Genomic DNA, 85,104 nt, shown 5'->3' on the forward strand with positions numbered 1-85,104 from the left:
GATACTTCGGAAAGGTCGGACGATGGCTCCGGGAGGGCTTCTGATGAATTTTCCGCCGATTTGCAGATTCCATCAACTCCCACGGTCGACGACCGCTGGCACAGCGACACCGCGCGCGTAATCGAGAGGCAACCATGACCATCAATCTCAATGTTCCCGACATTCACGAGCTGAAGCCGCGGATCACCGTATTCGGCGTCGGCGGCGCTGGCGGCAACGCGGTCAACAACATGATCACCGCCGGCTTGCAGGGTGTCGATTTCGTGGTTGCCAACACCGATGCGCAGGCGCTGACCATGTCGAAGGCGCAGCGCATCATCCAGATGGGCACGCAGGTCACTCAGGGTCTCGGCGCCGGCTCGCAGCCGGACGTCGGCGCGGCGGCGGCGCAGGAGGTCATCGACGAGATCCGCGATCATCTCTCGGGCGCGAACATGGTGTTCGTCACCGCCGGAATGGGCGGCGGCACCGGTACGGGAGCCGCGCCGGTGATCGCCAAGGCCGCGCGCGAGATGGGGATCCTGACCGTCGGCGTTGTCACCAAGCCGTTCCACTTCGAAGGCCAACGTCGCATGCGCACCGCCGATTCAGGAATCGGTGAACTGCACAAGGTGGTCGATACGCTGCTGATCATCCCGAACCAGAATCTGTTCCGGGTCGCCAATGAGAAGACCACCTTCGCCGACGCCTTCGCGATGGCCGATCAGGTGCTCTATTCGGGCGTCGCCTGCATCACCGATCTGATGGTGAAGGAAGGGCTGATCAATCTCGACTTCGCCGACGTCCGCGCGGTGATGCGCGAGATGGGTAAGGCGATGATGGGCACCGGCGAGGCCTCCGGCGAGAAGCGCGCGCTCACCGCCGCCGAAGCCGCGATCGCCAACCCGCTGATCGACGACTCGTCGATGAAGGGCGCGCGCGGCCTTCTGATCTCGATCACCGGCGGCAAGGACCTGACGCTGTTCGAGGTCGACGAGGCCGCCACCCGCATCCGCGAGGAGGTCGATCAGGACGCGAACATCATCGTCGGCGCGACCTTCGATGAGAGCCTTGACGGCATCATCCGCGTGTCGGTGGTGGCAACCGGCATCGACCAGAGCACGATCGCGCGCACCGCAGCCGCCACGCCGGCCGCGAAGCCGATTTCGCCCACTCCGCCAACGACGACCGCAAATGATACCCGTATCGCCGATCTGAGCGCGAAGCTGCGCGAGGACCAGAAGCGCCAGGCCGCTCTGGCCGCTGCCCAGACGCAGAAGGCCGCCGAGCAGCCGCGCCCGTTGGTGCAGGCCGCTCCTCCGGCGGCGCAGCCCGCCGCCCCCGGTCCCACCGTCGAGCGTGCGGCGCTTGAGGCCATTGCCGCGGCCGTCGCCGAGCCGATGCCGCTGGCCGCTCCGGCGATGCAGCCGGCGTCCTACGGCGACGTCACCGTCCGGCCGATCGCACAAAAGCCGACGCTGTTTCCGGATCACGACCCCGCGCCGCGTGAGAACCATGAGCCGCCGCCGGAGAACTTCATCCCGCAGCCGGCCGAGCGCGCACCGCTGCGCGCACCGCGGATGCCGAGGATCGAGGAACTGCCGATGCCCGCGCAAAACGAGATCCGGCAGGCGAGGGGCGAGACCGAGGGGGACCATCCGCAAAAGAGCCGGCTATCGCTGTTGCAGCGCCTCGCCAATGTCAGCCTGGGCCGCCGCGACCAGGACGAGCCGCCGATCGCTGCCCGCGCCTCCGGGCCGGCCATGGCGCCGATGCCGCCTCTGCCGGAGCGTCGGCCGCAGCGCAGCGTAGCCGAGCAGATGGCCAACGAGCCGGTATCGGAGTATGCAAGACGCCCGGCGCCCCAGGGGCTCGACTCGCACGGCCGCCCGGCGCCTGTACCGGCGCCGCAGGGGGACGACCACCTCGATATCCCCGCTTTTCTGCGGCGGCAAGCCAACTGAGGGCTGTAACAATCGAACCTTAGGGAGCTTCGGCGGAGCAGTGCCGAAGCTCCCTGTTTTGCTTAATCGGATATTTCAGCCCTTCTCGACAAGCGATTAAAATCTAACGAAAAATTATCAACCTCATGTTTCGCTTTAGGGTCGTGCCGGCGGCAGCAAATTTGGTCAACCGGAGGCGTGATTGCGGCGGAGATGGGGTAACAATTGGTAAAGAAGCGTGAATTGGCGCTCTTTGGGGCAACCGGTATGTTTTAGCGGTGACTTTGGGGATCACGAATCGATTCGCTGCCTTCCAGGCACGACTTCGGCATTCGCGAATGAGTCACTTGGGCACGGGTAATGAAATTCAACCGCCAGACGACGCTTCGTTCGCGAGCCACCGTCACGGGTGTCGGCGTTCATTCCGGGTCAGCGGTCAGTCTGACCCTAGGACCTGCCTCCATCGACGCAGGTTTTATTTTTGTCAGGAGCGGCGCTGACGGAGACGACCGGCGCGTCCGCGCCATCGCAAAATCCGTCACCTCGACTGAACTGGCCACGGTGCTGGGGGACCAGCAGGGCCCTCTGGTGTCCACCGCCGAACACGTTCTTGCTGCGCTGCGGGGCCTCGGGGTCGACAACGCCACCATCGAAATCGATGGCCCCGAAGTGCCGATCATGGACGGCAGCTCGGCCGCGTTCGTTGCTGCGATCGATCAGGCCGGCATTGTCGAGCAGTCCGCGGCGCGCCGCTTCATTCAGATATTGAAGCCGGTGCGGGTGCAGAGGGGCGACGCCTACGGCGAACTGCAACCCCACGCACGCGGTTTCCGCATCGAAGTCGAGATCGATTTCGTCAATCCGGTGATCGGTCATCAGGATTATGCGCTCGACCTCAATCCCGAAAGCTTTCGCCGCGAAATCAGCCGCGCCCGCACCTTCGGCTGCATGAACGATGTCGAGAAACTCCGGAGCGCGGGCTTTGCCCGCGGCGCGTCCTTCGAAAACTCCATGGTGTTCGACGACGAGCGCCTGCTGAATGCCGAAGGCCTGCGCTATGCCGACGAGTGCGCGCGGCATAAGGTTCTCGATGTGATCGGCGATCTTGCGCTCGCGGGGCTGCCGCTGATCGGTGGCTATCGCTCGGTGCGCGGCGGCCACAAGCTCAACCATGCGGTGCTCACGGCCATGATGGCCGATCGGACCGCATGGCGGGTGGTCGAGGGCCAGCGGGCGTCGCGTCCGCGCACTCAGAGCGAAACGGTCGGCGGAATGGTGGGCGGCATGGCTGCGGCCTATGGCCCCAACGTGTCCTGATCGGCAGGACACGGCGTTCTGCCCCATGCGTCTCGCTTTTGTTCTGTCGCTTTGCGAGTTGCTGGAGCCGTTATCTCGCAAGCCCGGAGCGTTGTGCGGTCCGGCGTTTCGCCTTAATCCGGGCGAAATAGCTGCGTACCCGATTGGTTAGAGTAGATTTGCTTTTGGGCGGAATCAGCAGCCGTCATGCTCGGCTTTATTCGGGCATCCATGTCTTTGGAGTTTCAGGCAAAGACGTGGATGGCGGGGACCAACCCGGCCATGACGGAACATGGTGTTTCCATCAAAACGCAAACCTGGAGCATGATCCCGAAAATTGGGAACCGGTTTACCCGCCTGTTCCGGGTGGTGCCGGGGTCACCGCATCACGGACGTCAGGTTTTCATCGATGTTGGCTAAGCGTATGGCGCTCGGACGGATCGCGTTGACGAATCGCATAGTTCGCCTCGACCGGCTCAGCCGCAACCTGCGGCTCGTCGCCGGTCTCGTGGTTTTGGGGACGACCCTGAGCGGCTGCGGGACGGGCGCGCTGTGGGACAAGTTCCTGGCGAAGGACGAGCAGACGTTCAGCGATGAACCGGCGGACAAGCTCTATAACGAGGGCTTGTTCCTGATGAACAACAGCAAGGATCTCAAGGGAGCGACGAAGAAGTTCGACGAGGTCGACCGCGAGCATCCGTATTCGGAATGGGCGCGGAAGTCGCTGCTGATGTCGGCCTATGCCTCTTATCAGGCCGGCGACTACGACACCTGCATCGGCTCCGCCTCGCGCTATGTCACGCTGCATCCTGGCAGCCCCGACGCCGCCTATGCGCAATACCTGATCGCCGCCTCGAACTACGATCAGATTCCGGATGTCTCGCGCGACCAGGCCCGGACCGAAAAGGCGATGAACTCGCTCGAAGAAGTTATCCGCAAATATCCGACGTCCGAATATGCCGGTGAAGCCAAGAAGAAGCTTGAGGGCGCGCGCGACCAGCTCGCCGGCAAGGAAATGGCGATCGGCCGCTACTACATGGAGCGGCGGGACTACACCGGCGCCATCAATCGCTTCAAGACCGTGGTGACCCGCTATCAGACCACGCGGCACGTCGAGGAGGCGCTGGCGCGGCTGACCGAAGCCTATATGGCGATCGGCATCGTCGGCGAGGCGCAGACCGCCGCCGCCGTGCTCGGCCACAATTTTCCGGACAGCCGCTGGTACAAGGACGCCTACAATCTCGTGAAGTCGGGCGGGGCCGAGCCGAGCGAGAATCGGGGCTCGTGGATCAGCAAGGCGTTCAAGAAGATGGGGCTCGGCTAGTGCCCTGGTCCGAACTTCGCTAGACTCCACGCCACGCGTCTCTGCGAACCCGTCAGCGACACCCATGGCAGGAACCAGCCTCCGATGCTTGCGCGCCTTTCGATCCGCGACATCGTCCTGATCGAGCGGCTCGATATCGAGTTCGCCTCCGGCCTTGCGGTGCTGACCGGCGAAACCGGTGCGGGAAAATCCATTCTGCTCGATGCCTTCGCGCTGGCGCTCGGCGGCCGCGGCGACGCCGGACTGGTCCGCCACGGTGCGGAGCAGGGACAGGTCACCGCGACCTTCGATATTCCGAAAAATCACCCGGCTGCCGCCATTCTCGCCGCCAACGGCATCGACGGTGCGGTGTCGGAAGATTCGGGCGAGATGATCCTGCGCCGGGTCCAACTCGCCGACGGCCGTACCCGCGCCTTCATCAACGATCAGGCGATCAGCGTGCAGACCCTGAAAGCGGTGGGCGCGGCGCTGGTGGAAATTCACGGTCAGCACGACGAGCGGGCGCTGGTCGATGCCTCCTCTCATCGGCGGTTGCTCGATGCCTTTGCCGGGCTGGAGAATGATGCCGCCGCGCTGGAGGTGCTGTGGGAGGCCCGTCGTGCTGCCCGCGCCGCGCTCGACGATCACCGCGCCTGCGTGGAGCGCGCAGCGCGTGAGGCTGATTATCTGCGTCATGCGTCCGATGAGCTAAGGCAACTCGCGCCTCAGGATGGCGAGGAAACCGCGCTGGCCGAGCGCCGCGCCGCCATGATGGCCGGCGAAAAGATCGCTGCCGACTTGCGCGAGGCTCAGGATGCCGTCAGCGGCAATCGTTCGCCGGTCAGCGTGCTGGCGGCGGCGGTGCGGCGGCTGGAACGCCGCGCCGCGAATTCGCCGAGCCTGGTCGAGCCGGCGGTCAGGTCCATCGACGCGGCGATCAACGCGCTGGAGGACGCCGACCAGCATCTCGCCGCGGCGCTTGCCGCCGCCGATTTCGACCCGGCTGAACTGGAGCGCATCGAGGAACGGCTGTTCGCGCTGCGCGCGGCGTCGCGCAAATATGCGACGCCGGTGGATGGGCTCGCGGCGCTTGCCGCCAGATTCGTCAACGACGTCGCGCTGATCGACGCCGGTGCGGAGCGGCTGGTCGTGCTGGAGAAGCAGGTTGCCGAGGCCGACAAGCGCTATGCGGCCGCCGCCGCGAAGTTGTCCGCCGCGCGCATCAAGGCCGCGGAAAAACTCGACAAGGCGGTCAATGCCGAGCTTGCGCCGCTGAAGCTGGAGCGCGCGACATTCTCCACGCAGGTCGAGTCGGATCCGGCATCAGTGGGACCGCAAGGCTTCGATCGCGTCGAGTTCTGGGTTCAGACCAATCCCGGCACCCGGCCGGGGCCGCTGATGAAGGTCGCCTCCGGCGGCGAACTGTCGCGCTTCCTGCTGGCGCTGAAGGTGGTGCTGTCCGACAAGGGCTCGGCGCCGACGCTGGTGTTCGACGAGATCGACACCGGAGTCGGCGGCGCGGTGGCGGACGCCATCGGCGCGCGGCTGGCGCGCTTGGCCTGCAAGGTGCAGGTGATGGCGGTGACGCACGCGCCGCAGGTTGCGGTGCGCGCTGACCAGCATCTGCTGATCTCGAAGGACGCGCTCGATCGCGGCAAGCGCGTCGCTACCCGCGTCGCAACGCTGGCGGAGGATCACCGCCGCGAGGAGATCGCGCGGATGCTCGCAGGCGCGGAGATCACGGCGGAGGCCCGCGCGGCTGCGGAACGGCTGTTGAAAGCGGCGGGATAGTATCGCAAGCATAGCGAGAGGAATCCGACCGCTATTACCTTCCTCGGCGCGTAACCAATGGTGCGATTTTTGGTCTGGTCTCTCGCGTGACCATCCCGGCGCTATCAGTTATTCCGTCATTCCGGGGCGCGTCGCAGACGCGAACCCGGAATCCGGCCATAACATCAACGAACAATTTCAGAATAAAGGTCTCTCCAGTCGGGATTGTCCTTCTCAATCAACCCGATCTTCCAAGCGCGCCGCCATTTCTTGATTTCCTTTTCGCGTTCGATCGCGGTGACTGGGTCATCGTACGTCTCGAACCAGACCAGTCTGCGAATATCATAACGCGACGAGAATCCTGGAAGCAGTTTCTCGCTGTGTTGATGGGTTCGACGGACCAGGTCCTTCGTTACCCCAAGGTAGAGCGTTCCCTGTTTACGGCTCGCCAGAAGATACACGTAGAACATCCGTTGCCCTTGACTGGATTCCGGGTTCGCGCGCTTCCGCTCGCGCCCCGGAATGACTAAGACTAATCCGCAAGAGTTCGGATGCCCAGATGTCGTCAAAACCCAAGGACGCTCCCGCCATCGCCTCTCTCACCCGTGCGAAGGCGAAGGTCGAGCACAAGCGGCTTGCGCTGGAAATCGAGGCGCATAACGCGCGCTACTACCAGAAGGACGCGCCGACGATTTCCGACGCCGCCTATGACGCGCTGCGGCAGCGGCTCGAAGCGATCGAGGCGCGCTTTCCCGAACTCGTTACCGCGAGTTCGCCGACACAGACCATTGGTGCCGCGCCCGCGCGCGGTTTTGCGAAAGTGCAGCATGTGGTGCCGATGCTGTCGCTCGGCAACGCCTTCAGCGACGAGGAGGTCGCGGAGTTTGTCGAACGCATCCGCCGTTTCCTGAAACTCAGTGCGGACGAATTTCCCGCCATCGTCGCGGAGCCAAAGATCGACGGACTGTCGCTATCGCTTCGTTACGAACACGGCGAACTGGTGCGTGCGGCCACGCGCGGCGACGGCTTCACTGGCGAGGACGTCACCGCCAATGTGCGCACCATCAAGGATGTGCCGCACCGGCTGAAGGGCCGCGACATTCCCGCCGCCTGCGAGTTGCGCGGCGAAGTCTACATGCTGAAAAAAGATTTTCTCGCGCTGAACAGGAAGCAGGAGGAGGCCGACGACACCGTGTTCGCCAATCCGCGTAATTCGGCCGCGGGCTCGCTGCGGCAGAAGGACGTCGCGATCACCGCCTCGCGTCCGCTGAAGTTCTTCGCCTATGCCTGGGGCGAGATGACGGATCGCCCTGCCGATACCCAACATGGCATGCTGGCGTGGCTGGAGAAGGCGGGCTTCGTTGTCAATCCGCTGATCGAATTGTGCCACAGCGTCGATGAGGTGCTGGCGTTTTATCGCAAGATCGGCGAGCAGCGCGCCACGCTTGGCTACGACATCGACGGCGTGGTCTACAAGGTGGACCGGCTCGACTGGCAGGAACGCCTCGGCTTCGTGTCGCGAAGCCCGCGCTGGGCGATCGCGCACAAGTTCGCCGCCGAGCAGGCCACCACGATTCTCAAGGGCATCGACATCCAGGTCGGTCGTACCGGCGCGATGACACCAGTGGCGCGGCTCGAGCCGGTCACCGTCGGCGGCGTCGTGGTGCAGAACGCGACGCTGCACAATGAGGACTACATCAAAGGCATCGGCAACGACGGGCAACCGATCCGAGATGGCGTTGATCTGCGCATCGGTGACACCGTGGTGGTGCAGCGTGCCGGTGACGTGATCCCGCAGGTGGTCAGCGTCGCCATCGACAAGCGGCCGAAGAGCGCTCAGCCTTACGTTTTTCCTCACAAGTGCCCGATCTGCGGCAGCCACGCCGTGCGCGAGGAGGGTGAGGCGGTGCGCCGCTGCACCGGTGCGCTGATCTGCCCGGCGCAGGCGGTGGAGCGGCTCAAGCATTTCGTCTCGCGTCTCGCTTTCGACATCGACGGCCTCGGTGAAAAGCAGATCCAGGAATTCCACGAGCGGGGCTGGATCAAGGAGCCCGCCGATATCTTTCAGCTCAAGGAGCGCAATGGCAAACTCAAGCTCGAAGAGATTGAAGGCTATGGCGAGGTCTCGGTGCGCAACCTGTTCGCCGCGATCGATGCGCGCCGCAGGATCGAACTCAATCGCCTGATCTTCGCGCTCGGCATCCGCCATGTCGGTGAGGGCAACGCCAAGCTGCTGGCGCGGCATTATGGCAGCATGGAAAATTTTCTCAGCGCCATGACGGAAGCCGCCAAAGCGCAGACGGAAGCGGGCAACGACTCCGAGGCCTATGCCGATCTGAACAACATCGGCGGCATCGGCGAGATCGTCGCCGACGCGGTGGTCGAGTTCTTCGCCGAGAAGCGCAACGTCAAGGCGCTCGACGATCTGCTCCAGGAGATCGAGGTGCTGCCGGTCGCGCAGGCGCGCAGCGACTCCGCGGTGGCCGGCAAGACCGTGGTTTTCACCGGCTCGCTGGAAAAATTCACCCGCGACGAGGCCAAGGCCTCGGCCGAGCGCATGGGCGCGAAAGTCTCGGGCTCGGTGTCGAAGAAGACCGATCTCGTCGTCGCCGGTCCCGGCGCCGGCTCGAAGCTCAAGGAGGCCGAGAAGCTGGGTGTGAAGGTGATTTCCGAAGACGAGTGGCTCGACCTGATCGAGAGGTGAAACCGTCAGGTCGGGGGGCCGATCGTCACTGCCAGCGTGCCGACGCCGTCGCAGCCGCATTCGATCCTGTCGCCCGGCTGAAGCCGGGAGACGCCGGCGGGCGTTCCGGTCATGATGATGTCGCCGGCGTCCAGCGCGACCTGCTGCGAAAGCTGCGCGATGATCTCCGGCACGTTCCAGATCATCTGCGCGAGATCGCCGGACTGTCGCTCGCTGCCGTTAACCGAAAGCCAGATGCGTCCCTTCGTCGGATGACCGATCCTCGCTGCGGGTTGCAGCGCGCCGCAAGGTGCGGAGTGATCGAACGATTTTGCGATCTCCCAGGGCTGTTCCTTCTTGCGCGCCGCGTTCTGCAGGTCGCGCCGCGTAAGGTCGATGCCGACGGCGTAGCCGTAGACGTGGTCGAGCGCTCTGTCGGCGGGAATGCGCAAGGCCCCACTCTTCATCGCGACCACCAGTTCGACCTCGTGATGCAGGTCGCTGGTCAGCGGCGGGTAGGGGATGACCGCGCCGTCGGCCTCGACCATGTCGGCGTGTTTGGCGAAGAAGAACGGCGGTGTGCGTTCGTCGTTGCCCATCTCGCGGACGTGATCGAGATAGTTGCGGCCGACGCACCAGATGCGGCGGACCGGAAAAAATCCGCCTTCGCCCGCGACGGCGATGGCCGGTTGCGGCGGCTGTGGAATCACAAAGGACGCTACATTCATGCGGCTCTCCGCGCTCGTTCGCAGGCTATGCGCCGGAATCGCCCGCTGCCTGTGGCAAGCGGGTACAGCTTACGCCGATGCGCTGAGAGGAGCCAGAGCCGGCGCGTCGCGATGCTGCAGGCGAAAGAACGAGGCGTAGCGCCCGCCACGTCGCAGCAACTCGTCGTGGCGGCCGCGCTCGACGATCTCGCCGCCTTCGACCACGAGGATCGCGTCGGCGTGCATGATGGTGTGCAGGCGGTGCGCGATCACGATCGTGGTGCGATTCCGGCAGAGCCGCTCGATCGCTTCCTGCACCTGCTTTTCGGATTCGGAATCGAGCGCGGCGGTGGCTTCGTCGAGCAGGATGATCGGTGCGTCCTTGATCAGCGCGCGCGCCACCGCGATCCGCTGGCGCTGTCCGCCGGAGAGTTGAGTTCCGTGCTCGCCCACGGGTGTATCGTAGCCGAGCGGAAAGCTCATGATGAAGTCGTGAGCGCAGGCGGCCTTCGCCGCGGCGACGATCTCGTCCTCGGTGGCGCCGGGGCGGCCGAACGCGATGTTCTCGCGGATGGTGGCGCGGAACAGGTAGACGTCCTGTCCGACATAGGCGGTCTGCTGGCGCAGCGATGTTCGCGACACGGCGGAAATGGCCTGATCGTCGATCAGGATCGCGCCATCGCTCACCTCGTACAACCGCAACAGCAGCGCCAGCACGGTGGATTTGCCGCCGCCTGACGGGCCGACCAGCGCGGTCATCCTGCCCGGCTCGGCGACGAAACTCATGCGGTTAAGCACCGGCTCGTCCGCGCGATAAGCGAAGCTGACGTCGCGCAGTTCGACGCGGGCGACCGTCAGTTTCAGCGCCGGCTTGTCACTGTCGTCGGGCTCGCTGGCGGGGCTGTCGACGATCTCCAGCAGTTTGCGCGCGCCGATCAGGCTGCTGTTGAGCTCGATGTTGAGGCGCGCCAGCCGCTTGGCCGGCTCATAGGCCAGCAGGAAGGCGGTAAGGAACGAAAAGAACTGACCGGGCGTCGCGCCCATGGCGACGACGCGATAGCCGCCATACATCAGCCCGCCCGCGATGGCGAAACCGCCGAGCGTTTCCATCAGCGGACTGGCGCGGTTCGAGACCCGCGCCATCTTGTTGTTGGTCTGCTCGACGGCTGCGATGCTGGCGTCGATCCGCTCGCGCATGGTCCGTTCGAGCGTGAACGCCTTCACAGTACGGATGCCCTGCAGCGATTCCTGCATGATCTCCATGATATCAGTGGTGCCGCTGAACTGGTTGTGGGCAAGTCCCTTGACGCGCTTCACCAGCTTGCGCAGCACCAGCATCGCCGGCGGCGCCACCAGCAGGCCGAACAGCGCCATGTAGGGATCCTGCGTCACCATCACAATAACCAGTCCGACCAGAGAGAGCAGGTCGCGGCCGACAGCGTTGATGAGCAGGCTGAGCACCTGAGTTACCGAGGTGGCGCCTGCGGTCAGCCGCGCCAGAAACTCCGACGAATGCCGCTCCGAGAAGAAGCCGATGCTTTCGCTCATCAGCTTGGCGAACAGGCGGCGCTGGTTGTTGGCGAGGATCGCATTGCTGATCTGCGAGAGGATCACCGAGTGGCCATAGGTCGCTGCGCCCTTCAGCGCGAAAATGGCGACCGTCACCAGTGACAGAATGAAAATGTTGCGGACGTCCTTGTCGACGTAGGCCTGATTGATGACTTCGCCGAGCAGGTAGGCGGAGAACGCCGTCGTTGCCGCGGAGACGGCCATCAGCGCGAATGCGGCGAGGTAGCGCCGCCAGTAGGCCATGCCCTGTTCGGTGATCAGGCGGCGGATCAGGATCGCCGCGCCGTAGGGATCGTCGGTGATTTTCTTCGGAAGCTCGGTCATCGCGTTCCATTGACGCCGTGAGTGGGCTGTCGCCCGCGCGCCAGGGTTGTTGCGAAAGCCTCCGACTCAATGCCCGCAATGGCGGTCTTTTTCAAGCCAAAACCGGGTTTTGCCCGGTTTATCAGGCCGATGCTGCGAGCGCCTGCGAGACGTGCCGCCGCGCCAGCTTTTCCTCCCACGACAGCGCGTGCGCGGCGATGGTCGCGAGGTCGTCGTATTGAGGTGTCCAGTCGAGCACCGAACGAATCCGACCGGTGTCGGCGATCATGGTCATGATGTCGCCCGGGCGGCGTTTGGAATAGTGAACCGCGAAGTTGCGGCCGCAGACCCGCCGCACCGCCCCGATGGTTTCCAGAACGGAATAGCCGCGTCCGTACCCGCAGTTCAGCGTCGTCGAACGTCCGCCGGTTCGCAGGTACGCCAGCGCGGCGCGATGAGCCTGCGCGAGATCGCTGACATGGATGAAGTCGCGGATGCAGCTTCCGTCCGGCGTCGGATAGTCGGTGCCGAACACGTCGATCTTGGCGCGCTGCCCGGTTGCGGCTTCGACCGCGATTTTCAACAGATGCGTGGCGCCTTCGGTCGACAGGCCGATCCGCGCCAGCGGATCGGCGCCGGCGACGTTGAAGTAACGCAGCACGACGTAGTTCATGTGGTGCGCGGTCGCGACGTCGTGCAGCATGATCTCCGTCATGAGCTTTGACGATCCGTAAGGCGAGAGCGGCCGGGTCGGCGCCTCTTCCGGAACCGGCATGCGATCGGGATTGCCGTAGACGGCGGCAGTCGAGGAGAAGATGAAGCGGCCGATCCCGCATCTGACGGCGGCGTTGAGCAGGTTGCGCGTCGTCATCGTGTTGTTGCGGTAGTAGGCGAGCGGGTCGCGCATCGATTCCGGCACCACCACAGACCCTGCGAAATGAATGATGCTTTCGATGCCGTGCTGGGCGATCACGTTCTCGACGAGACTCTCGTCGCCTGCATCGCCAATGAACAGCGGCACGCCGTCCGGCAGCGCCGATGAAAATCCCGTGGAGAGATTATCGATCACGACGACGCTTTCACCGGCCTCGGCCAGCGCGAGAACCATATGACTGCCGATATAGCCGGCGCCACCGGTAACGAGCACGGTCATATCTGCTCCTCTGTGCGAAGGCTCGCGGGCTCGCCCGCGTTTGCCGATATCTCGCACAAACCGGTGGAGTTGCCGTATAGCATGACGCCGATCGGTCCGATTTTCCCGGCCTTCGTGCCGGGGAATCGACATTATGGTTGCCAAACTGTAACGAGAGCCGAATGTTCTTGAGCGGCTTTGCGCGTCGATGACCGACATTCTCATTATCAAGACATCTTCGCTCGGCGACGTGGTGCATCAGATGCCTGCGATCGTCGATGCCTCGCGCGCGTGTCCGGAACTGCGGATCACGTGGCTGGTGGAAGAGACGTTCGCGCCGCTGGTGCGATTGCACCCTCTGGTCGCCGACGTCATGACTGTCGCGACGCGGCGCTGGCGCTCGCAACTCGCCACCGGCGCGACATGGCGCGAGATCGGCCGGTTCCGCACGCTTCTGCGCGGGCAGGCGTTCGACAAGGTGATCGATACCCAGGGCCTGATCCGCTCCGCGATCATGACGCGCCTCGCGCGCGGCCAGCGCCACGGTTATGACGGCCGCAGCATTCGTGAACCGTTTGCGGCGCGATTCTACGACGTCAGGCACACGGTGAGCCGCGATCTGCACGCCGTGACGCGCAACAGGATGCTGACCGGCCTCTCGCTCGGATATCGGCCGCCCGACAATATCGATTACGGTTTGATCCGCCCTTCGCAGACTAATGACCAACGCTATGCGGTGTTGCTTCATGGCACGTCGCGATTCGCGAAAGAGTGGCGCGCCGAGGACTGGATCGAAACGGGCAGGTGGCTGAGTGCGAAGGGATTGCAGATCGTGCTGCCCTGGGGCAGCGAGGCCGAACGGCTGCTGTCGGAACGGCTGTCGCGAGACATCGCGGGCAGTCGCGTCCTGCCGCGTCAAAGCCTCGATCTGACCGCGCAGGTGATCGGCAATGCGGCGCTGGTCGTCGGCGTCGATACCGGCCTGATGCATCTTGCCGCGGCGTATCGCGTGCCGCTCGTCGGCATCTATGCCAGCACCGATCCCGGGCTGACGGGACCTGTCGGCAGCGGTCGCATGGCGGCGCTCGGCGGCAGGAACGGTCCGCCGGCGGCCCGGCAGGTGATGGAGGCCGCAGAGCGGTTGCTAGATCAGAGTGTGATCCGTTCAAATTGAATCGCGTCGCGCCGATCGCGCGCGCAAGCACGGTCGCATCAAGGCGTGGCGCGCTCGCCCGCCTCCGCAAGCACTCGTTCCGCGATGGCCAGCACTTCGGCTGCCGGAATATCTTTCATGCAGCGATGATCGTTCCTGGTGCAGACCGGACGATGGCACGGCTGGCACGGCAGCGGCGTTTTGGTCTGGATCGTCGCCGCGAGTCCGTTCAAAGGCGCCCAGTGATAGGGACTGGTCGGACCGAAAATTCCCATTGTGGGGGTTCCGATCGCGGCCGCGACGTGCAGCAGGCCGGAGTCGTTCGAAATCGCGAGCGTCGCCGCCGCCATCGCCAGAATGCCGTTTCGCAAGTCGTGGCCCGTGAGATCGCGCACGCGCGAACCGCCGGTTGCCACGATTCCGGCCGCGATCGCCTTTTCGTTCGGGCCGCCGATCACCCAGACGTCGATGCCGCGCCCGGCCAGCATCCGCGCGGCCTCGGCGTAGTAAGTCCAGCGCTTGCTGGGGCCGACCGCCCCGGGAGCGAGCGCCACCGCCGGTCCGGATCCCAGTCCCTGCGCCTGCCGCCAGCGGATGACGTCCTCGCCGGGAACGCGAAGCTGCGGCACGGGCCATTCGGGCGGTCGTGCCGCCTTGGCGGGAAGTGCCAGCGAGGCCTTCCGGTCGATCATGCGCGGCAGCGCTCTTTCGCCCCAGCGCCAGCGGTTGAGGAGCCCGAACCGCGCTTCGCCAACAAAGCCGATCCGTTCCGGAATGCCGGCCAGCGCCGGCGCAATGGCCGATTTCCAGGTCCGCGGCATGACAAGGACGGTTCCGTATCCCCGCGCGCGCAACTGGCAAGCCAGTCCCCACTGCTGTCTCAACGCCAGCCGGCTTCGCGGCAGATCCCAGACCACGCCGGCACGCACGCCCGGCATGTAATCGACCAGCGGCGCGCACAGCGTCGTCACCAGCATATCCACCGGCCGGTTCGGCCAGCGCTGCTTGAGCACCCGCACCACCGTGTGACCGCGGACGAAGTCGCCGATCCACATGTAGGGGACGATCAGAACAGGGCGCGAGTCGTCCGCGTCGCCGACAATTTTCAGATCTTCTGGTGAATCTGTTTTCATAATTTAACGAATACGTAACATCGGGACGGATGGAAAATCCTCCCTATCCGCTCCCATGGCGGAGGTAAAGTTATCTCGCGCGATGTGTTTGGCGAGTGATTTCGCCGCCTCACGCCATCCAGGTTGCCTCGGAAGCGGGAGTGGGGCAAACCAGCGGGGTGAATTGGATGTTCGCGCCACCCACTTGCCGCAAACCCGGCATGCGAATGTCAAATTCAAAACTCCACTGGAAAACCTTATGGTTGCGGGTGGTTCTTTGATTCTGACATCTGCAAAGAACCCCTGCCGCATCGCGATGCAAATGTCAGAATTGGACCACTGGAGCCTTTCCGTTCTGATGAGATCAGAAAGCGTAGCTCCATGTTTTTGATTTGACGCGCTTTTCTTCACGCGAACCGGTAGCCACTTTGCTCGAAACGCTCTGGGGAGTCGCACATCCATGACGGGGACATCATGCTGCTGGTGACCGGGGGCGCCGGCTTTATCGGATCGAATCTCGTGGCCGCGCTGAACGACGCCGGACGCGGCGACGTGGCGGTGTGCGATGCGCTGGGCAACGACGGCAAATGGCGCAACCTCGCCAAGCGGCAGCTTGCGGATATCGTTCCTCCCGCAGAACTGGCGGCCTGGCTGGAGGGCCGCCGTCTCGACGCGGTCGCCCATCTCGGTGCGATCTCCGAGACCACCGCCACCGACGGCGATCTCGTCATCGAGAGCAACTTTCGCCTGTCGCTGCGATTGCTCGACTGGTGTACCGCGACCGCGACGCCTTTCATCTATGCCTCTTCAGCATCGACCTACGGCGATGGCCGGCAGGGCTTTCGCGACGATCAATCGTTGGCCGCGCTGCGGGCGCTTCGGCCGATGAACCTCTACGGCTGGAGCAAGCACCTGTTCGACATGGCGGTCGCCGGCCGCATCGCGAACGGTGATGCGCTGCCTCCGCAATGGGCCGGCCTGAAGTTCTTCAACGTGTTCGGCCCCAACGAATATCACAAGGGCTCCATGATGAGCGTGCTGGCGCGCCGGTTCGACGACGTCAAGGCGGGCCGTCCGGTGCAGTTGTTCAAATCGCACCGGGAGGGCATCGCTGATGGCGACCAGCGCCGCGACTTCATCTATGTCGACGACGTGGTCCGCGTGATGATGTGGCTGCTGGCGACGCCCTCGGTCAGCGGTCTCTTCAACGTGGGAACCGGCAAGGCGCGCAGCTTTCGTGATTTGATGATGGCGGCCTATGTCTCGCTTGGCGCGAAGCCGAACATCGAATACGTCGATATGCCTGAGCAGATTCGCGGAGCCTACCAGTATTTTACGCAAGGCGAGGTCGAGCGCCTGCAACGCGCAGGTTACAACGGGGGCTTCACGCCGCTGGAGGAAGCGGTCGACGCCTATGTCAAAGGCTATCTCGATCGCGACGATCGCTTTCGCTGAAGGCGTTGAAGCGTGATCTCGACCCGAAGGGCCGTGCCAGCGCAAGGGTGGAAACCGGTTTTCGGTGGGGTCATGCTCGATTAAAAAGATAAGGCCAGAGCCTGATTCAACGCGGTTGAATTTGACTCTGGCAGCAGGTGTAGTGGTTGATGATCGATTTTGACGGCTTGTCGAATGCGTTTTCACGCCAGACGGTGCTCTGCGTCGGCGACCTGATGCTCGACGAGTTCGTGTACGGCGAGATTTCGCGGATTTCGCCGGAGGCTCCGGCACCGGTCATCGCGGTCCAGCGGAGCGAAATCAATGTCGGCGGCGCGGGCAATGTGGCGCGCAACATCGCCGCGCTTGGTGCGCGCTGCGTCTTTGTCGGATTGGCCGGCGAGGATGAGGCAGGCGGCAGGCTTCGCGCCACGCTCTCGCGCGAACCCCTGATCGAGCCGCTGTTGATTTCGGACCCGGCGCGGCCGACGACGCGCAAGGTGAGATTTGTTTCGGAGCATTTTTCGACCCACATGCTGCGCGCCGATTGGGAAACGCCTGCTCCGGCGTCCGGGGCGGCGGAGCAGGCCCTGATCGACGCCATTCAGTCGCAACTGCCGCGCGCCGACATCGTGTTGTTGTCGGACTACGCCAAGGGAGTGTTGACGGCGCGGGTGATCCGCACCGTCATCGATGCGGCCCGTGCGCTCGGCAAGCGCGTGATCGTCGATCCGAAGAGCGCCAATTTCGGCATCTATCGCGGCGCGACGCTGCTGACGCCGAACCGGAAGGAATTTGCGGACGCGACCCGCAGCCGCGCCGACGATCAGGCCAGCATTGCGGCGGCGGCACGCGAGGTGATGCAGATCGCGGATTGCGAAGCCGTGCTGGTGACGCAAAGCGAGCACGGCATGACGCTCGTGCCGGGTGAGGGCCAAGTCATTCACGTTCCCGCGCACACCGTCAAGGTTCGCGACGTGACCGGGGCCGGTGACACCGTCGTCGCCACGCTGGCGGTTTCGCTCGCCGCCGGGGCCGATTGGGAGACCGCGTTGCGGGCGGCAAGCGCTGCCGCCGCGGTGGCGGTCGGCAAAAGCGGCACCGCGATTGTCACGCTCGCCGAACTCCGCCGCAATATTCTGGCGCCGGCTTCTCTGGCCGCCGAAGAGAAAATCGTGCGATCGGCGGCCGATCTCGACGCGCGGCTGTCGGCATGGCGTGACCAGGGCCTGCGGATCGGCTTCACCAACGGCTGCTTCGACATCCTGCATCCGGGTCACGTCAAGGTGCTGACCGCAGCACGGGCGACCTGCGACCGGCTGATCGTCGGATTGAACAGCGACGCGTCCGTGGCCCGGCTCAAGGGAGAGGGCCGGCCGATTCAGGACGAGCAGGCGCGGGCGGAGGTGCTGGCTGCGCTCGAGGCCGTCGACCTCGTGGTGATTTTCGAAGAGGATACGCCGTTGAAGCTGATCGAGCGGACCGAGCCGAACGTGCTCGTCAAAGGCGGGGATTATTCGCTCGAACAGGTCGTCGGTCAGGAATTCGTTACCGCGCGGGGCGGCGAGGTCGTGCTGATCGATATTCTGCAGGGCTTCAGCACGACGTCTTTGGTGAAGCGCGCGGGAGGCAGGGCATGAAAGCCTTGTTCCCCGGCGGCCGGCGCTTTTCCGCTCCGTTTGCGATCCGGGCTATCGCCTCATGACCCGGCATCTGAAGTTTACCTCGCGCAATGTCCTGATTGCGCTGCATGACCTCGTGACAGTCGTGGCGGCGCTGCTCGTGAGCTGTTACTTCCGTTTCGACGACCGTGAATTTGCCCTGCGCCTGCCGTTGCTCCTGAAGGCGCTGCCCTATTTCCTCGTCATCAGTCTCGTTGTCTTTTATGTCTTCAACCTGACGACGACGAAATGGCGGTTCATTTCTCTCGTGGACGCCCTCAACATCGTCAAGGCGTCATCGGTTCTGGGATTCGTCGTTCTTGTCTTCGACTATGTCGTCGTCGCGCCCAATCTCTACGGCACATTCTTTCTCGGAAAGAAGACGATCATACTGTACTGGCTGTTGCAGATATTCCTGCTCGCAGCGACGCGCTTCACCTATCGGTATTTCCGCTACAGGCGCACCCTTTTTCACGTCAAGGCCGACGACGCGACGCCGGCCATCGTGATCGGCCGTGCCGCGGATGCCGAAATTCTCTTGCGTTCGGTCGAGAGCGGCGCGGTCAAGCACTTGCGGCCGATCGGCCTGCTGTCGCCGTCGGCCGCCGACATCGGTCAGACGATACGCGGGGTGCCGGTCCTTGGCGCAGTGGACAAGCTCGAAGACGTGATCACGGACTTCGCCGAGCGGCGCAGCGCGATCAAGCGCATCATCATGACGCCCTCGGCATTCGAGCCCGAAGCCCAGCCCGAGGCGGTTCTCGCGCGGGGCCGCAAGCTAGGCCTGAAGGTCAGCCGGTTGCCGTCGCTCGGCGAGGAAGGCGATATTCCGCGCCTGACGCCGGTTGCCGTCGAGGATCTCCTGCTTCGCCCGAGCCGCACCATCGACTACGAGCGGCTCGGCGGGCTGATCAAGGACAAGTCGATCGTCGTGACCGGCGGCGGCGGATCGATCGGATCCGAAATCTGCAAACGAGTCGTGACGTTCGGCGCGAGCCGGCTGCTGATCATCGAGAATTCCGAACCTGCGCTCTACGCGATCATGGAGGAGTTGGGGACGAGAACCCGGGCCGCCGTCGTGGAGGGCCGCATCGCCGACATTCGCGACCGCGAGCGGCTGATGCGTCTGATGAACGAATTCAGGCCCGACATCGTGTTCCATGCGGCGGCGCTCAAACACGTACCCATTCTCGAGCGCGACTGGAGCGAAAGCGTCAAGACCAACATTTTCGGTTCTGTCAACGTCGCCGATGCGGCGCTGGCGGCGGGCGCCGAGGCCATGGTGATGATTTCGACCGACAAGGCGATCGAGCCGGTCTCGATGCTCGGACTGACCAAACGTTTTGCCGAAATGTACTGCCAGGCGCTCGATCGCGAGTTGGCGCAGCGCGCCGACGACAAGATTCCGATGCGCCTGATTTCGGTCCGCTTCGGCAATGTGCTGGCGTCGAACGGATCGGTGGTGCCGAAATTCAAGGCGCAGATCGAAGCCGGCGGGCCGGTGACCGTCACGCATCCCGACATGGTTCGCTATTTCATGACGATCCGCGAAGCGTGCGATCTCGTTATCACCGCGGCGAGCCATGCGGCGATGCCGGAACGGCACGACGTATCGGTGTATGTGCTGAACATGGGCCAGCCGGTGAAGATCGTCGATCTCGCCGAACGCATGATCAGCCTGTCCGGCCTGCAACCCCACCACGACATCGAAATCGTCTTTACCGGCGTGCGGCCGGGCGAGCGGTTGAATGAAATCCTGTTTGCGAGCGAGGAGCCGACGATCGAGATCGGCCTGCCGGGGGTATTGGCCGCGAAGCCGAACGAGCCGCCGATGGACATGCTGCACAAGTGGATCGCGGTTCTTGCGGAAGCCGTCGCCAACGAGGACAAGTCGAAGATCCGCTCGGTCTTGAAGGACGCTGTGCCGGAATTCGGGGCCCATCCCTGACGGACATCGCCTTCGGCTGATATTCGCGCCCGAGTCGTTCACCGTTTCAAGGAAACGGATGAACGAATCTCGGTAGATTCTTGATTTGACGCGCTTTCTTCACGTGAATCAGATTCCACTTCGCTCGAAAACGTCATGGATCATTCCGTCAGTTCGATCGAGGCCGGTCTTTTTTCGGCCCGCTCGACGCTGAAGATCCAGACGAGGCCCCCGAGCGCGCCGACGACAAAAAACACCGCGCCGTACAGCAGCGAGATGTTGACGCCTTCGCTCGTTGCCAGTCCGGCGTAGCCGAAAATCAGCGCCATGGAAGCCTCGCGCACGCCCCAGCCGGCGATCGAGATCGGCAGCATCGTAATCAGCATGACCGGCGGAATGAGCAGGAAGATCTCGCTGAAATGGATCGGCGCGGCGATCGCGCGCACGACGCACCAAGCGATCACGATGGCCTGGACATGGATCAGCAGCGACAGAAACGCGATCTTCAGCCCGCGCCCGCGACCGAAAATGGCATGGCCGGTGATGACCGAACAGGCGCGAAGGTGGTTTATCGCCCGAATGTTCCTGAGCCATGGCCAATGCAGTCTGCCGAGAAGCAGGAAGCCGCCGCCAGCAGCCAGCGCGCCGAAATCGACCAACAGCAGTGCAAGCCGCCCCTGGGGATCGCCGATCAGCCGGTAACTCCATGGCAGACTGGCGACGATCAGCACGGCAAGCGCGATCAGGCCGATCGCGCGGTCGACGAAGATCGAATAGGCCGCCGCGCGCCATCCCGCCGGGCCCTGTCCGACCAGCCAGAGCCGCATGGCGTCGCCGCCGATCGATGAGGGCAGCGTCTGGTTGAAGAACGAGCCGATCATGCAGTAGCGCACCGCCCGCGCGACCGTGAGCGGCGCGCCGCAGTCGGCGCTGATTTCCCGCCAGCGCAGGGCGCTGACAAGAACCTGCAGCAAGGTTACGGCGACGGCGAGCGCGATCCATCCCGCGCCGGAAAAACCGAGGCGCGAGACGAGGTCGGAGAAATCGACCTTGCGGAGCGCAAGGTAGAGCAGGGCAGCCGAGACCAGTATTTTTGCCGTTGAAAGCAGGATCTGGCGCATTGCGCTCGCATGTGCCGGGATTAAGCTGGCCGCCGGAGACCTTCCGGACGATAGTCGATGGCCCTGTTGCCTTGGTATGGTTTTGGGGAGCGTCTGGCAATAGTCGCGCGACAGGGCGTTTGCGATCCGCTTCGACGTCCTCTGATCGCCGTTGGCAAAAAAACAGCTACCTTATGGCGGGGCTGCGCACCCGGCCCGGATATCCTGAGGAGGGAATGCTCTGAGGAGAGAAATATCGGATCACCCGATACTGGTCACCGGCGCGGCGGGGTTCATCGGATTTCATGTCGTCGCCCGGCTCCTGGAGCAGGGACGCCCGGTTGTCGGAATCGACAACCTCAACAGCTACTACGATCCCGCGCTCAAGGCTGCTCGGCTCGACATCCTGCGCAAGGATCCGCGGTTCCGTTTCGTCAAGGCCGATCTTGCCGATCGCGCGATGACGGCCTCCCTGTTCGCCGAACATCGCCTTTCGGTCGTGCTCCATCTCGCGGCCCAGGCGGGCGTACGCTATTCGTTGCAAAATCCGGACGCCTACGTCGATTCCAACCTCGCGGCGTTCGCCAATGTCCTTGAAGGATGCCGGCACGGCGAATGCCCTCACTTGCTGTTCGCTTCGTCGTCCTCCGTTTATGGCGCCAACACGAAACTTCCGTTTTCCGTCCACGACAACGTCGACCACCCGGTCAGCCTGTATGCGGCGACGAAGAAATCCAACGAACTGATGGCGCATGCCTACAGTCATCTTTACCGCACGCCGATGACGGGACTGCGCTTCTTCACGGTCTATGGTCCGTGGTACCGGCCTGATATGGCGCTCTACAGGTTCGCCGACGCGATCGTTGGCGGGCAGCCGATCAGGCTGTTCAATCACGGCAACATGCGGCGGGATTTCACCTATATCGACGACGTCGTTGAGGCCGTTATCCGCCTGATCGATCATGTGCCGCGCGGCGAAGCGAACGGCGTTCAGGATCCCGGGACGAGTTCAGCCCCCTGGCGAATCTACAACATCGGCAACAACAAGCCGGCGGAATTGATGAGCGTCGTCGCGCTGCTGGAGAAGGAGTTCGGACGGACGGCCCAAAAGGAGATGCTCCCGATGCAGCCGGGCGACGTGCAGGCCACATTCGCCGATATCGACGATCTCGCGCGCGACATCGGTTTCCGTCCCTCGACGTCGCTTGAAGACGGCATCCATCGTTTTGCAACCTGGTATTCTCGCTATCATCGGGTCAGTTAGCGGTTCGATTCTGACATTTGCATCCCGACGCATCGTGATCGGTTTCCGGTCGAGTTGGATCATGCCCCCGGAAATTATCGCCTGATCGCATTTTCTTGCGGCGGACCGGTATCCACCCCGCCGGAAAATGCTCTAATGGACACATCGGAATGTGGAGACGGTTTTGTGAGTGAGCGCATCATCCCTTTGGTTATGTGCGGCGGCGCGGGAACCAGGCTGTGGCCGGCCTCGCGGGAAGGCCGTCCGAAGCAGTTTCTGCCGCTGTTCGGGTCGCGTTCGACGTTTCAGGATACGCTGAGGCGGGTTTCCGATCCGGCGCTGTTCGAGCGGCCGATCGTGATCACCAACGCCGCATACCGTTTCATGGTGCTGGAACAACTCGCGGAGATCGGACTTGAGGCGGACATCCTGCTGGAGCCGGCACGGCGCGATTCCGGACCGGCGATCGCCGCGGGCGCCGTCTTCGCGCAGATGCGCGACAGCGACGCCGTCGTGCTTGCGCTCGCCGCGGATCATGTGGTGCGCGACACCGATGCGTTCGTCTCGGCGTGCCGTCAGGGCCTCGCCGCCGCGAATGCCGGCCGCATCGTGACCTTCGGCGTCCGGCCGGAGCGGGCGGCGACCGAGTACGGCTATATCAGTCCGGGGGCGGCGATCGCAGGCGATGTGCGCGCCGTGACGACATTCGTCGAGAAGCCCGATCCGCAAACCGCCTCGGGCTATGTCGAAGCGGGTTATCTCTGGAACAGCGGCAACTTCATGTTCCGCGCCGCGGTGCTTCTCGATGAATATCGCAACGTCGATCCCGAGAGCGTTCGGTCGGTGTCGGATGCTGTGGCCCATGCCGGCCGGGATCTCGGCTTCGTCACGCTCGACCCCGCCGCCTTCGCCAAGGCGCGGGCGATTTCCATCGATTACGCAGTGATGGAAAAGACCGAACGCGCCGCCGTGGTGCCGGTCGATTGCGGCTGGTCGGATGTCGGGTCGTGGCACGCGGTGTGGGAATTGTCGGACAAGGACAGTCAGGGCAACGCGGCGCAAGGGACCGCCGTGTTCGAGGATTCCCGCAACTGCAATATCTCGACGGACAGGGCGCTGGTCGCGCTTGAAGGCGTCGACGATCTCGTCGTGGTGGCGACGCAGGATGCGGTGCTGGTGTCGCGCCAGAAGGATGCCAACGGGCTGAAGCGCCTGGTCGCGAAACTGAAAGCCGTCGCGCCGCAGGTCACCGAAGAGCATCTCCGTGTCCATCGGCCGTGGGGCGCCTATCAGTCGATCGACAAGGGCGAGCGGCATCAGGTCAAGCACATTACCGTGAAGGCCGGTGAGCGGTTGTCGCTGCAAAAACACCATCATCGCTCGGAGCACTGGATCGTGGTCCGGGGCGCCGCGAAGGTCACGGTGGATGACCTCGTCAAGACCGTGCATGAAAACGAGTCGATCTATATTCCGATCGGAGCCACCCACCGGCTGGAAAATCCCGGCAAGATTCCTCTGGAATTGATCGAAGTACAGACCGGCAGCTACCTTGGCGAGGACGACATTGTAAGGATTGAGGATGACTATCGTCGAAGCTGAGTTGCGGGGGCGAATCAGCTATTCTGTGGAAACATTTGTATAGATCCTGTTCCCCGGACGCGGACGTTCTACACGTATCATGTAATTCTTTGAATCAAAACGTGTTGGGATTGTTATTCCTCTAATCGCCACGTTCGTTATGGCGTGCTAGGGAGAGCGCACGATCAGGGTTCAGGGATGCCTGGACCGGTCGATTTCGAGGTACCTGATGAGTTTGAAGCCATCTGCATTGAAAACTGCAGGGTCGGAGCGTGTGCTGCGTGTCGGCGTGGTCGGCGCCGGTATCATGGGCAGCAATCACGGCCGCGTGCTGTCCGGTCTCGCCGGCGTCAGGCTCGCCGGCATTGTTGATCCCTTGCTTGCGCACCGCGCTCGTGCGACCGAGCTGATCGGTTGCCGGACGTTCGGGACGTTCGACGAACTGATGGCGGCCGGCGTCGACGCAGTCACCATCGCGGCGCCGACACACCTTCATTGCGAGTTGGCGCTGGCCTGCATCGAGCGCGGCGTTCACGTTCTGGTCGAGAAACCGATCGCCTCGACGGTGGAGGAAGGCTGCAAGATCGTCACCGCTGCCCAGCGCGCCGGTCTCACCTTGATGGTCGGCCATGTCGAGCGCTTCAATCCCGCGGTCGCCGCCATCAAGCAGGCGATCAAAGGCGAGGATATTCTCTCGATCGCGATCACGCGGGTCGGTCCGTTTCCGCCGCGCATGTCGAATGTCGGTGTCGTGATCGATCTCGCCGTGCATGACATCGATCTGATCCGCTGGTTCACCGAATCCGAAATCGTTGACGTGCAGCCCCAGCTTTCCAGCGCCGTCGCCGAGCGCGAGGATATCGCTCTGCTTCAGTTCCGGACCGCGTCGGGCGTGCTTGCGCATATCAATACGAACTGGCTGACGCCGTTCAAGGCCCGCAGCGTCACCGTCGCCACCCGCGGCAAATACATCATGGGCGACCTGCTGACTCGCCAGGTCACCGAATGCTTCGGATTCCAGCCGGATGGCAGCTATTCGATGCGCCACCTCCCGGTGGGCCATGATGAACCTTTGCGCGCCGAACTGATCGCGTTCGTCGATGCGGTGCGCTCAGGAAAGGCTCCGGCGGTAAGTGGCGGTGAAGGCGTCGCCAGCCTCGAGATCGCGATCAAGTGCCTTGAAGCGCCGTCTTCCGTCGCGCCGCCGGTGCGGCCGGCTCCGCGCCGCGTCGCCGGCTGATCGTCCAGAGGACTGAATGCAGCAGCACATGCCTGCGAAGGCGATTCCATTCATTGATGTCGTCGAACAGCGCCGTCGTCTCGGCAAACGTATCGACGATGCGGTTGCGCGGGTGCTGACACATTGCCAGTTCATCAACGGTCCCGAGGTCGCACGCCTGGAAGCCGATCTGGCCGCATTCACCGGCGCCCGGCGTGTGGTGGCCTGCGCCAGCGGCACCGACGCGCTGCTGATGGTGCTGCTGGCGAAAAACGTCGGCCCCGGCGACGCGGTGCTCTGTCCGACATTCACCTTCTGCGCGACCGGCGAGGTCGTGGCGCTGCTCGGCGCTACGCCGGTGTTCGTCGATGTCGATGAGACGACGTTCAATATCGACGTCGCTTCGCTGAAGAGCGGCATTGCGGTCGCGAAAAAGCAGGGCCTCCGGCCCAGGGCCATCATTCCCGTCGACCTGTTCGGTCAGCCCGCCGATCATGATGCGGTCGCAGCCGTGGCCGCGGCCGAGGGCATGTTCGTTCTCGATGACGCCGCGCAAGGGTTCGGCGCGACCTACAAGGGGAAACGGCTGGGTACGTTCGGCCTTGCGACCGCGACCAGTTTCTTCCCCGCCAAGCCGCTCGGCTGCTATGGCGACGGCGGTGCGATCTTCACCGACGATGACGACCTGGCGGACATGTTGCGCAGCGTGCGCGTGCACGGGCAGGGGTCTGATCGGTACGACAATGTACGGCTGGGTCTGACCGGGCGCCTCGATACGATGCAGGCGGCGATCCTGATCGAGAAGCTCGGGATATTTCCCGACGAGATTGCGGCGCGGGACGCGGCGGCGCGGCGTTACAACGAAGCTCTCGGAGACGTTGCGATCGTGCCCCGCGTGGCGGCGGATTGCACGTCGGTATGGGCGCAGTATACCATCCGGCTGCCGAACGGGGATCGCGGGGCGCTGGCTTCCGCGCTGAAGGCGCAAGGCATTCCGACTGCGATCTATTATCCGAAGTCGCTGCATCAGCAGACCGCGTACCGGAATTTCCCGGTCGCCGCCGCGGGCCTTGCCGTCAGCGAAAGGCTGTCGCGCGAGGTCATCAGCCTGCCCATGCATGCTTACCTTGATGAATTGACGCAGGAGCGGATCATCGAGGCTGTGCGCGCCGCGCTTGCGAACTGATTTCGCCATTTTGCGCCGGGAGCCGATCCTGTAGAAACGCCGGATGCTTGGACGCATTTTCACCGTCGGCGGATATACGCTGCTCTCGCGGCTGACGGGATTTGCGCGCGACATCGTGCTCGCCGCGGTGCTCGGCGCCGGGCCGGTCGCTGATGCCTTCTTCGTCGCGTTGCGGCTGCCGAATCATTTTCGGGCGATTTTCGCCGAGGGAGCCTTCAACGCGGCGTTCGTTCCGGCCTATGCGCACGTTCATGGCGAGGGCGGTGATGCCTCGGTGCGACTGTTCGCCGATCGCATCTTTACGCTGCTGTTCCTGTCCCAGGTCGTTCTGCTTGTCGTGGCATGGATTTTCATGCCGCAGGCCATCAGCATCCTGGCGCCGGGATTCTCCGACGACGTCGAGCAGCGACGGCTGGCCATCGAACTGACGCGGATCACCTTTCCCTATCTGCTGCTGATCACGCTGGTTACGCTGTACGGCGGCATGCTGAACGTCATGCATCGCTTCGCGAGCGCGGCGGCGGCGCCGATCTTCCTCAACCTGTCGATGATCATGACGCTGGCGCTTGCGGCCTTCTTCCCGAGCGCCGGCCACGCGGCGGCCTGGGGCGTGCTGATCTCCGGCTTCCTCCAGGTTTTTCTGCTGGCCGGCGATCTTGGCCGGCATGGCGGATTGCCGCGGTTCTCGCCGCTCGAACTGAGCGATGACATCAGATCGTTTTTTCGTGCGCTCGCGCCCGCCACCGTGGGCTCGATGGGCACGCAACTGGCGATGTTCGCCGACACCATCATCGCGACGTTTCTCCCGACCGGGGCGCTGTCGGCGCTGTATTACGCCGACCGACTCAACCAACTGCCGATCGGGGTGATCGGCATCGCCATCGGCACCGTGCTGCTGCCGGAAATGTCGCGGCAGATCACGGGCGGCGATCACGCTGGCGCGACGGCGTCGCAGCGCCGTGCGTTCGAGTTCACGCTGTTGTTTTCGATGCCGTTCGTCGCCGCATTCCTCACCGTTCCGGATGTCATCATGCGGGCGATGTTCGCGCGCGGCGCGTTTTCCGTAGCCGATGCGGCAGCCGCGGGAGCGACGCTGTCGGCCTACGCCGTGGGCCTCATCCCTTTCGTGCTGATCCGCAGCGCGGTCGCGACCTTCTACGCACGCAAGAACACCGCGACGCCGGTGAAAGCATCGCTCACCGGGATCGGCGTCAATCTCGCGCTCAAGGTCGCGTTGATGGGCTCGCTGGCGCAGGTCGGTCTGGCGTTGGCCACCGCCGTCGGCGCCTGGGTCAATCTTCTGCTCGTGATCGGATTTGCGGTGCGGGCAGGGTATTTCGAGGTCGATCGTCCGTTGCGGATCTCGCTCGGCAAATTCCTGATCGCGGGCGTGGTGCTTGCGGCGGCGCTGTGGCTGACCGCGCGCCTGGCGTCCGGGCAATTCGCGCACTGGAGCACGATGCGCGACGAGGCGGCTCTTGGACTGCTGATCGTCGTCGGCGCGCTCGTCTATGCCGGCGCGATCTTGCTGCTGTTCGGCCCGCGCTGGTTGAGGTCGTTGGTGCGGGGCTAGCCCCGCGGGGCTCTCCTGCAGTATAACGACCCTGCAACGGTGGCGGAGATCACATATGGCTCCCGTGAAATTCGGCATCGGCCAGAGCGTCCGGCGCAAGGAAGACGACGCGCTTGTTCGCGGCAAGGGCCGCTACACCGACGATCATGCGCCTTCCGGTGCATTGCATGCGCTGATGCTGCGTTCGCCGCATGCCCATGCGACATACAGGATCGATGCGTCGCGCGCCGGCGGTCTGCCGGGCGTTGCGTTGATCCTGACCGCGGCGGACGTCGCCGATCTCGGCGGCTTGCCCTGCCAGTTCAATCTTCCGGACCAGCCTTTCACCGCGCCGCCATATCCGATCCTTCCCCGTGACGAGGTGCGGCATGTCGGCGACGCCGTCGCTTTCGTGGTCGCCGACACGGTCGAGCACGCACGCGACGCGCTCGAGGCGATCGAAGTGGAGTGGACGCCGCTCACCTCGGTGGTGGGAGTCGCCAACGCCGTGAAGAAGGGCGCGCCTCAGGTCTGGCCCGATCACGCGGGCAACCTCCTGTTCGATGTTTCGATCGGCGACAAGGATGCGACCGATGCTGCTTTCGCGGGTGCGCATGCGGTGGCGGAAATCTCGATCGTCAATCCGCGCGTCGTCACCAACTACATGGAGACGCGCGCTGCCGTCTGCGAATACGACGCCAGTCGTGATCATCTGACGCTGACGGTGGGCAGTCAGGGCAGCCATCGGCTGCGCGAGATTCTCTGCCGCTCCGTGCTGAAAATTCCGACGGAAAAGATGCGCGTGATCTGTCCGGATGTGGGCGGCGGATTCGGCACCAAGCTGTTTCCCTATCGCGAATACGCGCTGATCGCGGTCGCCTCGAAAAAACTTCGCAAGGCTGTCAAATGGACGGCCGAGAGATCGGATCATTTCGTCGGAGACTCGCAAGGCCGCGACAACCTCACCACCGCGCGTATGGCGCTCGCGGAAGACGGCAGGTTCCTCGGCATGGATGTCGACCTGATGGGAGACATGGGAGCCTATCTCTCCACCTTCGGCCCCTACATTCCCTATGGCGGAGCCGGGATGCTGCCGGGCCTTTACGATATCCAGGCGTTTCACTGCCGCGTACGCGCCGTGTTCACCAACACCGTGCCGGTGGATGCCTATCGCGGTGCCGGCCGCCCCGAGGCCGCTTATGTGGTGGAGCGGCTGGTCGATGCCGCGGCGCGCAAGCTCGGCATGATGCCGGACGCCATCCGGCGCAGGAATTTCATTGCGCCGAAAGCGATGCCGTACAGGACAGCGACCGGTAAAATCTATGACTCCGGCGATTTCGCCGCGCATATGAAGCGCGCCATGGAGATCGCCGGCTGGAAGGAATTTCCGAAGCGGGCCAGGGCGGCGAAGAAGCGAGGGCTGGTTCGCGGCAGAGGGCTCGCGACCTATGTCGAGGTTTGCGGCACCATGGGTCGCGAGCGGGCCGACGTGCGACTCGACGCAGACGGCGACGTCACGGTGCTGATCGGCACGCAGTCGAGCGGGCAGGGCCATGCCACCGCCTATGCGCAGATCATCGCCGATCAGTTCGGATTGCCGCCCGAGCGAATTCATATGATCCAGGGCGACACCGACGTGGTCGTCTCCGGTCTCGGCACCGGCGGATCGAGTTCGATTCCCTCCGGCGGCGTCAGCGTCGAGCGGGCTACCCGCAAGCTCGGCGCCCAGCTCTGCGAGATCGCGTCAGAGGCGCTCGAAACCAGTTCGGCCGATCTCGAAATCAGCGACGGCTCGGTTCGTATCGCGGGCACCGACCGTTCGATCTCCTTCGCCGACCTCGCCAAGCGCGTCGCCGATCCCTCGAAGCTGACAGCCAATGAGAGTTTCAGCAGCGCCGACGGCACCTATCCGAACGGCACCCATGTCGTGGAAGTCGAGATTGATCCGGCGACGGGAAAGATCGGGTTGGTCAACTATGTCGTTGTCGACGATTTCGGCATGACGTTGAATCCGCTTCTGCTGGCGGGACAGATCCATGGCGGCACCATGCAGGGCATCGGCCAGGCGCTGATGGAGCAGGCCGTCTACGATGCGACGGACGGACAGCTCGTCACCGGCACGTTCATGGATTACGCGCTGCCGCGCGCGGCCGACGGCACCTCGATCACGTTTGAGACCCGCAACGTCCCCTGCGTCACCAATCCTCTCGGGGTGAAGGGAGCGGGCGAAGCGGGTGCCATCGGCTCCTGCCCGGCGGTGGTCAACGCCATCATCGATGGCCTGTGGCGCGAATACGGGATCGACCATATCGACATGCCGGCCACGCCCGAGCGGGTCTGGACGGCGATCCGCGCGCGCCAGCGCCAGCTTTAAGTTCCCCACCTGTCCGGCGGACGATAAAAAGGGCGAACCGGCCGGCGGTTCGCCCCTTTGCTGAATGTCTTGTGTCCGCGATGTGGCGAGGCTACTTCGAGACCTGCCCGCGGATTTCGCCGCCCGGATGGGCTGCGGTATGAACGTTGACATAGTACTTGCCGGCCAAGAGGTCGGCGGCTTGCGCATCGGTCAGCGTGGCGCTGCCTTCGGCGGGACTGGACGTCGCATTCGGGATTGCAACCGCAATGCCCGCATTCTGGCCCGCGGCCGCCGGGCCGTGGAAATGGGCCGCCGTCGCCGGACCGGTCAGACCCGAATAGGTCAGCTTCCAGGTTAGTTTTTTGGACGCGGGATCGTAATTCGCCTCGACCGTCCCGGTGCCCTTGCTGGTATTGGCGGGCACTTCGGATGCGCCGTTCAGGGTTGCTTTCAGCGTTTCGGCGGACGCCTGGCCTGCCAAACCGATCGCGGCAGCGAAAGCGAGTGTGACGAACGAAATCTTGGCGGCTTTCATCGTTTTCTCCTGATCATGTTCGGGTTGGCGCGAGCTTTAACCGCGCGCACCACCACTTGTTCCAGATGCAGGAGCGGCTAATTGGTTCCGAACGCCTTGAAAGTAATGATGGTGTGGGTGTCCTGAATGCCCGGAATGACCTGCACCTTTTCGTTCACGAAATGCCCGATATCGGTGTCGTTATCGACGTAGAATTTCGCCAGCAGATCGTAGTCGCCGGCAGTGGAATAGATTTCCGAGGCGATCTCGGCCTCCGCGAGAGCGTTGGCGACGGCATAGGATTGGCCGAGCTTGCACTTGAACTGCACGAAGAAAGGGACCATCGCGTATCTCCGGAGGGCGTCAGGCTTCAATATAGCGCGTTCAAGCCGCGTGGACACCGAGGTGCGCCGAAAAATCCGGCCAACCGGCGACTTGACGGGCTTTCCGGTTGCGGCCCGCGCCTATGCCTGCCGCGAATGAATAACTATGCTGGCGCGATCCGACGGCCCGCGCGCGAGAACATGGATGATAGTCCCCATTGCCTTGACCATCGCCGGATCCGACTCCAGCGGGGGTGCGGGAATCCAGGCCGACCTCAAGACATTCGCGGCATTCGGAGTCTATGGCGCCTCCGTCATCACGGCGCTGACGGCGCAGAACACGCGAGGGGTGTCGGGGATCCACCACGTACCGGCGGATTTCGTGACCGCGCAGATCGATGCGGTGTTCGACGATCTCGACGTCGGAGCCGTCAAGATCGGCATGGTCGCGGACGCCGCCGTGATCGAGGTCATCGCCGACGGCCTCTCGCGCTGGTCGCCCGCGCATGTGGTGGTCGATCCGGTGATGGTCGCGACCTCGGGAGCACGCCTGCTGGAGCGGGACGCGGTGGAGGCATTGCGGATCAAACTCTTTCCGCGCGCGCATTTGATAACACCGAACCTGCCGGAGGCGGCGGTGCTGCTCGATGAGACCATTGCCGAAAGCGAAAGCGACATCGCGCGGCAGGGCCGGCGTCTGCTGACGCTCGGCTGCGCCGCGGTCCTGATCAAGGGCGGCCACGGCCGGGGCGCCGAGAGCATAGACTATCTCGTCACCCGCGATGGAGTGGCGGCGCTTGCCGCTCCGCGCATCGCCACCAAAAACACTCACGGCACCGGCTGTTCGCTGTCATCGGCCATTGCGGCTGGCCTCGCGAAGGGCGACGACATGGAAACCGCCGTTCGTGGCGCGAAGACTTACATCACCGAAGCGATCGCGGCGGCGGACCGTCTCGGCGTCGGTCACGGCCATGGACCGATCCATCATCTGCACAGGCTGGATCGCGACTGACAGGTGTTGCCATGCGTCAGGAAAAGAACGCGATCTTTTCGACCTGGGTCATGCGCCGGATCGGAGCCAGCGGATCGGAGCGGGGCGTGGCGCGCGAGACGATGCCGCTCTCCAGCAGCGATGCGCCGAGCGAAGGCGGCGCGGCAATCTCGGGAACGGTCTCGGACTCCCCACGAGGACTCGCATCGGAACTCTCGGCGGCGGCCTCGGCAGTTTGCTCCGGTTCGGCAATCACCTGATTACCGATAGCGGCGTCTACGGTTTGGGGTTCGTCGAAATCGGGCGCGCCCATTTCGAGAGCGATCATGTCGAGCACGGCATCGTCATGGGCCGCGTCCTGTTCGTTCACGGCGGTGGTCGACAATGGTTCGCTTTGGATTTCCGTAGCATCGACGGCGTCGACCTGCGCTTCGGATATGGAAGGCGTGTTTTCCGATTCAACGCCGATGTCTTTCACCGTTTCACTGAAATGGTGAGCGACTTCAGATTCCTGGTTTGAGGCGTTTTCCCCATGCGAATCGGATTCCACGTCGCTCGAAAATGCCATGACGGCATCGGCGGTCGCTTGCTCGGGCGGCGCGGGGTACTCAGGCGAGGCGGGAGCTTCGTCGACGGCTGCCGGGGGCGGGGACGCGGTTTCCGCGCGCGGCGGTGAAGTCGTCGCGGCAGGAGAGTCCGACAACTCGTCGAGCGTCGACTCGATCAATCCGAATACAACTTGCAGCGCCGCGGAATCGTCTCTGGCGGCGAGTTGCTCGTGAACAGCGTCGATCGCGCCAGCCTGCGAATCGAGAATGTCGCAAATCCGGCTGTCGCCGCCGATCTCGCGCCACCTCCACGAGATTTCGCGGATGATGCGAACGCCCTTCTCGATCGGGGCGAGCGCATCATTCATGATCCGCTTGTCGAATGATGCGGCTGCGGCGGCTTTCGCTTCGGCGATGCTGACCTTGATCGCGGCGAGGGCCTTGGGCAGCGCGTCGCTGGTTGCTGCCTGCTGTTGGGCGGCGACGGTCTGTTCGATGCGTGCCACGGCATCGAGCACCATGGCGGTATCCGCATTGCGGTTGCGCTTGGCGTATTCGGTCAGAAACCATCGGCCCCGCGACGTCTCCATGAAGGCTTCGCGAATGGCGTCGAAGTCCGCAGCGCTGGGCGGAGCAGCGCTGGCGGACATCGGCGACAGGGCGAAAGCTTCATCGGCCATGGCAAACTCGTCGCGCAAATCATTGTGCGTAACTGTAACGATCACCATGATCCGCCGCAAATCGCAATTGAATTGACGCGATCCGAATCAGAAATCCCCATCCAGTCGCACCCGGGATTGCAAGTGATTCGCCGTGTACCGGCTCCATGATTCGGCCGTCGCGCCATTGACCGGCGCGCTGCGGGGCCGGCGGGATCAGCCCCAGAGCGCGGCGTCGGGCGGATAGACGGTGCTGCCGTCGTAGCGGAGACCGTCGCTGCGATCCTTGGCGAGCAACAGCGGACCATCGAGATCGACGAAACGGGCCTGCTGCGCGATCAGCATGGCCGGCGCCATCGACAGCGAGGTCGCGACCATGCATCCGACCATGATCTCGAAACCCAGCGCTTGCGCTGCATCGGCCATGGCGAGGGCTTCGGTCAGGCCGCCGGTCTTGTCGAGCTTGATGTTGATGGCGTCGTAACGTTCGCGAAGACCGTCAAGCGAGGCGCGGTCATGGACGCTTTCATCGGCGCAGATGGTGATGACTCTGCGAATTCGCGCCAGCGCCTCGTCGTTGCCTGCGGGAAGCGGTTGCTCGACCAGGGTGACGCCGGCGGCCTCGCAGGCCGCCAGGTTCCGCTCCAGGTCATCAGGCGTCCATGCCTCATTGGCGTCGACGATCAGTTCCGATTCCGGAGCTTGTTTGCGCACGGCCGCGATGCGTTCGACATCGCCGTCGCCGCCGAGCTTGACCTTGAGGAGAGGCCGACGCGCGGCTTTTGCGGTCGCAGCCGCCATGGCCTCAGGCGAGCCGAGCGAGATCGTGTAGGCCGTGGAACGAGGGGCGGGTGCCGGGCGATCCAGCAATGTCCAGATCCGCCGGCCGCTGCATTTGGCCTCGAGATCGCACAGCGCGCAGTCCAGAGCATTGCGCGCCGCCCCGGCGGGCATGATGGACGCGAGGGATTGGCGATCCAGACCCGCGGCGAGTGGCTCCTGCATCGCGAGAAGGCTGGCGAGCACGCCCTCGGGAGTTTCTCCATAGCGGGCGTACGGAACGCATTCTCCGCGTCCGGAGCGCCCGCGCCGGCTGATCTCGGCGACGACCACCACGGCCTCGGTCTTCGCCCCGCGGCTGATCCTGAAACTGCCCGCGATCGGCCAACGCTCGATGCGGCATCGCAGGCTGATTGCGTCGTTCTGCGACGTTTTCAAATTGGGCATGTCCGAAGTTAGGCAGGTCAGGAATTGGGCAGGCCTGAAAGCATCGCAAACGGCCGTGAGCGGGAAGGATATCGCACCACGGGTTGCTGACGTCATGTTAAAAGCTTCGCCTTAATAATAGCAGAGATTCGGGCGGGGGAGCTGGTTTTGGGTGATAGCCCCACACTGCAGCAGATTGCGCGAGGCGACGCTCTGGCGCTCTGTGCGGCGGGAACCTGGACGGCGCGCTTCGCGCCTGCGCTCGAGCGGATGGTGGCGGAGGCGGAAAAACTCGCCGGCAGCCGGTCCGGCATCTTCATCGACGTGTCGCAAATCTCGGGACTCGACACGTTTGGCGCATGGCTGATCGAACGCCTGCGCCGCAATCTGACCCAGGGCGGCATCGAGGCAACGGTCGCGGGGCTGTCCCTGAACTATTCGAGCCTGGTCGATGAGGTCCGCCGCGTTCCCGCCTCTGCGGCTCCGCCGGCGGTTCGCCAAGGCGCCCTGACCGGCCTGCTCGAAGACGTCGGGCGCAATGTTCTCGGGTTCGGAACGACGCTGACCGGCCTGATCGGGATGCTGGGCGCGGTGCTGGCTGCCAGCGGCCGGGTCATTCGCCATCCGCGGTCGTTCCCCCTGACCTCGACGGTTCATCATCTCGAACAGGTTTGCTGGCGCGCGGTTCCGATCATCGTGCTTATCACCTTCCTGATCGGCTGCATCATATCGCAGCAGGGCATCTTTCATTTCCGGAAATTCGGCGCGGACATTTTCGTGGTCGACATGCTCGGCGTCCTCGTGCTGCGCGAGATCGGCGTGCTGCTCGTTGCGATCATGGTGGCCGGCCGCTCCGGCAGCGCCTACACCGCCGAACTCGGCTCCATGAAGATGCGCGAGGAGATCGATGCGCTGCGCACCATGGGCTTCGATCCCATCGAGGTGCTGGTCCTGCCGCGGATGCTCGCGCTGGTGATCGCGCTGCCGATCCTGGCGTTTCTCGGTGCGATCGCCGCACTCTATGGAGGCGGCCTGGTGGCGTGGCTTTATGGCGGCGTTCAGCCCGAGGCGTTTCTCATCAGGTTGCGCGATGCGATCTCGATCGATCACTTCGTCGTGGGCATGATCAAGGCGCCGGTGATGGCCGCCGTGATCGGGATCGTCGCCTGTGTCGAGGGGCTCGCCGTGCAGGGCAGCGCGGAATCGCTTGGACGACGCACAACGTCGTCGGTGGTGAAGGGAATATTCTTCGTCATCGTGATGGACGGCCTGTTTGCGATCTTCTTTGCCTCGATCGGGATGTAGCAATGGCGGACGACGCATCCGATCCCATCATCCGCGTCCGCGACGTCTCGGTTCGGTTCGGCGCCACGACGGTCCTGGACGGCTTGAGCCTGGATGTGAAGCGCGGCGAGATTCTCGGCTTCGTCGGTCCATCGGGCGCGGGCAAGTCGGTATTGACGCGCACGATCATCGGGCTCGTGCCGAAGGTCGGCGGCAGCATCGAGGTTTTCGGCGTCGATCTGGAAACCGCGAATGTCCCGGCGCGGCGGGCGGTCGAGCGCCGCTGGGGCGTGCTGTTCCAGCAGGGCGCGCTGTTTTCGTCGCTGAACGTCCGCCAGAACATCCAGTTTCCGATGCGGGAATATCTCGATGTTTCGCAAGCCCTGCTCGACGAGATCACCGTCGCCAAGCTCGGCATGGTCGGACTGCGGCCGGAGGTTGCGGACCGCTATCCTTCCGAACTGTCCGGCGGGATGATCAAGCGGGTGGCGCTGGCCCGCGCGCTGGCGCTCGATCCCGAACTGGTTTTCCTCGATGAGCCGACATCGGGCCTCGATCCGATCGGGGCAGGGGATTTCGATGATCTGGTGCGGACGCTGCAGCGAACTTTGGGGTTGACGGTTTTCATGGTAACCCATGACCTGGACAGCCTTCATACAGCTTGCGACCGCATTGCCGTTTTAGGGAACGGTAAGATCATTGCGGCAGGATCGATGGCCGATATGCTGGCCTCGCAGCATCCCTGGCTGAAAGCCTATTTTCACGGCAAGCGCGCCCGCGCCGTCGTGGGTTGAAGCGGTACCGGAGCGGATTTGATGGAAACGCGGGCGAACTTCGTCCTGATCGGGTCGTTCACGCTCGCCGTGATCGCGGCAGCCTTTGGTTTCGTTCTCTGGTTCCAGGGCCTCCATACCACCAAGGCGCGCAGCCCGCTCCGTATCGTGTTCGAAGGATCGGCTTCGGGCCTGCGCAATGGCGGCAGCGTGAATTTCAACGGCATTCGTGTCGGCGAAGTGGTGTCGGTCAAGCTTGACGACCCGCGCCGCGTCGTTGCGCTTGCGATGGTCGAAAACGCCGCTCCGATCCGGAAGGACACCCGGGTCGGGCTCGAATTCCAGGGATTGACCGGCGTTGCTGCGATTTCGCTGAAGGGCGGCGAGGAGGCGGCGCCGCCGGTGCCTCTCGATCAGGACGGCGTTCCGATCCTCACCGCCGATCCGGCGGGTTTGCAGGACGTGACCGAGTCGATCCGCGCGACGTTGCAAAACATCAATCGCGTCGTCGCCGAGAACGAAACGGCGGTGAAGAACACGTTGCAGAACGTCGAGACCTTCACTGCCTCGCTCGCCCACAACGCCGAGAAGATCGGCGACCTGGTGCAGAAGTTCAACGAGGTCATGAGCAAGGCCGACGGCGTCATGGCCAGGACCGATGACCTGATGCTCGGCCTCAACGCCATCGCCGGCGGCAAGGGGGGCGGCGAATTGCTTCCGGCGGTGAAATCAATTCGCGAACTCGCCGAGGACTTTAACAAGCGCTCGGGCGCGCTGATGGCTGACGGCCGCCGCACCCTTGGCGACATCAGCCGGGCCGTCAACAATCTCGATCGCAATCCCACCCGCTTGCTGTTCGGTGCGAGCGCCAACGGCAGCGCGGCCGGCGGTAGTTCGCCGGCTTCGGCGGCGCCGGCCCGCTCTCCGAAGCGGCCGTAAGGGCGCAGGTCGGCACGGGGCCTTGGAGCGTCGTCGCCCCGGCAACGCTTCGCAATCGATAAAGCGCGGCCCTTATCCGAGCCGTCCCGCTGCATGGGCGAGCAATGTATAGACCAGCCCCGTCTCGGACATCAGATGGTCGTGTATTGCCGTGGGCTCGCGCTCGTCGCGCGCGACTTCGTCCAGAAGGCGCTCGAATTCGGCGATGTAGCGATCGGCCGTCTGTTTGAACGTGCGGTCGGTCCGGTATTTGCGGGCGACCTCGTCGAACGTCTTTTGGCCGGCGGGCGTATAGAGACGCTTGCTGAAAGCCTTGCGTTCGCCGCGCTGGTAGCGATCCCACATCTCCCCGGCAAGGTTGCGATCCATCAGGCGGCCGATATCGAGCGATAGCGAGTCCAGCGGGTTCGCGGCGGCCTGCTGCGCCGATCGCCCGGGCCGGTCGTTGCCGGTGTCGGCGCGGTTCAGCAGATCCGAGAGCCAGTCGTCGCCCCCGTGGTCTCCGCTCGCCGGGACGGCCGGAGGCGTGTCCGTGCGGCGGGATGACGACACGCCGAGGTCGGGCGGCGGCAGGTTCGACGCACTGCCGCTGTCGCGCATGCGGGACGCGGAGCGTGCCGTCGTCGCGCCGCGGCCATTGGCTGTCGCCGCCATCGGCTCTTCCTCGTGCTGCGAAGCCGATCGCCCGTTGCTCACGACGTCGAAGCCGTGACCATGGCGAGCGACGATCCGGTTGAGCTCGGCGAGCGCTTCGATCTGATCGACGATCACCTTTCGCATCTGGGAGGTGCTCTCGGCCGCTTCCTGCGGCATCTCGAGCACGCCGCGGCGAAGCTCGTTGCGCGTTGCTTCCAACTCGGTGTGCATTTCCGCGGTCATCTGCTTCATGTCCTGAACCAGCGCCGCGAACTTGTCGGCCGATCGCCGGAGCATTGCGTCGGCTTCCTCGGTCGCCTGCTGGCAGATCTCGCTCATGGATTCGGAGGTCAGGCGGCGTTCTTCCTCGGCCGTCGCGCGAACGGCCTCGAACTGACGGTTGATCGCAGCCGATCCGACGCCGGCGGTCTCCGCCACCACCCGCGCGATGTCGCGTGCGCGCTCCTCGGCGGCGGCAAGCGATTCATCGAGCAGGCTCGTAAACCGCGTCAGTCGCTGATCGAAGTCGGTCGTCCGCAGATCGATCGTCGCCACGAGCGATTCAAGCACGGACTTGCGTTCCTCGACAGATAATGCGGCGCTTTGGTTGCTCTGCTCGACCCGCGCTGCAGCTTCGACCAAAATGTTTCCATGCGTCTCGAACTGGCCGGACAGCGTGCTCAAATCATCGAGAGCCCGCGAGGCCTTGGAATTGAACACCGCCAGTTGATCTTCGAGCGTCTGCGTCGCGAGGCCGTTTTGCGACGTGACATCCTTCATGGTGGACACGAAGTCGGCGACGCGCGTGACGAGCGCACGCTCCAGCGAATTGAGATTTTCGTGCGCGCCGGTGAGGACCTCCTGAAGAAGGATGTTGCCCTCGCGCAGCCGCTCGAACAGCGCGACGGTATCGGTGCGGAGTATCTTGCTGGTCTCCTGCATGTCGGTGACCGCCGTGATGGAAGCCTGCCGCGACTGCTCGATGGCCGAGCGCGACGCCTGCTCGAGATCCTTCATCGACTTGGTGATCGCGCTGGTCGCAAGTTCACCAGCGTTGGTGATGGTGCGGACAACGTCGGAGCCGTTCGCAGCGATCGACTGCGAGAATGCCTGGCCCTTGACCTCGATCGACTTGAGGGCATCGGCGGTAACGCGGCCGATATCGGAGTTGAGCTGATCGGCCTTGCCGCCGAGAGCGTCGACCAGAGCTCCCCGCTTGCTGTCGATCATCTGCGAGAGACGATCGGTCTGCTGCTGGACATAGTTGACGATCTCGTCAGTCTTGCCCGTGATCGTCGTTCCGAAGCTGCCGCTGGCGGCAAAGATCAGGCGCTCGGCGTCGGTCGATACCGACTTGACCTTGGTGCTGACTTCATTCGACGCGGAGACGAGGGCGGTTTGGGCGTTCTGCGCGCTAGCCTGAATGATTTCCGTGGTATTCGCCGCGGCCGCGTGGAGAGAGCGTTCGATATCCAGAGAGATCGCCTTGATCTGGCTGGCGGAGTCGGCGGAGGCGGTGGTGAGCGTGGTCTGAGCCTCGCGTGCGCTGCCGAGGATGGCGGCGGCGGAGTCGGTGCCCACGGTGGTCAAGGTCCGCTCGACCTCGCTCGCCAGCGATTTGACGTGGCCGACCGCATCGGCCGAGGCGGTGGTGAGCGTGCTCTGCGCCTCGCGTGCGCTGCCCAGAATGGCGGCGGCCGTGTTGGTGCCTACAGCCGTCATCGTCCGTTCGATATCGCTCGCCAGCGATTTGACGTGCGTCGCGGCATCCGAGGATGCGGCGACCAGCGTGGTCTGCGCCGCGCGCGCGCCGGCGAGAACGAAATCCGCGGTGTTGGTGCCGGCAGCCGACAGCGTCTGCTCGATTTCCGCTGACAGGGATTTGACCTGGCTCGCCGTTTCGGCCGACGAGTTGATCAGCGTCGTCTGCGCATCGCGGGCGCTGTTGAGGATGGAGTTGGCGGCAGCGGTTCCGGCCGAGGTCAGCGCGCGTTCCACCTCGGTCGAGGTCAACTGCAACTGGGCGCCCACTTCGGTCGAAACCGAAAGCAGGGACTGCTGGGCGGCGCGTGCGCCGGTCTGAATGGTTTCGCTGGTGTTGACCACCAGATTGGTCAGCGAGCGCTCCGCGTCGTCGACATGGGATTTGATGCCGTGCGACAGCTCCTCAGCACGCACCAACAGAGCCTCGCTGGCCTGCCGTCCGCTGGATTCGAAGCGACCGGCCACGGCTTCGACCCGCGATCCGAGCAGGTCTTCGAACTGGGCGACGCGCGTTTCGATCGTGGTCGCGACTAGGCCGACACGCTCGTCGAGACCCTGGTGGATTTCCTGGAATCGCGCCGTGATCGTCTGCGCAAGGAGCGCGCTGCGATCGTCGATGGTTTCGGTCACTCCCGAGATGCGTCCTTCGAGCGCCACGACGGCCTCCGTCGCGCCGTCGCTCAGCGAGGTTGCGAAGTGGGCGAGGCGGCTCTCGATCGAGCCGATCGCATGAGCGGCGCCATCGGACAGCGACGAGGTGAGGGTGACGAGCCGGTTCTCGATCGTTGCCGTGACCGACTTCGCACGCGAATCGAAGCTCTGCTCGAGCACTGCCAGACGGCCGTTGACCGACTCGTCGAAGGACCTGATTTTGGCATCGAACGAAGCGTCGAGATGGGTGACGCCCGACTGGAGCGTGGTTTCGAACTGCGCCAGACGCTGATCCAGCGCGGCGCTGATCTCGCCGCCGTTGGACGTCAATCGCGAATCGAAGGTATCGACATAGGCCTTCATGCTCCGGGCGATATCTTCGGTGCGCTGGCCCAGGCGATCGACGATCTCGCCGCCGAATGTCTTCACGGTCCGGTCGAATTCCGAGATGTGGCGGGTAATGAGCGCGCCGAGCGTGCCGCTGTCGCGTGCGAACTTCTCCGCGAGTTCGCTGCCCTGGTCCTTCATGAGCTGATCGAACGCGCTCATCTGGAGGCTGAGCGTATCGTGCGCGGTTTCGGTCTGAGTGGCGACCTTGTCCACCAGCGTATTGACCGTGACGTCGAGCGCTTCGCCGGCCTTGTCACCGCATGAAAGAATCCGGGTTGCCAGCCGGTTGCCGGCATCGTCGATCTTGCTGGCGAGGTCGGCGCCGCGAAGCTCGAGTTCCACCAACAGGGAGTCGCTGGAATTCTTCAACGAGTCATGGACCTGTTCGGTGCGGTCGGAAATGCCTTCGACGATGGAGGCCGACTTCTGCTCGAATTGGCTCGTAATCCGGTCGACGCGCTCGTTGAGCATCTCGTGGACGCGGTCGGCCAGATCGGCGAACTCGTCGTGGACGTGACTTGTCTTGAAGTTGAGACTGCTGGTCAGGCGCTCGCTCGCGTCGAGCACAGCGCGCGCGGTCTCTGCGCTGGCCTCCTCGAGCCGGTCGAGCAGGTCGCCGCCACGTTCGCCGAGCGCGAGGATCATATTGTCGCCGGCATTGCTGAGCGCCGTCGTGATGTGCTCGCCGCGCTCTTCCAGCGCACCGGTTATGCCTTTTGCTACCTCGTCGACGCGGGAGGCGATGGCATCGCTGATCAGTGCGATGTCGTGTCGCAGGTCGATCTGGACGCCCGAGATGGCGCTGCGGACCTGCTCGGCCTGGCCGACGAGGTTGTCACGCTGGAGCGCGATATCCTGAAGCAATGCGCGAATCCGCACCTCGTTGTCGGAATAGGCACGTTCCAGCGCGGCGACCTCGTTGGCAACCAGCGCTTCCAGTTCGCCGGCGCGCGCGATGGCGCGTTCGACGCCGTCGCCCATCGCAGCGACTTCACGCCGGATCGCCTGTCCCACCGTCACCACGGAGTCGCTGGCGAGGCCCTCCGGCTCGGAAAACCGGATCGCCACCTGCGCCATCGACTGCGCGATCATGCGCAGTTCCTGGCCGCGCCAGGCCAGGCTCGCCAAGAAGTAGAACAGCAGCACGGGGGCGAAAAACAGGGCGATCAGGCCGGCGAGGGCGAGCGTGCCGCCGCTGCCCTGGCCCATTGCCGCCTGAAGCGAGGGCAGGAAGCTGATGGTCAGAAAGCCGGCACCGAGAATCCAGATGCCCGCGAAAAGCGAGGCGAGCGTATAGATGTTGCGGGCCGGGCGGCCGTTCTGGATAGCCTGAAGAATCTGTCCGATCGTCTCGCGATCGTCGTTGGCGGGACGGCGCGTGAAGAGCGGTGCTTCAGAGGTATCGAAGCCCGGCCGGTCTGCCGTGGCGCGGGCGTCAAATCCGTCCTCGCCCTGGATCCCTGCGGGGGAGAACGACGGTGTGACGTCGGGACGGGACTGGTCCGGACTGCCCGCCGACGCCTCACCGACGTTCAGGGCCTCCTGAATGGCGGAAAGAGCGACCTCTGTCGGATCTTTGACCTTCTTGGGATTGTTCGCCATGTCAGTCCACGCCCTCGTGTTTAGCAACCCGCAAGTTCGCGTCGCAGCTGCAAGTCCCGGTCGCCGACCCCAAGCCCCAAGCCGGTTTTCCGGGCGCGGCCGTTGCCGCCGCCCGTTTTGTCGGTCGCTTCCTCCACATCCTATTGGCTTGGCGGCTCGAATGAAATGGGCGTGATTAATACAATCTTAATCATCGTTAACGGCCGGCTGAGCTAACCGCTTCGAGTTGTTCGAAATTGTTGACGGGGCAGCCGGATTCCCCCGGCAGCGGCGACAGCCTCGCGGTCCGTACGCGAAACGTTCCGTTAACCAGTTTCGTGATTGGCTCGCGCGGCAGGCCGCGCGGCAACCCATCCACCTTTGCAGCGGACCCGGATCGCAGCAATGCCATATTCCCTTGAGCAGGTCGCCTGGATGCCCTCGCCGCCACTGGTTCCAGACGATGGCCCGATCGATTTCGACCATCTCCGCCGCATGACGCTCGGCGACAGTCGTCTCGAGCGCGAGGTTCTGGCGATGTTCGCGGGCCAGGCCGCGTCACTGGCAGCCGCTCTGGCGCAAACCCCGGCCGACGCCGCGGCCCTTGCGCACAAGCTGAAGGGTTCGGCACGGGCGATCGGCGCGGTTCATGTCGCCGCCGCCGCCGACGATCTGGAGACTGCTCTGCGCAACGGCGCCGATGCGGCGGAGCCACGGACGGCGCTGGATCATGCCATCAGCCAGGCCCGCGAAGCGATCGACGCGATCCTGCGCCGCTCCTGATGCCGCCGGCGACCCCTGACGAATAGGCCGCCTTTTTACGCCGAACGCTGGCGCTGGCCGGATCGTTTCGTTATAGGACAGCCGAACCGTCCCTCATGATATCTACGTTCGGCAGCACTGCACCCATGACCAAGATCAACTTTGTCGACCATTCCGGCGAAACCCGTACTGTTGACGTCGAGAACGGCGCGACCGTCATGGAGGCGGCGATTCGTAACGCCGTTCCGGGCATCGAGGCCGAATGCGGCGGCGCCTGCGCCTGCGCCACCTGTCACGTCTATGTCGACGAGGCCTGGACCGACAAGGTCGGCAAGCCGACGCCGATGGAAGAGGACATGCTCGACTTCGGCTACGACGTGCGGCCGAACTCGCGGCTGTCGTGCCAGATCAAGGTCAGCGACGAACTCGATGGCCTCGTGGTCATGACGCCGGAACGGCAGGCGTAGAAACCTCCATCAGCGGGACGCTGCCGGCATCGTCTGGTGCGGCCTGAATATTTCAACGGAAAAGAATTTCGACATGAGCGAAGCGATCAAGACGGATGTGCTGATTATCGGCGCGGGTCCCTGCGGACTGTTCGCCGTATTCGAACTGGGGCTGCTCGATATGAAGGTGCATCTTGTCGACATCCTCGACAAGATCGGCGGACAATGTGCCGAGCTTTATCCGGAAAAGCCGATCTACGACATTCCGGGCATTCCGCTGGTAACGGGCCAGGGTCTCACCGAGGCGCTGCTTGAGCAGATCAAGCCGTTCGACCCGACATTCCACCTTAACGAGATGGTGGAAAGCATCGAGAAGATCGGCGACCCCGGATTCCGCGTCACCACCGACGCCGGCAAGGTGTTCGAGTGCAAGGTCGTCGTGGTCTCGGCAGGGGGCGGCTCGTTCCAGCCGAAGCGGCCGCCGGTGCCCGGCATCGAGGCTTATGAAAACACCTCGGTGTTCTACGCGGTGCGCAAGATGGAGCAGTTCCGCGACAGGGAGATCCTGGTCGTCGGCGGCGGCGACTCCGCGCTCGACTGGACGCTCAACCTGCACCCGCTGGCGAAGCGGATCACGCTTCTGCATCGCCGGGACGATTTTCGCGCGGCGCCTCACAGCGTCGAGCAGATGCGCAAGCTCGTCGCCGACGGCAAGATGGATTTGAAGATCGGTCAGGTCACCGCGCTGGAAGGCGCGGACGGAAAACTCTCCGCCGCGCAGGTGAAAGGCAGCGACAACGCGATGTCGACGATCAGTTGCGATACCATGCTGCCGTTCTTCGGACTGACGATGAAGCTCGGGCCTGTCGCGAACTGGGGACTTCAGCTTGAGAACAACCTGATCCCGGTGGAGACCGCGTCGTTCGAAACCAACGTGCCCGGCATCTTCGCGATCGGCGACATCAACACCTATCCCGGCAAGCTCAAGCTGATCCTCTCCGGCTTCCATGAGGGCGCGCTGATGGCGCAGAAGGCGCATCGCTACGTCTATCCGGACAAGCGGCTGGTGTTCCAGTACACAACCTCGTCGTCGAGCCTGCAGAAAAAGCTCGGGGTGAATTGAGGCGTCTACAGCGTTTTCGAGCGAAGTGGATACCGGTCCGCGTGAAGAAAACGCGTCAAATCAAAAACATAGAGCTCCGCTTCTGATTCCGTCAGAAGCAGAAAGACTCTAGTGGCGCGGCAATTCCTGAATGCTCAGATGACCGCTATTGCTGGGGCTGTATCGGCGCGGGCGGGGCCGGTGCCATCGGTGCGGGCGGAATCGCCAGCGGCGCCAGCGGCTCCTGCGTCACGTCGCTGGCATCGGCTGCATTGAGATGCAGTTCGGCCTCGACCGCCGGCAGCGCCGCGTCCGCCATCGCGGCATGGCCTTCCGCGGTGGGGTGGATCGCGCCGCCGTAGACCGCGGAGAGCAGGCCCCATGTCGCGTCATGGATGTCGGAGGGCTGCATCGATGCGGGCAGCGCCTGCGGATAGGTCATCGCCGTGAAGTAGCTGTCGTTGGCGTCGCGGATCCAGCGCGCGCGCGGCAGATAAGCGCGGAAGTCGCCCGCCGGTTCCCCGCAGGTCATCGGCTGCTGCGGCGCCGCCACGATATCGCTGACGAAGCTGTCGCCCCTGGCCGAGAAACAGGCGCGGTCGAATTCGGGATCGTTGGCGGAGCGCGCGCAAAATCCGTGATCGGCGAACGCCGCCTGATGTGCTGCGACGAACGTCATGCGGTCGCTGTCGGGATCGCGGCAGATCACTCCGGATTGGCAGAGCGCGATCGCCTTCAGCCGCGGCAGGAATTCGTTCTGGACGTAGCTTGTGACCTCGGCGAGCCGTCGCGGGTCGGCGTTGAACGAGGGATGCACGTCGAAGCCGGCCTTGCCGCCGGTGCAGGGCGCGCCGCCGTTGGCCAGCGCCGGGTTGGCGTAGGAGACGAACACCACGCGCGACAGGTCGTTGCCCACCAGAGGCTTCAATGCGGCGCGGAGCTTGCCGAAGGATTGCGGCAGGTCGCGTACCAGGCCCGATCGGGAATCCTCGACCGACTCGATCAGGCCGCCGCGCTTGAACAATGCGCGCTCGGTCGGCGCATCGACGATGACGTCGGATACGAGGCCGGAGAAATTGATGTCGTTGGCGCCGATGGTCAGCAGCAGGAGATCGAGCTTGCGGTCGGGCTGGCGACGCTTCGCAGCCGCAAGCGCGTCGCGCAGTTCGGCGACCTGGCCGTTGACGGTACCCTGACACTTGGCCGAGGACAGGCATTCGCGCGCGCGCTGCGAACCGAGCAGCCCGTCGGGAATGCTGGCGCCGGTGCAGGCGAGCGGCAGGTAGGTCACCGCGATGTGCGGATACCGCACCGCGAGCGCAAGCGCGGTGCGGGTCTGGTAGCTGTAGAGCGAGCGATGGCAGGCCGCGTTCAGCCACAGCGCGCCATAGTGCTGCCAGGTCTGGAGCGGACCGGAGGTGCCGCAGGCACGGCCGCCCTTGTATCCGGCGCGGCTCGGCCGGTAATACTCGTCCGCCGCGCCGCCGAGATAGGAGCGGAAGCAGAAGCCCTCGTCCGACAGCGCAATGGCGCGGTCCGGATTGCCTTCGCCCGAGGCGATGGAATCGCCGAGGCCGGCGATGAGGATGTCGCGCACCTTGATCTGGGTCATCAGGCGCTGCGGTGCGTCGCTGCCGCTCGTGACGTCGACCGTGGCGTTGGTGGCGCGACCGTAGCGGGCGCGGAAATCGATCGGCTCGGCGCAGTCCTGCGTCGTGGTGCGCGGGCCGTCGCCGTCGTCGAACGACCAGGCGCAGACTGCACCGACCGGGATCGCGCCGGTGAGGCGCACGGTGACCGGATGCTCCGTCGGCGTCAGGTAGCTTTCCTTGACCTTGTCCCGGGTGCAGGGCTCGCTGACATGGCCGCCGAGATCGATGCAAAGACGATTGACGGCGTTGCGGGCCCAGCCGCGGCCGTCGCTTTGCAATTCCAGAGCCTGCTCGGCTGCGAGGATGCTCTGGTTGCGTTCAGTGGCGACGTGGATCTGGAAATCGCGCTCCTCGCGGAACAGTCGGAAGCGGTTACGGACCTCCCACGAAATCTCCATTCCGCTGGCAGGCTGGCTCGGGACCGATGCGGCCGGAGGGTAGGGGTCGGGCCCATCGGGCGCGGGCTGCGCGGCGGCTTGCTGGGCGACGAGCGTGCCGAGCAAAATCAGGATGATGCGGGCGAGGGAAAAAACGTAAGTGCGGGCCATGAAGCGTTTTGACGCGATAGTTTTGGCGGAAATAAGAGGAGGTCGTCGATGGTGCCGGTGGATGAAGCGAATGTGACGGGCGAATGATGGCTGGTCGCGACCGGGACCAGCATTGCGGCTCGCAGGTTCGCGCAATGTCGGGGTCAGTCCTGCGAGACCCGCGTCTTGACCGCGGGCGGCGGCGCTGCCGGGTTGTCCGCAGTGGCATCGCAGTGGCTACCGCTGTTGTGGCTGACAGTGCTGTCGCCGCCGTTGCCGTTGATCAAGCGGCGCCGTTGCCAGGGCTGCACGACATTGAGCCAAAGCTCGCGCGCGCCCATGATCGTGATCGCAAGGGCGAAGGGAATCATGAAATAAAGCATGCGGTATACGAGGAGCGTCGCCAGCAACTCCTCCTTGCCGAACTGCGGCAAGGCCACCAGCATCGCGGCGTCGAAGACGCCCAGGCTTCCGGGGGCGTGGCTGGCAAAGCCGAGCAGGGTTGCCAGAATGAAGACCACCGATACCGAGATGAAGTCGATCGGCGGGTGCGCAGGCATCAGCAGGTACATCGCCGAAGCGCAGAAGCCCAGATCGACGACGCCGATCAGGATTTGCACGAAGGTCAGCGGCGCCGACGGCATCACGACTTTCCAGCCGTTCTGCCCAAGCTCGCGGCGGTTGCGGCCGGTGATGATCCAGATGAGGTAGATCAAGATGCCGGCGAGACAGCCGAGCGCGATCAGGCGGTTGATGGAGGGCGGCAGCAGGTCCATCGCGCTCGCGGCAGATGGATGCCAGGCCATGCCGATCCCGAGCACGAACAGGTTGCCGAGCCAGAACGTCAGCCCGGAGATGAAACAGACCTTGGCGACGTCCAGCGCGGTGAGCCCGTGATCCGAATAGATGCGGAAGCGGATCGCGCCGCCGGTAAAGACAGTGGCGCCGATGTTGTGGCCGATCGTGTAGCTCGTGAACGCGGAGAGCGCGGCGACGCGATAGGGGATGTGATCCTTGCCGATCGTCCGCAGCGCAAAGAAGTCATAGAATGTCAGCGTACAGAACGCGCCGACCACGCAAAGCGCAGCCATGGCGATCTCATGCGGCGACTTATCGGTCAACGCGATCAGGATGGCGCTGGTGTCGACGCCCTTGAGCGTGCGGATGAGAGTGGTAATCGCGAAAGCGATAATGACGATGCTTGCAACAACGCCAAGCCGTTTCCAGCCGATCCGTTCCTTGAAGCCGCGCTGAAGCGCGGTCAGCAGCCGATGCATTCGTCCTCCCGCTGACGTCCCGAATTCGAAGTCCGCTTGTCCTTGCGAAAACCTCTCATGCGAACTTGGAATCCAGCGACACCAGGTACCTCGTTATTCTCCGTCGTTCCGGAGCGGTTTGCCGTTCGCTTGAACAGGAAGCGAACGTCTGAACCACCGCCCCCGAAATCACGACACGTTTCGAGCCGATTGGGGGGAGGGATGGCAAGCGGCTGCTCGGTCACTCATACGCGAAAAATTCCACAAGACAAAACGGCGGGTTGGCCTAAGGGAGCGTCGTCATGATTCGAATGCGGTCAGGCGCCATCATCGATCGAAAGGTCATCAGGACATGCACCTGCTGCGGTGGAACGTGCAAACGATCTCCATGCATATAGGCATAAAACCTCGCCGGTTCCATGCCCGTTTTGAGCCCCGTTCCATGCGGACATGCAAGCCGGCCGCATTGATGCATCGATTGCATGTCATTGACTTGTTGCGCCGGGAAACAATCCGTGAAGGTTCGCACGACAGGTCATGCCCGGGTCGGCAATAACGAAAACCGCGCGTCGTCATGTCTTGCGTAGCGCGAAATAGGCGCCGCAGAAAGCCATCGCTGTGCCAAGGCCGAGCACGGCGAGCCCGGCGATGAGGCTGGCAAGCGTCGGCACCGCGGCCGGCGCCGAGGCGGCCTGTCCCGCACCGGCCAGAAACAGCACGGCGATGGCGATCAGGAACTGCCGCAGCCGTTGCTGAATGCGGCCCGATGGCGCGCTGTGCATCAGCGTCGCGACAAAATAGCTGCCAGAGAAGCCTGCCGTTGCGACCAGCCACCAAGCGATCGCGGCGCCCGCCGGCATGAAGTCTTTTGAATCGGTACGCCAGAGGCCGCCGAGGTCGAAGCCGATCTGCGCGCCGAGCATGTGCACCGCAAGCGCGAGCAATATGCCGGACACCATGGCGCTGCCGAGAATCAGGTGGTGCGGAAAATTAGCCGTTTCAGCCATGAGAGATTTGTAGGGTAGAACCCGTATCGCGAGCAAGAAATTGTATGCAGGAAATTGAGCGAAGGATCGCGATCGTGCCGCCGCCCGAGATTTCGTCCCCCGGCCTCGGCTACGCCTACAGGGCCTCCCTGATGGGATCGGCGCACCGGTTCACGCTCGATGACGATGGGATATCCTGGCAGGTCGGCCGCAGATCGGGGACATGGCGGTATGCAGACATCGCCACGGTGCAGATGTCGTATCGGCCGATGTCGATGCAATCGCGGCGATTCCGCGCCGACATCAAGCATCGCGACGGCGGCCGTATCGTCGTGATGTCCACCACCTGGCAGACACTGGCGCTGATGGCCGCACAGGATGACAGCTATCGCGCCTTCATCGTCGATCTGCACCGGCGGCTTGCCGAACATGGCGGGCGAGTTTCGCTCGTTGCCGGTCTCAATCCCGTACTTTATTTTGCCGGCGCGGGCGCGCTGGCGTTGCTGGCGGCGGCGATGGCCGCTCTGCTGGTGCGGGCGCTGGTCACCGGCGAATGGGCAGGCGTGCTGTTCATTGCCGGACTGTCGGCGCTGTTCGGCTGGCAGATCGGCGGCTTCGTGCGTCGCAACAGGCCGCGCGCCTACGCCTTCGACGCGCTGCCGCAGGATCTGCTTCCGTGAGCGCCGCCGCTAAGCCTCCTTCAGCAGTTTCGGGCTGACGAATTGTGCGAGTTGTCCGCCTGCGAAAGCGATGCCGTCCCACCTCTCGATGGGAAAATCGATTACCACAAGGCCCGACGTCGGCAGGTTGCGGGTCAGCGCCGCGCGCCCGGCTGCATTCCCGCCCCCGATCAGGCCGAGCGCGAGTTCGTGCAGGCCGGGATTGTGTCCAACGATCATCAGACGTTTGGAATTCCGCGCGGCAGCAGAACGAATAAGCGCCAACAGTTGCGTCGGCTGGGCGCCGTAAAGATCCGGCAAATGCACCGCAAGCTGTTGCGGCACCTCGTCCGACATCTGTTGCTGGATGATATCCCAGGTCGCGCGCGCCCGCACGGCGGTCGAAACGAACGCCAGATCGGGCTGAAGAGGTTGCTGTCCGGCGAGCCAGGTGCCGAGTTCGACGGCATCCTTGCGGCCCCGCGCGGCGAGCGGACGATCCCGGTCCCTGCCGCTTGGGGCATCGCTCTCGGTCTTGGCGTGTCGAAGCAGCAACAGGCGGCGCATGACGCGGTCCCGATTCGGCGTTGAAGCATGACCCGGAACGCGGGATACAGGTTCCGACTCCTGCGGCTTAATCCACAACCTTGCGCCGGACAAGGCGACGGGGGTAGTGGAGGGGACCCGCTTGGCCGCAAGCACGGACGCGAATGTCAAATCCAGAACTCCGCAAGGATACGCGATGACTTCGGAGAGCACAGGTGCGGCCGATGGTCCCGGCGGCTCAGCGTCCGCCGCTGCTGCGCTGCAACGCGTCGGCTTGACCATCGATCTCGACGTCGAGATTTGCGTCGTGGGGGCAGGTCTCGCCGGTCTCACCGTGGCGCTGGAGGCGGCACGGGCGGGCGCGAACGTCGTCGTGCTCGAGGGACGCCATGTCGGCTGGAATGCGTCCGGCCACCATCTCGGCACGGTGATGCCGGGCTATGCGCTTCCGCTTTCCGATCTGATTGCGCGAGTGGGGTTCGACGACGCATACGAACTCTGGTCGCTGTCCCGGGCGGGCTCCGACTATGTTCGCGCCCATGCCGCCGAGCACGTCATTCCCGGCCTTGGGCTGACCGAAGGCGCGCTTGAAGTCTCCAATGTCGATATCGGCGACCGGCTGATCAGCCGCCTGCAAATGCTGGCTGAGGATTTCGCGACCGAGGTGGAGGGATGGCAGGTCGATCGCGTCCGCGACACACTGCGCACCGGCCGGTATTTTCACGCGGTGCATTATCCGCGAGCCTTCCAGATCGACGGACGCAGGTACGTTCACGGACTGGCTGACCTCGCGCGCAACGCCGGTGCGCGCATCTTCGAGGACACGCCCGTGGTCAGTATCGATCCGTTCGGGATTCGTAAGCGCATCGTCACCCCGCAGGCGCGTCTGCGGGCATCCCACCTCGTGCTTGCCGGCAATATCCATCTTGGAGGGGCGTTACGGCGATTGTCCGATACGCTGGTGCCGGTCTGGCGCCATGCCGCCGTCACCGCGCCGCTGGGCGCGCGGCTCGCCGAGACTGTGACGTTTCAGGGCTCCGTCGTCGATACCGACGGCATCGATCATTTCCGGATCGTCGGCGGCGACAGACTGATGTGGGCCAGCCCGGAAACCACCTGGGATGCGCAATCCGAGCGCCGGACCGGGGCGATCTGCAGACGCATCCGCACGATCTTTCCGCAGCTCGGAGAGGTCGAGATCGCGAAGGTCTTCTCCGGCGCGATCGGACAGACCGTGCACGGCATGCCGCAGATCGGCCGTCTGTTGCCGGGATTGTGGGTCGCGAGCGGTTTCGGCCGGCAGGGATTGAATACGTCGGCAATGGCGGGGCAACTGATCGCCGGCGGCATGCTGGAAGGCGACGACCGCTGGCGGCTGTTTTCGCCGTTCGAACTGGTCTGGGCTGGCGGAAACATCGGCCGCGCCGCCGGCTACGCCATCGGCCTGGCGGAGCGGGCGCGCTCCGCCGCTGCCGGCGGGCTTGCGCGCTATCGCGAACGCTCTCGCATCAGGGCGAGAGAGAAAGAGACCAGACTCGCCGAGGCCAACCGTCGGGCGGGAGCGCTCCCGCCGCGCTCCGCCGCTCGCCAGCCGCCGCTGCCGGATCGCCTCGAGGAAACGGCCGACACTCCCTCCCACTGAGGGAAAAGGTGGAATGGGCTTCAGATCGCGCCGGTTTGCGCGATCCGCGCAGGAGTGCCGCCTTGGCAATCGACCGCTCCTTGTCAGAGGAGGTGAGGCGCCTCGCAGGAAAGTGAGAAAGTTCCCGGCGCGTCAGTGTGGTTTGGGGGCAGGCGAGCCCGTATTTGGTGCATTGACCCGGTTTCCGATTGTCACGGAGATAGCCCATGATCGACCGCCGTATCCTGCTCGCATCCGCCGCCGGTCTCGCGGGCCTGCTCGGCTTTCGCTGGTTGCGCGGGGAGTCCGCCCGGGCCGAGACAAAACCCGCCCAAAAGTTCGAGGTTGAAAAGACCGACGCGGAATGGCGGGCGCAACTCACGCCGCAACAGTACCGCATCCTGCGTCAGCAAGGCACCGAGCCGCCTTTCACCAGCCCGCTGCTCAAGGAGCATCGCAAGGGCATCTTCGCGTGCGCCGGCTGCGATCTTCCGCTCTATTCGTCGGAGACGAAATTCGAAAGCGGCACCGGTTGGCCGAGCTTCTGGAAGCCGCTGGACAACGCAGTCGGCGAAACCCGGGATACGACGTTCGGCATGGCCCGCACCGAGATCCACTGCCGCCGCTGCGGCGGACATCTCGGTCATGTCTTCGATGACGGCCCGAAGCCGACGGGCCTGCGCTACTGCATGGACGGGCTGGCGCTTGTGTTCCACCCGGCGGCACCGTCGGCGACGTAGGGACTTTCGTCAGAAGCGACGTTCCAGTGCTCGTTTCAAGGAAACGCGTACTCCCCTTTTTCTTGCGGGGCCGAGCCCCCGCCCGTCCGACTTCCCCCGCAAGCGGAAGCGGTCAAGCGCCGCTCGAAACGCCAGCTCCCCCGGCAAGAGTTGCCCTCTCAGGCAAGAATGCCCCGGAGTGGCTCCCGTCGCGTAATTCTAACTCACTGAAATAGCTTATCTTTCACGTTGGCACGGAGCTTGCGACGTCGTTTTCGACCGCGGCTGTGGTTTTGGCTGACCTCCGGCTGGCCGCCCGGATCGAGTTGGAGACGATGTGATGGGTATTTTCGACGCACTGAATACGTCCGTCGGCGGTCTGCAGGCGCAGTCCTTTGCTCTGCAAAACATTTCCGGCAACATCGCGAATGCCCAGACCACCGGCTACAAGGGCATCGCCACCGCCTTCAGCGATCTGATCCCCGACTCGACCACCCCGAATCGTCAGGTCGCCGGTGGCGTGACGGCCTACTCGACGGCGACCATCACCAGCCAGGGAACGGTGTCGGCCTCGACGGTCGGCACCTACATGGCGATCACTGGCGACGGCTTCTTCAATGTCCAGTCGCCGACCGGGCGGGTGGACAACAAGCCGGAGTTTTCCGGCGTGACCTATTACACGCGGCGCGGCGATTTCCAGGTCGATGCCAACGGCAACCTCGTCAACAGCGCCGGCTACTACCTGATGGGCGTGCCGGTCGATCCCAAGACCGGAAACCCGCTCGGCAATGTGCCCCAGGTGCTGCAGTTCCAGAATAACTTCGTTCCCGCGCAGGCCACGACCACGTTGCAATACGCCGCCAATCTTCCGGCCGTGCCGACGACTCTGTCGAGTTCCACCGCCGCCGCCGGCACGATCACAGCGGCCGGCGGGCTGAATCCGTCCGACTTCACCACGAACTTCAACCCGCTCGTCGTCGGTACACCGGCGCCCGCCTACACGGATGCCACCAAGACAGGGTCGCCGGTGACCAATCAGATAGCGCCGCCGGTCAAGATCACCGCGAACACGAAGTTGTCCGGCGCACCGGGGACCGATTCGCTGAGCGATCCGACAGCATCGCCGGCGACCGGTTTCGTGGCCGGTGATCAAATCACTGTCGATGGTCAGACGATTGAGTTCTACGACTCCGGTGCCGGTGGCTCGGCCGGCTCGGCCGCCAACACCACCTATCTCGACTTGGCGAATGCAAAGGTCGGCGACGTTTTGAATGCGATCCAAGCGGCCACGGGTGTTGCGCCGACGATCGACACGAGTACCGGAGCGATCACTCTGCACAGCGGCACCACGCAGGACCTCGCCGTCGCGAGTTCGTCCGCTGGCTGGTCTGCGTTGGGTTTCGGCAGTCCTGTTAACGTTCAGCGCGGCGGCGGCGGTACGCCCGGCGCCGGCGTCGTCATTGCCAACGATCAGACCATGTTCCAGCAGGAATCGATCAGCGGGGGCGCGGTCACGGCTTACGACGCGACCGGCACCGCGGTGAACCTGCAACTGCGCTGGGCCAAGACCGACAGCGCCTCGCTCGGCGCCGGTCATACGGATACCTGGAACCTGTTTTACCAGGCCAATCCGAACGCCACCGGCACGCAGGCGGCGTGGGTCAACGTCGGTACCAATTTCACCTTTGGCCCCAACGGTCAGCTCTCCAGCCCGGTCGGGTCGTCCATCACCGTTCCCAACGTCAAGGTCGGGACCCAATCGCTCGGCAACCTCACGCTGAATGTCGGTTCCGGAGGCTTGACGCAGTATGCCAGCAGCGGCGGCAACGCCACCGTCAATGCGATCAACCAGAACGGCTACGCCGCCGGCCAGTTGCAGTCGGTCGCCGTCAACAATGACGGCATCGTGGTCGGCACCTTCTCGAACGGGCAGAACCTTTCGCTTGCGCAGGTGTCGCTGTCGCACTTCAACGGCACCAATTATCTCAAGGCGCTTGACGGCGGTGCCTATGCGGTGACCGACGAGTCGGGACCCGCGATCGCAGGCGCGGCCGGACACATCAGCGGCTCGTCGCTCGAGGGCTCCAATACCGACATCGCCGACGAATTCACCAAGCTGATCGTGACCCAGCAGGCTTACTCGGCGAACACCAAGGTCATCACCACCGCGAACAGCATGGTTCAGGATCTTCTGAACGTGCTGCGCTAGAGCATGATCCGGTTTCGAGGCGGGCAATAAGATGAGTTTGAGTTCGGCCCTCTCCATCGCGATGTCAGGCTTGCGCGCCAACCAGGCGGCGCTGTCGATCGTCTCGGGCAACGTCGCCAATGCGAACACGCCCGGTTACGTCGCGCAGACGCTGGTGCAGGACGAGATCATCACAGGCGGTACCGGCGCCGGCGTTCGTGTCATCGGCGTCAACCGCACGCTCGATAGCTATGTGCAGTCGCAGTTGCGCACGGAGAACGCCGGCGGCGCCTATGCCGACCAGATCGCGAACGTGCTCGGCCAGTTGCAGAATGTCTATGGAACGCCCGGCAACGATGGGACGCTGGAAGCGGCCTACAATAATTTCACATCGGCGTTGCAGGCGCTGTCCGCAAGTTCGGGCAACACGGCGGCGCAATCCTCGGTATTGAACGCCGCGCAGGCGCTGGCGCAGCAACTCAATGCCACCACCAGCGGCATCCAGACGCTGCGCTCCAACGCCGAACAGGATCTCTCGGTGTCGGTGTCGCAGGCCAACGCGGCGATGCAGCAGGTCGCCGCGATCAACCAGAAACTGCAGGGCATGAGCGCCCAGGATCCGGCCGCCGCGACGCTGATGGATCAGCGCGACAGCGCGATCGACCAACTCTCCAGATTGATGGACGTCCGCGCGGTTACCGACGGCTCCAATCAGACCGCCGTGTTCACCACCTCGGGAATCCAGCTTGTTGGCGGTGTGCAGGCGTCGACGCTGTCGTTCAACGCGCAGTCGTCGCTCACCGCGAATTCGCAATGGAATGCCGATCCGGGCAAGTCGAGCGTCGGCACCATCATGTGCCAGCTTCCGAACGGCGCCAAGATCGACATGATCGCCTCGCAAGGCATCAACTCCGGCCAGATCGCCGCCGACGTGCAGTTGCGCGACAAGACGCTGGTGCAGGCGCAGAACCAGGTCGACCAGATGGCAGCGACGCTCGCCAGCGCGCTGTCCGATGTCAAGACCGACGGCACGCCGGTGAGCGGACCTCCGTCCGGCTTCGATACCGATCTGTCCAGCGTCCTTCCCGGCAACTCGTTCAACGTCACCTATACCGACTCGAGCAACGTCTCGCACACGGTGAGCGTGGTGCGTGTCGACGACCCGACCGCGCTGCCGATACCGAACACCGCCTCGAATCCGAACGACAAGGTGATCGGCATCGATTTTTCCGGCGGGCTCGCCTCGATCGCGTCGCAACTCAATAGCCAGATCGGCGTCGCCGCGCATCTGACGTTCTCCGCGTCCGGATCGCAGTTGCGCGTCACCGGCGATGGCTCGGGCGCATCGAGCGTGACCGCGGCCTCGACGACGACCACGGTGCAGTCGCTGGCCTCGGGCAATCCGCAACTCCCGTTCTTCACTGACCGCGCCGCGCTCTATACCGGCGCGATTACCGGCACCGCGTCGCAGATCACGGGGCTGGCCGGGCGCATCCAGGTCAACGCCGCGCTGCTCGCCGATCCCTCCAAGCTGACGGTCTACAATACATCGCCGGTGACGTCCGCCGGCGACACCACGCGCTCGGACTTTCTCTTCGACCAACTCACCTCGGCGACGTTCAGCTACGCGCCGAATACCGGCCTTGGGTCCACGGCGGCGCCGTTTACCGGCACGCTGCCGTCGTTCCTGCAGCAGTTCGTCAGCGTGCAGAGCAGCGCGGCGACGACGGCGAAGCAGGTGGCGCAGGGCCAGGATATCGTCGTCAATACGTTGCAGGAGAAGTTCAACACCAAAGCGGGCGTGAACATCGACACCGAGATGACGAACCTGATCGCGCTGCAGAATTCCTACGCGGCGAACGCGCATGTGATGTCGGTGGTGCAGACCATGATGCAGACTTTGCTGCAGGCTCAAGTGTAACGTGTAAGGGCGGTTCGCATGGCGATCAACGGCATCAGCTTCGGCAACACCATCCTCGGCAGTTCTGTCCAGAATCTCAAGGCGCAGATGGCCGATCTGCAGAACCAGCTCACGAGCGGAAAAAGGTCGACGACCTATTCCGGCATGGGCGCCAACGAAGGGTTCGCCGTCGCGGCGCGCGCGCAATTGTCGAACATCGCCGCGTACACCGATACGATGACCAAGATCAACACCAACATCGGGGTGGCAAATACCGCGTTGCAGGCGCTGTCCGACATCGGCAAGCAATTGCAGAGCGCCGCCAACAGCGGATCGCAGGCGCTGAACAGCACCGGACAGACCGCGGGTCAGCAGACAGCGGTCGCTGAATTCTCGTCGGTGGTCGGCATTCTCAATACGCAGGCCGGCGACCGCTACATCTTTTCCGGAAGCACGATCTACACGCAACCGGTCGCCTCGTCGGATCTGATCCTGAACGGCAATGGAGGACAGGCCGGGTTGAAGCAGGTCATCTCCGAACGCAACCAGGCCGACCTCGGCGCCAGCGGCCTCGGCCGCGTCACGGTTACCTCGCCGACCGCGACGTCGGTATCGGTTGCGGAGGATGCATCGCCCTCGATCTATGGCATGAAGCTCAGCAGCGTCGCCTCGACGCTGACGGGCGCGACCGTCACCAACGTGCCGGCGACGGTCAACCTGGCGGCCAATCCGGCGGACGGCGACACCTTCAATTTCACGTTCCTGCAGCCGGACGGCAGCAGCAAGACGGTTCAATTGACGGCTACGACCACGGTGCCGGCGCCCACGGGTTCGTTCGAGATCGGCGGATCGGCCGCGGCCACCGCCACCAACCTGAATGCGGCGCTGACCGCCGCCGAAGCCACCACATCGCCTTACGGCGCGCAACTGACGAGCGCCAGTTCGACGAGCGCCGCGGGCATGACGGTGACGCCGGCGCAGGCTTCGATCGATCTCGGCACCACCAACCCGGCCGATGGCGACACGGTGAGCTTCACCTTCAACCTGCCGGACGGAACCAGCGAGACCGTGCAACTGACGGCATCCACTACGGTGCCGACGCCCGCCGGCAGCTTCGCGATCGGGGCCACGCCGGCGGCTACCGCAGCCAATCTCAATGCCGCGCTGACAAGCTCGATCGGAACGCTGGCCAAGACGTCGCTGGTTGCGGCCTCCGCAATCCGCGCGACGCACGATTTCTTCGACCAGCCGCCGCAGCGCGTCGACGTCACGCCGCCGGCGACGCTCGCCACCGCAACGGCCGCTGTAAACGGCACGGCTGCGAACACCGTGCAATGGTACACCGGCGATGCAGGTACGGGCTCGGCACGCGCGACCTCGACGGTGAGGGTGGATCCGTCGGTGACGGTTCAATACGGTATTCGCGCCAACGAGGATGCCATCCGTTCGCTGATGGAATCGGTTGCACTTCTCGCGGCTGTGACGACGTCGCCGACCGATCCGAACGGCGCGGGGCAGATCTCGGCGCTCAATTCGCGCGTGGCGCAGAACCTGACGGTCACGCCCGGCAAGCAGAACATCCAGGACATCCAGTCCGATCTCGCCAACGCGCAGACGGTGATGCAGGACGCCACCGCGCGGCAGAAACTGACGCAGGCGACGATGCAGAACATCGTCGATCAGGCCGAAAACGTTTCCACCGACGAGGTCGCAAGCCAGTTGCTGGCGCTGCAGACCGATCTGCAAGCCTCCTACCAGACCACCGCGATGCTGTCGCAACTTAGCCTGGTGAAATTCCTCTGACAGCATCAGGCTCTGCTGGTCACGAGCGGCGATGCGCGGTCGCGACGGAACGGCAATAATCGTTCCAAAACCGGCTGCGTTACGCTAATCAGGGTCGCCTGCGATGGGCGGGGAATTCGGCCGCGCTCCCGCGCCTGGTTCTCGGGCTGGCGGGGCAGCAAACCGCCAACCATACCATCAGCCGGCCGGGATGCGGACGCCAGCGACCGCCGTGCGCGGCGAGGAAGACCATTTCATGCTCAGCTTTGATATTACACGCGCGTCCAGTCGCCGTGCTGCGTCGCGGATGGGGCGCGGTGCGCTCGAAGGCGTGCCGCAGCCGCGCGCGTGCAGCAGTCGGACATTCTCGGCATGACCGAGGCGCGGCCCGACACGACGCCGGACGCCGGCGAGACGCTCGATCCGGATGACTGGGACGCACTGCGCGCGCAGGGCCACCGGATGCTCGACGATATGTTCGATTACATCGCCGGCGTTCGCGAGCGGCCGGTGTGGCGGCCGATTCCCGCGGACGTACGTGCGCGTTTCCGAGAGGAACTGCCGCGGGCAGGCGGCGATCTCGACGAGATCTACAGGGAATTTTCCGACTTCATCGCGCCGTACGCGCCCGGCAACATTCACCCCGGCTTCATGGGATGGGTGAACGGGGGAGGCACCGCCGTCGGGATGCTCGCGGAAATGCTGGCCGCGGGCCTGAACGCCAATCTCGGCGGCCGGGATCACATTCCGGTCGAGGTCGAGCGCCAGATCGTTCTGTGGATGCGGCAGATGTTCGGATTTCCCGACACCGCGAGCGGCATCTTCGTCACGGGAACGTCGATGGCGAACCTGATGGGGATCCTGGTGGCGCGGTCGGCGCGGCTCGGGCCGTCCGTGCGCGAGCGGGGGCTGCCTGACCGCGGCGGCGGTCTCACCGCCTATACGTCGGTTGTGACGCACGGCTGCGTGGTGCAGGCCATGGACCTTGCCGGGTTCGGTACCGACGCGCTGCGGCGGATTCCGGTCGATCGGTGCCATCGCATCGAGATCGACGCGCTGCGCGCGCAGGTTAGGGCCGATCGCGCGGCGGGCCTTGCGCCGTTTCTGGTGATCGGTTCGGCCGGGACGGTCGACATCGGCGCGATCGACGATCTGGCGGCGCTGCGTGCATTGTGCCGCGAGGAGAATTTGTGGCTGCATGTCGACGGCGCATACGGCGCGCTTGGCGTGCTGTCGCCGGAGATCGCGCCGCGTCTCGCAGGGCTGGAAAGCGCCGACTCCATCGCTTTCGACTTTCACAAATGGGGACAAGTGCCTTATGACGCTGGCTTTCTCCTCGTTCGGGACGGCGAGCAGCACCGCCGTACCTTCGCGGCGCCTGCGGCCTATCTGCGCCGGGAGACGCGCGGTCTCGCGGGGGGGTCGCCGTGGCCCTGCGACTACGGGCCGGACATGTCGCGCGGCTTCCGCGCGCTGAAGACGTGGTTCACGTTGAAAGCCTACGGCACTGAAAAGCTTGGTGCGATGATCGCACGGACCTGCGCGCTGGCGCGCTATCTGGAAGCGAAAATCGCCGCCGAGCCGAAGCTCGAACTGCTCGCGCCGGTGCAACTCAACATCGCGTGCTTCCGTTATCGCGCCGACGATGCCGACCGGGTCAACGCGGAGATCGTCGCATCGCTGCACGAGTCAGGTGTCGCGGCGCCGTCCACCACCATGCTCGATGGCCGGTTGGCGATCCGCGCGGCGATCGTCAACCATCGCACCGGAATGCGCGATATCGATGCCCTGGTGACGGCGGTGCTTGAATTCGGCGCGCGCGAAACCGAAGCTCGCTAAACCGGAAGCTGAGGCGATCCGCTCGCGGCGTGAGGATCAGGCCGATCGCTTCTGCATGGCGTCCGGGCGCGCCGCCGTGGCCTCGCTCATCTCCATCAGCTTCTTTTCGTATGCGATCAGCTTCTTGACTTCCTTGAGCGCCTTGTAGAGGTCGCCGTTGAGGATGTCGTTGTTGATGCCCTCGATGATCGGCCACGCGCCCGGCATGGTCGTGATGACGTCGCGCAACAGGCTGAAATAGGTGCCGTGGTTGATCTGCGGCTCCGGCGACAGATACATCAGTTGCACCGAGAGGTAGACCAGCTTGGCGGGCGTATCCGCCGTCTCGGGCGTCAGGATGTCCTTCTCGCGAAGGATCGGAATCTTGTCGCCGTCGATCAGAAGGCGCGCGCGTTGATCCGTGTTGGTGACGACACAGGCGCCGATGATGATGCGTTCATGCGGCTTCAGTTCGACTTTCAGCGCCATGGCGGTTTTCCTGCCTTGAAAAGGAGCGTTTCCGGAATGGACGGTAGCCCCGTTCGCCGCGCAAAAATGTGGCGGACGGCCGAGACGCAGCGAGCATCGCGGTACGCTCTTGCCGCGATCCTTTCCCATTGTAGTTAACGATTGGTAAATGGCCCTTGCGGCCTTCGCTGCCAGATTCGTCTAAGCCACGGCTATGACGTCGCAATCCGGCCGCGCGCCTGCACCTGGAAAGGCTTGCGAGTCCGCTATTGGCTTCATGCTTTCTTAGAGTCTTCACATCACTGTGGCGCCTCGTCCGAAGGAATAACTTCGGCGTATGTGCGTCAGTGTATTCACACCAGAAAGGTATGAAAAAATGTCCGATATCGTTCTCTCCGCATCGGTCCGCCAGAATCTGCTCTCCCTCCAGTCCACCGCCGACCTGCTCTCGACCACGCAGAACCGCCTTGCCACCGGCAACAAGGTCAACTCGGCGCTCGACAATCCGACCAACTTCTTCACCGCGCAGGGCCTCAACAACCGCGCCAGCGACATCAACAACCTGCTCGACTCGATCGGAAACGGCGTGCAGGTGCTGCAGGCCGCCAACACCGGCATCACTTCGATCCAGAAGCTGGTCGATACGGCGAAGTCCATCGCCAACCAGGCGCTGCAGACGCCGACGGGCTATTCCACGAAGTCCGAAGCCAGCGCGACCATCACCGGCGCGACCGCGTCGAATCTGCTGGGTGGAACCGCGACCGCGGCAGTCGCGGCCTCGACCGTGGCGGCGAGCGCCTATACCGGCAACGAATTTATCGCCGGCAGCAAGCTTGGCAGCCCCACGACCGACGACTCGATCTCCATTGACGGTCATACCGTTACCTTCGACGGCACCACCGATGGCACGACGGCCATCGCGGACGGCACCACGTTCAAATATACGGCCGCGGAAGCCGTCGCCAAGATCAACCACGACCTCGGTGCCGCCAGCTCCACGGTAACGGCAGCCGTAGGCACCGGCGCCAATGCTGGCAAGATCGTGCTGACCAACTCCGCGACCGGCGCATCCTCGAACTTCACGGTCGACGCGAGCGGCACTACCGCCGGAGACGGTGGCTTCGGTGGCACGGCCGTCACCACCACGAACGGCGCCAATGCTGGCTCCACGGGTGGCCTGTCGGGGACGACCCTGAGCATTGCCGCGTCGTCTGACGGTGCGATCCCGGCGGCTACCATCAACTTCGGCACGGGCTCCGGCCAGGTTTCGACGCTCGACCAACTGAACACAGCGCTCGCCACCAGCAACCTGACCGCGTCGGTCGATTCAACAGGCAAGATCACGATCACCACGACGAACGACCATGCCTCGGCGACCATCGGTGTGCTCAGCGGCACGGCGACGGGTTCGGGGCTGTTCACGGCCGGTGCGGGGTCCACCCCGGTGGCGGACGCTAATTCGCAGAACACCCGCACAAGCCTGATTGCCCAGTACAACCAGGTCATCGATCAGATCAAGACAACGGCGCAGGATTCGTCCTTCAACGGTGTCAACCTGCTCAATGGTGACCAGCTCAAGCTGGTGTTCAACGAAACCGGCAAGTCCACCCTGACCATTCAGGGCGTGACCTTCGATCCGGCCGGTCTCGGCCTGTCGTCACTGGTCAAGGGCACCGACTTCCTGGACAACAGCAACATCAACACGGTCTTGAACTCGTTGAACGATGCGTCCAGCACGCTGCGCTCGCAGGCTTCGGCCTTCGGTTCGAACCTGTCGATCGTGCAGATCCGTCAGGACTTCTCTAAGAACCTGATCAACGTTCTGCAGACCGGCTCGTCGAACCTGACGCTGGCCGACACCAACGAGGAAGCGGCGAACAGCCAGGCGCTGGCCACCCGCCAGTCGATCGCGGTGTCCGCGCTGGCGCTGGCGAACCAGTCGCAGCAGAGCGTGCTGCAGCTGCTCCGCTGATCCAGCCACATCATCAGACGACGGAGACGGCGGGGGAAACCCCGCCGTTTTTACGTCTGCAGGCAGCTAACCTTTACCCTGAGCCGGAGCATCAGGGACAGCCGGCAAACCATTGGCAAACGAGGTCAAACCGCTGCGAAGCGCGATCTTGAATGTCCAAGACCTGGATCAAACATATCGCGCTAAAGTCTTCGACTGCCTCCTGTTTTGTTGCTCGGCTTCATCTGGCGTATCAGGGTGCACCGAACGGAGGCGGCTCGGGGGACAGATCGGTTAATCTCCTGTTAACCATAAATTAAAACGTCTCGTTCACCTTTCCGGCCAGGAACCGGCTTTCGCTGCGAGTCGGCGACCGTCCAAGCTATGGAAGGGCCAGACATGACCGACATCGTTCTTTCGGCATCCGTTCGCCAGAATCTGCTCTCGCTGCAGTCAACAGCCGACCTGCTGGCAAGAACGCAGAACCGGCTTTCCACCGGCAAGAAGGTGAACACGGCGCTCGACAACCCGACCAATTATTTCACCGCCGCCGCTCTCGACAACCGCGCCAACGACATCAGCAGCCTGCTCGACGGCATCGGCAACGGCGTGCAGGTGCTGCAGGCCGCCAACACCGGCCTGACCTCGCTGCAGAAACTGGTCGACACCGCCAAGTCGGTCGCCAATCAGGTTCTGCAGTCCCAGGTCGGCTATTCGCAGAAATCGTCGGTCGACAGTCTGCCGGTCACGGGCGCCACCGCGCTGGACCTGAGGGGCACGACGGCATTTACGAGTGCCGCGGCCACGCCCGGCACCGCCCTGAAGACCGGCACCGCCAATGCCCTCGCAACCGGCGCCACTCTCATCAGCGCGCTGACCGATGGCACGGTCGCGACGCCGACCGGCCCCGTGGCTGGCGACAGTTTTTCCGTCAACGGCAAGACCATCACATTCGCCGCGTCCGGCGCGGCGACAACCGATCCAAGCGGTAACGTGACCATCGGTATCGATCAGACGCTGAGCGCGCTGGTCGGCGTGATCGACGCCCTGCACGGCAATACGGCCGCAGGATCGGCGGTCGACGGAAGCGGCCAGATCGCGCTCAATACCGGCATCGCTCAGGATCTGACGCTGACGGACTCCACGCCGGCCGGCGTGCTCGCGAAGCTCGGCCTGACCGCGGGGACGACGGCGCGCAGCGGCGGCGCGGGAAACCTCGACGGCAAGACGCTGACGATCGGATCGACCGGCGGCGGCGTCGCCACCAACATCACGTTCGGCGACGGCACCAACGGAACCGTCAGAACCCTTAACGACCTGAACGCGCAGCTCGCCACCAATAATCTTCAGGCCACCATCAACTCGGCGGGCGTGATCACGATCTCGACCACGAACGAAGCCGCCGCCTCGACCATCGGGGCGATCGGTGGCACCGCGGCCGGCGCAGGCTATGCCTTCAACGGCCTTGTCGCGGCGGCGCCCGTTCAGGATGCCGGAGTCCAGGCGTCACGCGCCGGTCTCGTCAATCAGTACAACAACATCATTCAGCAGATTAACACGACCGCGCAGGACTCGTCCTTCAACGGCATCAACCTGCTCAACGGCGACACGCTGAAGCTGATTTTCAACGAGACCGGAAAATCCGTCCTCACCATCAACGGCGCCAACATGAATGCAGCCGGCCTCGGTTTGTCGACCCTGACGGTGGGCACCGACTTCCTGGACAACGGCTCGGCCAACAAAGTGATCGCGAGCCTCGACACCGCGTCCAGTACGCTGCGTGCGCAGGCCTCGACGCTTGGCTCGAACCTGTCGATCGTGCAGATCCGCCAGGATTTCTCGAAGAACCTGATCAACGTGCTGCAGACCGGCTCCTCTAATCTGACGCTCGCCGACACCAACGAGGAAGCTGCGAACAGCCAGGCGCTGGCTACCCGTCAGTCGATCGCGGTGTCCGCGCTGGCGCTGGCGAACCAGTCGCAGCAGAGCGTGTTGCAACTGCTCCGGTGACGTCGGAGCGCGCGGCGTAGCGGCAGCCGCCGGGATGGGGAGGGCGGCACAACATCCATAGCGCGGCGGCGACAAGGCCGGCCGCATCCGCCTGCCATTTTTTAGACGCATATGAAAACGCGGGGTAACCCATTTTAAAGGCGGTGCTGCTAGAGATATGGGCGGCGCCGAAGTCCCCGCGCTCGCTGTTTTCCCCGAGGTTCTGAATGTCGAACGCTGCTCAAGCCTACGCCCGGACGGCTCATACCTCGTCTTCTCCCCGCGAAATCGAAGCCCAGGCATTGCTAAAGGCGGCGCGGCAGCTTCAGGAAATCCACGACAACTGGAACGGGCCGGACAAGAACATGCACAGCGCGCTGCTGTTCAACCGCCGTCTGTGGTCGATCTTCATGAGCGCGGCGGATAGCGACAACAACCAGCAGACGCTGGAGGTTCGTCAGAACATCGCCAATATCGGCGTCTTCGTGATGAAGCAGACAGTGGATATGCAGATCAATCCCGATCCCGCAAAGCTGAAGCCGCTGATCGACATCAACTGCAATATTGCGGCGGGCCTGTCAGGGCGGGCATAACGCCGAACGTCAATGACGGAGCCGTAGCATGGCCGACGTCTTCAGCATCCTGGCATCGAACTACACAACGGTCGGTCAGAACGTCAATCTGAACACCGGAAAGTACGTCAACGTCGATCCCAAGGCGTTTGAAGGCACCTGGAGCGGCCAGTACGCCAACCAGAAGCCGTTCTCGGTGACCATCTCGAACGTCAACGGTTTCCGCGCCAAGGCCAAGTACCAGTACGGCAGCACCGTCAAGTATCAGGAGGTCCTGATCAAGAACAACAGCTTCCGGGTCGGCGATTCAAAATTCACGCTGACAAAAGCCGGAACCGCGCAGGTCAACACCGTCATGACGGATCCGACGACAGGGGCGAGCACGCTCGAGACGGCCTACGTCCACCAGAATTGACCGATGGGGATTACGCCCGCCGGTCTGTGGCCATCGACTGTTCGCGTTCGGCTTTCACCATGTCGAGCGTGCGAAAATAGGCGCGCCGCCGCAGCATTGCTTCGTCAGGGAATTGTTTCACGACCAGACTGGTCCGATTGTCGACGACCTGGTAGACCATCGAGGCGGCATCCCGGTCGACGATCACCTGATGCGACAGCGTATCGCTCAAAGCCTGCGGCTGGTTGCGGACGCGCGCACTGACGTCCGCCGCCGTGACGCTCTGGCTCGGCGGAAGTTGAGTCGCCACCGCGTCGACAGTCGCGCTGGGTGCCGGCGCAACGGCCGGTGCCGCAACCGGCGCACCAACCGGCTTGATACTAAAATCCGTGCCCATGGTCGCCTCCTCAAGGCTACCTTCGAGTCAAATCCCAACCCCCTTGTGATCGCAAGTCTAGCGCCCGTCTCTCAACGTTGCGTTAGAGAACGTGGTGAACGCGCCGGTTCCATATCCGCGCCGGTTTGATTCAAATGAGCGGCATTGCTGGGCCCCCGATGCTGCGCGGCGCGTCAGCGGTGCGCTGCCGATCGGGGCCGTCGCGACGGCGGCATGGGTGAGGTCCCGCTTCTGCGAAGGGGATCTTCGACGCCGTATTGTGCTTGGGACGCGAGCCGGTCGATCGCCGGAGGAGGCTACAGCGAGCGGCTGACCGCGATCGGGCTTGTGTGCTGACGCGGCGGCGCGCTGCGCTGTCCGCTTGCCGTGTAGGTCTGCGGCAGGGTGCGGCGCTGGGCCTCGGCGCTGACGCCGCGCACGATGCCTTCGGAAACTGCGTGCGCGGTCGCAAGCACCGTCATGTTTACCTGCAGTACCGCGCGGAACATCTCGTGGTGACGTTGCAGGGCGGCGAGCAACTCCGGTGTCGATCGCGTCATGTAGGCCTGGCTGCCCTTGAATTGGCTGATCGCGCCGGCATAGCGGCGCGACAACTCGCTCTTCTGCTTCTCGAGCGACATGCCCTCGCGGATCTTGCCGGCGCGCACCAGTTCGGTTTCCCGCTCGATGACGGCGAGCAGCGCATTCATGATGTCGAGCATGCCGTCGGCAAGCCTGCGTGCATCGGCCGGCGTCGCGGCGGGCGGCAGGGCAGTGGACGCCTGCGTCTCCTGGGATCTCGGCGTCATTCGGCCTCCTTCGGCGCCGGCTTGGCCTCGCTCGCCTGTTGCATGATGAGAGCACGGAACACCGCGTCGGACACACCGACGCCGCCGGCCTTGGCGAATGATTTGGAATATTGCTCGGTCAGCATCGAACGCCACACCCCGGTGCCCGGCGTGTCGCCGAACGGACCTTCGCCCTTCAGGCCGGCGGTCATCTGCGAGAACATCGAATTGAGGAACATCGCCTCGAAATCCTGCGACGTCGTCGTGGCCTTTTGAATGGCCTGCGGTGAAACTTTCTCCAGCGCCTGCTGGAGCTGCGGGTCGGGGCGGCCGTTCAGCATCGGCATCACCGCCTTGCGCGGCATGCTGCGATAGGCGCTTGCGATCAGGCTGCTGTCGATCTGAGGCTGCATCACATCACCTCGATATCGGCTTCGATCGCGCCGGCCGCCTTGATCGCCTGCAGAATGCCGATCAGGTCGCGTGGTCCGATGCCGAGGCCGTTGAGGCCATCGACCAGTTCCTGAAGCGAAACGCCGTTCTTGACCAGCGCGAGTTTCTTGCCGTCCTCGCTGACGCCGACGGAGCTGCGCGGCGTCACCACTGTGCGTCCGCGTGACAGCGGATTGGGCTGGCTGACCTGCGGACTCTCGGAGATCGATACGGTGAGATTGCCTTGCGCCACTGCGACGGTTGCGACGCGGACGTCGCGTCCCATCACGATGATGCCGGAGCGCTCATCGATGATGATTTTTGCGGCGATGTCGGGTTCGACCTGCAACTGTTCGATCTCCGTCAAAAGCGCAACGACGTTGCCCTTGAATTCCGCCGGAATGGAAAGCTGTACGGTGGAGGGATCGATCGGCTCGGCGGTCTTCGTGCCAAGGAAATCGTTGACCGCGGCGGCGATGCGCTTGGCGGTGGTGAAGTCGGCATTGCGCAGCGCCAGCCGGACGTTCGGCATCCTGTTCAGCGCGAACTCGATCTCGCGTTCGACGATGGCGCCGTTGGCGATGCGTCCGTTGGTCGGCACGCCCCTGGTGACGCTGGCGGCGGCTCCTTCCGCGGAGAAACCGCCGATCGCGAGCGAGCCCTGGGCCACCGCATAGACGTTGCCGTCGGCGCCGAGCAGCGGCGTGACGAGAAGAGTACCGCCCTGCAGGCTCTTGGCGTCGCCCATCGCCGACACCGTCACATCCATGCGCGTGCCCTGAGTGGCAAAGGCCGGCAGGTTGCCGGTCACCATTACGGCTGCGACATTGCCGGTGCGGATGGTGGCGCCGCGGATGTTGACGCCCATGCGTTCCAGCATCGCCTGCAGCGACTGCTTGGTGAAGGGAATGTTGTTGAGCGTGTCACCCGTGCCGTTGAGGCCGACGACGAGACCGTAGCCGATCAACTGGTTCTGGCGCACACCTTCGATGTTCGCGAGGTCCTTGACCCGCGAGGTCGCGTGCGCAGGCGTGCCCAGCGGTGCCAGCGCGACAAGCATCGCGACGACGATCCGGACAATTTTTGAAATACCGACGCCAGGCATCCTCTGCTCCCCGCTGAGGGTTCGGTGGCTCGCCGCCACTCCCATGACGGCCATCCGCAGTTAACCATGCGAAGTCCATGCCACCGCCGCGCCGGGCGCATAATATTGATATCCTTAGGTGATCGGTGCCGCAGCGTGAGCTGGCGCAAGGGAAGGCGGCGGCGAAGTTGCCGTGACCGGCAGTTCTTGCCGGGTGTTCACGCTTCGTTAACCATAACGGTCCACGGTTCTTTTGTCGGCGTTATTTGTGGCGTGACACTGCGTCCGGCGGCCGTAGACTCTCGCGCGCCGGCTTAGAGCTGTTCGTTATCATCACAACTCTGTGAGCATGCGATGCGAATTTATGGCCCCAACGGAACGACGTCCGCGGCGCAAGGCACGACAGCGCGGCGGAGCGGCGGCAGCGAATTTTCCTTGCCGGACCCGACCGCGGCCACGGAAAACCGCGCTGCCACGGCGCCCAAGCCTGCCGCAACCATCGATGCGCTGTTGGCATTGCAGGGCATCGAGGAGGATCCTGTGGAGCGGCGCAAGCGCTCGGTGCAGCGGGGCAGGAGCGCTCTCGACGTGCTCGATGACCTCAAGATCGCGCTTTTGTCCGGTAATTTCGATCCTTCGACCGTGACGCGGCTGCGCACCGCTGCGGCCGATCTGAAATCGTCTTCGGGCGACGCCGGTCTCGACGCGGTGTTGTCGGAAATCGAATTGCGCGTCGAGGTCGAACTTGCCAAGGCCGGTCATTACTGAGAGCCGCGACGCGGTGGTAATGCCGGTACCGCGGTTGCTCTCACAGACAATCGTGCGCGGCAGCGGACGTGCGTCGGCCGGTTCCCGGTTCCACGCCCCGGAAGGCTTCTAATCGGCGCGTAAATGACGGGATTCCGTTCCGGAGCCACGGTCTTTCGACGCGACGATATTGTCTGTCACAAAAGGCCGCTATATAAGCTCGGCCCCAGCCGGCCGGTCCGGCCGCAGCCGAATCGTCCGGCGCATTGCACGACTATGGAATGCATTTGGAAAAGCTGAAAAATTACAGGCCATCCGACAAAGAGCCGTTCATGAACGAGCGTCAGCGCGAGTATTTCCGCGCCAAGCTGCTGGCATGGAAGGACGAGATTCTCCGTGAATCGAAGGTCACGCTGCAGACGCTTCAGGAAGAGAACGTCAATCATCCCGACCTTGCCGATCGCGCATCGTCGGAAACCGACCGGGCCATCGAGTTGCGGGCTCGCGACCGGCAGCGCAAGCTGATTTCCAAGATCGACGCCGCCTTGCAGCGGATCGAAGACAATACTTACGGTTATTGCGAGGAAACCGGCGAGCCGATTTCGCTGAAACGGCTCGAGGCGCGACCGATCGCGACGCTCTCGGTCGAGGCGCAGGAGCGCCATGAGAAGCGCGAAAAGATTTACCGGGACGAGTAGGGCCCAGGGGTGCGTCGGACTTGATCTCGGGAGCCTGAAAACAGGCTGGTGCCTGCCTTGATGCTGTCAAAGCCGGAACAGCTCTTTGAGCGGCGCGACAAAGGGAGTGGCCCGGGCCGCGGCTGCGTTTTCTGTCAGCACCACCATCCGAATGGCGTCGCTTAAACATCAGGCGAACCTCCGCAGAGCGGCGGCCCAGGGCCGCCGCCGCATCGAGACGCCGCCACGAGGTGGCGGATCGTCGTCGTCCTCGCCGTCGAGATGGCGCAGCGCCGCGAGAATGTCGCCAAAGGATCGAGATGACCGGTATTCGTGTTGGCGTTCGTCATGTTGACTTCCTTCACGCTCCTTTCCTCGGGATGGCTTTCCAGGATATTCGAACGGCGGAGCGGACCGCCGCCCGTAATCGTCATTGCGTGTTGATCGCGATGCGCTTGACGCCTGCGCGCGCGTTTTCGGACTTTGGCAGCGAGACGGTCAGGACCCCATTCTTGAAAGAAGCCTGGACCTTGTCCTCATCGACATTATCGAGAGGAATTTGCCGCTCGAAAGAGCCGTAGTAACGCTCGGTGAAGTACTTGCCTCCGTCTTTATCCTCTTTGTGCTCGCTCTTCTTCTCGCCGCGAATGGTCAGCACGCCGTTGGCGATTTCGATCTGCACCTCCTTCTCCGTCATGCCCGGCAGTTCGGCCGAGACCGTCAGCGTTTTGTCCGTATCGCTGAGCTCGATCTTGGGCCAGCCGAAGCGGCCTTCCATGAGCGGGGTCTGACCGGAGTCGATGCCACGAAAGACGTCGTCGAACAGGCGGTTCATCTCGCGATGCAATGTCAGGAACGGGTCGAGACTGCCGCGTGCCGGGGCAAGTTCCTGACTTCTCGACCAGGGAATAAGATCACGGATTGCCATGGTTTTTCTCCTTCCTCATGTGGAATAGGGAACGTGGACCTGCTTCTGCGCGGCCGCGCGTTCTGCTGAACCTCGATCGGGCGTCAGGCCGCTTTCTTCTGCTCGATCTGCGAGGAGGGAAACGCTCCGGTGGCGATGTTGATCCGACGCGGCTTCATTGCTTCCGGCACTTCGCGAAGGAGATCGATGACGAGCAAGCCGTCGCGGAACGAAGCCTCTTTCACCGGCACGTAATCTTCTAGGTTGAATACGCGCCGGAACGGACGCGCGGCGATGCCCCGGTACAAATACTCGTGAGCAGCGCCTTCCGGCTTTTTGCCCTCGATGGTGAGCTTATCGGAACATTACCCGCTGCTCGTCCGTCAGCCCGGCCAGTACCTGGCTGGCGTGGCTGTAGCCGGCCGCGACCATCTCCTCGAAACGGCTCCAGTCCAGCAGGCGGCCGTCAGGCACACGCGGCCGGAACAACAGGTCGGTGAATTTTCCCATTTCCTTCTGCTTCGAAACCGAGGTGATGAAGGACGATCGCAGCATCGTCTCCGGCACGCTCGGCAGGCGGTAGCGCCGCTTCGCGCGCGGCCTCAGCCTGTCGCGCAGCAGCGCGAGCGTTCCCGGCATGCAGTCGATGTCGAACACCTGCTCGCGGTCGACCGAGAGGTCGACGCCGATGATGCGGCCGGCGCCGAGCCGGGCCATCACATCCACCGGGAAATTGTTGAACGTGCTGCCGTCATACATCATGTGCCCGCCGACGAAGACCGGCGGCAACGCTCCGGGAATCGCATAGCTCGCGCCGACATTGCGGGTGAGGTCGCCGCGCGACAATACCGCTTCGCGGCCGATCGAGAAATCCGACGCCATTGTGAAGAAGGTGATCCAGCTATCCTCGTTGTCGATCGCATCCCGGCCGGTGGCGTCGCGCACGGCTTGCGTCATCGCGCTGCGCGTCCGCGCGCCCTTGATCAGCGACACCAGCGGGACGAAGTTGTAGTCGCCCGTTACATTGCCCCGTGGATGTTCGAGAAACGCCTTGCGGACTGCGGCTGCGACCTCATCCGCGCTGCGGCCGAGCGCGAGTACCAGACCCATGACCGCGCCGATCGAACTGCCGCCGAGCATGTCGACGGGAATGCCGGCCTCTTCCAGCGCTTTGATGACGCCGACATGGGCAAAGCCGCGCGCGCCGCCGCCCGACAGCACCAGTCCGATGCCGCGCCCCGAGATGATGCGAGCGATCCGCGCCATATCGCGGGGCAGATGCGGGCGAAGATGGAAGTGCCGCGCAGCCGGCCGCGCATCCAGCCATCGCGCCGTGCCGGTCGGAATTCTGGTATCCGTCCCGTGCAGCAGGATCAGCGTCTGTCGCGCGATCGAGATCGGGGCAGCGGGCGACAGACAGGCCCGCTCGACTTCGGACAGGCCGGAATCGCGCTCGGCAGCGGCAAGCAGCAGGATCTCGTCGGCATGGCGCAGGCAGAACCGGGTCCACGCGGTGTTCCCTCCGTCGGCCGCAAGATAGACCGCGCGGCTCCGTGCCTCGATCTCGTCGATATAATCGGCGAGCGCGTCATGACGCCGTCCGACCGGGTGATCAGGGGTAGCGCCGAAGCGTTCGGCGACCTCATTGGCGCTGACCACCGTCACCGGCTTCGCTTGTGAGGTTTGCACGTCGCGCAGACATTGCGCGAATTCGACCGCATCCAGCCCCGGCGTGATCGGCAGGATGCAGACGTTCACCGGAACCAGGGGCGGCTGACGCTCGCGCTCGTGGCGGCGGAAGCGCCGGATCACGATCCGCATCATCGACATTTCGATATCGGAGTCCTGCGTGATCGCGTGTTCGATCATCGCGCGCGTCACCTTGACAAGCAGGGTATCGCGCACCGCCACGATGGTCGCCGAACGCGGCTCGCCGGTGAACAACGCGAGTTCGCCGATGGTTTCGCCGCGCCCGATCTCGCCCAGAATTTTCCGCGCGCCGGATTCGGTTTCGGAAAAGGCGTGCAGCCGTCCGGACAGGACGAAGTAGACCTCGTCGCTGACGTCGCCCTGGCGCAGCAGCGTCGCGCCGGAGGTGAGATCGACATAGATGGCCTCGGACTGGATGGTTCGCAGGATCCCGGCGTTACCGGACCCGAAGTAGTTGCGAAGCACGGTCTGGAGCAGCGCGTCGCGTTGCTGAAGATCGGGATCGGGTTTCGGCATCAAACCGCAACTCCTTGTCGGCACATGCCGTTGCGAATTCAGGCCGATCGAGCATAGTTTCAGAAAGCCGCCGGATGAACGAAATTCTTGTCGCAGCCGGCCTCATCGTTTGAGTGTCGAAATTGCGTTCTGATGGAACGCACTTAGACACCTCGCGACGACATTGATGTTAATCACGCCCGACCCGGCCGGGGAATCCCGGCGCGATGGGGCTGTCGCCGCTGAGGCCGCTCGGCACGGCGCCGGTGCCGATGGTTCCGGGACGCGATGTGTTCGGCACCCCCGGCTGGTTGACCACGCTGGTGTTGAGCCGCGGCGAGGGCGTCGGCGTCACGACTGTCGCCGATGGCATCTGTCCGTGGATGTGCACGCGGCCTTTGCGGTGACGCGCCTGCGCCGCGTCCGAAATCACGCTCAGGGATATGACAAGGACGATCAGGATACGAACGAGCGATGACATGGAAGTCTCCGGCGGTTGCGCACGATGTCGCGGATACGTGATGCCATCGACATAGGTATTGCCAACGCCTGCGGGCAGACCGGTTTCATGAATTTTTATCGAGAAGCCGGCGGGTTTGGCGGCATGCGCGAAACGATGACGGCCTCCGGCAGGGGAGCTACCGGAGGCCGCAATGCCGGACGATGCGCAGCATCGCCGGGTCGTCGCCGTCTCGCGCCTGGGGTTCGCGAAACGGCGGGGAGCTCGTGAAAGTCTAGCGGAGCGGATTTGACATTCGCTATTTCCTTACCAAGACCGCTAGAACGGCAGCAGCACGTCCATCACCTGCTGACCATAGCGCGGCTGCTGCACGTCGCTGATCTGACCGCGACCGCCATAGGAGATACGGGCCTGCGCGATCTTGCTGGAGTCGATGGTGTTGTCGCTCTGGATGTCCTCGGGGCGGACGATGCCGGCCACGATCAGTTCGCGGATTTCAAAGTTGACGCGGATTTCCTGCTTGCCTTCGACCACCAGGTTTCCATTGGGCAGCACCTGCGTGACCACGGCGGCGACGCTGGTCTGCAGATTCTCCTGGCGCTGCACCGAGCCCTTGCCGTCGCTGGACGCTGTGGAATCCGTGGTCAGAATGCGGCCCGGCAGTATCGAGGTCGCTGGATTTTTGATGACCTTGCTGCCGATGAAGTCGGTGATGCCCGAATCTTCCTTGCTGCTGCGGCTGCGCTGGGTCTCGTTGGCGATATTGGCCTTGTCGGTGAAATTCACGGTGACAGTCAGGAGGTCGCCGACGCGCGCAGCGCGCTGGTCCTTGAAGAACGCGCGCGAACCGTTTCGCCACAGCGAGTTGGCGTTGTAGGACACCGTCTCGGGCTTCGGCATCGGCATCTGCACCGGCTTGTAGCCCGGCTGCGTCGTCGGATTGTCGATCGCGGTCAATTTGGGTGTCTCGCCGATCTGGGAAAGCCGATCGATGGATGAACAGCCACTGGCAAGGCCGGCGGCGGCCAATAACGTGCCGGCGAGAGCGAGGCGGTTGATGTTCGCGGACTTCAACATGAACGTTACTCGGATCCTGGAGATACAGACGCGCCGTCGCGGGCGAAATCAGGAGAAGACGCGCCAGCCATCGCCGGCGCTTCGGCGACCGGTGCGGCGCTCGCGAGCCTGCGCGGGACGACCGGTGCAACCGGAGAAACCGAGACCTGGCCGCGCCCGACCACGACACCGGATACGGTGCGTTTCGATTGCAGGTTGAGCACGCTCACGACATCGCCTTCGGTGCCGGCCTCGGTCGCCTTGCCGCGCACGGTGAGATAGATTCCCGCAGCCTGGTAGATCAGGGTCACGGCCTGGTCGCGTTGCACCAGGTCCGGCTTGGCGAGGTCGGCGCCATGCAGGGCCTGGCCGGCGCGCATCTGCCGCCGCGTCTGCATCCCGATGACGCGGTCGCGGTTCGCGGCATCGTTGCCGACCTCGGCTTTGGGGCGACGCTCCATCACGACATCGGAGAACTTCAGCAGCGTGTTGCGGTCGACGTCGCGGGCAAGCACGGGAGCCTCGACGGTCTCGATGGCGGTGCCGGTGAAGCGGAGGCGGGCGGGTGCGGCGCCTGAGCCGTTGCCGATCTCGAGAGTGACGTCGAAACGTCCGTTGCGCGGGTCGAACCGCGTCACGACCGGAGTCACGGCGCCGTCGTTCGTCGCATCGAGATGGATCGTCTGGAGGTCTTTATCGAAGGTCAGCGACAGGTCCTTGGCGTCCCCGAGCCCGTTGCGGTGCTCGAGCGCCACGGCGATCTGCAGTTCGATGTCGTCGACATCGAGGGTGCGCGCGAGCCGCGTCACCGAGACGTTGCGAATGCCGTGAGCGTCGACGCCGATCACCTGATGCGCGCGGAGAGCGTCGAGCACCTGCGTTGTCGGAAGGGTTCCGGTGGTGCCGGGCTCGGGCGCGCGATAGATCGCGATTTGCGCGGCACTGCCGGCATTGTCGATGACGTCGCCGACCCGCACCACATCGCCGGTGACCTTGACGTCGGCGCGAAGCAAGGGGAGGGGAACGGCGGCCGCGGTCTGGATCGCGCTCGCCAGCGCGGCGCGCGGTGGAGCGTCGTTCGCGGCCAGCGCCGGAGCGGACGCCGCCATCAGCGCCGCGGCGAGGAGAGACGAGCGGATGGCCATGGTCAGCCTCCCTAGCGGAACAACGCGGCTGCGGATTGCAGCATCTGATCGGCGGCGCTGATGACCTTGGCGTTCATCTCGTAGGCGCGCTGCGCGGCGATCAGGTCGGAAATTTCGGAGACCACCTCGACGTTGGCCTGTTCGAGGTTCGACTGCTGCATGTCGCCGTAGCCGTCGATATTGGCGACGCCGTCCTGCGGCGGCCCGGAGGCCGGCGTCTCGGTGAAGTTGTTGTCGCCGACGGGCTGCAGGCCGGCCTTGTTGACGAAGCGGGTCAGGCCGATCTGGCCGAGCACGGTCGGCGTCGTCGAGCCCGGCAACGTCACCGACACCTGCCCCTGCGCGTTGATGGTGATGCCGGATGAATTCTGCGGGATCGTGATCGTCGGCTGTACGGGGTTGCCCTGTGCGTTGACGATGCGGCCCTGGTTATCCATCTGGAAGGTGCCGTCGCGAGTGTATTGGTAGGTGCCGTCCGGCATCTGGATCTTGAAGAAGCCTTCGCCGCGGATGGCGATGTCGAGATCGTTGCCGGTCATCGAAAGTGTGCCCTGGCTCATCAGCCGCGGCGTGCCGACGGTCTTGACGCCGCCGCCGAGATCGATGCCCACGGGCAGGATCGTGCCCTGATCGGAGGCCTGGGCGCCGACGCGGCGGACGTGATCGTAGATCAGGTCCTGAAACGCGGCCCGCTGTTTCTTGTAGCCGGTGGTGCGCAGGTTCGCGATGTTGTTGGAGATGACCTGAACGTTCAGCTCCTGAGCCGCCATTCCGGTCGCTGCGGTATAGAGGGCACGCATGAATCTCTTTCCTTATGCCGGAACGTCGGCGAGCTTTTCGATCGCCGATCGCTGCAGGTCGCTTTGCTGCTGCAGCAGCGTCGCCATCTGCGTGTAGGCGCGGGACACTTCGACCATGCGGCTCATCTCGCTCACCGCGCTGACGTTGGAACGCTCGATGAAGCCCTGGCGGACCCGCGCCTTGGTGTCGGGTTGGGCGATGTTGCCTTCGCCCGCGGCGTAGAGGTTGGAGCCTTCCTTGAGCAGCTTCTGCGCCTGCGCGAACGAGACCAGCCGCAGCTTGCCGCGGATGGAGTCGGCCGCGTTGTTGGTGCCCTCGATCACCGTCACGGTGCCGTCGTCGGATATCGCGATGTCGTGGTCGGTCTGCTGGAACGTGATCGGCCCGCTGGTGCCGAGCACCTGGTTGCCCGAGGCCGTCACCAGTTGTCCCTGCGCGTTGATCTGCAGCCCGCCGTCGCGGGTGTAGCGTTCGCCGTCCGGCGTCTGCACCACCAGGAACGCCTTGCCGTCGATGGCGACATCGAGCGGGTTCTTGGTCTGCTCGGTCGGTCCGCCGGCGAAGTCATGGAAGGTGGCGCGATCCTGCACGAAGCTGAGGCGGCGGTCGCCGCCGACGAAGTTGTCTTCGTGGGCGACCGGCATCAGGTATTCCTCGAACAGCGAGCGGTCGGCCTTGTAACCGTTGGTGTTGACGTTCGCGACGTTGTTCGCAACGACATCCATCTGCCGTTCGAGCATCATCTGCCGCGATAGTCCGATGAGAAGGGTATTCTCCATCGGTGGTTCTCCCCTCGAAGATCCGCGTCAGGCCCTCCCAGGCGTTGGCGGATCGTTTCCGACCTCAGGCTCTCCCAAGCCTTGCGGTCGTCCAGGGATGTAGCGAAAGCCGTGCCATGTCTGAAAACTAAGAATTTTCAATTCGTTATGGAAACGAACAGGCGCCGACAGCTCGGCAATAAGATCTTGTTGACCATAACGGCCCGGCAAAATCTTCCTACCGCATGGTTAAAAGAAAGAATCCATTAACCATTGAGAACCTAGTCTTAACGCCTGTAGGGCGCGCCGTGCGCCGGGGGCATCTGTTTCGCGTCGTTAGCCTGCTCGGCGGCATCGGACTAAACCCTCTAACGGGCGAACTGACGATGGCAGAGAAAGATCAGGCCGAGAAAACGGCAGCCGAAGGCGACGCACCGCCCGCTTCCAAGAAAAAGAAACTGATCCTGATCGCCGCGGCCGTTGCGGTGCTTTGCCTCGCGGGCGGAGCAGGCGCCTGGTTCTTCTTCTTTCACGGTCACGGCGACGAACAGCATGCGGAAGCGCCGCCGCCGAAGCCGCCGGCCTTCATCGAAGTCCCCGATATGCTGGTCAACCTGGTCGGAGCGCCGGGCGAGCGCGTGCAATATCTCAAGGTGAAGGTGGTTCTCGAGGTCAAGGACGAGCCGCAGGTCGAGAAGATCAAGCCGGCGCTGCCGCGGGTCACCGATCTCTTTCAGACCTACATGCGCGAACTGCGCCCCAGCGACCTCAACGGTTCGGCCGGGCTGTTTCGACTGAAGGAAGAACTGACCAGGCGGGTCAACACGGCGATCGCGCCCAGTCATGTCAGTGCCGTGCTGTTCAAGGAAGTCGTCATCCAGTGACGGGACGGGGGCAGGGTCATGGCGGGCGATAACGATCAGTTGGACCAGGATGCGATCGCAGCCCAGTGGGAGGCGTCGCTTGGCTCGGAGGATCCCGAGGAGGCCGCGAAGTCGGCTGCCGCCAATGAACTCACGGAGACGATGGCGGAACAGTGGGCCGCCATGGTCGAGGACGGAGGCCGTAATTTCGGTACTGCCAAGAACGGCGGTGAACGGGTCCTCTCGCAGGAGGAAATCGACAGCCTGCTCGGTTTCAGCGTCGGCGAGATCAACGTCGACGATAGCTCCGGCATCCGCGCGATCATCGACTCGGCGATGGTGTCTTACGAGCGCCTGCCGATGCTGGAGATCGTGTTCGACCGCCTGGTGCGGTTGATGACGACATCCCTGCGCAATTTCACCTCCGACAATGTGGAGGTCTCGCTCGACCGCATCACCTCGGTCCGCTTCGGCGACTACATGAACTCGATTCCCTTGCCGGCCGTTCTCAGCGTGTTCAAGGCGGAGGAATGGGAGAACTTCGGGCTGGCGATGGTCGATTCCAGCCTGATCTACTCCATGATCGACGTGCTGCTCGGCGGCCGTCGCGGCCAGACGTCACTGCGGATCGAAGGCCGGCCCTACACGACAATCGAAACCAATCTGGTGAAGCGGCTGGTCGAGGTCGTTCTGGCCGACGCCGAACAGGCGTTCCGGCCGCTGTCGCCGGTGTCGTTCACGATCGACCGGCTTGAGACCAATCCGCGTTTCGCGGCGATCACCCGTCCGGCCAACGCTGCGATCTTGGTCCGGCTGCGCATCGATATGGAAGACCGCGGCGGCTACATCGAACTGCTGCTTCCCTATGCCACCATCGAACCGATCCGCAACGTGTTGTTGCAGATGTTCATGGGTGAAAAGTTCGGCCGCGATCTGATCTGGGAGGGCCACCTCGCCACCGAGATCGCGCAGGCGCAGATCGCCGTCGACGCGGTGCTGTACGAGGCCGAGATCCCGCTCAAGCAGCTCATGACCCTGAAGGTCGGCGACACGCTGCCGCTGGACATGCGTCCCGATGCGTCGGTGGCGGTGCGGTGCGGCAGCGTCACGCTGACGGAGGGCCGCATGGGACGCGTCGGCGACCGCGTCGCCATTCGCGTATCCAGACACTTGCGCAAACCGAACACGACTTTTGCCATGTTCGAGAGAGCGGACGAACAGACCAAGATGATGGAGGCCCAATGAACCACTCTTTCGGACTAGCGATCGAGAGCCTTGTCGCGGTTCTTCTCGTCTTGACAATCGGTTATTGCATGCTGCTGAACAAACGGCTGAAGCGGCTGAGAGCGGACGAGCAGTCGCTGAAGGCGACCATCGGCGAATTGATCACAGCGACGGAGATCGCAGAGCGCGCCATCGGCGGGCTGAAGCACACCGTGCGCGACGTCAATGACAATCTCGGCAATCAGATCGTCTCGGCCACAGAACTGTCGCGGCAGTTGGCGAAGCAACTGACGGAGGGTGACGCAGTCGTGCGGCGGCTGACCCGGATCGCGCTCGCGGCGCGCCCGGCGACGGCCCCGGAACCGGAGCCCGCGCCCAGCGATGCCCGCTCGGTCGCAGCCGCGGCGCGGGCATTTTCCGAACGTAGAAGGGCAAGCGGCCTCGCTGCATGAATGCTTTCAGGGACATCCGGGTTATTCCTGTCGTCGTGGTTGCGATCTTCGGCCTCGCGGTGCTCAAGATCGCGGGCCTCGTGGTCGACGGCGGTTACGTCTTCGACGACCAGCCGAATTCGACCCACCGGTCATGGGCACAGGAGAACCTGAACTTTCCGGGCGCGACTTCCTATGCAGGCGACGTCACGGGCTCGGTCGAGACCAAGAAAAAAGAGGACCCCGGCAAGGAGAGCGCCGAAAAGGCCGAAAAGAAGGAACCTGACGGAGAGTCCAAGCCGGCGGACGGCGCGCCGGGACTGTCGAAGGCGGGCGTTGTCACCATTCCGGAGCCCGGGCAATCGGTGTCGCCGTCCGAACGCGCGATCCTCGAGCGGCTTCAGAGCCGGCGCCAGGAACTCGAAGCACGCGCGCGGGAAATCGACATTCGCGAGAGCCTTCTGAAGTCCGCTGAAAAGCGCATCGAGGGCCGCGTCGAGGAGATGAAGGGCATCGAATCGCGGATCGCAACCGCCACCGACCAGAAGAACGAGGCCGAAGCCGCCCGCTTCAAGGGACTCGTGACGATGTACGAGAACATGAAGCCGAAAGACGCCGCCAAGGTGTTCGACCGACTGGAAATGTCGGTGTTGTTCGAGCTTGCCTCGAAGATCGCGCCACGCAAGATGTCGGACATTCTCGGCCAGATGTCGCCTGCGGCGGCCGAACGGCTGACGGTCGAAATGGCGCGCCGGGCCAGCGGCGGCGACGCCACCACCGCGGACGCCGATCTTCCGAAGATCGAGGGCAAGCCGACACCGCAGAACCCCAATTAATATCCTTGTTTAATAGGGCCTTAATTCCACAATTCTAGAGTCCGTCTGATCGGCGTGCAGCCGCCGATCAGGAGTTGATAGCGTTTTTCGCGCGAAGCATGTCCTCGGGCTTGACCGGGGATGGATACCGGTTCGCGTGAGGAAAACGCGTCAAGGCAGCAATCAGAGCTTCGCTTCAGAAGCGAAGTTCTGGAGTCGAGAGACGATCTGGAATGGTGCGGACGACTGCCGCTGGATGTTGGTCGCAAGCGCGCTCTCGCGCGCGGCGGCTTTCGCGCGGCTGGATTCCGGTGCTCGCAACCGCGCTGCTGCTGCTCGCTCTGACATTTCCCGGTGCAAGCCGCGCGCAGGCCATCAGGGGCGAGGCGAGCTTTGCGGCGGCGAAAGGTTATGCCCGGCTCGTGCTCAAGCTCGACGACGACGTCGATTCCGAAGTGACGGTTGCCGGCACCATCCTCGTGATCCGCTTCAAGCGGCCGGTTGATATTCCCGTCGACAAGCTGTCGGAGGCGGTGCCGGACTATGTCGGCTCGGCGCGCCGCGATCCCGATGGCCTGGCCATTCGCCTGGCGCTGGCACGCAAGGTTTCCGTCAACACGATGACGGCGGGCGAGCGCGTGTTCATCGATCTCATGCCCGATGGCTGGAAGGGTCCGCCGCCGGGTCTGCCGCAGGACGTGGTTCGCGACCTGGCTGAACGCGCTCGCGCCGCCGAGCGCGCGTTGCGTGAAGAGCGCAGTTTGGAAGCGTCGAAGAAGCGCCCGCCGGTTCGCGTGCGCGCGTCGGTGCAGCCGACCTTCGTGCGCTACGTTTTCGAACTGCCGAATGGGGCCAATGTTTCGTCCGCCCTCAACGAGCAGAAACTCGCGCTGTTGTTCAAGCCGGCGCTGACTTTCGATCTGGCGGACGCCAAACTGGTGGCACCCGCCAACGTCGCCTCGATCGCGCAGAAGAGGGAAAGCGACGGCTCGCGGGTCGAGATAAAACTGATCGGCGATGTCGACGTGCATTCGTTCCGTGAAGAGAAAAACTACATCGTCGATATCGGCTTCCATCAGACCGGCAATAGTCTGTCGGCGGCGATTGCCGAAGCACAGCCGGCCGACGCCGCTGCCGCGCCCGCAAAGCCGGCCGGGATTCCGCCGCCGACGTCGGAGACGATTGCCGAACAGGCCGGACTGACGGTTGGGCCGCCCCCGTCAGACGGCAAACCGGCCCCGGCTGCGAAAGCGCCCGAAACGCCCCCGGTCGTCGCCGCGCCCGTCGTGACGGAAAAACCCGCGTCCAGTCAGCCCGCGTCCGAAAAGCCGGCCGCAGAAAAGCCGGCCGTCGTCGAAACGCCGCCCGCGCCGGTCGCCAAGGCCGCCGTGTCGGAGGTGGTGCCGGCAAAACAGGCGCCGGTCGGAAACGCCGAACAGGAGCCGGCAAAGGTCGCATCAGCAAAACCGGCGGCGCCGCCGCCATCGTCGGCGAAGGGAAGCGCGAACGACGCCGTGACCGTCGCGGCGGTACGGCGCAGCGACGGCTTTCGTCTGACGTTCGGTTTCGACCGGCCGACGCCGGCCGCGCTGTTTCGCCGCGCCGATGCGGTGTGGCTGGTGTTCGACTCGGAGAAGCCGGTCGACGTGGACGCGATCCGGAAAGAGGGCGGGTCGCTCATCACCGACATCGACCGTCGCCCCGTGGAGAATGGGCAGGCGATCCGCATCCGCCTGACCCGTCCGCAACTGGTCTCGATCTCGGCCGGCGAGCCCGACGGTTCCGCGTCGGTCGCGCCGGGCCGGCGCTGGGAGGTGGTGTTCGCCGATGCCGTGCAGAAGTCGTCGCGCGCGCTGACCGCGCAGCGCAATGTCGTCGATCGCAATCATGCGAGCGTCACCGTGCCGCTCGCCGGCACCGGCAGGCTGCACCGGATCGTCGATCCCGACTCGGGCGACGCCCTGATGGTCGTCACCGCGCTTCCGCCCGCGCAGGGGTTTGTCAGGCACCAGGAATTCGTGGAGTTCTCGCTGCGCGAATCGACCCATGGCGTGGTCGTCGAGCCGAAGGCCGACGATATCGCTATCGAGGTCGCGCCCGACAAGGTCACGGTGACCCGGCCCGGCGGTCTCACTCTGTCGGCGGCCAACTCCGCCCCCGAGCGAGCGACCACCGCGGCGCGGCCGATCTTCGATGTCGGCGAGTGGCAGAAAGACAGCAACGCCGATTTCTTCCAGCGGCTGGACGAACTGGTCGACGTGGCGTCGGCCGCAGGTAGCGACGAGGCGCGAACCGCGGCGCGGATCGACCTCGCCCGGTTTTATATGGCGCGCGGCTTCTATTATGAAGCCAAGGCTGTCCTCGACCTCGCGCTGTCCGAACAGAATCCCGGACAGGAAGATCCGGTGCTGCTGATCGTGCATTCGGTCGCGAGTTCGCTGACCAACTACACGGCGGCTGCGACGCGCGATCTCGCCAATCCGGCGATCGGCGCCAACTACGATTCCCAGCTCTGGAAGGCGCTCGCGCTCGCGCAGCAGCGCAAGTGGGCGGAGGCGCGCGAGAAGTTCAAGAACGCCCAGTTCGCCATCTCCGCGTTGCCGCTCGGGTTGCAACGCCCGATCGTCGCCGATGCGATGCGGGCGTCGCTTGAGGTCGGCGACTATTCGGGCGCCGCCGCGCGCAGCAGCGACCTCGATGCCATCGGCATTCCCGACGAGATGAAGCCCAACGTCACGGTCATGCGCGGGCGGCTGTCTGAAGCGTTGGGGCGCGACAAGGATGCGCTTGCCCAATACGAGGAGGCGATGGCCTCGCCAGATCGCGAAGCCGCGACCGAGGCGCAGATACACGACATCGCGTTGCGGCAGAAGCGCGGCGAGATCAAGCCGGATGAGGCGCTGCGCGATCTCGAAACGCTATCGGTGACGTGGCGCGGCGATCGGCTGGAGGTGCAGACGCTGAAAATGCTGATGGCGCTCTACACCGATGCGGGCCGCTATACCGAAGCGCTCGCGGTTGCGAAGACCGCCACCAAGCTGGAGCCGGATTACGCTGTGTCGCGCCAGATTCAGGACAGTGCCTCGGCGCTGTTTGCCGAGCTTTTCCTCGGCACCAAAGGCGACAACCTTCCGCCTGTCGATGCGCTGGCGATGTTTTACGACTATCGCGATCTGACGCCGATCGGCCGGCGCGGCGATGAAATGATCCGTCGGCTCGCCGATCGCCTTGTCGGCGTCGATCTGCTCGATCAGGCGAGCGATCTCCTGCAGTATCAGGTCGATCATCGGCTGGACGGTGCGGCGCGCGCGCAGGTCGCCGCGCGGCTTGCGATGGTCTATCTGATGAACCGCAAGCCGGACCGGGCGATCGCCGCACTTCGCACCACGCGCATCGCCGATCTCGCCGGCGAATTGCGGCAGCAACGATTGCTGCTCGAGGCGCGCGCGCAGAGCGACATCGGCCGGCGCGATCTCGCCCTCGACATCATCTCCAATCTCACCGGGCGTGAGGCGATCCGCCTGCGGTCGGACATCTACTGGGCGTCGCGGCGCTGGCGCGATGCGTCCGAGCAGATCGAACTCTATTACGGCGACCGCTGGCGCGACTTCAAGCCGCTCACCGCGCACGAGAAGAGCGACATCATCCGTGCGGTGATCGGCTATGCGCTCGCCGAGGATGCACTGGGGCTCGCGCGATTCCGCGAAAAGTATGCGCCGTTGATGAGCGGCACCGCCGACAAGATCGCTTTCGATACCGCGAGCAAGCCGGCCTCCGACAACAGCGCCGAGTTCGAGCAGATCGCCAGGATGGCGGCGAAAGTCGATACGCTCGATGGCTTCCTGCGCGAAATGAAATCGCGCTTTCCCGACATGACGGCGAGGACGCCGCCGCCGCCGGAAGCTGCGAAGACGGATTCCTCTCCGACCGGTGCGCTGCCGCAGATTGTCGGACTGAAGAACGTCGAGGCGTCGCGCTGACGGGTCTTGCGTTTTGCGACCCGGACCGCGCCGCCGCCTAGAGCATGATCCCGAAAAGTGGAAACCGGTTTTCGGAAAAGATCATGCTCAATTAAAAAGATAAGCGACGAGTCTGATTCAACGCAGTTGAAGCAGACTCTAGAGTCTTTCTGCTTCGGATGGAATCACAGAAGCGAGGCTCTTTGATTTGAGTTGAGCGTTTTCTTCACGCGAACCGTACCCATCCATCCGCAGGTCAAGCCCGAGAACATGCTTCGCTCGAAAACGCTATAGCGGACAGTTCTGCGCGTCGATTGTCGATATCAAAAAAGCGCGGCGATCGTTTCATCAGATCCGAGATGATCTGGCTGTGAGACGTTCGATCAGAACCCACAGCAATCCCGCACAAGAATAGCAAGACCCAGGCTCTTCTCGCCCGGAGCCTGCCGAAGAAATGCCTGGATGTTGACATCATGTGGAATCGATATATACAGTAAGATATATCCATAGGATTATATACAGCTACATATATCCATAGGATATGGCCGTGGAGGGGGGCACCCCCAGGGCGTC

General features: G+C 64.0%; 69 protein-coding genes and 1 pseudogene (1 of these 70 running past the window's edge). 42 read left to right on the forward strand and 28 right to left on the reverse strand.

What is annotated here, in order from left to right:
* From ftsA to recN, 6 genes are all read left to right on the forward strand, one after another.
* On the forward strand, positions 1-44 hold the 3' portion of the coding sequence (ftsA, locus tag ACS3WA_RS10425) for a cell division protein FtsA (protein ID WP_438278452.1). The gene continues 1,279 nt to the left of window position 1, outside the view; only the last 44 of its 1,323 coding nucleotides appear in the window; its start codon lies beyond the left edge, outside the window; the stop codon is at positions 42-44.
* A 90-nt stretch (positions 45-134) separates the two neighbouring features.
* Positions 135-1,943 (forward strand): cell division protein FtsZ, encoded by a 1,809-nt coding sequence (gene ftsZ / locus ACS3WA_RS10430; protein ID WP_438278453.1) that lies wholly within the window; start codon positions 135-137, stop codon positions 1,941-1,943.
* Between the two features lie 339 nt (positions 1,944-2,282).
* A complete protein-coding gene (gene lpxC, locus ACS3WA_RS10435) occupies positions 2,283-3,239 on the forward strand; it encodes a UDP-3-O-acyl-N-acetylglucosamine deacetylase (RefSeq protein WP_438278454.1) in 957 nt (318 codons plus the stop codon).
* A 186-nt stretch (positions 3,240-3,425) separates the two neighbouring features.
* Complete coding sequence (locus tag ACS3WA_RS10440; RefSeq protein ID WP_438278455.1) at positions 3,426-3,638, forward strand: hypothetical protein; 213 nt, start codon at positions 3,426-3,428, stop codon at positions 3,636-3,638.
* A gap of 4 nt (positions 3,639-3,642) precedes the next feature.
* On the forward strand, positions 3,643-4,542 hold the full coding sequence (locus ACS3WA_RS10445; RefSeq protein ID WP_438278521.1) for an outer membrane protein assembly factor BamD: 900 nt from the start codon (positions 3,643-3,645) through the stop codon (positions 4,540-4,542).
* Positions 4,543-4,626: 84 nt separating this feature from the next.
* A complete protein-coding gene (gene recN, locus ACS3WA_RS10450; RefSeq protein ID WP_438278456.1) occupies positions 4,627-6,312 on the forward strand; it encodes a DNA repair protein RecN in 1,686 nt (561 codons plus the stop codon).
* Between the two features lie 164 nt (positions 6,313-6,476).
* Here the strand turns inward: recN and ACS3WA_RS10455 are convergent, their stop codons facing one another.
* The gene (locus ACS3WA_RS10455; protein WP_438278457.1) at positions 6,477-6,761 is read right to left on the reverse strand and encodes a GIY-YIG nuclease family protein; all 285 of its coding nucleotides are present in this window, start codon (positions 6,759-6,761) and stop codon (positions 6,477-6,479) included.
* Between the two features lie 89 nt (positions 6,762-6,850).
* Between ACS3WA_RS10455 and ligA the strand changes: the two genes are divergently transcribed.
* Positions 6,851-8,995, forward strand: coding sequence for an NAD-dependent DNA ligase LigA (gene ligA / locus ACS3WA_RS10460; protein ID WP_438278458.1), 2,145 nt, complete (start codon positions 6,851-6,853; stop codon positions 8,993-8,995).
* A 5-nt stretch (positions 8,996-9,000) separates the two neighbouring features.
* Here ligA and ACS3WA_RS10465 read toward each other — a convergent pair whose 3' ends face one another.
* The 3 genes from ACS3WA_RS10465 to galE form a co-directional block, all read right to left on the reverse strand.
* Positions 9,001-9,702 carry a fumarylacetoacetate hydrolase family protein gene (locus ACS3WA_RS10465; protein WP_438278459.1) on the reverse strand — a complete coding sequence of 234 codons (702 nt, stop codon included), beginning with the start codon at positions 9,700-9,702 and terminating at the stop codon, positions 9,001-9,003.
* A gap of 69 nt (positions 9,703-9,771) precedes the next feature.
* Complete coding sequence (locus tag ACS3WA_RS10470; RefSeq protein WP_438278460.1) at positions 9,772-11,574, reverse strand: ABC transporter ATP-binding protein; 1,803 nt, start codon at positions 11,572-11,574, stop codon at positions 9,772-9,774.
* Positions 11,575-11,695: 121 nt separating this feature from the next.
* Positions 11,696-12,706 (reverse strand): UDP-glucose 4-epimerase GalE, encoded by a 1,011-nt coding sequence (galE, locus tag ACS3WA_RS10475; RefSeq protein WP_438278461.1) that lies wholly within the window; start codon positions 12,704-12,706, stop codon positions 11,696-11,698.
* A 187-nt stretch (positions 12,707-12,893) separates the two neighbouring features.
* Here galE and waaC point away from each other — a divergent pair, with 187 nt between their 5' ends.
* Positions 12,894-13,859, forward strand: coding sequence for a lipopolysaccharide heptosyltransferase I (waaC, locus tag ACS3WA_RS10480; RefSeq protein WP_438278462.1), 966 nt, complete (start codon positions 12,894-12,896; stop codon positions 13,857-13,859).
* A gap of 38 nt (positions 13,860-13,897) precedes the next feature.
* Here waaC and waaF read toward each other — a convergent pair whose 3' ends face one another.
* Positions 13,898-14,971: a lipopolysaccharide heptosyltransferase II gene (waaF, locus tag ACS3WA_RS10485; RefSeq protein WP_438278463.1), complete on the reverse strand. Its 1,074-nt coding sequence runs from the start codon at positions 14,969-14,971 to the stop codon at positions 13,898-13,900.
* 453 nt (positions 14,972-15,424) lie between these two features.
* Between waaF and rfaD the strand changes: the two genes are divergently transcribed.
* The 3 genes from rfaD (at position 15,425) to ACS3WA_RS10500 (ending at position 19,993) form a co-directional block, all read left to right on the forward strand.
* Positions 15,425-16,405 carry an ADP-glyceromanno-heptose 6-epimerase gene (gene rfaD, locus ACS3WA_RS10490; RefSeq protein WP_438278464.1) on the forward strand — a complete coding sequence of 327 codons (981 nt, stop codon included), beginning with the start codon at positions 15,425-15,427 and terminating at the stop codon, positions 16,403-16,405.
* Positions 16,406-16,554: 149 nt separating this feature from the next.
* Entirely contained in the window at positions 16,555-18,024 is a 1,470-nt protein-coding gene (rfaE1, locus tag ACS3WA_RS10495; protein WP_438278465.1) for a D-glycero-beta-D-manno-heptose-7-phosphate kinase, read from the forward strand.
* 61 nt (positions 18,025-18,085) lie between these two features.
* Positions 18,086-19,993 (forward strand): SDR family NAD(P)-dependent oxidoreductase, encoded by a 1,908-nt coding sequence (locus tag ACS3WA_RS10500; protein WP_438278466.1) that lies wholly within the window; start codon positions 18,086-18,088, stop codon positions 19,991-19,993.
* A gap of 140 nt (positions 19,994-20,133) precedes the next feature.
* Here ACS3WA_RS10500 and ACS3WA_RS10505 read toward each other — a convergent pair whose 3' ends face one another.
* On the reverse strand, positions 20,134-21,093 hold the full coding sequence (locus ACS3WA_RS10505) for a lysylphosphatidylglycerol synthase transmembrane domain-containing protein (protein WP_438278467.1): 960 nt from the start codon (positions 21,091-21,093) through the stop codon (positions 20,134-20,136).
* A 232-nt stretch (positions 21,094-21,325) separates the two neighbouring features.
* Here ACS3WA_RS10505 and ACS3WA_RS10510 point away from each other — a divergent pair, with 232 nt between their 5' ends.
* From ACS3WA_RS10510 to ACS3WA_RS10535, 6 genes are all read left to right on the forward strand, one after another.
* Positions 21,326-22,336, forward strand: a complete 1,011-nt coding sequence (locus ACS3WA_RS10510; RefSeq protein WP_438278522.1) for an NAD-dependent epimerase — start codon at positions 21,326-21,328, stop codon at positions 22,334-22,336.
* 165 nt (positions 22,337-22,501) lie between these two features.
* Positions 22,502-23,914: a mannose-1-phosphate guanylyltransferase/mannose-6-phosphate isomerase gene (locus ACS3WA_RS10515; protein ID WP_438278468.1), complete on the forward strand. Its 1,413-nt coding sequence runs from the start codon at positions 22,502-22,504 to the stop codon at positions 23,912-23,914.
* Positions 23,915-24,122: 208 nt separating this feature from the next.
* The gene (locus ACS3WA_RS10520; RefSeq protein ID WP_438278469.1) at positions 24,123-25,133 is read left to right on the forward strand and encodes a Gfo/Idh/MocA family oxidoreductase; all 1,011 of its coding nucleotides are present in this window, start codon (positions 24,123-24,125) and stop codon (positions 25,131-25,133) included.
* A 16-nt stretch (positions 25,134-25,149) separates the two neighbouring features.
* Positions 25,150-26,298 carry a DegT/DnrJ/EryC1/StrS family aminotransferase gene (locus tag ACS3WA_RS10525; RefSeq protein ID WP_438278470.1) on the forward strand — a complete coding sequence of 383 codons (1,149 nt, stop codon included), beginning with the start codon at positions 25,150-25,152 and terminating at the stop codon, positions 26,296-26,298.
* Between the two features lie 43 nt (positions 26,299-26,341).
* The gene (gene murJ / locus ACS3WA_RS10530) at positions 26,342-27,871 is read left to right on the forward strand and encodes a murein biosynthesis integral membrane protein MurJ (protein WP_438278471.1); all 1,530 of its coding nucleotides are present in this window, start codon (positions 26,342-26,344) and stop codon (positions 27,869-27,871) included.
* A 55-nt stretch (positions 27,872-27,926) separates the two neighbouring features.
* Positions 27,927-30,224, forward strand: a complete 2,298-nt coding sequence (locus tag ACS3WA_RS10535) for a xanthine dehydrogenase family protein molybdopterin-binding subunit (RefSeq protein WP_438278472.1) — start codon at positions 27,927-27,929, stop codon at positions 30,222-30,224.
* A gap of 91 nt (positions 30,225-30,315) precedes the next feature.
* Here ACS3WA_RS10535 and ACS3WA_RS10540 read toward each other — a convergent pair whose 3' ends face one another.
* Positions 30,316-30,741, reverse strand: coding sequence for a CHRD domain-containing protein (locus tag ACS3WA_RS10540; protein WP_438278473.1), 426 nt, complete (start codon positions 30,739-30,741; stop codon positions 30,316-30,318).
* Between the two features lie 77 nt (positions 30,742-30,818).
* Positions 30,819-31,064 carry an Lrp/AsnC ligand binding domain-containing protein gene (locus tag ACS3WA_RS10545; RefSeq protein WP_412773235.1) on the reverse strand — a complete coding sequence of 82 codons (246 nt, stop codon included), beginning with the start codon at positions 31,062-31,064 and terminating at the stop codon, positions 30,819-30,821.
* Positions 31,065-31,248: 184 nt separating this feature from the next.
* On the opposite strand from ACS3WA_RS10545, the gene thiD reads away from it, so the two are divergent.
* Entirely contained in the window at positions 31,249-32,055 is an 807-nt protein-coding gene (gene thiD, locus ACS3WA_RS10550) for a bifunctional hydroxymethylpyrimidine kinase/phosphomethylpyrimidine kinase (protein WP_438278474.1), read from the forward strand.
* 16 nt (positions 32,056-32,071) lie between these two features.
* Here thiD and ACS3WA_RS10555 read toward each other — a convergent pair whose 3' ends face one another.
* Both ACS3WA_RS10555 and dgcA read right to left on the reverse strand, forming a co-directional pair.
* Positions 32,072-33,262, reverse strand: coding sequence for a hypothetical protein (locus ACS3WA_RS10555; protein ID WP_438278475.1), 1,191 nt, complete (start codon positions 33,260-33,262; stop codon positions 32,072-32,074).
* 195 nt (positions 33,263-33,457) lie between these two features.
* A complete protein-coding gene (gene dgcA, locus ACS3WA_RS10560) occupies positions 33,458-34,468 on the reverse strand; it encodes an N-acetyl-D-Glu racemase DgcA (RefSeq protein ID WP_438278476.1) in 1,011 nt (336 codons plus the stop codon).
* Between the two features lie 147 nt (positions 34,469-34,615).
* Between dgcA and ACS3WA_RS10565 the strand changes: the two genes are divergently transcribed.
* The 3 genes from ACS3WA_RS10565 to ACS3WA_RS10575 are packed head-to-tail and all read left to right on the forward strand — an operon-like array spanning position 34,616 to position 37,443.
* Positions 34,616-35,752 carry an MlaE family ABC transporter permease gene (locus tag ACS3WA_RS10565; RefSeq protein WP_438278477.1) on the forward strand — a complete coding sequence of 379 codons (1,137 nt, stop codon included), beginning with the start codon at positions 34,616-34,618 and terminating at the stop codon, positions 35,750-35,752.
* A gap of 2 nt (positions 35,753-35,754) precedes the next feature.
* Positions 35,755-36,525, forward strand: coding sequence for an ABC transporter ATP-binding protein (locus tag ACS3WA_RS10570; RefSeq protein WP_438278478.1), 771 nt, complete (start codon positions 35,755-35,757; stop codon positions 36,523-36,525).
* A 21-nt stretch (positions 36,526-36,546) separates the two neighbouring features.
* Positions 36,547-37,443, forward strand: coding sequence for an MlaD family protein (locus tag ACS3WA_RS10575; RefSeq protein ID WP_438278479.1), 897 nt, complete (start codon positions 36,547-36,549; stop codon positions 37,441-37,443).
* A gap of 72 nt (positions 37,444-37,515) precedes the next feature.
* Here the strand turns inward: ACS3WA_RS10575 and ACS3WA_RS10580 are convergent, their stop codons facing one another.
* Positions 37,516-42,486: a methyl-accepting chemotaxis protein gene (locus tag ACS3WA_RS10580; RefSeq protein ID WP_438278480.1), complete on the reverse strand. Its 4,971-nt coding sequence runs from the start codon at positions 42,484-42,486 to the stop codon at positions 37,516-37,518.
* Positions 42,487-42,870: 384 nt separating this feature from the next.
* Between ACS3WA_RS10580 and ACS3WA_RS10585 the strand changes: the two genes are divergently transcribed.
* From ACS3WA_RS10585 to ACS3WA_RS10595, 3 genes are all read left to right on the forward strand, one after another.
* The gene (locus ACS3WA_RS10585; protein ID WP_438278481.1) at positions 42,871-43,248 is read left to right on the forward strand and encodes an Hpt domain-containing protein; all 378 of its coding nucleotides are present in this window, start codon (positions 42,871-42,873) and stop codon (positions 43,246-43,248) included.
* Between the two features lie 125 nt (positions 43,249-43,373).
* Positions 43,374-43,694 carry a 2Fe-2S iron-sulfur cluster-binding protein gene (locus ACS3WA_RS10590; RefSeq protein WP_292618404.1) on the forward strand — a complete coding sequence of 107 codons (321 nt, stop codon included), beginning with the start codon at positions 43,374-43,376 and terminating at the stop codon, positions 43,692-43,694.
* Positions 43,695-43,767: 73 nt separating this feature from the next.
* Positions 43,768-44,796: an NAD(P)/FAD-dependent oxidoreductase gene (locus tag ACS3WA_RS10595; protein WP_438278482.1), complete on the forward strand. Its 1,029-nt coding sequence runs from the start codon at positions 43,768-43,770 to the stop codon at positions 44,794-44,796.
* A gap of 145 nt (positions 44,797-44,941) precedes the next feature.
* Here the strand turns inward: ACS3WA_RS10595 and ACS3WA_RS10600 are convergent, their stop codons facing one another.
* The 3 genes from ACS3WA_RS10600 to ACS3WA_RS10610 form a co-directional block, all read right to left on the reverse strand.
* Positions 44,942-46,975, reverse strand: a complete 2,034-nt coding sequence (locus tag ACS3WA_RS10600) for a hypothetical protein (protein WP_438278483.1) — start codon at positions 46,973-46,975, stop codon at positions 44,942-44,944.
* A 143-nt stretch (positions 46,976-47,118) separates the two neighbouring features.
* The gene (locus ACS3WA_RS10605) at positions 47,119-48,231 is read right to left on the reverse strand and encodes a lysylphosphatidylglycerol synthase transmembrane domain-containing protein (protein WP_438278484.1); all 1,113 of its coding nucleotides are present in this window, start codon (positions 48,229-48,231) and stop codon (positions 47,119-47,121) included.
* Between the two features lie 551 nt (positions 48,232-48,782).
* A complete protein-coding gene (locus ACS3WA_RS10610) occupies positions 48,783-49,217 on the reverse strand; it encodes a hypothetical protein (RefSeq protein WP_438278485.1) in 435 nt (144 codons plus the stop codon).
* A gap of 44 nt (positions 49,218-49,261) precedes the next feature.
* Between ACS3WA_RS10610 and ACS3WA_RS10615 the strand changes: the two genes are divergently transcribed.
* Positions 49,262-49,876, forward strand: a complete 615-nt coding sequence (locus tag ACS3WA_RS10615) for a hypothetical protein (protein ID WP_438278486.1) — start codon at positions 49,262-49,264, stop codon at positions 49,874-49,876.
* 9 nt (positions 49,877-49,885) lie between these two features.
* Here the strand turns inward: ACS3WA_RS10615 and ACS3WA_RS10620 are convergent, their stop codons facing one another.
* A complete protein-coding gene (locus tag ACS3WA_RS10620) occupies positions 49,886-50,422 on the reverse strand; it encodes a SixA phosphatase family protein (protein ID WP_438278487.1) in 537 nt (178 codons plus the stop codon).
* 175 nt (positions 50,423-50,597) lie between these two features.
* Between ACS3WA_RS10620 and ACS3WA_RS10625 the strand changes: the two genes are divergently transcribed.
* The 6 genes from ACS3WA_RS10625 to ACS3WA_RS10650 all read left to right on the forward strand — a co-directional run bounded on the left by ACS3WA_RS10625 (position 50,598) and on the right by ACS3WA_RS10650 (position 60,450).
* The gene (locus tag ACS3WA_RS10625) at positions 50,598-52,043 is read left to right on the forward strand and encodes an NAD(P)/FAD-dependent oxidoreductase (protein WP_438278488.1); all 1,446 of its coding nucleotides are present in this window, start codon (positions 50,598-50,600) and stop codon (positions 52,041-52,043) included.
* Positions 52,044-52,249: 206 nt separating this feature from the next.
* The gene (gene msrB, locus ACS3WA_RS10630) at positions 52,250-52,762 is read left to right on the forward strand and encodes a peptide-methionine (R)-S-oxide reductase MsrB (protein WP_438278489.1); all 513 of its coding nucleotides are present in this window, start codon (positions 52,250-52,252) and stop codon (positions 52,760-52,762) included.
* Positions 52,763-53,081: 319 nt separating this feature from the next.
* Positions 53,082-54,950, forward strand: a complete 1,869-nt coding sequence (locus ACS3WA_RS10635; protein WP_438278490.1) for a flagellar hook-basal body complex protein — start codon at positions 53,082-53,084, stop codon at positions 54,948-54,950.
* Between the two features lie 31 nt (positions 54,951-54,981).
* Complete coding sequence (gene flgK, locus ACS3WA_RS10640; RefSeq protein WP_438278491.1) at positions 54,982-56,850, forward strand: flagellar hook-associated protein FlgK; 1,869 nt, start codon at positions 54,982-54,984, stop codon at positions 56,848-56,850.
* A gap of 18 nt (positions 56,851-56,868) precedes the next feature.
* Positions 56,869-58,632, forward strand: a complete 1,764-nt coding sequence (locus ACS3WA_RS10645; protein ID WP_438278492.1) for a hypothetical protein — start codon at positions 56,869-56,871, stop codon at positions 58,630-58,632.
* A 351-nt stretch (positions 58,633-58,983) separates the two neighbouring features.
* Entirely contained in the window at positions 58,984-60,450 is a 1,467-nt protein-coding gene (locus ACS3WA_RS10650) for a pyridoxal phosphate-dependent decarboxylase family protein (RefSeq protein ID WP_438278523.1), read from the forward strand.
* 36 nt (positions 60,451-60,486) lie between these two features.
* Here ACS3WA_RS10650 and flbT read toward each other — a convergent pair whose 3' ends face one another.
* On the reverse strand, positions 60,487-60,918 hold the full coding sequence (flbT, locus tag ACS3WA_RS10655; RefSeq protein ID WP_438278493.1) for a flagellar biosynthesis repressor FlbT: 432 nt from the start codon (positions 60,916-60,918) through the stop codon (positions 60,487-60,489).
* A 355-nt stretch (positions 60,919-61,273) separates the two neighbouring features.
* Here flbT and ACS3WA_RS10660 point away from each other — a divergent pair, with 355 nt between their 5' ends.
* From ACS3WA_RS10660 to ACS3WA_RS10675, 4 genes are all read left to right on the forward strand, one after another.
* Positions 61,274-62,869, forward strand: coding sequence for a flagellin (locus tag ACS3WA_RS10660; RefSeq protein ID WP_438278494.1), 1,596 nt, complete (start codon positions 61,274-61,276; stop codon positions 62,867-62,869).
* A 378-nt stretch (positions 62,870-63,247) separates the two neighbouring features.
* On the forward strand, positions 63,248-64,858 hold the full coding sequence (locus tag ACS3WA_RS10665; RefSeq protein ID WP_438278495.1) for a flagellin: 1,611 nt from the start codon (positions 63,248-63,250) through the stop codon (positions 64,856-64,858).
* Positions 64,859-65,064: 206 nt separating this feature from the next.
* Entirely contained in the window at positions 65,065-65,430 is a 366-nt protein-coding gene (flaF, locus tag ACS3WA_RS10670; RefSeq protein WP_438278496.1) for a flagellar biosynthesis regulator FlaF, read from the forward strand.
* Between the two features lie 28 nt (positions 65,431-65,458).
* Positions 65,459-65,824, forward strand: a complete 366-nt coding sequence (locus tag ACS3WA_RS10675; RefSeq protein ID WP_438278497.1) for a hypothetical protein — start codon at positions 65,459-65,461, stop codon at positions 65,822-65,824.
* 10 nt (positions 65,825-65,834) lie between these two features.
* Here the strand turns inward: ACS3WA_RS10675 and ACS3WA_RS10680 are convergent, their stop codons facing one another.
* The 4 genes from ACS3WA_RS10680 to ACS3WA_RS10695 all read right to left on the reverse strand — a co-directional run bounded on the left by ACS3WA_RS10680 (position 65,835) and on the right by ACS3WA_RS10695 (position 68,504).
* A complete protein-coding gene (locus ACS3WA_RS10680; RefSeq protein ID WP_438278498.1) occupies positions 65,835-66,200 on the reverse strand; it encodes a hypothetical protein in 366 nt (121 codons plus the stop codon).
* Between the two features lie 296 nt (positions 66,201-66,496).
* Positions 66,497-66,988 carry a hypothetical protein gene (locus tag ACS3WA_RS10685; protein WP_438278499.1) on the reverse strand — a complete coding sequence of 164 codons (492 nt, stop codon included), beginning with the start codon at positions 66,986-66,988 and terminating at the stop codon, positions 66,497-66,499.
* Complete coding sequence (gene flgJ, locus ACS3WA_RS10690) at positions 66,985-67,380, reverse strand: flagellar assembly peptidoglycan hydrolase FlgJ (protein ID WP_438278500.1); 396 nt, start codon at positions 67,378-67,380, stop codon at positions 66,985-66,987. The genes ACS3WA_RS10685 and flgJ overlap by 4 nt, the downstream gene beginning before the upstream one ends.
* Positions 67,380-68,504 (reverse strand): flagellar basal body P-ring protein FlgI, encoded by a 1,125-nt coding sequence (locus ACS3WA_RS10695; protein WP_438278501.1) that lies wholly within the window; start codon positions 68,502-68,504, stop codon positions 67,380-67,382. Before ACS3WA_RS10695 ends, flgJ begins: the two co-directional genes overlap by 1 nt.
* 333 nt (positions 68,505-68,837) lie before the next feature.
* Between ACS3WA_RS10695 and ACS3WA_RS10700 the strand changes: the two genes are divergently transcribed.
* Positions 68,838-69,251: a flagellar assembly protein FliX gene (locus ACS3WA_RS10700; protein WP_438278502.1), complete on the forward strand. Its 414-nt coding sequence runs from the start codon at positions 68,838-68,840 to the stop codon at positions 69,249-69,251.
* A 311-nt stretch (positions 69,252-69,562) separates the two neighbouring features.
* Complete coding sequence (dksA, locus tag ACS3WA_RS10705; protein ID WP_292618427.1) at positions 69,563-69,928, forward strand: RNA polymerase-binding protein DksA; 366 nt, start codon at positions 69,563-69,565, stop codon at positions 69,926-69,928.
* 409 nt (positions 69,929-70,337) lie between these two features.
* On the opposite strand, the gene ACS3WA_RS10710 is transcribed toward dksA, so the two are convergent.
* From ACS3WA_RS10710 to flgF, 8 genes and pseudogenes are all read right to left on the reverse strand, one after another.
* Positions 70,338-70,835 (reverse strand): Hsp20/alpha crystallin family protein, encoded by a 498-nt coding sequence (locus ACS3WA_RS10710; RefSeq protein ID WP_438278503.1) that lies wholly within the window; start codon positions 70,833-70,835, stop codon positions 70,338-70,340.
* An 83-nt stretch (positions 70,836-70,918) separates the two neighbouring features.
* A pseudogene (locus tag ACS3WA_RS10715) lies at positions 70,919-71,167 on the reverse strand (Hsp20 family protein); the annotation flags it as partial.
* 1 nt (position 71,168) lies between these two features.
* Positions 71,169-73,040 (reverse strand): patatin-like phospholipase family protein, encoded by a 1,872-nt coding sequence (locus ACS3WA_RS10720; RefSeq protein WP_438278504.1) that lies wholly within the window; start codon positions 73,038-73,040, stop codon positions 71,169-71,171.
* Between the two features lie 169 nt (positions 73,041-73,209).
* Positions 73,210-73,500 carry a hypothetical protein gene (locus tag ACS3WA_RS10725; RefSeq protein ID WP_438278505.1) on the reverse strand — a complete coding sequence of 97 codons (291 nt, stop codon included), beginning with the start codon at positions 73,498-73,500 and terminating at the stop codon, positions 73,210-73,212.
* A gap of 297 nt (positions 73,501-73,797) precedes the next feature.
* Positions 73,798-74,556: a flagellar basal body L-ring protein FlgH gene (gene flgH / locus ACS3WA_RS10730; RefSeq protein WP_438278506.1), complete on the reverse strand. Its 759-nt coding sequence runs from the start codon at positions 74,554-74,556 to the stop codon at positions 73,798-73,800.
* A gap of 5 nt (positions 74,557-74,561) precedes the next feature.
* Positions 74,562-75,680: a flagellar basal body P-ring formation chaperone FlgA gene (flgA, locus tag ACS3WA_RS10735; protein WP_438278507.1), complete on the reverse strand. Its 1,119-nt coding sequence runs from the start codon at positions 75,678-75,680 to the stop codon at positions 74,562-74,564.
* A gap of 11 nt (positions 75,681-75,691) precedes the next feature.
* Entirely contained in the window at positions 75,692-76,480 is a 789-nt protein-coding gene (flgG, locus tag ACS3WA_RS10740; protein ID WP_438274860.1) for a flagellar basal-body rod protein FlgG, read from the reverse strand.
* Between the two features lie 12 nt (positions 76,481-76,492).
* Entirely contained in the window at positions 76,493-77,260 is a 768-nt protein-coding gene (gene flgF, locus ACS3WA_RS10745) for a flagellar basal-body rod protein FlgF (RefSeq protein ID WP_438278508.1), read from the reverse strand.
* 365 nt (positions 77,261-77,625) lie between these two features.
* Between flgF and fliL the strand changes: the two genes are divergently transcribed.
* From fliL to ACS3WA_RS10770, 5 genes are all read left to right on the forward strand, one after another.
* Positions 77,626-78,123, forward strand: coding sequence for a flagellar basal body-associated protein FliL (gene fliL / locus ACS3WA_RS10750; protein ID WP_438278509.1), 498 nt, complete (start codon positions 77,626-77,628; stop codon positions 78,121-78,123).
* Positions 78,124-78,141: 18 nt separating this feature from the next.
* Positions 78,142-79,347: a flagellar motor switch protein FliM gene (gene fliM / locus ACS3WA_RS10755; protein WP_438278510.1), complete on the forward strand. Its 1,206-nt coding sequence runs from the start codon at positions 78,142-78,144 to the stop codon at positions 79,345-79,347.
* Positions 79,344-79,778 (forward strand): DUF6468 domain-containing protein, encoded by a 435-nt coding sequence (locus ACS3WA_RS10760; protein ID WP_438278511.1) that lies wholly within the window; start codon positions 79,344-79,346, stop codon positions 79,776-79,778. Before fliM ends, ACS3WA_RS10760 begins: the two co-directional genes overlap by 4 nt.
* Positions 79,775-80,593 carry a MotE family protein gene (locus ACS3WA_RS10765; protein WP_438278512.1) on the forward strand — a complete coding sequence of 273 codons (819 nt, stop codon included), beginning with the start codon at positions 79,775-79,777 and terminating at the stop codon, positions 80,591-80,593. Before ACS3WA_RS10760 ends, ACS3WA_RS10765 begins: the two co-directional genes overlap by 4 nt.
* A gap of 212 nt (positions 80,594-80,805) precedes the next feature.
* The gene (locus ACS3WA_RS10770; protein WP_438278513.1) at positions 80,806-84,552 is read left to right on the forward strand and encodes a tetratricopeptide repeat protein; all 3,747 of its coding nucleotides are present in this window, start codon (positions 80,806-80,808) and stop codon (positions 84,550-84,552) included.
* Positions 84,553-85,104: the final 552 nt, after the last annotated feature.

The organism is Nitrobacter sp., assembly GCF_051535235.1.
Classification (GTDB): domain Bacteria; phylum Pseudomonadota; class Alphaproteobacteria; order Rhizobiales; family Xanthobacteraceae; genus Nitrobacter.

Coding starts and splice junctions, on each gene's coding strand:
- ACS3WA_RS10585 (WP_438278481.1), top strand. CDS start 42,871: ATGCCATATTCCCTTGAGCAGGTCGCCTGGATGCCCTCGCCGCCACTG.
- ACS3WA_RS10445 (WP_438278521.1), top strand. CDS start 3,643: ATGGCGCTCGGACGGATCGCGTTGACGAATCGCATAGTTCGCCTCGAC.
- ACS3WA_RS10620 (WP_438278487.1), bottom strand. CDS start 50,422: ATGCGCCGCCTGTTGCTGCTTCGACACGCCAAGACCGAGAGCGATGCC.
- flgJ (WP_438278500.1), bottom strand. CDS start 67,380: ATGCAGCCTCAGATCGACAGCAGCCTGATCGCAAGCGCCTATCGCAGC.
- ACS3WA_RS10665 (WP_438278495.1), top strand. CDS start 63,248: ATGACCGACATCGTTCTTTCGGCATCCGTTCGCCAGAATCTGCTCTCG.
- ACS3WA_RS10470 (WP_438278460.1), bottom strand. CDS start 11,574: ATGACCGAGCTTCCGAAGAAAATCACCGACGATCCCTACGGCGCGGCG.
- flbT (WP_438278493.1), bottom strand. CDS start 60,918: ATGGCGCTGAAAGTCGAACTGAAGCCGCATGAACGCATCATCATCGGC.
- rfaE1 (WP_438278465.1), top strand. CDS start 16,555: ATGATCGATTTTGACGGCTTGTCGAATGCGTTTTCACGCCAGACGGTG.
- ACS3WA_RS10465 (WP_438278459.1), bottom strand. CDS start 9,702: ATGAATGTAGCGTCCTTTGTGATTCCACAGCCGCCGCAACCGGCCATC.
- murJ (WP_438278471.1), top strand. CDS start 26,342: ATGCTTGGACGCATTTTCACCGTCGGCGGATATACGCTGCTCTCGCGG.
- ACS3WA_RS10645 (WP_438278492.1), top strand. CDS start 56,869: ATGGCGATCAACGGCATCAGCTTCGGCAACACCATCCTCGGCAGTTCT.
- ACS3WA_RS10540 (WP_438278473.1), bottom strand. CDS start 30,741: ATGAAAGCCGCCAAGATTTCGTTCGTCACACTCGCTTTCGCTGCCGCG.
- ACS3WA_RS10615 (WP_438278486.1), top strand. CDS start 49,262: ATGCAGGAAATTGAGCGAAGGATCGCGATCGTGCCGCCGCCCGAGATT.
- ACS3WA_RS10605 (WP_438278484.1), bottom strand. CDS start 48,231: ATGCATCGGCTGCTGACCGCGCTTCAGCGCGGCTTCAAGGAACGGATC.
- ACS3WA_RS10760 (WP_438278511.1), top strand. CDS start 79,344: ATGAACCACTCTTTCGGACTAGCGATCGAGAGCCTTGTCGCGGTTCTT.
- ACS3WA_RS10590 (WP_292618404.1), top strand. CDS start 43,374: ATGACCAAGATCAACTTTGTCGACCATTCCGGCGAAACCCGTACTGTT.
- flgA (WP_438278507.1), bottom strand. CDS start 75,680: ATGGCCATCCGCTCGTCTCTCCTCGCCGCGGCGCTGATGGCGGCGTCC.
- ACS3WA_RS10765 (WP_438278512.1), top strand. CDS start 79,775: ATGAATGCTTTCAGGGACATCCGGGTTATTCCTGTCGTCGTGGTTGCG.
- recN (WP_438278456.1), top strand. CDS start 4,627: ATGCTTGCGCGCCTTTCGATCCGCGACATCGTCCTGATCGAGCGGCTC.
- ligA (WP_438278458.1), top strand. CDS start 6,851: ATGTCGTCAAAACCCAAGGACGCTCCCGCCATCGCCTCTCTCACCCGT.
- ACS3WA_RS10695 (WP_438278501.1), bottom strand. CDS start 68,504: ATGCCTGGCGTCGGTATTTCAAAAATTGTCCGGATCGTCGTCGCGATG.
- ACS3WA_RS10770 (WP_438278513.1), top strand. CDS start 80,806: ATGGTGCGGACGACTGCCGCTGGATGTTGGTCGCAAGCGCGCTCTCGC.
- flaF (WP_438278496.1), top strand. CDS start 65,065: ATGTCGAACGCTGCTCAAGCCTACGCCCGGACGGCTCATACCTCGTCT.
- ACS3WA_RS10505 (WP_438278467.1), bottom strand. CDS start 21,093: ATGCGCCAGATCCTGCTTTCAACGGCAAAAATACTGGTCTCGGCTGCC.
- lpxC (WP_438278454.1), top strand. CDS start 2,283: ATGAAATTCAACCGCCAGACGACGCTTCGTTCGCGAGCCACCGTCACG.
- ACS3WA_RS10650 (WP_438278523.1), top strand. CDS start 58,984: ATGACCGAGGCGCGGCCCGACACGACGCCGGACGCCGGCGAGACGCTC.
- ACS3WA_RS10575 (WP_438278479.1), top strand. CDS start 36,547: ATGGAAACGCGGGCGAACTTCGTCCTGATCGGGTCGTTCACGCTCGCC.
- ACS3WA_RS10610 (WP_438278485.1), bottom strand. CDS start 49,217: ATGGCTGAAACGGCTAATTTTCCGCACCACCTGATTCTCGGCAGCGCC.
- ACS3WA_RS10635 (WP_438278490.1), top strand. CDS start 53,082: ATGGGTATTTTCGACGCACTGAATACGTCCGTCGGCGGTCTGCAGGCG.
- ACS3WA_RS10700 (WP_438278502.1), top strand. CDS start 68,838: ATGCGAATTTATGGCCCCAACGGAACGACGTCCGCGGCGCAAGGCACG.
- ACS3WA_RS10555 (WP_438278475.1), bottom strand. CDS start 33,262: ATGGCCGATGAAGCTTTCGCCCTGTCGCCGATGTCCGCCAGCGCTGCT.
- ACS3WA_RS10625 (WP_438278488.1), top strand. CDS start 50,598: ATGACTTCGGAGAGCACAGGTGCGGCCGATGGTCCCGGCGGCTCAGCG.
- ACS3WA_RS10535 (WP_438278472.1), top strand. CDS start 27,927: ATGGCTCCCGTGAAATTCGGCATCGGCCAGAGCGTCCGGCGCAAGGAA.
- ACS3WA_RS10440 (WP_438278455.1), top strand. CDS start 3,426: ATGCTCGGCTTTATTCGGGCATCCATGTCTTTGGAGTTTCAGGCAAAG.
- ACS3WA_RS10725 (WP_438278505.1), bottom strand. CDS start 73,500: ATGTCATCGCTCGTTCGTATCCTGATCGTCCTTGTCATATCCCTGAGC.
- ACS3WA_RS10685 (WP_438278499.1), bottom strand. CDS start 66,988: ATGACGCCGAGATCCCAGGAGACGCAGGCGTCCACTGCCCTGCCGCCC.
- ACS3WA_RS10500 (WP_438278466.1), top strand. CDS start 18,086: ATGACCCGGCATCTGAAGTTTACCTCGCGCAATGTCCTGATTGCGCTG.
- ACS3WA_RS10720 (WP_438278504.1), bottom strand. CDS start 73,040: ATGCCGAAACCCGATCCCGATCTTCAGCAACGCGACGCGCTGCTCCAG.
- ACS3WA_RS10600 (WP_438278483.1), bottom strand. CDS start 46,975: ATGGCCCGCACTTACGTTTTTTCCCTCGCCCGCATCATCCTGATTTTG.
- ACS3WA_RS10570 (WP_438278478.1), top strand. CDS start 35,755: ATGGCGGACGACGCATCCGATCCCATCATCCGCGTCCGCGACGTCTCG.
- rfaD (WP_438278464.1), top strand. CDS start 15,425: ATGCTGCTGGTGACCGGGGGCGCCGGCTTTATCGGATCGAATCTCGTG.
- ACS3WA_RS10580 (WP_438278480.1), bottom strand. CDS start 42,486: ATGGCGAACAATCCCAAGAAGGTCAAAGATCCGACAGAGGTCGCTCTT.
- ACS3WA_RS10545 (WP_412773235.1), bottom strand. CDS start 31,064: ATGGTCCCTTTCTTCGTGCAGTTCAAGTGCAAGCTCGGCCAATCCTAT.
- flgH (WP_438278506.1), bottom strand. CDS start 74,556: ATGTTGAAGTCCGCGAACATCAACCGCCTCGCTCTCGCCGGCACGTTA.
- ACS3WA_RS10455 (WP_438278457.1), bottom strand. CDS start 6,761: ATGTTCTACGTGTATCTTCTGGCGAGCCGTAAACAGGGAACGCTCTAC.
- waaF (WP_438278463.1), bottom strand. CDS start 14,971: ATGAAAACAGATTCACCAGAAGATCTGAAAATTGTCGGCGACGCGGAC.
- fliL (WP_438278509.1), top strand. CDS start 77,626: ATGGCAGAGAAAGATCAGGCCGAGAAAACGGCAGCCGAAGGCGACGCA.
- ACS3WA_RS10660 (WP_438278494.1), top strand. CDS start 61,274: ATGTCCGATATCGTTCTCTCCGCATCGGTCCGCCAGAATCTGCTCTCC.
- thiD (WP_438278474.1), top strand. CDS start 31,249: ATGATAGTCCCCATTGCCTTGACCATCGCCGGATCCGACTCCAGCGGG.
- flgG (WP_438274860.1), bottom strand. CDS start 76,480: ATGCGTGCCCTCTATACCGCAGCGACCGGAATGGCGGCTCAGGAGCTG.
- fliM (WP_438278510.1), top strand. CDS start 78,142: ATGGCGGGCGATAACGATCAGTTGGACCAGGATGCGATCGCAGCCCAG.
- ACS3WA_RS10710 (WP_438278503.1), bottom strand. CDS start 70,835: ATGGCAATCCGTGATCTTATTCCCTGGTCGAGAAGTCAGGAACTTGCC.
- ACS3WA_RS10675 (WP_438278497.1), top strand. CDS start 65,459: ATGGCCGACGTCTTCAGCATCCTGGCATCGAACTACACAACGGTCGGT.
- flgF (WP_438278508.1), bottom strand. CDS start 77,260: ATGGAGAATACCCTTCTCATCGGACTATCGCGGCAGATGATGCTCGAA.
- galE (WP_438278461.1), bottom strand. CDS start 12,706: ATGACCGTGCTCGTTACCGGTGGCGCCGGCTATATCGGCAGTCATATG.
- ftsZ (WP_438278453.1), top strand. CDS start 135: ATGACCATCAATCTCAATGTTCCCGACATTCACGAGCTGAAGCCGCGG.
- msrB (WP_438278489.1), top strand. CDS start 52,250: ATGATCGACCGCCGTATCCTGCTCGCATCCGCCGCCGGTCTCGCGGGC.
- flgK (WP_438278491.1), top strand. CDS start 54,982: ATGAGTTTGAGTTCGGCCCTCTCCATCGCGATGTCAGGCTTGCGCGCC.
- ACS3WA_RS10680 (WP_438278498.1), bottom strand. CDS start 66,200: ATGGGCACGGATTTTAGTATCAAGCCGGTTGGTGCGCCGGTTGCGGCA.
- dksA (WP_292618427.1), top strand. CDS start 69,563: ATGAACGAGCGTCAGCGCGAGTATTTCCGCGCCAAGCTGCTGGCATGG.
- ACS3WA_RS10525 (WP_438278470.1), top strand. CDS start 25,150: ATGCAGCAGCACATGCCTGCGAAGGCGATTCCATTCATTGATGTCGTC.
- waaC (WP_438278462.1), top strand. CDS start 12,894: ATGACCGACATTCTCATTATCAAGACATCTTCGCTCGGCGACGTGGTG.
- ACS3WA_RS10595 (WP_438278482.1), top strand. CDS start 43,768: ATGAGCGAAGCGATCAAGACGGATGTGCTGATTATCGGCGCGGGTCCC.
- dgcA (WP_438278476.1), bottom strand. CDS start 34,468: ATGCCCAATTTGAAAACGTCGCAGAACGACGCAATCAGCCTGCGATGC.
- ACS3WA_RS10520 (WP_438278469.1), top strand. CDS start 24,123: ATGAGTTTGAAGCCATCTGCATTGAAAACTGCAGGGTCGGAGCGTGTG.